Origin of the sequence: Streptomyces sp. NPDC056144 (assembly GCF_042264145.1) — a bacterium.
Classification (GTDB): domain Bacteria; phylum Actinomycetota; class Actinomycetes; order Streptomycetales; family Streptomycetaceae; genus Streptomyces.
This window is the reverse complement of the sequence record NZ_JBHJVF010000001.1, coordinates 953,314-1,068,656: the sequence shown is the minus strand read 5'-3', so window position 1 is coordinate 1,068,656 and position 115,343 is coordinate 953,314. Positions and strand designations below refer to the sequence as shown.

The following is a 115,343-nucleotide window of genomic DNA, read 5'->3' as shown; positions in this document are numbered from 1 at the left end:
GGACGCCGAGCTGGCGGAGCTCGTACGGCTGCGAGGGGACGGACGATGAGCCGGGACGACGAGACGTACGGGTACGGGGACGGATACGGGTACGAGCGTGAGGGCGAGGCCCTGGAGACGGAGCAGCGGACGTTCGCGGCGCTGCCGCCCGCGCAGGGCTCGGCGTTCACCAGGACCTGGTGGGGCCGGGCGTGGCTCAAGGCCCTGGAGGACTCGGCGCTCGACGGGCAACAGCTGAAGGCGGGGCGGCGGCACGCGCGCGCGGGGGCGGTGGGGGCCGTGTCGGTGCGGCCCGGTCGGATCACGGCGGTCGTCAAGGACCGGGACGGGACGGCGTACCGCGCGGACGTGCTGGTGCGGGAGTTCTCGGAGGAGGAGTGGGAGCGGCTGCTCGACCTGGCCGTCGACAGCGCGGGGCACATCGCGGCGCTCCTGGACCGGGAGATGCCCCCGCACCTGGTGGAGGACGCGGCCGAGGCGGGTCTTGACCTGCTGCCGGGGATCGGCGACCTGGAGCCGGAGTGCGCCTGTGAGGCGTGGGACCACTGCCCGCACACCTCGGCGCTGTGCTACCAGGTGGCACGGCTCCTCGACGAGGACCCGTTCGTGCTGCTCCTGATGCGGGGGCGGGGCGAGCGGGCCGTGCTCGACGAGCTCCAGGCGCGCAGCGCGCGGCGGGCGTCCGCGCCCTCGGCGGGCGGCGGGCCGGAGGCGGCCGACGCGGCGGGCGCCGGCGGGTTCCCGGGCGTGCCGGCGGAGGAGGCGTACGCGGCGCGGGACATCCTGCCGCCGCTGCCCGCTCCCCCGGTGGCTCCGGCCGTGCCGGGCGATCCGCCGTCGCTGGACACGGAGACGGATCCGGAGCCGGGGGTCGATCCCACGGCGCTGGAGTTCCTGGCGCGGGACGCGGCCGTACGGGCGCGGCGGATGCTCGGCGCGGCGGCGGGCGGCGGCGACGGGCGTTCCGTCCCGGCGGAGGAGCCGCTGACGGCGGCTCAGGACGCGGTGCGGCTCGCGACGGGCTCGCCCGAGTCCTGGATCGCGACGCGGCTCGCGACCGGGTCGGGCCGGTCGCGGGCGGAGCTGGACCTCGCCACGCGCGCGTGGCGGGTCGGTGGCGCCGAGGCCCTCTCCGTACTGGAGGAGGAGTGGACGCCTGACGCCGAGACGCTCGCGCGTGCGGCGGCGCGGCTCGCGGAGGCCTGGGAGGACGGCGAACGGCCGGTGCTGCGGCGTGGCGCGGGGGCCCGGTGGACGGTGGTGGGCGCGGAGGCGCAGCTGCGGCTCGGCGCGGACGGCCGCTGGTGGCCGTACCGGAAGGATGGTGCCCGCTGGTCGCCCGCTGGTCCGGCGGACCGCGATCCGGCGGCGGCCCTGGCCCTGGCGGTCACGGCCGGCGCGGGGGACGCGGAGGGGCCGACAGGCAGGGAGGGGGCGGCGGACGTGGACCGTGCGGCGGACGCGAACGTCCCTACTGGAGACGGCCGGTGAGTGTGCCGCCCTCGGCGGCGGGGGCGACCAGGCTGCAGGCCACGGCGTCCGAGCCGAGGAGATAGCTGGTGCGGTAGGGGAACTGCACGAAGGTCGTCCAGCGGGTGCCGGCGGGCTGCTGGGCGGCCTTCTCGCGGAGCGGCACGCGGCAGAGCGCCGTGGCCGCCGCCCGTATCGTCCGGTCGTCGGCGAACCGGCCCGTCAGACGCGGCCGGGCCACCATCTCGGCGTGGTGCGGCGTGTCGCAGGAGCGCCGGAGCGCCGTGCCCGGCGCGGCGCGGTCGATGTCGAAGCACTGGCCGACGCGCAGCGCCTCGAAGGCGACGGGCCGCTCCTTGCGGACGGCGGGCACGTGGGTACGCGCGGGGGCGGTGGGGGCCAGGGTCGTCGCCGAGGTGGGCGGGACGGGGGGCGTGGGCGGAGCCGTACGGGCGTGTGTCGGCGTGTCGGCCTCGGGGGCGCCGGTCGTCGCGGCCGGCTCCGTCGGCGTGTCGGATTCCGTCGGCGCGTCGGACTGCGTCGGCGCGTCGGTCTCCGTGGGCGAGTCGGGTTCCGACGGCGCGTCGGTCCCGGGCCCGCGGGGTACCGGTACCCGCTGACCGGTGACGACCGGCGACGGTCCCGTCAGCGGCTGGTCGCCGGGCCGGCCGCTGGCGAGCGCGTCGGAGTTCTCGCCGCCGCCGATGACCGTGAAGCCGCCCACGACGAGGGCGGCGACGAGCATCGGGACGAGCGGGACGCCGAACCAGCGGGCGCGCAGCGCCGCGGGCCCCGGGCGCGGCGCCCCGACCCGTACGACACGTGACCAGGCGGGCGCGGCAGGCTTGTCGACCGGCGGCGGCGTCGCACGTTCTGGCGCAAATCCTCCGGCGGAGGGCGCACCCGACCCGCGGTCCTGCGGCGGAAAGTCGGACGGCTGATACGGCACGATCACCAGGGTTGCTTGTCCGCGCCCGCGACGCGAGCGATCAGGGGCCTGTCGGCGCGGCCTGTACGGAATCGTGACCATAGAGCGTCGTCGATGTCCGTCATGGCCGGAAAAGATCCCTCCACGCCGGGACACGCCCGGCCGGTACGAGCCCGGCCGGGTTCCCGCGTGAGTGCGGGGCCTACAGGCCGAGCTGGCGCTCGGCGGCCTCGACGGTCTGGGCGAGGAGGACCGCGATCGTCATCGGGCCGACGCCGCCGGGGACGGGGGTGATGAGGGAGGCGCGCTCGGCGGCGGAGGCGAACTCGACGTCGCCGACGTTGCCCGGGTTGTACCCGGCGTCGATGACGACGGCACCCGGCTTGATGTCCTCGCCCTTGATGAACTCGGGCTTGCCGACGGCCGCCACGAGGATGTCGGCCTCGCGGACGACGGAGGAGAGCTCCTTGGTGCGCGAGTGGCAGTAGGTGACGGTGGCGTCGCGACCGAGGAGGAGCAGGCCGGCCGGCTTGCCGAGGATCGCGCTGCGGCCGACGACGACGGCCCGCTTGCCGCTGAGCTCGACGTCGTACGCGTCGAGGAGGCGCGTGATGCCGCCGGGCGTGCAGGAGACGAAGCCGGGCAGGCCGAAGCCCATGGCCGCGAAGGAGGCCATGGTGACGCCGTCGACGTCCTTCTCCGGCGCGATGGCCTCGAAGGCGGCGCGCTCGTCGATGTGGGGGCCGACGGGGTGCTGGAGCAGGATGCCGTGGACCTCGGGGTCCTCGGAGAGCGCGGTGATCGCGGCGACGAGTTCCTCGGTCGTCGTGGAGGCGGGGAGCTCGACGTGCTTGGAGCGGATTCCGGCCTTCGCGCAGCGGTTCTGCTTCATCTTCACGTACGTCACGGAGGCCGGGTCCTCGCCGACCAGGACGGTGGCGAGACAGGGCGTGACCCCGGTGCGGCGGGTGATCTCGGCGGCGCGCTCGGCGGTCTCCTCGCCCGTGCGGCGGGCGAGGGCGGTGCCGTCCATGAGGGTGGCGGTGCTGGTGGACATGGCGTCTCCTGGGCGTCGTCGGTGACAGGTGGTTCGCCCAGGCGCACGGCAGCGGCACGGCCGCCCCGGTCGGGTGCGGTCCGTCCGGGCCGCTCCCCGGTGGTGATCCACCTCAAGCGCCAGTCACGGCCCGGGGTCCACTCTACGTGAGCGGCCGGAAGGCGGAAGGGGCCGGTCCCGGACACAGCGCATATGCCGGGACGCCGGGGCGCTTGTCGGGGGTCCGCCCACGCACGACGATGTGCCGCACGACGATGTGCCGGACGACGAGCGACGAACACCGGACGACGGCCCGCCGCGCGGGCGGACCTCGACGGGGAGGCCGAGTTGAGCGAGGCGTGGGTGGCGGGTGCGCGGGGCGGGACGACGACGGACACGAGGACCGATCCTCCGCCCCTGCGGCCGCTCGTCGCCGCCTCGTGGCGGCGTTCCGTACGCGCGCGCGTGAGCCGGGAGGGCGCGCCGCCGGTCGAGCTGGACGACGACGCGCTCGCGGCGCACCGGGAGGCTCATCCGCTGGCCGCGGCGATGCCGGTGATCCGCGAGCTGATGGGGGCGTACGCGACGGACGGGGAGCACCTCCTCGCGGTGTGCGACGCCGCCGGGCGGATGCTGTGGGTGGAAGGGCACGCGGGAACGCTGCGGAAGGCGAGCGGGGTGAACTTCGTGGCCGGGGCCCGCTGGTCGGAGTCGGTGGCCGGGACGAACGCGCCGGGCACGGCGCTCGCCGTGGACCGGCCGGTGCAGGTCGTGGCCGCCGAGCACTTCCGGCGGCCAGTGCGGGCGTGGACGTGCGCGGCGGCTCCGGTGCACGATCCGCACAGCGGGCGGGTGCTCGGGGCGGTCGACATCACGGGCGGCGAGCCGCTCGCGCACCCGCACAGCCTGGGCTTCGTGCAGGCGGTGGCGCGGGCGGCGGAGTCACAGCTCGCGCTCCTCGGCCCGGTGCCGAGGCCGACCGGACCGCGCCTCGCGGCGCTCGGCCGGGACGAGGCGGTGCTCACCGTGGACGGCCGGCGGACACGGCTGAGCCGTCGGCACAGCGAGATCCTGGTGGTCCTGGCGCACCGCCCGGAGGGGGTGGGCGGCGACGAGCTCCTGACGCTCCTGTACGAGGACGAGGCAGCGGCGCCGGTGACACTGCGGGCGGAGCTGTCCCGGCTGCGGGCGCTGCTCGGGCCCGATGTGCTGCGCTCGCGTCCGTACCGGCTCGCGGGCCCGGTGGAGGCGGACTTCGCGGTGGTGGACCGGCGGCTGGCGTCGGGGGCGGTGTCGGCGGCGGCGCGGGAGTACACGGGCCCGCTGCTTCCGGGGTCGCTCGCCCCCGGGGTCGTACGGCTGCGGGAACGGCTCGCGGACCGGCTGCGGGCGGCGCTGGTGGAGCGGCGGGATCCGGGGCTGCTCGCGGACTGGGTGTACAGCGCGTGGGGCGAGGACGACGTGACGGCGTGGCGGGCCCTCTGCGCGACGCTGCCCACCGCCCAACTCCCGCCCGCACGGGCACGACTGGAAGCACTGGAGACGGAACTGGCGTCCGGTGCAACGTCGTTGCAACGTCCCTCAGCCCAGACTCGGCGGTGAGCGCCGGTCAGGGACGACCGGCCGCGTCGAGGGAGGCCATGCCCATGACCCGTTACGCCGCACCCGGTACCCAGGGCGCGCTCATGTCGTACGCGCCCCGCTACGACCACTGGATCGGCGGCGAGTACGTCGCCCCGGCACGCGGCCGGTACTTCGAGAACCCCAGCCCGGTCGACGGGCGCGCCTTCACGGAGATCGCGCGCGGTACGGCCGAGGACGTGGAGCGGGCACTCGACGCGGCGCACGCGGCGGCGCCCGCTTGGGGGCGTACGGCGGCGGCCGACCGCGCGAACGTACTGTTGCGGATCGCGGACCGGATGGAGAGCAGCCTGGAGGCGCTCGCGGTCGCGGAGAGCTGGGACAACGGCAAGCCCGTACGGGAGACGCTGGCCGCCGACATCCCGCTGGCGATCGACCACTTCCGCTACTTCGCGGGGGCGCTGCGGGCGCAGGAGGGCTCGCTGAGCGAGATCGACGACGACACGGTGGCGTACCACTTCCACGAGCCGCTGGGAGTCGTCGCGCAGATCATCCCGTGGAACTTCCCGATCCTGATGGCGGTGTGGAAGCTGGCACCGGCGCTGGCGGCGGGCAACGCGGTGGTCCTCAAGCCGGCCGAACAGACCCCGGCCTCCGTCCACTTCTGGCTGAGCCTGGTCGCGGACCTGCTGCCGCCGGGCGTCCTCAACATCGTCAACGGCTTCGGCGAGGAGGCCGGCAAGCCGCTCGCGTCCTCGCCCCGGGTCGCGAAGATCGCCTTCACCGGCGAGACGACGACGGGTCGCCTGATCCTGGGCTACGCGGTGGAGAACCTGAAGCCCGTGACGCTCGAACTGGGCGGCAAGTCGCCGAACATCTTCTTCGACGACGTCTGGGCGTCGGACGACGACTTCCGGGACAAGGCCCTGGAAGGCTTCACGATGTTCGCCCTCAACCAGGGCGAGGTGTGCACCTGCCCCTCGCGCGCGCTGGTCCAGCGCGGCCACTACGGCGACTTCCTGGAGGCCGCCGTGGCCCGTACGGAGAAGATCGTCGCCGGCCACCCCCTGGACACGTCCACGATGATCGGCGCGCAGGCCTCGGCCGAGCAGCTCCGGAAGATCCTCTCGTACCTGGAGATCGGCCAGCAGGAGGGCGCGAAGATCCTGACGGGCGGACAGGTCGTCGAGCACGGCGGCGACCTGGCGGGCGGCTACTACGTCCAGCCGACGATCTTCGAGGGCGACAACCGCATGCGGATCTTCCAGGAGGAGATCTTCGGCCCGGTCGTCGCGGTGACGTCCTTCACCGACTTCGACGACGCGATCAGCACGGCCAACGACACCCTGTACGGCCTCGGCGCCGGCGTCTGGACCCGCGACACGAACACCGCCTACCGCGCGGGCCGCGCCATCCAGGCGGGCCGCGTCTGGACCAACTGCTACCACGCCTACCCGGCCCACGCGGCCTTCGGCGGCTACAAGCAGTCGGGCATCGGCCGCGAGACGCACCGGATGATGCTGGACCACTACCAGCAGACGAAGAATCTGCTGGTGTCCTACTCGCCGAAGCGGCTCGGCTTCTTCTAGGGACACAAAGTGAGGCGCCTGACCTGGGCTTTTACCCGTCAGGCGCCTCTCGACAGCCTCATCCATCGCAGCAGCCGACTTGCGTCGGAACTCCCGGTTCGTCCCACCCGTATCCCGCTCCTGACCAGCTGTTCCGGTCTATTTCCGGTCCAAGCTCGGTCCATCGGCGGGAGTCCCGCCTCGGTGGATGCGGTCCCATTCCTCCATCGACTGCTCGATGAGGCGATTGGCCTGCTCCCGGACCCCGTCCAGGAACTTGGCGTAGAAGCGGAAGAGGACCTCGATGCTCTGGCCGGCCCGGCGGGCGCACTCGGCCGGGTCGACGCCGGAGTACAACCAGAAGGAGATCCCAGCGTGCCTACTGATCTTTTCGTTAGTTCCGTGGGTGCGGCGGGGTTGTTGGCGGGATCCTGATGCGGTGTCTTTCACGCCTCCGTCTGTTGTTCCTCCTTTGACTCGGCCGCAGTTGGCCGGGGCCCGGCGTGTGCGGGCGGCCGAGTTGTTCGACCAGGGGCGTTCGGGCGCCGAGATCGCGCGGATGCCGGGGGTCAGTGACGAGAGTGTGCGGCGGTGGAAGCGGGTCTGGGAGAAGGACGGCGCCGATGCCTTGCGCCGGCGCCCGGCCACCGGCCGTCCGCCCAAGCTGGACGATGCCCAGGTCGAGCGGGTGCGGACCGCGCTGGAGCAGGGCGCCCAGGCGCATGGCTTCGAGGCCGATCTGTGGACACTGGAGCGGGTCAGTACGGTCGTCACGCGGGTGACGGCGGTGACGCTGTCGAAGGCCTCGGTATGGCGGCTGCTGACCGGCCGGCTCGGACGGAGCCTGCAGCGGCCCGAACGGCGAGCGGCCGAGCGCGACGAATCCGAGATCGCCCGCTGGATCGCGCACGAGTGGCCCCGCATCAAAAGGGGGCGGTGAACACACGTGCCTGGATCGTGTTCCTCGACGAATCGGGAGTGTCGCTGCTGCCGCAGGTCCGCCGCACCTATGCACCCCGCGGCCGCACCCCGCTCCTGCGGCACCGGCTGAACTGGAAACGCGCCTCGATGGCCGCGGCTCTCGGCTACCACGCCGCCGACCCCGAACGCAGACCGCGGTTGTGCTTCCACCTCAAACCCGGCAGCTACGACACCGCCGCACTCATCGAGATGCTTGAACAGCTCAAGACGTTCTACCGCGGCGAGCGGGTGATCCTGGTCTGGGACGGACTGTCCGCCCACTGGAGCCGGGCGATGCGGGCCTGGGTCGCCGAGCAGGACTGGCTGACCCTGGAACGATTACCGGCTTACGCGCCTGAGCTGAATCCGGTGGAACTGCTGTGGTCCTCGCTGAAGAAACGCGAGCTCGCCAACCTCGCCGGCGACCACCTTGCCGATGTCGCCGATGCCACCGAACAAGGCATCCACCGCATCAACCACAACCCGCAGCTGCCCTGGTCCTTCCTCACCCACACCGGCCTCACCCTCCACCCGCCAACCCCACAGAACTAACGAAAAGATCAGTAGTACTCCAGCAGGACCTTGGTGTCTGACCTGCGGGTTTCGCTGGGCGGCTGGAGTGTAGCGGGCCGTGGTGTGGTCAGGGGCGGTCTTCGTCAGGCTGTCCATCGATCGTGCGACAGCGCCGCACGTAGTGGCAGCGGTGGGGCAGCTTCCCAAGGTGATCAGCGCGCGTGTTGGCAAGCAGTGGAACCTGGACCTGGACGACCTCTTCGTGAGCATTGGCCATCGGTTCGGCCGGGTGGAACTACGCCGTCGCATGCGCGACTACGTACGTGGCCTCCTCGCCCCGGTGGCCCGGAAGAACAGCTGGCAACTGGCTGAGCAGGCAGGCCACGCAACCCCCGATGGCCTGCAGCACCTACTCACCGGGGCGAAGTGGAATCCCGACGACATCCGCGATGACCTGCAGGAATACGTCGCTGACAAGCTTGGCGAGAGCGATGGCGTCCTCATCATCGACGACACCGGGTTCATCAAGAAGGGCACCACATCCGCCGGGGTCCAGCGCCAATACTCCGGAACCGCCGGCCGCACCGAGAACTGCCAGATCGGCGTCTTCGCCGCCTACGCCACCACCTTGGGCCGGGCCCTGGTCGACCGTGAGCTCTACCTGCCCAAGTCCTGGACCGAGGACCGGACACGCTGCCGCGCTGCCAGAATCCCCGACGAGCGGGAGTTCGCCACCAAGGGCGAACTGGCCCGGCGTATGGTGCTGCGGTCCCTCGCCTCGCCGCTGCCCATCTCCTGGGTCACCGCAGACTCCGCCTACGGAGGGGAGAGCCGCTTTCGCCGGCTGCTGGAACAGTCCGGCGTCGGCTACGTGCTGGCCGTGCCCAAGTCCCAGTTCACTGTGGGCTGCCCCCGCATCGACACCTGCGCGGACACCGAGGACGACGCCACGCGCTGAGCTGGTCGAATTGGCGTCGACGACGCCAAGCAGCCGCCCGGCGCTGTCACTACCAGCGACGCCGACGCACGACCGAGGGGCGGTCTCTTCGAGACCGCCCCTGACCAACTCCCGCCCCGCTACACTCCAGCCGCCCGGCATCGCCCCAGGTCAGACACCAAAGCCCTGCTGGAGTACTAGGCCTGTCGTTTGGATCAGGCCGGGATGCGGGTCCCTGCGCCGCCGACCCTGATCCGCCGGTCGCCCGCCCGCAGTTCCACCGTCAGGACGCCGGGGCGTCCCATGTCCTCCCCCTGGTGGAGGGTGAGGACCGTCGCCTCGGGCACGAGTCCGAGCTCACGGGCGTACGCGCCGAAGGCAGCGGCCGCCGCCCCGGTCGCCGGGTCCTCGACCACACCGCCCCCCGGGAACGGGGCGCGGACGTGGAAGACCTCCGCAGAGGCGCGCCAGACCAACTCCAGCGTCGTCAGGTCGAGCCGGTGCATGAGGGCCTCCAGCCGGGCGAAGTCGTACGCCAGGCGGGCCAGGCGCTCTCGGCTCGCGGCGGCAAGGACCAGATGGCGGGCGCCCGCGAAGGCGATGCGGGGAGGCAGGGCGGGGTCGAGGTCGCCGGTCGGCCAGTCGAGCGCGGCGAGTGCCTCTGCCAGGTCATCGGCCGCGACCTCCTCGATGTGCGGCTCGACGCTCGTGAGTGTGGCCCGCAACGCCCCGCCCTCGCGCGTCACGGTGACCGGCACGGTCCCGGCCCGCGTGGTGAACACCAGGTCGCCGGGGCCGATGCGCTCGCCGAGGGCCACGGCCGTCGCGACGGTGGCGTGACCGCACAAGGGCACTTCCGCCTTGGGACTGAAGTAGCGGATGGTGTACGCGCGCCCGGCGTCCGACGCGCCGGAGCCCGCTCCCTCGGACGGCGCTGTCAGGACGCGCTCTCGCTGTAGCCGACTTCGGCGGCGATCACCAGCATCTCCTCGCCGCTGAGGCCCGTGGCGTCGAGAACGGTTCCGGCGGGATTGCCTCCCTCGGGATCGTCGGAGAAGGCGGTGTAACGCAGGACGTCGGGGGTTTCCCGTATGGAGTTCATGCCGGGGCAACGGCGCGGATCCCCGGGTTGGTTCCCCAGATAGGGACCGTCTCATCCCGTGTGACTTCGTAGTTCCACGTCACGTCGCGCTTGTGGTGGCTAACGGTCGGCGCCCTGCCCGATCGCGCGGAGGACATCGGCGAGCCGGACCAGGTGGTGGCCCACGGCCCGGTTCGGGTCGGCGAGGAGGTCCTCAAGGTGCTGCCATGACTCGGAGAGCTGCCCGATCGTGATCTTTCTCGGTTCGTTGGGGACGTCGTAGAGTTCGTCGCCCGGAACGGACCAGAAGTATCGCCGTGCTCGCGCCGGCCATACTGGCCGCCGTTGCCGCCGCCACCCCCCACACACCGGCGGGTGCGCGGGGTGGCGGAGGGGGACCGTTACTTGGCGAGTTTGCCGTCGGCCGTTACGGCGAACCAGGTGCCGCCCACGCCCTGGCCGTTGGTCTCGCCGGGCGTCTTGTCGCCGGTGAACCAGTACAGCGGCCAGCAGTCGATGGTCAGCTGCTTCGTGCCGTCCGGGCGGGTGTAGGAGATCAGCTTCTTCGGGTCGATGCCCTCGACCTTGTTGACGTCGACCAGCTTGGCCGGCCGCCACTTCTCCAGGCACGTGCCCTCGCAGTTCGACTTCATCGGCCAGGCGGTGTCCTTGGTGAAGCGGTACAGGGTGCGGCCCTTCCCGTCCCGGATGATCTTTCCCAGCTTGCCGTTCTCGGCCAGCGAGAGCGCGGGCAGCGCCGCCCCATCCGACTCCCCCGCGCCCGGCGCGGCGGTGCCGGGCTGCTGAGCACCCGCTTTCTTGCCGTCCGGGGTGACCGCGAACCAGGTACCGCCCACCCCCTGGCCGTTGGTCTGGCCCGGCGCGGTGTCCTTCGCGAACCGGTAGACCGGCCAGCCCGCGATCGTCAGCTGCTCGACGCCGTCGGCCCGCTTGAGGGAGCCGACACGCGACGCGTCCACACCGCCGGGCTCGGTGCTGCCCGCGGGGACCGGAGGCCAGGTCTTGGCGCAGTCGCCGGCGCAGGCGGAGGTGGAAGGACTGGCGGTGTCGTTGTCGAACCGGTAGAGGGTGAAGCCCTTCGCGTCGACGACCACGGATCCGAGCTTGGCATCGTCACGGACCGCCAGCGGCCCCGACGCCGTCGCGCCGCCCGCCGCGGCCGCCCCGGCCGTACCGCTGCCGTACGCGTCGCCCCCGGCGGCCGTGGCAGCGGGCGGCGCGACGGTGGAACCGGCCGCCCCCGTCCCTGTCCCCGTCGCCTGCGTTCCACAGGCCGTCACCCCGAACAGCAACGCGGCCCCGGCCGTGGCGACGGTGAACTTACGCGTGTTCATCATGACAACTCCTCATATCCGGTGCTTCGTTGTGCTGTGTCGGCACCGGAAACACGCGGCCCGTCCAGGGCGGGTTCAATGGATTCGAAAAACTTTTGCGGTGTCCTCCACCGGGCATCCCCGGCCGTCCCGCGCACACGAACGCCGGCCGGGCACGAAGCCCGGCCGGCGCTCTCCCGCGGTGCGGATGGTGCTCTACACGGGCACGGAGACGAACCGCTTGCCCGACTCGTTCTCGACGACCACCGCGGCCACGTCCGCCGGAGCGACCGCCGCCGAGCCGTCGAGCGCGGCACCCTTGCCCTCTCCTTCACGGGCTCCGGCTCCCACGACCCAGCTGCCGGCCGTCGTCCGGCTCCCGTCACGGCCCACTACGACCAGCGTGCAGCGCTCCCCCTCCGGCAGCCCGGTCACCGCCGCGCGGACGCGGACCCAGCCGGCCGCCGGAGTCACCCGTACCGTCATCCGGGCACCGCTGGACGCGTCCGTCGCCGACGCGACCCGCGTACCCGGGACCGGCACCGAGGGCGACACGGCAGCCGAGGGGACGGGTGACGGGGGCAGAGCGATGGGCGCGCCGGAGCCCGGGAGGGCCGTGCCGGCCCAGAACACACCGGCGAGCACGGCCGCCGCCGCCAGACCCGTCAAGGCCTGGCGGCGGCGCCGCACACCCGCGCGCTCGGCGCGCATCTGCCGCAGAGTCCGCTGCAGCAGCAGATCGCCCCCTTCAGGGGGGCCGTCCACGAACGCCTCCGGCGGTACCTCGCCCAGCGCCGCCTCCATCTCGCGCAGCGCGTCCACCTCCTCGCGGCAGGGCTCGCACCCGGCCGTGTGGGCTTCCACGCGCCAGGCATCGGCGTCGTCGAGGACACCGAGCACGTACGGACCGAGCAGGACCTCCTCCTCGTGGCGCTGCCGGTTCATGCGACCACCTCCTTGAGTCCGGCGGGCTGCTGCGGCACGCTCGTCCGGTTTCCTTCTCTGAACGTCTCGCGCAGCGCCTTGAGCGCGTAGTGCGAGCGCGACTTCACCGTGCCCGCCGGTATGCCGAGGGTGTCGGCCGCCTCCGCGACGCTCCGCTCGCGGTAGTACAACTCCGTCAGCACATCCCTGTGTTCGGGCGTCAGCCGGTCCAGTGCGCCGAGGACCGTCATCGTGTCGACGACGGAATCGGCGTGGTCCTCCTCCACCGGGGGCGTCGCGGGCGACTCCGCGACCTCGGCAGGCCGCGCGGCCTTCGCCCGGTAGCGGTCGGTGATGATGTTGCGGGCCACCGTCAGCAGCCAGCCGCGTACCGATCCCTTCCCGTTGACGAGGGCGTCCGTATGCCGCCACGCACGGATGAGGGTTTCCTGCACCACGTCCTCGGCGGTGGCCCGATCGCCCGTCAGCCGCGTCGCGTAGGCGAGCAACGCACCCCCGTGCTCCTCGTACACCGACCTGATCAACACCTCATCACCCGAGCCACGCCCGCCGCGGGGCCACAGTGGTCCTGCCATCACACCCACTCCGTCTCTCCGTCGCCTGCGTCCCGCCCAACACGCAACCCGGGGGCACCTGGTTCATATGACCCGCGTCACACTCACTTCCGGCAATGGCGACCCGTGTTGAGGCAGTCGACGACCTCCGCCATCCGCGCGTCCGTCATCACGTTCACGAACATGCCGTGATCGGTCTTCGGGCTGTGCCGTTGCTCGGGGAAGGAGTCCAGCGCGATCGACACACCGACCTCGGGCGCCGCGTAGGCCAGGCGGACGGTCAGCTCGGGAACCGCGAACGTGTCCGCCGGGCAGACCCCGTTCGTCGCACGGAACACCAGGTGCGTGCGCTCGGGGCCGGCGGTGTCCAGGCCGTTCCAGCAGCTGGGGAAGACCAGGGTCCGGGTCAGCCGGTCACCCGCGGGACAGCGCGGATAGCGCGTCGTGGACCGGTCGGGGAGGCTCGCGCAGCCCCAACGCGCCCGGACGTTCTCGTCGTTGCCGGCGGTCAGCGCCACCGCGTCACCCGTGACCGCGCGCAGGAAACGCGGCATCGGGACGACCTTGCCGACCGGGTTGCCGCCGAACTCCAGGCGCACCTCGGCCGGTTCGAGGATCTGGCCCGCGTTGCCGTGCCCGGCAGCCTTCTCGTACGCGTGCTCGCCGGGCCGGTCCGTGCGGCGCAGCACCGGCCAGTAGTACGTGGAACGGTCACCCCCGCGGCAGGTGGTGGGCGCGGCTGCCAGACTCGCGTCGGTGGAGCGGGCGTTCGTGGACAGGTTGCCGACGTAGGCGTGGGTGTGGTGGGCGCCGCCGCGCAGGCCCGGCGAGATCACCAGGTTGTCCTCGTTGTAGTGCTCCTCCTCGTTGCGGCCGCAGTCGACCGTGACGGTGCCGGTCGACGCGTCCGGCCCCGGAGGCGGCGGCTCGCCCTTCGCTGCCGGTACGTCAAGGATGTCGACGAAGTCCCCCGGCGCCGCCGTGGCGGAGGCGGCCCCGTGCGGCGCACCGCCGTCGGACGCGCCGAGGATGGCCACGGTCAGCGCGGCTCCCACGACCAGGCAGACCAGCACAGCGAACCAGCGACGTTCTCTCCCCATGCCCGCCACCGTCCCCGCCGCACACCGCTGACGTCAACTGCGGCTCTGGCCGAAACCGATCCTCTGCGCGGCACAGGAGCCGTCGCCACGGGGGCGGACGGCTCCTGTGCCGAGGAACGGGCAGTGGGTCAGGGGCAGCTGATGCGGGCGTCGCCCGGGTCGGTGGTGCAGGTGTCGGTGCCGTAGCCGCCGTTGGCGGTGTCGTTGCCCGGGCCGCCGTCGATCGTGTCGTCGCCGAAAGAGCCGTCGAGGTTGTCGTTGCCGTGGCCGCCGTGGACGGTGTCGTGGCCGTAACTCGCGCGGACGGTGTCGTTGCCGCCGAGGCCGCAGATCACGTCGTTGCCGTAGCCGCCGCTCAGGGTGTCCGGGCCGCTGGTGCCAATGATCGTGTAGCCGCGGGCGTTGTTCACCGAGGTGCTCGCGGTGGCCGTGTTGTCGGAGGAGACGGGGTCCGAGGGGGTGGCCGCGACGGTTGCCATGTGGGTGAGCGTGCCGGTGGAGCGGGGCTCCACCGTGAGCGCGAGCGTCGTGCTCGTGCCCGGGGCAAGCGAACCGAGGGGAACGCCTCGCCGTATCGGCGCGTCCGGCCGTAGCCAGTGGGTGACATCCACGGCCAGGACCAGGCGCCCGTCAGCGGCCTCGGGCTGCGGCAGCCCGGCCAGCACCTGCCGCAGCCGCGGCACATCGACGTTCCCGCCGTTCAAGGCTTCGTACATCGCGCCGTGCCCGCGGCGGTGCTCGGCGGTCAGCCGTGAGGTCGACCGGTGTCTTCACCGGCCCGTCCGCACACAGCAGGGCGTCCGTCAGCTCGAACAGCGTGTCCCCGCGCACGGTAAGGGAGCCGAAGAAATCGTCCCGGAAGTGCGACGCCACCGCGGACGCTTACCGCCGGACATCGTGATGCAGCAGACTCATTCCCCCACGGCCTTCGTACTGGTCAAGTGCCTCTTTCGTCGGAGCACAGGATCAGACGAAGGCCGTGTTCACGTCCCCGGAATCCTCGTACGAGCGAGCACGTTCGGCACACCGTTCGAGGTCAGACCATAAAGAACAAGCTGAGGACGCCAGCGGGTTACTCCGCTGGGTGGCACCTGGCCGGGTGGCCGGGTGTCTTCCCGTTTCGTCGCTCCGCGCCGGACGGCCTTGCGGCCGTCCGGTCTTACCGATGCTTCACGGGCGTTTAGCGTCTCCCCCTACCAGGGGTGACGGGTGCTGCACCCGCCTGCACGGCGTGGCGGGCGATGTTCTGGGCGGCGTTGAGGTCCCGGTCATCGATACCGCAATCGAGGCAGTGGAACTTCCTGTCCGCGAGCGTAAGGCGTGAATTTTGCCATCCGCAGGCCGAGCAGGTCTTGCTGGAAGGGAACCAACGGTCGAGAACCGCGATCTTGGATCCGTACCAGATGCTCTTGTAGGTGAGCTGGCGGCGGAACTCTCCTGGGGCAGCATCGAGGACAGCCCGGTTCAGGCTGGCCTTCTGCCGCACCCTGCGGCCAGGGGCCCCGGCGGTGCCGCGAACACTCGCAGTCATCCCGGCGACGTTGAGGTCCTCAACGGCTGACGACCGCGAATCCGGTCGCGAGCCGCTTGGTCACCGCGTGCAGCGCACCCACGCACCGCACGGCAACCCCGTGGTGCAGCCGTGCGACCTTCTGCCGGGCTTTCTCACGGCGCCTCGTACCCTTCTCCGTCCGTGCGAGCCTCCGCTGAGCCTTCGCCAGGCGCTGCTCGGCGTGGGCCAGGTGACGGGGGTTCGCGACCAGGATGCTGGCCGGGGTGGCCTCCCGCTCGACCCAAGCGGCGGCGGACAGCGGACGCGGGCATCGCCCACTTGGCTCGGCTGACCCTCAGCACCGACCCACCACTCACCTCCTACTCCCATCCCGTCTGCCGTCGACCCACACCTATGTGGAGCGGGCGCGGTGCCGGGCGTCCATCTGGAGCACGCCACTGCACGAACGACCCCGGTGCCGTGTCTGCTCGGCTTGCCCTGGGTCGATAGCAGACGGGAGGGGAGTTCCCCGCCTCAACCATCCGCGGCCGGCACCCGCGCACGGAGCCCCCGCCATCCCGGAGCCTGAGCGCCCCCGCCGGAGGCACTCTCTGACCCGTACCTCGCGCACTCGCCCCGGCCACATCATGGCTCCCCACCCATCAACCCGAGCCGTCAGGCGTGCGGCCGGCGGCCGGGCCGGAGCGGGGCGAAGACAGGAGCGGCGGCCCGGACGACGCGCCGCACGCGCCGCGCCGTGGGGCGAAGTGCCAGCTCGTTACTCCCGCAGCCGTTGTGCGTTCGTACGCCTGCCCAGATCACCGTCCCTCAGCCTGGCGAGCACCAGGCGGAGGACCTCGCCGCACTGGCTGCCGCACTGTGCCATCAGTCCCTCGCCTGGGACGCCCGCATCCGTGACCCCGTCCCGCTCCACTTCGCCGGAGCAGTTGACCGGAACCGTCCTGAGTATCGCGGCCCCAGCTTCGATGCAGAGACCGAACGGCCCAGCGAGGACCCCTCTTGAAGGCTCTGCCCAGCGCTGCGTAGGCGCCGCAACGCTGAGGCGCGGATGTGGCCCGATACGAAGATCCGGGCCATACCCGGGCCAAGTATCGACCAAAGATCACCAAGACAATCCTTTTCGCTGGTCATCACAGGTGCGGGCCGTGTACCACCAGCACGCGAAGAACATATTGCAGAGTTACAGTCCCAAGAAGCTTGGGTTCTTCTAGGAATACAGAGAGACGCCTGGCCCGGGTTCCGGCCGGGCAGGCGCCTCCCGCTGGTGGTGCGGTGGAGCCGGCCCCACCGGCGAGACCGTCAGGATCGACCTACCGGAGGCGGGATGGACCGGTTCTCTGCGCCGGCTCGCGTATGACGGCGGTCGTTCCCGCTCACCGCCGCGGAGCAGTCCCGGATTCCCACCGGGTGCACAAGCCGCTCGACCCGCGCGAATCCGTCCGACCCGTTCAGTGAGGGGTGCTCGCCCCAGACCGTGATGCCCCGGACCGTGGCCTCCGGACGCCCGGGCCCGAACGGCCCACAACGCCGCCCGGCGCAGCCGGGCCTCGGCGGTGGGGCGGAGCAGTCATGGGTGACCCCGTGACGGAGATGGACGAGCGTGGCCAGGAGCCGGTCGACGAACACCAGCCGGTGCTTCGCGCCGGCTCCCACACGCCGCTGCCGCGCCCGTGAGGCCAGCTTTGCCTGTTGACGCTCATGCCATAACGGGCCCAGCTCCGCGACGAGTTCAGCAATCACTCCGGTCGACAGGCCCGCGATCCGACGGCTGCTGACAATCGCTGCACGAGTCACAGCCCCCACCACCCCACCATGATCGACCATCCGTGGGACCGACGTCTCACCGCTTACCGTGCACGAGCTCGTTAGCCGCGGACGACGGCGGCGGTCAGCCCGGACCGAACCGGACGACCCGGTCGGCTACGACCTCGCCGCCCGGCCCGCGGCCGATCACCCCGGGTGACCGGGCACCCGGTGCAGGCCGCCCACCTGTCGACGTCCAGGCCGGTGCTTCTGGTGCGGCGTCGGCCGACAGGTCGTGGAGGCCCTGCGTCGCGACGTGCGTGCGGACGGCGCGGCGAGCGCACCTTCCGACAGGGTGACGACGCCGTCGGGGCAACCGACATCGCTCGTCCGGCGACGGTGGGCTCCGGAGCGGCTGTCGCGGCGCCGGTGTCAGGCGCGCCGTCTCCGTGTCCGTACCGGCTCGGATGTGCGTCGGCCCCCGCGCGGTGGTGTATCAGACGTGTATCAGACCAGGTCGGGGGCGTGCCGACAGCCCTCCCGCGCCGCCGGGGGTGCGGGAGGGTGAGGCATGATGGAGAACCTTTCCCGTCCCGTGCCCCGAGGGATGTACATGCCTGATGCCGTGCCCGTGCCCGCGCCCGCGCCCGCGCCCGCGCCCGTGACGATCCTGCTCGTCGAGGACGACGAGGTGATCCGGCGGTCCGTCGCGATGGCCCTGGAGCGCTACGGCTACCGCGTGCTCGTCGCGGCCGACGGCCTGACCGGGCTCGAACTCTTCCGGGAGGGGCGGCACGACCTGATGCTGATCGACGTGATGCTGCCGGGCCTGGACGGCATCGGGCTGTGCCGGCGCGTCCGGGAGACGGCCACGGACCCGATCCTGATGATGTCGGCGCGCGGCGACGCCCTCGACGTGGTGTCCGGCCTGGAGGCGGGGGCCGACGACTACGTGGTGAAGCCCGTCGACACCGCCGTCCTGGTGGCGCGGATCCGTTCGCTGCTGCGCCGGGCCGCCTTCGTACGCCCGGCAGCCGAACCGGTCGGCCCCGCGGAGCCGGCCGCCCCGCTGGTCTTCGGTGACCTCTCCCTCGACCCCGCGGCCCTGGAGGTCCGCAGGGGCGGCGAGCGGATCGCGCTCGCCCCGACCGAGCTGCGGCTGCTGCTCGAATTCGCCGCGCACCCAGGAATCGTGCTGGACCGTCAGACCCTGCTGCGCGAGGTGTGGGACTACGGCTGGGACGGCGACACCCGGGTCGTCGACCTGTGCGTGCAGCGACTGCGCAAGAAGATCGGCTCCGAGCGAGTCGAGACGGTCCGGGGCTTCGGCTACAAGTGGAAGCGGTGAGCCGGGGTCCCCGGGGAGCGGTCGCGGGCCTGGTGCCGCACTCCCGCTCGCTGCGCTGGAAGATCGTCCTCCTGGTGGCGCTGGCCTGTGCCTCGATGGCGCTGACGGTCGGCGTGCTGGTGCACGACTCGGTGCTGCGGCGGTCCATGCACGAGGGCGCGGGCAGAGCCGTCACGGCCCTGGCGAAGGCCAGGGAGGAGGCCGCGGCCGCGGGTGAGGATGGCCCCCGGGCCTCCCCGGGGGAGCTTCCCGAGGCCCTGCTGCGGCAGGTCGAGCACGACGGCGAGGCCACGCTCTACGCGAACGAGCCACCGGCCCCCGTGTTCTGGGCGGCCCGGCGGGAGGGCGGGAAGTTGTACGCGGTCGAGGTCGACATGACCGCCGACCTGCTGACCCGGCAGGCCCTGGACCGTCACATGTGGAAGTACTCGCTGCTCACCCTGGGCGTCGTCGTCCCCGCCACGGCCCTGGCGACGGAACTCCCCGCCCGGCGGCTGCGCCGGGTGGCCCGCACGGCCCGCCGCATCACGGCGGGCGACCTCGACGCCCGGACGGGGACGGTCCGCGGGGGCGACGAGGTCGCCGAGATCTCAGCCGTGGTGGACTCGATGGCCGACAGCCTCCAGCAGCGGATCGACACCGAGCAGCGCTTCACCGCCGACGTCGCACACGAGCTGCGCACCCCGCTGATGGGTCTGGTCACCTCGGCGGACCTGCTGCCCGAGGGCGAGGTGACGGACATGGTCCAGAGCCGGGTGCAGGTGCTGCGGGACCTGGTGGAGGATCTCCTCGAGATCTCCCGTCTCGACGCGGGCGCCGAGACGTCCCAGCCGGGACCGGTCGACCTGGCCGCCCTCGTCCGGGACTCGGTGGCGCGGACGGGCCTCGCGGCACGGGTGACCGAACGGGAGACGGCGGTGGTCGAGTCGGACCCCCGGCGCCTGGACCGTATCGTCTCCAACCTCGTCGTCAACGCCCACCGGCACGGCGCGGGCCTGGTGGAAGTCGCCGTCGCCGGTCGGACGGTGACCGTCCGGGACCACGGCCCCGGCTTCCCGGCCGACCTGTTGTCCCACGGCCCCCAGCGGTTCCGTACGGGCACGGCCGAGCGGGGGCACGGGCACGGCCTGGGCCTGACGATCGCGTCCGGCCAGGCGAGGGTGATCGGGGCGACCCTGGACTTCGCCAACGCCCCGGACGGAGGGGCGGTCGCGACCCTGACCCTGCCCCAGGACGGGCCACCGTCCGAGGCGTGACCGCGTCCCTGGACCGCCCGCCGGCGGGTGACCCGGCCGTACCGGGACGGCCTGCCCGCCGCGGGACGCTCCCTGGCGTCCCGGGAGGTCCGCCTGTCGGGGTACGTACCGGTACGGCCCGCATGCCGACGCACGGTCCTCGACGGTCACCTGTCGGCGTACGTCCCCGCGCTTCGGACGGCCCGCCGGTGCGTGGCGCCGCCGGTCCGGGGACGGCTCCGTCCGCCGACGAGGCCGTCCCGTATCGATCGCCTTCGCCGGGACGGCCGCCCGGCGCGATGCGCACCCCCTCCGCTCTTCCGGCCGGGGCCCCGACCCGCCCCCGCCGATGCGTCGAACGCGCCGGCTGGCGCACGTCCACTCGCCGCCCCGTTGATACACGACCGATGGGTTCCCGAGCCCGGGCCGCGCTCTTCCGACCGTGGGACGGAGACCTCGTCCCCGGAGTCTTGCTGCCGTACCGATCCCGTACCGCAGCCCCTGGAGGCGGCCCGTGCCCGTTCCCCGTACCCCCCGTCACCGCCTCGTCGGCGGTGCCCTGATCCTGGCCCTGCTGACGGCCTTGGGCATCGCCGTCGCCTCCCCCTCCGGCGCTCCTCCGACGCCGGGTGACGAGCGAAGGCCGGTTTCCGACATCGGCCCGCTCCCGTGGCCGCGGGACGGCCAGAGCGCCGTCGACCTCGAAGGGACCGGTTCGCTGGGCGAGCGGGGCGGGCGGCGGCCAGTGCCGATCGCGAGCCTGACGAAGGTGATGACCGCCTACGTCATCCTGAAGGAGCACCCGCTGCGGCCTGACGAGGAAGGCCCCCTGATCGAAGTGGACCGGACGGCCGCGCACGAGGCGGGAGTCGGCGGCGAGTCGACCGTCCCCGTACGGCCTGGCGAACGCTACTCCCAGCGCCGGCTCCTGGAAATGCTCCTGATCCCCTCCGGCAACAACGTCGCCCGTCTGCTGGCCCGCTGGGACTCCGGCAGCCAGGCTGCCTTCGTGGTGAAGATGCGGCGCGCCGCCGGACGGCTCGGCATGAAGGACACGGTCTACACGGGGGCGAGCGGCATCGAGCCGACGACCACGAGCACCGCGGCCGACCAGGTGCGGCTGACGCGGGCCGCGATGGAGGACCCTGTCTTCCGGGCGGTCGTGGCCACCCGCGAGACCACCGTCCCCGGCCTCGGGACGATCACCAACACCAATCCCCTGCTGGACACCCCGGGCGTCCTCGGCGTGAAGACCGGCTCCAGCACACCGGCGGGCGGGAACCTCCTGTGGGCCTGCGAGGTGCGCGTCGGCGGTACGCCCCGGTTGCTGGTGGGCGCCGTCCTGCACCAGCGGGCGAACACCACGCCCGCCGAGGGACTCCGCGCCGCCGTCGACACCAGTCGCGGCCTGCTCACCGCCGTCCGCGACCGGCTGGCCGCCGCCGGAACGGAGGGCCGGGGACGATGACCGCGACGACACGCCCGGTCCCCGCCGCCGCACCGGACGGCACGGCGGCGGGGACCCTTCCCTCCACCGGGGCGGACGGCACGACGGTCGGCCCGGACCGCGCCCCCGGGGCCTCTGACCGCGCGGCGGACGCCGGGGCGCGCCGCCGGTGGTGGCGACGCCGCGGGGCGGCGGTCACGGGCTGCTCCGTCCTCCTCGCGGTGGGCGTCGCGGGCCACGGGCTGCTCCCCAGGCTTCCCGGACGGCTGAGCAGTCTGGCCGAGACCCTGCTGCCCTGGAGCGCGCTGGTCGTGCCCGTGCTGGTGGCCGCGGCCCTGCTGCGGCGGGCGCGGGTGGCGGCGGCGGTGGCCCTGGTGGTGCCGGCGGCGGCCTGGCTGGCGGTCTTCGGCGGAGTCCTCGCCGACAAGACGTCCCCCGGCGGGGACCTCACACTGGTCAGTCACAACGTCAACCAGGCCAACCCCGACCCCGGGGGAACCGTGCGGAGCCTGCTCGCCGCCGGGGCGGACGTACTGGCGTTGGAGGAGCTGAGCCCGGCCACGGCGCCCGCCTACGAGCAGGCCCTGGCGGAGGCCTACCCGTACCACTTCTACCAGGGCACGGTGGGCCTGTGGAGCGTCCATCCGCTGAGGGACGCGCGGGCCGTGCCGATCATGCCGTGGACGCGGGCGATGCGGGCCACGGTCGACGCGCCCGGCGGGCGGCTGGCCGTGTACGTCGCCCACCTGCCGTCCGTCCGCGTGGGCCCGGCCGGATTCACCGCCGGGGCGCGCGACGAGGCACTGGGCCTGCTGGCGGCGGAGGTACGGGCCGAGCCCGTCCGGCGCGTCGTCGTCATGGGCGACCTCAACGGCTCCACCGACGACCGCGCACTGCGGCCCCTCACCGATCGTCTCGTCTCCGCACAGGCCTCGGCGGGCGCGGGCTTCGGCTTCACCTGGCCGGCGCGCCTGCCGGCCGTCCGGATCGACCAGATCCTTCTCGGGGGCGTCCGGGCCGCTTCGGCATGGACCCTCCCCGCGACGGCCAGCGACCACCTTCCGGTAGCGGCCCGGATCCACCTTTCCCCGGACCCCGCTCCCTGATGATGAATGGATGGTCGTCGGGCGCGATGTGGGGCGAAGCGGCGACCGCCCTTGCCCTCGCTGAGCGCTGGGAGGGAGCGGACACGGCATACGACGGTGCCCTCGTCACCGACGCCGAGCCCCCAGGCGCCGCCCCTGCAGCAGCGGGAGTTCACCCGCCCCAGGGGCAGCCCTCCATTCCCGCAGCACTCGGCCGAATCCAGGTCCCGGCTCACCCGGCCGGCCACGCACCCGACCCATGGCGGTGGCCGCGGACCATGCCTCCTCGTCCAAGGCCAACCGCGCCTACCTGCGCAGACGCGGGATCCCCCTCGCTGTGTGCCAACTCGCCGCCGCCTCGCGCCATCGGTCAGAGGCCCTCTCCGTCTGACCAGCAAGATCCACCTGACCTCGGACGGCCGGGGCCGTCCGCTCGGTTTCGTCGTGACGGGCGGCGACACCAACGACTGCACCCGGTTCACCACCGTGATGGAAGCGATCCGGATGCCCCGGCTCGGACCGGGACGGCCCCGCACCCGGCCAACCGGGCCCGGCGGGGCAGCCGCGGTAGCCGCGGTAGCCGCCCGCCACCCTCGACCGCGAGGCTTACAAGCACCGCAACGTCGTGGAACGCTGCTTCAACCGCTTCAAACAGTGGCGTGGCACAGCCACCCGGTACGACAAGATGCCCCGCGGCCTGATCAGCGGCCGAAGGTGTCGATGTTCTCGACGAGCCAGCGACCGTCGCGGAGCACGACGTCCACGGCGAACATCGCACCCGCGTAGACACCCTGGTCCTTCGTCTCGGCCTCCTTGCCCTTCGACGGCTTGCCGGCCGTGCTCACGCTGCTCTGGTCGGCGTAGACCAGGACACGGGCGCGGTCGCCGTCGATCCGCTCCACGGCGCTGTCGGTGACGGAGGTGGTGATGACCGTCTTCTGCTGGGCCGCCCTGGCGAGCACAGCGCCCAGCAACGTCCGGTGCTGGGCGACGGCCTTGCCCGTGAGGAGCGTCCGGCCGGCCCGTTCGAAGGGAGCGGTGTCGGCGTGGTCGTACGAGAAGAGCGCGGAGACGGCGGCGCCCGTCTGCCCCTTGATCTCGCTGGTGCGGGCGAGATCCGTGAGGGCGGTGTTGCCACGTGCCGGGTCGTCCCGGAGCTCCACGGCCCTGCTGTACGCCCACCCGGCGAAACCGCCCAGCAGAAGCGTCAGGACGCACAGGACGACGAGGGGGACGCGCCCGGACGGATCGCCGCTCGTCCGCTCACGGCGGGTGCGCCCGTCGCCGGTGCTCCGACCGCCGGTCGTCTCGCGGACCCGCGTCTCCCCCTTCGGCTCCGCGGCCGTCTCCCGTACGGACGTGCCGGCCGGTCGTTCGCGGGTTCCCGGGTCGGGTTCCGTGAGCACCCCCGCGGGCGTACGGGGCCCGCCGCCGGGCACCTGCCGGTCGGTGAGGGCCGCCCGGCGGCGGCGCTGGCGGTTGAGGTGGTGGCGGGGCGTCGGCATCGTGCGTGTCCTTTCGGGTGCGGGCGGCTGTCGCGGTACGGCCCGGTCAGCCGACCGCCGTGCCGCCCACCGGGGCCTGCCCCAGCGCACTGAGCTTCCAGTGGCCGTCGGTGCGGGTGAGTTCGCCGAGCATGCGGCTGTCCTTGTCCGTGCTCTTGCTGTCGGGTGTCGTGACGGTGATGCGCAGGGCGACGAGCAACCGGGCCCGCCCGGCCCGGTCGTCCAGCTCGGTGACCGCCCCGGACAGCACCCGGGCGGTCGTCACCGTCCTCGCGGCCTTCACCTGGCCGGTGAACTCCTCCCTGCCCTCGACCAGTTGCTTGTGCAGTTCACCGGTCGTGGAGGACTCCCACAGGTCGAGCCCCTGCTCCACCCGCTGGTGGTCCAGGGTGTTGAGGTTCTGGACAGCCTGCTCACCGGCCGCGAGCGCCTCGTCGCGCTGCACGGCGTACGCGGCGGAGTCGTCGTGGGCGGCGGCGTACCAGTCCCGGCCCGCCCAGGCCGCGGAGGCACCCGCGGCGAGGGTGAGCACGAGGGCCACGGCCAGGGCGGGGCGGATGCCCGCCCGGGTGCGGACCGGGCGTGTCATGGGGTGCTCCCGTCTCCCGCTCATGCTCAGCGGGCCTTGATGTCGACGATCAGCCACCGGTCACCCCGGAACGTGGCGGTGACGGTGAGCTGGGCCGCTGCGGACGTGGCGGTCGCCTTGTCCTGACGGGCCTTGTCCTGGGGCGTGCCGGCCCCGCGCGGGCTGTCCCGGCGCGAGGTCTGGTCGAGGAACACGAGGAGGCGCGCGCTGTCCCCGTCGAGTTCGATCACGCCGGTGCGCACGGTCTGGGTGCTGAGGGTGATGCGCTGCTCGACCAGCTTCGCGCGGACCTGGGCGAACAGGTCCGCGTACTGGCGGGCGGCACGTCCGGCGAGAACGGTCCCGGCGGAGCGCTCGACGGCGTCGTCGCTCGCGGGCGTGTAGGAGAAGATCCGGGCGAGGCCCTCGCCCACGTCACCGCCGACGCGGGCGGTGGCCCCGGCGTCCGTGAGCGCGTGGTTGCGCGCGGAGGGCGTGGACCTGAGCTGGTGGGCGCCGTAGAAGAAGGCGCTCCCTGCGAGGAGCAGAACGGCCAAGAGCGCAGCGAGGGCGGCCTTCTGCCAGGTGGCGGGGAAGCGACGGGCGACGTCACCCTCGGGGACCTCGCCGTCGCCGCCCTCGGGAACCTCGGCGGCGGCGTCCTCGGGAACCTCGGCGTCCTCGTTCGCCGTCTCGTTCGCCGTCTCGTTCGCCGTCTCTTCAGCCGGTTCGTTCACCGCTTCGTCGGATGCCTCGGCCGCGCCGTCGTCCCCGGCCGCCGCGGCGGGCTCGGCCGACCGTGAGTTCGTGGTCCCGCGCAAGAGTCGCGTCATGTGTCGTCCTCGCTCTCCTCGGCCCCTGCGACGGGCACCGCACTCAGCGCCGCGACCCTCCAGGTGCCCTCGCCGGTGCGCGTCAGGACCGCCTCCAGACGCTTGCGGTCGGTGGACGCGGCGCTGCCCCCGCGCGGGGTGACGTCGACGCGGACGGTCGCGATGAGTTTCGCCGTACCGGCTCTCGCGTCGAGCGCGGTGAGGGCGGCCTCGGTCACCGTGGCGCGTGCCGAGGCGCCCACCGCGGGTGCGGTGCGCCCCAGTTCGGTGCGGAGCGGTCCGGTGGACGCGTCGCGCCAGGCCCGGACGCCCGCTTCGGCCCGCTCGCGGGTCGAGGCGTCGAGGGAGTTGAGGACGGTGAGACGGGCCCGGCCCTCGGCGAGAGCCGTGTCCCGCTCACGGCTGAAGGCGAGGTCCTCGTCGGTACGGGCCTGGGCGTAGGTCCAGGCCCCGGTGCCGCAGAAGCCGAGGGCGACGACGAGGGCAGCGGCGCCGAGGATCCTGCCCCGCCTCATCGGGTGCCCCGGGTGCCCAGGCCGAGGAGGCCGGCCATGTCCGTCGGCCCGCCGTCCTGGCCGGGCAGCGCGAGCGCCCCGGGCAGTGCCTGCCGGGTGTCCCCCGTGCTGCGCGCGCTGCCCGAGGGCAGCGAGCCGGGCCGGGCCGGTACGGGGACGGGGCCGCCCTTCGGCGCGTTCGCCGAGCCGCGGACGTTGACCCCGGCCGCGGCGGAGCCCGTGCAGGCGGCGCCGGTGTTGAGGGCGGGCGCGGTGCCCAGGTCGAGGCCGTTGCGGTAGCGCGTGGCGCCGTACCCCGAGGTGCAGGGCAGGGGCTTGAAGAAGGTGACGGCCATGCCGAAGTTCATGCGGCCCCCTTCGACGGCGGTGGCTCCGGCCGAGACGGCCGCGGGGTACTTCACGAACAGTTCCTCCATGCCGCGCTGCCGGGTGACGGCGATCTCCGAGGTGGTCAGCAGGTTGGCGAGGACGACGCTCAGGCTCGGGTCGAGGTCGCGCAGGAGCCCGCTGACCTGGCCGGTCGCGTCGGGGGTGACGGCGAGGAGGCGGCGCAGGTCGGCGTCGGACCCCTTGAGAGTGGCGGCCAGGGTGCGCGCGCCGGTGGCGAAGTCCCGGATGGCGCGGCCCTCCTCGGCCTGGGTGCGCAGGACGACCTCGCCGTCGTTGATGAGCCGGGTGGTGGCCGGCAGCGACGTGTCGGCGGCCCGGACGAAGCGGCTGCCGCTGTCGAGGAGGACCTGGAGGTCGTCGCCGTGCCCCTGGAAGGCCTTGCCGAGTTCGTCGACGACCGTGCGCAGGGACTCCAGGGGTACGGAGTCGGTGAGGTCGTTCATGCTCGCCAGCACGTCGGTGACCGGTGCCGGTACCTGTGTGTCGGACTGTTCGATGCGGGCGCCGTCGGCGAGGAAGGGGCCGTCGTCGCTCTCGGGGCGCAGGTCGATGTACTGCTCGCCGACGGCGGAGAGTCCGGCGACGACGGCCCGGGCGTCGGCGGGGATGCTCGGAGCGGACTTCTTGATGCGCAGTTCGGCCACGACCCCTTCGGCGGTCAGGCCGATGTCTCCGACGCGGCCCACGGAGACGCCCCGGTAGGTGACGTCGGAGTGGGTGAACAGGCCGCCGGTGCGGGCGAGATGGACCCGCACGGTGTAGTGGTCGGCCACGCCCGCGTAGCGGCCGAGGTCGGCGTAACGGACGCCGACGAAGCCGAGGACGAGGACGGCGATGACGAGGAACGCGAGGTTCTTCAGCCGTATGGTGCGGGTGATCACCGGGTCTCGCCTCCGTCCTTGGGCGGGGTCGCCGGGGGCAGCGGCAGGGGCTGGTCGGGGCTGGGGACGCCGGTGCCGGCCCCGGTTCCCCGGCGGGCGGCCGGGCCCGGGTCGGTCGGGGCGGGCGTGGGTGCGGGTGTGGGCTCGGTCCTGGGGATCAGTGGCGGGATCACCTCGGTTCCCGGTGCGGCGGCGAGGTGCAGATAGGTGTTGAGGTAGTCGCCCTTGACGCCGCGCAGCACCTCGTCGGTGAAGGGGTAGGTGAGCAGGACCTGGAGCGAGTCGGGCAGGTCGGCACCGGCGTCCGCGAGTGCCGTGAGGGTGGGCGCGAGGGCCTTGAGGTCGGCGACCATGTCCTTCTTGCTCGCGTCGATGGTGGTGACGGCGACCCCGGACAGGGTGTCCAGGGCGCGCAGCATGGTCAGCAGGGAACCCCGCTGGTTCTCCAGGGTCCTGAGGCCTGGCGAGAGTCCGGTGAGGACCGTGTCGACGTCCTTCTTGCGGCCGGCGAGGGTGGCGGAGAGCCGGTTGATGCCGTCGAGGGCGCGGGTGATGTCGCCGCGGTGGGCGTCCATGGTGGTCACGAGGGTGTTGACCCTCCGGAGCATCGAGCGGACCTCGGGTTCGCGTCCGCGGAGCGCGGCGTTGAGTTCGCGGGTGATGGTCTTGAGCTGGTTGACGCCGCCGCCGTTGAGGAGCAGGGACAGTGCGCCGAACACCTCCTCGACCTCGGTGTTGCGGCTGGTGCGGGCGAGCGGGATGACGCTGCCGTCGGTCAGCCGTCCGCCGGTGTCCTTCGGCGGGGCGACGAGCTGGATGTACTTCTCTCCCAGGAGGCTCGACTGTTCGAGGCGGGCGCCCGCGTCGGCGGGCAGCCGGACGTCGCCGTTGATCTTCAGGGTCACGCGGGCGGACCAGGTGTCGGTCGTTCCGAGCTCGATGGCGGTGACCCGGCCGACGGCGACGTCGTTGACCTTCACCGCGGACTGCGGCACGAGGCTGAGGACGTCGTCGAGTTCGGCGGTGACCGTGTAGGGGTGGGGGCCGAGGTCGGCGCCGCCGGGCAGCGGCAGGTCCTCGATGCCGTCGAACCGGAAGGGGTTCCCCGGGGTCGCGCCGAGGACGACGGCGAGTCCGACGCCGAGCGCGACCACGCCGACGGCTCCGGCTCCGGCCGCCCGCCGGGTGGGCAGGGTGCGGCGTCTCATCGCTTCCCCTCTCCGGTGGCCGCCGAGGGAGCACCGGTCGGTGTGGAGCCGCCGGGTCCCGCCGCGCCGCCGGCTCCCGCGGATCCGCCGGCCGACGCGGAGCCGCCGGTCACCGGCAGCGGGAGCAGCGCTCCGCCCATGCTGATCTCGTTGAGGTTGGCGCGGCCGTCGAGGGTGCGGGTGTCCGTGTTGTAGGCGTTGACGACGTTGGTGGCGGCGAGCGGGGCGACGTCGAGGGCTTCGGCGAGGGAGGCGCGCTGGTCGACGAGGGTCTGGGTGAGGGGGACGAGCCGGTCGACGTTCTTCTTCAGTTCGCCGCGGTTGTCCTTGATGAACGCCTTGACCTGGACGAGGGCCTTGCCGAGTTCCTTGAGGGCCCCGGCGAGGTCGTCCTTGTTCTCCGCGAAGTAGCCGACGACCTCGTCGAGGCGTTCCTGAGCGGTGCGGACGTCGCCGTCCTTGTCCTTGAGCATGGTGGTGAAGGTCTGGAGCCGACGGAGGGTGGTGAAGAGGTCCTCGCTGCTGCCGTCGAGGGTCTTGGCGGCCTTGCCGAACTCCTTGATGGAGGTGCCGATGGACGTGCCGTTGCCCTTGAGGTTCTTCGCGCCGGTGTCGAGGAGTTCGGACAGGGCGCCGGTGGAGTTGGCTCCGTTCGGTCCGAGTGCCCGGCCGAGTTCGGTGATCGAGTCGTACAGCTGGTCGATCTCCACGGGGGTGCGGTTGCGGGCGGCGGGCAGTTCCGCGCCGTCGGCGAGGGCGGGGCCGGTGCTGTACGCGGGGGTGAGCTGCACGTACCGGTCGGCGACGATGCTCGGGGCGACGACGAGGGCCCGGGCGTCGGCGGGGACGCGGACGCCCTCGTCGAGGTGGAGCCGGACGCGTACCCGCGTGCCCTGCGGCTCCACGGACTCGACCTCTCCGACGCGTACGCCGAGGACGCGCAGGTCGGAGCCGGCGTAGATGCCGACCGTGCGGTCGAACCAGGCGGTGATCCGGGTGCCGTCGTCGTCGAGTACGCGGACGGCGACGAGACCGCAGGCGGCGAGCAGCACGAGGGCGAGCCCGGCGACGAGGGGTTTTCCGGGTCTGGTCATCATTCACCGCTCCCCTTGGCCGTCGCCTTCTGTTTCGGCGGCAGGCATCCGGTCGTGGGCTGCGAGGTCTCGGGCAGGTAGGTACGGGGCACCACGCCGCACAGGTAGCTGTCGAACCAGCGGCCGCTGCCGAGGGTGTTGCCGACGAGCCGGTAGTACGGGCCGATCAGCGCGAGGGTCTTGTCGAGCTGGCCGCTGTTCTTCTCCAGGACTCCGGTGACGCGGCTGAGGGCCTTGAGGGTGGGGCCGAGCTGCCGGTCGTTGTCGCTGACGATGCCGCCGAGTTCGGTGCCGAGCGCCCTGCTGCCCTTGAGGAGGGCGCGGATGGCGTCGCGGCGCTTCTGGAGTTCGCCGAGCAGGGAGCCGCCGTCCTCGATGAGCGTCTCGAAGCTGGACTTCTTGTTCTCGAGGGTCTTGGTGAACTTCCTGCTGTTCGCCAGGAGCCGGGCGAGTTCGGTGTCGCGCGCGGAGACGGACTTCGACAGTTCGGAGAGGCCGGTGGCGGCGTTGCGGACGTGCGGCGGTGAGTTCTTGAAGGTGTCGGAGATCGTCTCGAAGCTCTCCGCGAGCCGGGCGGTGTCGATGGCGTCGACGGTGCCGCTGAGGTCCTGGAAGGCCTGGGTGACGTCGTACGGGGAGGTGGTGCGCGACTGCGGGATGCGGGTTCCCGGGTCCTGCCGGGCGGAGCCCAGCGGGTCGAGCGCCAGGTACTTCTCGCCGAGGAGGGTCTTGATGGCGATGGCGGCGGTGGAGCGGTCGCCGACCCAGGCGTCGCCGACCTCGAACGTCACCTTGACCTTGGCTCCGTCGAGGGAGACCCCGGTGACCTTGCCGACCTTGACGCCGGCGATGCGCACCTCGTCGCCGGTGTCGAGTCCGGCGGCCTCGGAGAAGTCGGCGCTGTAGGTGGTGCCGTCGCTCACGAGGGGCAGCCGTTCCACGTTGAACGCCAGGGCGGCGACCAGGGCGAGGAGGAGCAGTCCGGCGACGGCGACGGCGACCGGGTTGCGCTCCTTGACCGGCTTGAGTCGGGGGCGGGGGCTCATCCGCGGCACCTCGGCTGGGTCACGGCGATCCCGGTCGGCGGCTTCGAGCCGTCGGAGGTTGCCACGCCGCTCACGCGCGCCTCGCAGAGGTAGAGGTTGAACCACGATCCGTACGAGGACAGCCGGGCCAGCGCGGTCATCTTGGCGGGAGTGCGGGCGAGGAAGGCCTCGATGGCGGGGGTGTGGTCGCCGAGGGTGCCGGAGAGCCGGCCGAGTTCGCGGATGTCCTTCTTGAGGGGGGCCCGAGCCTCCTGGAAGAGGCCGGCGGTCGTCGTGGTGAGGTCGCCGATGGCCTGGACCGCCTCGCCGAGGGGCTTGCGGTCGGTGTTGAAGCCGGTGACGAGTTTCTGGAGGGTGACGACGAGGTCGTCGAAGGCCGCCTCGCGGTTGTTGAGGGTGGTGAGGACGGTGTTGAGGTGGGTGACGACCTGGCCGATGACCTTGTCCTTGGCGGCGACCGTCCTGGTGAGGGATCCGATGTGGCGCAGCAGGCTGTCGACGGTGCCGCTCTCGCCCTGGAGGACCTGAACGAGTGATCCGGCGAGGTCGTTGACGTCGGCGGGCGAGAGGCCCTCGAAGAGCGGCTTGAACCCGTTGAAGAGCAGGGTCAGGTCGAGGGCGGGCGTGGTGCGGGCGAGCGGGATGGTGTCTCCTTCGCCCAGGGTCCCGGTCAGGTCGCCGCTGCCCCGGCCGAGGGAGACGTAGCGCTGCCCGACCATGTTGAGGTACTTGACGGCGGCGGTCGCCGAGCGGGGCACGGAGCGGTCCTCGCGGACCGAGAAGGTGACCTGGGCGGTGCGCCGTTCGACGACGCGTACGTCGGTCACCTCGCCGACCTTCACCCCGGCGATGCGCACGGAGTCGCCCTTGACGAGCCCGGTGACGTCGGTGAACAGCGCCTTGTACGAGCGGGTGGCGGATCCGACCCCGGTGTTGGCGATGCTGAGGCCGAGGACGGTGGTGGCCATGGCCGTGACCAGGACGAACGCGAGGGACTTCAGAAGGGTGCCGGTCAGTCCGCGGCGGCGGGTGTGGGTGGGCTGCCTGGTCATCGAAGGGTCACCTCCGCGCCGCGGAACGCCGGGCCGACGAGTGTGCTGCTCCAGTCCGGGAGGTCACCGGGTCGCTTGTTCGCCCCGGGGGCGAGGAGTTCGTTGACGAGGTCGTTCTCCTGCGGGGAGTTGGCGGGGCCGAGGCCCTGGGCGGCCGCGGCGGAGGCCCGCGCGGCGGGTGCGACCGGGAGGCCGAGGTAGGGCACGGGGTAGCAGCGGGGGCCGCCGCCGGAGCCGTACGACGGTGTGTCGCGGCCGGGGGCGTACGCGCCGCGCGAGGGCACGGTGGTGACGTCGACGTGCAGTCCCGGCTGGTTCGTTCCCTTGCCGAGGGCCTTGTCCATGGCCGGGACGAACTGGGCGAGGGTGCGCAGGGTGCAGGGGAAGGAGGGCGCGTACTCGGCGAGAAGCTCCACGGTGGGACGGCTGGTGGCGCTGAGCCGGATGATGTTGTTCTTGTTCTGGCGCAGGAAGGCGGTCAGGTCCTGGGCCGTCCGGGTCGTGGAGCCGAGGGTGCCGGCGAGGTCGGCCTCCTTCTCGGCGAGGGTGCCGCTGGTTGTGGTGAAGTCGGTGAGCGCCGTGACGATGTCCGGTGCGGCGTCGGCGTAGAGGTGGCTGACCTTCACGAGTTCTTTCAGGTCCCGGGTAAGGGCGGGCAGTTGGGGGTTGAACTTCCTGAGGTGTCCGTCGAGCCGGGTGAGGGTGTCGCCGAGCTCGTCGCCGCGTCCCTCCAAGGCCTGGGAGACGGCCGACAGGGTGGCCGAGAGCTTCTGCGGCTGGACGGCGGTGAGCAGGGGCAGCACGTTGTCGAGGACCTGCTGGAGTTCGACGGCGTTGCTCGATCGGTCCTCGGGGATGACGGCGCCGGGGCCGAGCGGGTCGGCGGTGGAGCCGCCGGGCGGTACGAGGGCGACGAACCGTTCGCCGAAGAGGGTCGTGGGCAGCATCTGGGCCCGGACGTCGGACGGCACGTGGCGGAGGGTTCCGGGGCGCATGGCGAGGGTGAGGCGGGCGCCTCCGTCGGTGGCGTCGATGGCGCGGACCTCGCCGATGACGACGCCGCGGAGTTTCACCTCGGCGCCCAGGTGCATCTCGTTGCCGACGCTGCCGGTCTCGACGACGATCGGGTCGGAGTCGGTGAACTCCTTGTCGTAGACGGCGACCGCGAGCCAGGCGAGCAGGGCGGGCACCAGGAGGAAGACCAGGCCGGCGAAGCGGCGGCGCAGGGTCTCGGCACGGGAGTCGCTCATCTCACCCCGCCACCTTCACGGTCGTGGTCGCGCCCCAGAGGGCCAGCGACAGGAAGAAGTCGGTGACGCTGATCAGGACGATGGCGTTGCGTACGGAGCGGCCGACCGCGATGCCGACGCCGGCGGGGCCGCCGGAGGCGCGGAAGCCGTAGTAGCAGTGGGCGACGATCACCATGACGCTGAAGATCAGCACTTTCAGCACCGACAGCAGGACGTCCGTCGGTGACAGGAAGAGGTTGAAGTAGTGGTCGTACGTGCCCTGGGACTGGCCGTTGAAGAGGACCGTCACATAGCGCGAGGCGAGGTAGGAGGAGAGCAGGCCGATCGCGTACAGCGGGACGATGGCGACGACGCCGGCGATGATGCGGGTGGTGACGAGGTACGGCATGGAGCGGATGCCCATGCCTTCGAGGGCGTCGACCTCCTCGTTGATGCGCATGGCGCCGAGCTGGGCGGTGAATCCGGCGCCGACGGTCGCGGAGAGGGCGAGTCCGGCGACGAGCGGGGCGATCTCGCGGGTGTTGAAGTAGGCGGAGACGAAGCCGGTGAACGCGGCGGTGCCGATCTGCTCCAGGGCGGCGTAGCCCTGGAGGCCGACGACGGTTCCGGTGAAGAGCGTCATCGCGATCATGACGCCGATGGTGCCGCCGATGACGCCCAGGCCGCCGGAGCCGAAGGCGACCTCGGCGAGCAGTCGCTGCACCTCCTTGAGGTAGCGGCGCAGCGTCCGCGGGACCCAGAGCAGGGCCTTGACGTAGAAGAGGAGCTGGTCTCCGGAGCGGTCGAGCCAGACGAACGGGGAGGCCATCGGTCTCAGCCTCCCTTCGGCGGGACGATCTGCAGGTAGATGCCCGTCAGCACCATGTTCACGAAGAACAGCAGCATGAAGGTGATGACGACGGACTGGTTCACCGCGTCGCCGACCCCCTTGGGGCCGCCGCGGGGGTTGAGTCCCCGGTAGGCGGCGACGATGCCGGCGATGAACCCGAAGATCAGGGCCTTGAGTTCGCTGATGTAGAGGTCGGGCAGCTGGGCGAGGGCCGAGAAGCTGGAGAGATAGGCGCCGGGGGTGCCGCCCTGGAGGATGATGTTGAAGAAGTAGCCGCCGAGCGTGCCGACGACGGAGACCATCCCGTTGAGCAGGACGGCGACGGCCATGGTGGCGAGGACCCGGGGGACGACCAGCCGCTGCACGGGCGAGACGCCCATGACCTCCATGGCGTCGAGCTCCTCGCGGATCTTGCGCGAGCCGAGGTCGGCGCAGATGGCGGAGCCGCCGGCGCCGGCGATCAGGAGGGCGACGATGAGGGGGCTGGCCTGCTGGATGACGGCGAGCACGCTGGCTCCGCCGGTGAACGACTGGGCCCCCAGCTGCTGGGTGAGCGAGCCGACCTGGAGGGCGATCACGGCGCCGAACGGGATGGAGACGAGAGCGGCCGGCAGGATGGTGACGCTGGCGACGAACCAGAACTGCTCGACGAACTCCCGGAACTGGAAGGGGCGTCGGAAGACGGCCCGGGTGACTTCGGCGGCGAGGGCGAAGAGCCGCCCGGTCTGCCGCAGCGCGCCGGTGATCACGAGCCGCTCCCGGTGATCCGCTTCCGCTGGGGCAGGGTGTACGCCGTGTCCCTGGCGTAGGTGTCGCGGATGGCGGCCTGGGCGGCGTGCGGCAGCCGGTCGAGCATGCCGAGGACGCGTTCGCGGCGGCGTGCGACGGCCGCGCGCGGCGGGAGGCCGGGCGAGGGTTCCAGCTGCGGGACGATGGCCCGGGGCAGGGCCGGGCGGCCTGCGGGGTGGTCCAGCTCGGCGGCGAGCAGGGCGGCGTCCTTCTCCTCCGACATGCCGATGGGGCCTTCGCGGCGGCCGGCGAGGAACTGGGTGACGACCGGTTCGTCGCTGGTGAGGAGGACCTCGCGCGGGCCGAAGGTGACGAGGTTGCGCCGGAAGAACATCCCCATGTTGTCGGGGACCGTGGCGGCGATGTCCAGGTTGTGCGTGACGATCAGCATCGTCGCGTCGATGCGCGCGTTGAGGTCGATGAGCAGCTGCGACAGATAGGCGGTGCGGACGGGGTCGAGCCCCGAGTCCGGTTCGTCGCAGAGGACGATCTGCGGGTCGAGGACCAGTGCGCGGGCCAGTCCGGCCCGTTTGCGCATGCCGCCGCTGATCTCGCCCGGCAGCTTCCCCTCCGCGCCCAGCAGGCCGACGAGGTCGATGCGCTCCATCACGATGCGCCGGATCTCGGACTCGCGCTTGCGGGTGTGCTCGCGCAGCGGGAAGGCGATGTTGTCGAAGAGGGTCATGGAGCCGAAGAGGGCGCCGTCCTGGAACATGAGGCCGAAGAGTTTCCGGGTCTCGTAGATGTCCCGTTCCGGACTGCTCACCATGTCGACGCCATTGATGAGGACGCGACCCCTCTGGGGCTTGAGCAGCCCGATGAGCGATTTCAGGAAGACCGTCTTCCCGGTGCCGGAAGGGCCGAGCATCACGCTCACCTCTCCGGCCGGCAAGGTCAGGGTCACGTCCTGCCAGATATTCTGCTTGCCGAAGGACATGGTCAGACCCTCAACGACTACTTCGATTCCCATCCCACCTCCAGCAAGCGTGCGTCGGGGGTGCGCCGCGGGCGCACGTTAAGCCGGTGCGGATCACTTGGACAAGAGGCGTGGCGCAAAATCCTTGATCCGCTCCTGTATTTGTCACCACGAAGACAAAGACCGGGTTCGACTTTGTCTGCGCGGAGACACACGAATGGGCCGACCTGCGACTTCTGGCGTCGCCACGGGAACGTTACGGCCGAGTAACCTCCCCGGGCAATACCGGATCCGGAGTTTTCGGCGAAGGGAGGGAAGCGACCGGGTGTTTATCAGCCGGGAGACAGTTCTCTTTCGACGCTTGTCACCGGGGAGAGCAATGTCGAATCCAGCCACCCCTGATCGATCACTATTGTCGACATTACGCACCGCGGAACCAAGCCCATTCCGGCCATCGCTCACCCGCTTGACAGGCAATTAGCCTTCTTCAAAGAATCATGGACAGCGGCATTGTTCAGCTAAGTTTCTCGCAAGTAACGTCAGGTTTCGCGGCCGAGAAATACCGGGCCGCCGACCGCCCCCCACCGCGGTCGCACCCTCAGCTGGTCAATCCTCAAGGAGAGTCCGGGACCCATGAAGAAGCAGATCAGGAACTTCGCCGTCGTCGCCGGGGCGGCCACCGCCGCGTTCGCCCTCGCCGCCGGCCCCGCCTCGGCCGTGCCGTCGACGGTCTGGACCGTCACCCCGTCGCCCGCCAGCTTCACCGCGACCAACAGCGGCAACGTCGTCCTGAGCGTCAACGGCATCGCCATGACGTGTACGAACTCGAAGGCCTCGGGCAGCATGGCGAGCGCCACCGGCAACCCGGCGACCGTCGCCTCCATCAGCGCCATCGCCTTCGGCGCCACCGGCGCGCCCTGCACCAGCGTCCTGGGCAACGTGACCACCGTCGCGACCACCCCGTGGACCATCGTGGCCCAGGACTACACCGCCGCGACCGGGGTCACCAAGGGCTACGTCGGCAACGTCGACGCCAAGGTGACGGTCGGCGCCTGCGTCTTCCGCGTGACGGGCAAGGCCTCCGGCACGTACACCAACTCGACGGGCAAGCTGGCCGTCAACAGCGTCTCCGGCGAGCTCACCGTCGTCTCCTCGACCAACTGCGGCTCCGCCGTCCCGGTCGGCGCCAGGCCGCTCTTCAAGGGCGACTACCTGGTCAAGGTGGCCAACACGACCACCATCCCGAAGATCGTCGGCTCCAACCCGTAGGACGTGAGTGCCCGCGTCCGCCCGGCCGGTGACCTCGGCCGGGCGGACGCGGGCCGTCCGCGACCCCGACGGCCTTCCCTTCGCGCCCGCGCACCCGACGCTCGGCGCACGATCCGAGCGGAGCACCAGATGAGAGGCCAGCGAGCCGCCCTGCGGCCCTCCAGCGCCCGGACGCGTGGCGCGGCGATCGCCGCACTCGTGGCACTCGCCCCCCTTCTCCCCGCGGCCGCCGTGGCCCTGGGCTCGCACGAGGTCGACACCCGGCTCCCCTACCTCTGCACCCTCCCCTCGGGTCCGCAGACCGCGACGGTCCGGATCAGAGCGACCGTCCCCGACCGGGCGACCGTCGGCGAGACGATCGAGCCCGCCGACGTCAGCACGACACTGGAACTCCCGGCCGCGGTCGCGGCCGAACTCACCGCCCTCGGGGCCGCGACGGTACGGGCGGAGACGACGCTCGCGGTCGGCGTGGGCCAGAACGGGGCGCGCACGGACGTCACGTGGCTCGGCACGGCCCAGCCCGCCGCCGTCCCCGCCGAAGGCCCGCTCACGCTCACCGGCACCGGCGACGTCCCCGCCCTCACGACGGACACCGCAGGCGACCTGACCCTCACCGCCGGGAACCTCGCCGTCGCCCTCGCCCCGAGCAAGGCCGACGGTGCGCCCACCGATCCGGCGTCCCTCTCCGTCAGCTGCGTCCCCGGGCCGGACGCGGAGGGCCGTACGGCGCTCGCCTCGATCCCCGTCACGCCGGGCTCCGCCGCGACCACCAGTCCCGGCACGCCGTCCACCTCTCCTGCCACTTCCCCGTCGTCCCCGCCCTCCTCCCCGTCGTCCCCGCCCTCCTCTCCCGCGTCCTCGCCCTCCTCCCCCTCCTCCCCCTCCTCCCCTTCGTCCTCGGCCGGCCCCTCCGGGCGGCCGTCGGCCCCGGCCGTCCGGGAGAGCACGGGAGGAACGACCGGAGCACCGACGGGCCCGGCGTCCGTCACGGACGCCGGCAAGGGCCCGAGGGTGGCCACCGAGAACGCGCCCGGCACCGCCGGACGCCCGAAGGCACCGCCCTGCGTCACCGAGAAGCCGACCTCCACCTCGCTCTCCGCGTACATCACCGGCTACTCCAACGTGCGCAAGCTCGACGGGGCCTCGCTCATCCCGGTGTCCTGCGTGCAGCTCGAACAGGGCGAGCCGGTGATCGACTTCCGCACGGACGGCACCCTGCACCTGCTCCAGAAGTCGGAGGGCTCCCTCCGGTACCAGGGGCGCAAGCAGACCCCGCCCTTCAGGTCCACCTTCCTGACCTTCGGCTTCGCGCCCACCACGGCGACCCTGGTGCTGGAGCAGGCGGGACCGCTGGTCGTCGAGTCGGACGTCCTCCTCGTCTTCCCCGACAACATCGCGGAGACCTACATCCGGGTCCCGCTCGTCCTGCGCGTCCTCGACGTCGAGGTCAACGGCACTCCGCTGGACGTCGGCCCCGACTGCCGCACGGTCACACCGCTCAGGTCCCCCGAGCCCCAGCCCTCCAAGTACCCCGGTGACCACCTGGTGCTGCTCGGCAAGGGCCAGCTCCTCAACGGCACCGACGCCACCGGCTACGTCCTCACCAGTGGCGGCCCGCTCACCGGCGAGGTGACGGTCCCCGCGTTCAAGGGCTGCGGCACCGGCGGCGAGAACCTCGACCGGCTCCTCACCGCCTCCATCTCGGGCCCCGGCAACCACATCCGGCAGATCCAGGGCCAGACCTGCGCGGTGGGCGTGGAGGTGCCCACCGAGGGCCAGTGCACCGCGGACCGCCAGCCGTACGTGGTCCCCAAGCCCGAGCGCTGAGTCGGAGCACCCTCGCACCCTCGCTCCACCGCTCGCCCCGCAATCGCACCGCCGCACCCCGCACCCCGCGCCCCGCACCCCTCAACGGAAGGCATCGTCATGCCCCTCGTCTCCTCCCGTACGCGCCTCGCCACCCTCTCCGCCCTGACGGCGCTGGGCGCCTTCGCCTCCATGGGGTCGGCGACGGCCGCCGACCCGCAGCTGAACGGCAGTTGGAGCCCGTCCACCCGCTGCCCCGTCGACGCCGGGGCCATGCTCGCCTCGGACGGTCTCGACACCTCGCCCCAGTGCGTCGTCTCCTCCTCCACGAGCGGCTCGATCAAGCTGGGCAACACCACCGTGATCACCGGCAGCACCAACCTCCAGATCGGCGTCGTCCAGAACGCGGACGGCACCAGCACCGTCGCCGCCCCGGCCGGCGGCGCGCTCATCGCCGCCCCTGCCACCGTCCCCGGCGGCCTCCTGGGTCTGATGTGTCCCAGTGACGTCCCGTTCATCAGCGACATCTGCCGACAGCTGACCGACGCCAAGCTCAACAAGATCACCGCCACCATGGAATCGGTCGGCACCCCCTCCGACTTCGACCAGATCGCGGGCGTCCTCACCGACAAGCCGATCGTGTCCATCCCGGTCCGGATCCGCCTGGAGAACCCGTTCCTGGGCGGCAACTGCTACATCGGGACCAAGGCGAACCCGATCATCCTGCGGCCGAGCAACCTCACCTCGCCCGACTTCGGCGTCGAGCGCTTCAACGGCGACGGCTCCCCGAACGAGGAGGGCGACATGAGCCGCCTCAACCTCCTCGGCTCCACCCAGAGCGACAAGACCTTCGCCGTCCCCGGCGCCAGCGGCTGCGGCCTCGGCTGGTTCGGTCTGATCGACGCCGCCGTCAACCTCAAGACGGGGCTGCCCTCCGCCGCCGGCAAGAACAGCCTCACCCTCAACAACACCCAGACCCACCTCACGGGCCTCTTCGCCCCCGGTCTCGCCGCCCCCGACGCCGGCAAGGCGCTCTCCCGGAACTGGCACTCGGCCGTCCGGTAACAGCCCAGCCACTCAGGGTCGATTCCCGGCCTACTAGGTAAGCGCGTACCCCTCAGGCACGCCAACTCTTGCGCAACGTGTGTACAGCACACAGCAGGTGACCTAGCTTCAGCAGATCACGTTGGTACGCACCTGACGACCAAGGCGGCGCCCACCACGCCAGGCGGGGTTCCGCTCCCCCACCGGTCGCGTAGGAGAGCAGGGGATCGGTTCATGCCCGCAATCACCCAGTCGCCGGACATCGGTGAACCGCTCGAACCGCTCCCCAGGGAGTTCGCCGCCCTGATGAGGCCGGAGATACCCGGCCTCATCAAGGAGATCGGCATGGAGGTCCAGCGGACCTACCCCGTGTACGCCCATCTCTTCAACGGGCCGCACTCGGACGCGATCCGCCAGGGCGTGGAGCAGGCGCTCGCCGCCTTCGTGGAGCGGGTCGCCGACCCCGGGACGAACTCGGCCCTCAGGGACGAACTGCTCCGCAAGTTCGGCCGCGTGGAGGCCTACGAGGGGCGCGACCTCGACACGCTGCTGGGCGCCTACCGCCTGGGCGCGCGCGTCGCGCTGCGCCGGGCCAAGATCATCGGGCGCACGTACAACCTCTCCCCCACGCTGATCCTCGCCTTCGCGGACGCCCTCTTCGCCTACGTCGACGAGCTGGAGGCCCTGTCCCGCGAGGGCTACGTCATGGTCCAGAGCCGGGCGGTGTCCGATGTGGCCGCGCTGCGAAGACAGTTACTCCACCTGGTCGTCGCCGGCCCTCCACTGCCCAGGACGGCCATCGCCGAGCTGTGCCGGGACGCCTCCTGGCAGCTCCCCGCCGAGTGCACGCTGGTCGCCCTGCGCCCGCCGCTCGCCGAACTCGTCCAGGCGGGGCTCGACCGGGACGTCCTCGCCGACCTCAGCCTTCCCCAGCCGTACCTGCTCATCCCCGGGCCGCTGACCGCCGACCGCCTCGCGATGCTCGGCTCCGCCCTGGCCGGCACCTCCGCCGTCGTCGGCCTGACCGTGCCGCCCGCCCAGGCCGCCCACTCCATCCGGTGGGCCCGGCGCGTCCTCCAGCTCATCGACGACGGCGTGGTCGCCGACGCTCCCCTCGTACACTGCGAGGACCACCTGACAACGTTGTGGCTGCTGTCCGACCCGGCCCTGGTGGCCCAGCTCGCCCGGCGCGAACTCGCGCCGCTCGACGAGCTCTCCGGCACCCGGCGCGACCGGCTGATCGAGACCCTGCGCGTCCACATCTCCACCCGGGCCCCCGCCGAGCAGGTCGGCGAACTCCTCGGCGTACACGCCCAGACGGTCCGCTACCGGCTGCGGAACCTGGACAGCCACCTCGGCGACCGCCTCCTCGACCCCGACCACCGCTTCGCCCTCGAAGCGGCTCTGCGCGCACTCCACCTCGGCGGGCGGCGGACGGACTGAACAGGTCCGGGTGCGCGCTTCCGCGTCCCGGCCCCGGTCGTCTGCTCGGTCTGCCACGGCTACCGCGGCCTGCTCAACACCCATGTTTCCGACGGCACTTACCTCACCTCCGGCCACAGGATGACGGGTTTCGCCCGGACCGAGGAGGTCCTCGCCCGCGTCGACAAGCTGGTCCCCCACAACGCCGAGGAGACGCCGAAGCGGCGCGGCGCGCTCTCAAGGAGCGAGGCTGAGCCAGGACGTCACGGGTCTCGGTATGCGGAACTGAATGGTCCAGCACTCGGACGTCTCTTGCACGCCCCGGAGCCGCCCCGACAGGATGCGGCCATGGCCCCCGCACTCGTATCACGTCGTCACGTAGACCTTCTGCGTGTATCGACGATGCTGTGTCGGGCCGATTCCCTTCGTGCGTACGGCTGTTGATCCGCGGGTCCGCTGAGGACCCCGCGCTCCGCCGCTCCTGATCCCGCACGGAACAACCGCGCGCACCCGCCGCGCGCCCTTCCGCCTTCCCTCCTGCTCGCGTACACGTGTCGCCTCCCCTCGGTGCCGGCGCGTCCCGTGCTGTTGCTTCGACGAGGTCCCGTCATGCCGGAAAACCCCCTCCTGCTCCACTGGTTCCTGCCCACCGGCGGGGACGGCCGCGATCCCGGTGGTGTCACCGCCGTCCAGGGCCGTACCGGATCCGCCACCCGGCGGGCCGCGGACATCCCGTACCTGACGCAGGTGGCCCGCGCCGCCGAGCAGGCCGGGTTCCACTCGCTGCTCACGCCCGTGGGGCTCGGGTGCGTGGATCCCTGGATCCTCACCGCAGCGCTCGCGCAGCACACCACCCGGATCGGGTTCCTCGTGGCGTTCCGCGCCGGATTCGCCAGCCCGACGCTGCTCGCCCAACAAGCGGACGCCTTCCGCCGGTTCGCGGGAGGAAGGCTCGCCCTCAACGTGGTGACCGGCGGAGACCCCGCCGAGCAGCGGGCGTACGGCGACTGGCTGCAGCACGACGCGCGGTACGCCCGGACCGAGGAGGTGATGACGGTCCTGCGCACCCTGCTGGACGGCGGGACGGCCGACCACTACGGGGAACACGTGCGGGTCTCGGGGGCCCGGATCACCGATCCGGACCTGCGCCACCCCGTGCCGCTGTACTTCGGCGGGGCCTCCCCCGCCGCCGAAGGGGTCGCCGCGCGGCAGGCCGACGTGCAACTGCTGTGGGGGGAGCCGCCCGCCGCTGTCGCCGCACGCGTCACCCGGCTGCGGGAGCGGGCCCGGGCGGCGAGCCGCACCGTGCGATTCGGCCTGCGGCTGCACGTCATCAGCCGGGACACCGCCGCCGAGGCCTGGTCCGAGGCGGACCGGATCCTCGCCGGGTTCGACCCGGAGGCCGTACGGGCGAGCCAGGAGCGGTTCGCCGGCATGGACTCCACCGGCCAGGCCCGGATGACCGCGCTGCACGGCGGGATCGTGGACGCCGCCCGGCTCACGGTGGCGCCGAACCTGTGGGCGGGCATCGGCCTGGTCCGCGAGGGCGCCGGAACCGCGCTGGTCGGCTCGCACGACGAGGTGGCCGCACGGCTCGCCGAGTACCGCGCGCTGGGCATCGACGAGTTCGTCCTCTCCGGCTACCCGCACCTCGAAGAGGCGTACCGGGTCGGTGAAGAAGTGGCACCGCGGCTGCGCGCCCTGACCGGGACGGAGGCCCCGTGAGCGCTCCCACGACGACGGCTGCGGCAACCGGCCCGGACCGGGTCCCGCAACCCGCCCCCGAACCGGCCGGCACCGGGGCCGGGACCGATTCCCCCCGACGGGTCCGCCTGCGCGAAGCCTTCCGGTGGGGCGGGCTGCGGCTCGTCGCCCTCGCCGTTCTCCTCGCCGCCTGGCAGGCGGTGGTCTCCGCCGAGGTGTGGCCGCGGGTCCTCGTCCCCTCACCCGGTGACGTGTGGCGGCAGTTCGTCCTCGCCTCCACGGAGCACGACGGAGTGCGCGGCTACGGCGGCCATCTGCTGATCGAGCATCTGGGCGTCAGCCTGGGCCGGATCGGCACCGGCTCCGCGTACGCCGTGCTGGTCGGAGTGCCGCTGGGGCTGCTGATCGGTACGGTGCGGCCGCTCGCCGTCGTGCTGGAGCCCGCGGTGACGTTCCTGAGGACGCTGCCGCCGCTGGCGTACCTCTCGCTGCTCGTCATCTGGTTCGGCATCGACGAGGCCCCGAAGATCTGGCTGCTGGTCATCGCGGCCCTGCCACCGATCGCCGCGGCCACCGCGGCGGCCGTACGCACGGTGCCCGGCCAACTCGTCGAGGCCGCACGGGCGCTGGGAACGGGGCCGACGGCGCTGCTGCTGTCCGTACGGCTGCCGTCCGCGCTGCCCGAGATCCTCACCGGTGTCCGCATCGCCGTCGGTGTCGCCTACACCTCCGTGGTCGCGGCGGAGACCATCAACGGTGTGCCCGGTATCGGCGGCATGATCCGCGACGCGCAGCGCTACAACCAGACCGCGCTGGTGATCGCGGGCATCCTCGCCATCGGCCTGTCCGGGATCGTGCTGGACGCGTTGCTGCGGCTCGTCGAGCGGATCGCCGTGCCGTGGCGCGGCCGCGGCTGATTCCCGCCCGCTTCGTCTCGCTCCCCTCTTCTCCCGCTCCCTCCTTCCCTCGTCGTCCGACCTCAGACCGGAGATCGTCCATGCCTCCACGCCTGTCCCGCCGCACCCTCCTGCTCACCGCGGCCGTCGCCCTGACGGCCTCCGTCACCACCGCCTGCGCGGGTGACGGCGACACGGCCGGCGCTTCCTCGGGGCGGACCACCGTACGGATCGCCTACCAGGCGATACCCAACGCCGACCTGGTGGTGAAGAACCAGCGGCTGCTGGAGAAGGCCCTTCCCGACGTCGACGTGAAGTGGGTGAAGTTCGAGTCCGGTGGCGACGTCAACACGGCCGTCATCGCCGGGGCGGTCGACCTGGGCCTGGCCGGGTCCAGCCCCGTCACCAAAGGGCTCTCCGCGCCGCTGAACATCCCGTACAAGGTGGTGTGGATCCATGACCTGATCGGGGACAACGAGGCGCTCGTCGCCAAGCCCGGGATCGGCTCGGTGAAGGACCTGGTGGGCAAGAAGGTCGCTGCTCCCTTCGGGTCGACGGCCCACTATTCGCTGCTCGCCGCGCTGACGGCGGCGGGGGTCGAGCCGTCGTCCGTCCAGACCATCGACCTCCAGCCGCAGGACTCGCTCGCCGCCTGGAAGCGCGGGGACATCGACGCCGCCTACGTGTGGACGCCGACGCTGAGCGAACTGGCCAAGGACGGCAAGGTGCTCGTCACCAGCCGTGAACTGGCCAAGCAGGGCAAGCCGACGGCCGACCTGGGCGTGGTGACGAACGCGTTCGCGGCCAAGCACCCGGAAGTGGTCACGGCCTGGATCAAGGCGCAGGACACGGCGGTCGCGCAGGCGCGTACCGCACCCGACCGGGCCGCGAAGTCCATCGGGGCGGAGCTCGGGCTGCCGACGGAGGAGGCGAAGCGGCAGCTGTCCGAACTGGTGCTGCTCAGCGCGAAGGAGCAGACCGGACCCGAGTACCTGGGCACGCCGGGCGCCCCCGGCAAGCTCGCGGCGAATCTGCACGACGCCGCCGTGTTCCTGAAGGGGCAGAAGGCGGTCGACTCCGTGCCGGACGAGGCGGTCTTCGGGCGGGCGCTCGCGGTGGAGGAGCTCGGCCGTGCCGCGCACTGACCAGCCCGACGCGCGGATCTCGGTCGTCGAGCTGACCGGCGTGTCGGTCCGCTACGGCTCGGCGAAGGCGCCGGTGACGGCGCTCGACGGGGTGGACGTACGCATCGACGCCGGCGAGTTCGTCGTCCTGGTCGGGCCCTCGGGCTGCGGCAAGACCAGCCTGCTGCGCGTCGTGGCGGGCTTCGAGAGGCCCGCCGACGGCCATGCCCGGGTCCGGGGCGCGCTGCCCCGGCCGGGCACGGGGGCGGGGGTGGTGTTCCAGCAGCCCCGCCTCTTCCCCTGGCGCACGGTAGGCGGGAACCTCGCCTTCGCGCTGGCCCGGCTGGGCGTGCCACGCTCCGACCGGCCCGGCCGGGTCGCCGAGCTGCTGGAGCGGGTGGGACTGCCCGGGATGGCGGGTCGGCGGACGTGGGAGCTCTCGGGCGGCCAGCAGCAGCGGGTGGCGCTGGCCAGGGCACTGGCCGCGGAGCCCGAACTCCTGCTGATGGACGAGCCGTTCGCCGCCCTCGACGCCCTGACCCGTGAGCGGCTCCAGGAGGAGGTACGGACCTTGGCCGGGCGGCTCGGCACGACGGTGCTGTTCGTGACCCACTCGGCTGAGGAGGCGGTGCTGCTGGGATCCCGGGTGCTGGTCATGGCCGCGGGCCCCGGCCGGGTGGTGGCGGAGCTGCCCGTGGACCTGCCGAGGGGGCCCGGCACGGACGTGTCCGCGCTGCGTGCCTCGGCCGAGTTCGCCCGGCTGCGCGGCCGTCTCGCCGAGATCATGCGCGGCGGATCCGTTCCCGGCCGGGACGGCTGATCGCGGCGACACCGGCGGCGACGCCGGCAGGGGTCTGCGCGCCCCCGCCGCGGGTTGCCCACATGCCGCGGGAACGTGAACTACGTGAACAAGCTGTTGCAGGCCACCGCGGAAGGATCCCCACCGCGGGGGACAGCGGATAGCGTTCCGGTCAGCGCCGTTCCGGGGCCAACCGCCGCACACGGAAGCACGGGCTGGGCCGCACCATCGGTAGCCGCCCGGTCGGCCGTTCCCCTGCTCTCGCCGGACGTCTCCGGGTGCCACGGCGCCCGGTGCGGCCGGCGGCTCCTCGCTCCACACCCCCTTTAGCCCCTCCAGTCACGAGGATCCCTGATGCCGTTCTCCCTGCCCACGGGCGGGCGCCTCGCCGTGCTCGCCCTCTCCCTCACCATGGCGCTCGGCGGCTCCCCCGCCTCCGCCGAACCGGCTTCACCGTTCGGCCCGCAGGCACCGCAGAACCCGGCCACCGCGGCCAACGGCGCCGCGACCATGCACGGCGACAGTGCGTCGAGCGGTACCACGCCCCACCCGGGGCCCGGAACCTCCGCCATCGACTACTCCCGGACGGCGCTGGCCTCGGCCTGCCCGACCGTGGTCGTGGGCGGCGACGGCTACGTGATCGCGCTCTGCACCACGATCTTCGGCCAGAACCCGACCGCGCACCTGCTCGACCCCGCCGACGGCGCCGACCTCGCCTCCCTGACCCTGCCCAAGGGCAGTCTCTTCGGCGGCGTGTACGCCTATCTCGACAACGGCGACCGGCTGGTCGTGGTCGACGGGAACAACAACCTCGTGCGCATCGGCCACCGCCGCGCCGGCTCCGGATGGACCCTCCAGGTCGAGGAGTCCACTCCGCTCGGCAACGCCGTCCCCGCCGGGGACAACATCGTCGGCCTGACCCCCGACTGGGAGGGCAGGGTCTGGTTCGCCACCAGCGGCGGTGTGATCGGGACCGTGGACACCGGCACCAAGACCGTGCGCAGCATCAGCACCGGCGAGGGCGTCCAGAACAGCATCTCCACCGTCCCCGGACGGACCGCAGTCGCCACCGACCACGCGCTCTACCTTCTCTCGGCCGGCCCGGACGGTACCCCCGTGGTGAACTGGCGAGCGCCGTACGACCGGGGCCCGGCCCGCAAGCCCGGCCAGCTCAGCTGGGGCACCGGCACCACCCCGAGCTTCTTCGGACCGGGCAACGGCACCGAGTACGTCACCATCGTCGACAACGCCGACCCGCACGGGAACCTGCTCGTCTACCGGGTGGCCGGCGGACCGGACCCGATCTGCCGGATCCCCGTGCTCACCCAGTACGCCCGCAGCGGCACCGAGGACGCCGTCATCGCCTCCGGCCGCAGCGTCTTCGTCACCAACACCTACGGCTACCCCTACCCGGCCCTGCCCGAGGGCGCTCCGGCGAGCCGGCCGTCCTCCGCGAACTTCGACGGCGGTCTCAGCCGGATCGACGTCAACGCCGAGGGAACGGGCTGCTCGGTGGTGTGGAACAGCCCGGTGAAGTCCGCCGCGCTGCCCCGGCTCTCCCTGGCGGACGGAAAGATCTACACCGTCTCCGTGACCGGGCCGACGGGCAGCGCAGGGCTGAACACCTTCGCCCAGTACCACCACTCCGTCGTCGACCCGGCCACCGGCGCCCAGCTCACCAGCTCCTACCTGGGCATCGGGCTCGTCTACAACCCGCTCCAGATGCGGGGGACGGCCGCCCCGGACGGCACCCTCTACCAGGGCACCGAGACCGGAGTGGTCCGCATCTCCAGGCGCTGAGCCCGGACACCGGCCGACGGCAGGCCAGGCGTGCCACGACGGAGAGGACCGCTCCGGTGTCCCGGCGGGCCACGGCGGGAGGGGCGGGGTCGGGGATCTGGGCGGTGAGTTCGAGGACGGCTTCGACGGGCGGGCGCTGGGCGAGGTCGACGCGTTCTTCTCCGACGAGCTGTCGGCCGAGGGCGGCCAGAACGGTCCGGACGGCTTCCTCGGCACGTTCGCGGGTGGGGTGGGCCCCTTCGTAGCGCAGAGGAGCCCGGCGTCCGGGCAGGCGGTCAGGTGCGCTGGGGGCGGCCGAAGAGAAGGTCGAAGCCTGGCGGCAGCTGAAGGAGGATCTCGCCCAGGAGGGCGTCGCCCGTCACCTTCCGGCTGTCGCCGCGGCACTGGAGACCGTCAACCAACCCGTCCAGGACACCCAGCGTCCCGCGACGGGGATGCCGACGAGCCGGCCGCAGGCCGATCCGCACCCGGCTCTGACCGCGCTCGTGCTGCTGCGGGAGGTACGCGAGCAACTCGCCGGCCGGGAGAGCGGCCTGATCGAAACCGCCCGCGGGCAAGGAGCGAGCTGGTCCGACCTCGCAGGCCCGCTCGGCGTCGCCAGCCGGCAGGCCGCCGAACGTCACTGCCTCCGCTTGCGGCCGGGCGCGGCCGGGACCACGGGCGAGCAGCGCGTGCAGGCCACGCGCGGCATGCGTGCCGCCGACCGCACCGTGACCGCCTGGGCCCGTGACAACGCGGCCGAGCTGCGCCGCCTCGCCGACCGGATCACCGCCCTCACCGGACTGCCCGCCGGCGCCCGGAGTGCCGTCGAGGACCTGAACGAGGACCTCGGCGACGACGCCGCCCGCCTCGTCCGCCCCCTGACCGACACCCGCCCGCGCCTCAGGCCCCAGGACGCCGCGCTCGCCGAGGACATCGACGACGGCGTCCGCGCTCACCCTGAGCCCCGCGCGGCAGGATGACCGGATCAGCGGATGGCGTGACGGCACGGGGCGATGGTTTCGGGCATATCCGCCGGGCCCTGGACTCGCGGCAACTGCTCTCCGGGCAGGTGGCGACCGGCATGGCCGGCGTCGCCCGCGCGAGTGCGGAATCGTTGCTTCCGCGCATCGGCGCCCCGCACCCTCCGACCCGCCCCGCGAACCCCGAAGGACGAAAAAACACTTCTTCTTACGAGTACCCCTCGCGCGCCCCCTTTCCGAGCTGTCCAAAAAGCGTCGTCCACGCATTCATCGCCTCTCACGTCCGCTGCTACTGTGCGAACTCCTCATTCGGACGATGGAGATTCTTCGCATGGAAGATCGACCCGATACGGAGTCGCTGCCGGCGAATTCGTGGACCATCGGCGCGTCCGCCCGCGAGTGCCTCCGCTATGCCGCGTACCCGATTCTGCTCCTGTCCGCAGTCTGGCTCTTCACCTCGGTCCTGCGCTTCGGCTGGGACCGCGGCCTGACCGTCCAGTTCTTCCTGATCGGCACCATCGTCTATCTCGCGGTACTGGAGCGGCTGATCCCGCACCGGACCGACTGGCACCCGAGCGGCCGGGAACTGTGCTGGTACGCGGTGTATTTCGGGTTCACCATGGCCGGCGCCGTGCTCGGGAAGTCGGTCGTCGCGGCCGTTCTGGACGCGACCCCCGTCACGGGACCGGGGCTCCCTCTCGGGGCCGAGGTGCCCCTCGCCCTGCTGGCCTCCTCGCTGGCCGGCTACCTCGCCCACCGCTGGGCGCATTCCCATCGGTGGCTGTGGAAAGTACACGGAATCCATCACGTCCCGGGAAAGGTGAACGTCGCCAACAACGGCGTCAACCACCTCCTGGATGTCGCCTTCAAGCAAGGCGCCGTCCAATTGACACTGGGATTTCTCGGATTCTCCGCCGACTGCCTTTTCGCGGTGGCGCTCTTCACCCTTGTGCAAGGCTATTTCGTGCACGCGAACGTGGACGTCCGGCTCGGTCCGCTCCACCACGTCCTGGCCACCCCCGAGCAGCACCGGCTGCACCACAGCGCCGACCTGGCCGAGGCCGGTCACTTCGGCGTGGACCTCTCGGTCTGGGACCGCCTCTTCGGCAGCTTCACCTGGCGACCGGACCGCCGCCCGGCGGTCGTCGGCGTCAAGGACCCCGCCTCCTTCCCGGAGACCGGCTCGATCCTCGCCGGCCTGCTCCACCCCGTGCGCCGTCCGCCCCGCACCGCCTAGTCCCCCCGTACCACGTAGTCCCCCGTACCGCGCGCACCCGCCCGGTACCGCGTACCTCCCGCCCCGTACCGCGCCGTACCGGCGTCGTGCCCCCCACACGCCCCGCCCGGCCCGTACCGCGGCGTCGTCCCTACCGGATTGGACCATGACGGACTCACCCAGCTCCGCCCACCACGACCAGGTCGCCATCATCGGCATCGGCTGCCGGCTCCCCGGACACGCGGGTGACCACCGGTCCTTCTGGCGCAATCTGATCGAAGGCCGGGACTGTCTCGTCCCCACCCCGGCGGACCGGTACGACACCACGACCCTCGGCAGCCGCGACCGGGCCAAGCCGGGCAGGCTGACCGGCGGGCGGGGCGGCTACATCGACGGCTTCGACGAGTTCGACCCCCACTTCTTCGGGATCAGTCCGCGCGAGGCCGAGCACATGGACCCGCAGCAGCGCAAGCTCCTGGAGGTGTCCTGGGAGGCGCTGGAGGACGGCGGGCAGCGGCCCGCCGACCTGGCCGGGCGGGACGTCGGCGTCTTCATCGGCGCCTTCACCCTGGACTACAAGATCCTGCAGTTCGCCGACCTCGGCTTCGAGACGCTGGCCGCGCACACCGCGACCGGCACGATGATGACGATGGTCTCGAACCGCATCTCGCACTGCCTCGACTTCCGCGGCCCCAGCGTCTCGATCGACACGGCGTGCAGCTCCTCCCTGGTCGCGGTCCACCTGGCCTGCCATAGCCTGCGGCGCGGCGAGAGCGAACTCGCCCTGGCCGGAGGCACCCTGCTGCACCTCGCGCCGCAGTACACCATCGCCGAGACCAAGGGCGGCTTCCTCTCCCCGGACGGACGCTCCCGCGCCTTCGACGCCTCCGCCGACGGGTACGTACGGGCCGAGGGCGTCGGCGTCGTGGCGCTCAAGCGCCTCTCGGACGCGCTGCGCGACGGCGATCCGGTGCACGCCGTGGTGATCGGCAGCGGGGTGAACCAGGACGGGCGGACCAACGGCATCACCGTGCCCAGCGCCGACGCCCAGGCCACGCTCATCGAGCGGGTCTGCGCCGAGGCGGGAGTGTCACCGGGCAGCCTCCAGTACGTCGAGGCGCACGGCACCTCCACCCCCGTCGGCGACCCGATCGAAGCGCGGGCGCTGGGGCGGGTGCTGGCGCAGGGCCGGGCGCCCGGCGCGCGGTGCTACGTCGGCTCGGTCAAGACCAACATCGGGCACACGGAGGCCGCCGCCGGCGTCGCGGGCCTGATCAAGACGGCGCTGGCCCTCCGGCACCGCCGCATCCCACCCCACCTGAACCTCGAACACCCCAACCCCGCCATCGACTTCGCCGCGCTGCCCTTCGAGATCCCGACCGCGCCGGTCGACTGGCCGGAGCACGAGGGACCCGCGCGGGCGGGCGTCAACTCCTTCGGCTTCGGCGGCACCAACGCCCACGTCCTGCTGGAGGAGGCGCCGCCCCGCCCGCCGGAGGAGCCGCACGCGACGGCCCGGACGCCCGCCCGCTCGGTCCTCCCGCTGAGCGCCCGGCACGCGTCGGGCCCGGCCGAACTGGCCGCGGGCGTCCGCCGCGAACTCGCCGCCGGGGTGTCCCTCGCGGACGTCGGGCACACCCTGGCCCACCGCCGCCAGCACTTCGAGGAGCGCCTCGCCGTCGTCCACTCCCCGCTCGACCCGCCCGGCTCCCTCGACGAGGTGCTGGCCGCCTGCGAGCACGGGGAGCAGCACCCCCGGGCCGTGCGGAACCGTCTCCGGGAGGCCGGGGCGCGGCGGCTGGTGTGGGTGTTCACCGGCATGGGGCCGCAGTGGTGGGGCATGGGGCGCGAGCTCCTCGACTCCGAGCCCGTGTTCCGGGAGGCGGTCGAGCGCTGCGACGCGGAGGTCCGGCGCCAGGCGGGCTGGTCGCTGCTCGACGAGCTGACCCGGCCCGAGGCGGAGTCCCGGATGGCCGAGACCTGGCTGGCCCAGCCCGCCAACTTCGCCGTCCAGGCGGGGCTCGCGGCGCTGTGGAAGCACCACGGGGTACGGCCGGACGCCGTCGTCGGGCACAGCACCGGCGAGATCGCCGCCTTCCACCTGGCCGGGGTGTACGGCCTGGAGGACGCCGTCCGGATCGCGCTGGCGCGCAGCGCCCTCCAGCACCGGCTCGCGGGAACCGGCGCGATGCTGGCGGCGAACCTGTCCGAGGAAGAGGCCGAGCAGCTGGTCCGCCCGTACCGGGACCGGGTGTCGGTCGCCGCCGTGAACAGCCCGGCGTCGGTCACGCTGTCCGGGGACCGGGACACCCTCGGGGAGCTCGCCGGGCGGCTGGAGCGGGAGCAGGTCTTCGCCCGGTTCCTCGACGTCGAAGTGCCCTATCACAGCGTGCGGATGGACCCGATCGAGGCCGAGCTGCACGAGGCGCTGGCCGGGATCGCGCCGCGCGCCGCCGGTCTCCCGCTGTACCTCACCGCCCGCGAAGGACGTGCGCTGGGGCCGGAGCTGGACGCCGCGTACTGGTGGGAGAACGTCCGGCGGCCCGTCCGGTTCCGTGCCGCGGTCGACCGGCTCGTCGACGACGGGTACACGCTGTTCCTGGAGATCGGACCGCACCCGGTGCTCGGCCACTCGATCCGGGAGTGCCTGGAGGGCCGGGCCGTCGAGGGGGTGACGCTGCCGTCGATCCGGCGACGGGAGGACGAGCCCGAGCGGTTCGCCCGTTCCCTCGCGGAGCTGTACACGCTGGGTGTCGACGTGGACTGGTCGGTGCTCCAGCCCGCGGGGCGGCCGGTGCCGCTGCCGGGCTACCCGTGGCAGCGGGAGCGGTACTGGGTGGAGCCCGCGCCCGTGGAGCAGATCAGGCTCGGCCGGCTGGACCACCCGCTGCTCGGCCGGCGGACCTCCGCGCTGCAGCCGACCTGGGAGAGCCGCCTGGACACCGAGCGGCTGGCGTACCTGGCCGACCACCGGATCGAGGACAGCACGGTCTTCCCGGCCGCCGGGTACCTGGAGATGGCCGCGCAGGCGGTCCGGGCGCTGACCGGCGGCGACACGGCGACCCTGGCCGACGTCGAGTTCTCGCGGGCCCTGTTCCTGTCCGACGGCGAGGCGACGACCGTCCAGCTGGCCTTCGCGCCGGAGGAGTCCGGGTTCACCATCGCCTCCCTCGCCGGTTCCGGGACCGGGGCTCCGGACCGTACGGTCCACGCGAGCGGGGTCGTCCGCACCGGGCAGCCGCGCCGGCTCGCGGAACCGCTGGACACGGGCGCGGTTCGGGCGCGAGCGGGGCGCCGGCTCGACCGGGAGGCGTGCTACGGCGAGCTGGCGGCGCTCGGCTACCACTACGGCCCGGCGTTCCGGGCGATCGACGAGGTGTGGACGGCGCCCGGCGAGGCACTGTCGCTGATCCGGCCCACCACGGGCATGGGCGACGGGGCCGCGGACTGCCATGTGCACCCCGTGCTCCTGGACGCCTGCTTCCAGACCGTGCTCACCGCGACGGCGCCGGACGACGGCCGGTCCGCCGGGATCCGGCTGCCCGTCGGCATCGCGGAGCTGCGGCTGGACGCGGTCGGTGACCGGGCCCTGTGGGCGCACGCGACGGTGACCGCGGAGAGCGCCGGGGAACTGGTCGCCGACCTCGCCCTGTACGCCGAGGACGGGACGCCGCTCGGCCGGATCAGCGGCTTCCGCGCGGCGGCGGTGGACCGGGGGGCCTCCTCGGTGAAGCTCGGCACCATCGACGGCTGGCTGGCCGAGGTGGTCTGGGAGGAGGCGCCCGCCGAGGCGCCGGTGGACGGCGGGACCGCCGTGGGGACGGGGGACGGCCCCGGCGGCTCCCCCGCGCCCGACCTCGTGGTCTTCGCCGACGAGGGCGGGCTCGGCGCGCGGCTGGCCGAGGCGGTCGTGGCGCGCGGCGGGCGGTGCCGGCTGGTCCGCCCGGGGCGCCGTTACCGGCGCGGGGCCCGGCACGTGACCGTACGGCCGGATTCGGCGGCCGATCTGCGCAGGCTGTTCGACGAACTCGGGCCGGGGTTCGGAGCCGTGGTGCATCTGTGGAACCTCGACCTGCCGCCGCTGGACACGGTCGGCGCGGCGGACCTCGACGGGATCGGCACGCTCGGCGGCTACTCGCTCGTCCCGCTCGCCCAAGTGCTGCCCGAGGCGTGCCCGGAGGGGCGCCTGCACATCGTCACCCGGGGCGCCCAGGCGGTGGTGCCGGGCGAGCCGGTGGAACCGTTCGGCGCGCCCGCCTGGGGCATCGGCCGGGTGCTGTGGCAGCAGGAGCTCACCGGTCACAGCGGCAAGCTGATCGATCTCGACCCGGCCGGGGGTCCCGGCGAGGCCGAGGCGCTGCTGCGCGCGCTCACCGCGGAGGACGGCGAGGGCGAGATCGCGCTGCGGTCCGGGCGGCGGCACCTCAGCCGGCTGCGTCCGCCCGTGGGACTGACCCGCCCCCTGCCGCTACGGCTGCGCGCGGACGGCGCCTATCTGGTCACGGGCGCGTTCGGGGCACTGGGGCGGCTGCTCTGCCGCACCCTGGTACGGCGCGGGGCCCGGCGCCTGGTCCTGCTCGGCCGCACCGGCGTGCCGGAGCGCGGCGCGTGGCGGGGGCTCGATCCGGGCAGCCCCGAGGGGCGGCGGGTCGCGTTCCTGCGCGAGCTCGAAGCGCTCGGCGCGGAGGTACGGGTCGCCGCGGTCGACGTGACCGACACGGCGGCCATGGAGGGCTGGCTGGCCGAGCGTCGGGCCGCCGGTCTGCCGCCGGTGCGGGGCGTGTTCCATCTCGCGGGGCAGGTACGGGACGTCCTGCTGCCGTCGCTGGACCGCGAGGCCTTCGACGCGGGCTACGCGCCGAAGGTGCGCGGCGGGTACCTGCTGCACCGGCTGCTGCGCGAGGAGCCGGTCGAGCACTTCGTGCTGTTCGCGTCGGTCGCGTCGCTGCTGACCACGGCCGGTCAGGTCAACTACGCGGCCGGGAACGCGTTCCTTGACGCGCTCGCCCATCACCGCCGGGCACGGGGTCTGCCGGCGCTCAGCCTGGACTGGGGGCCGTGGGCCACCGGCATGATCGAGGAGCTGGGGCTGGTCGCCCACTACCGGGACGCGCGGGGGATGAGCTCGCTGGCGCCGGAGGCGGGCATGGCGGTCCTGGAGCGGGTGATCGGGCAGGACCGGGCCCAGTTGCTGGTGGCCACGGTGGTGGACTGGCCGGTGTTCCTGTCCTGGTACCCCACCCCGCCGCCGCTGGTGTCGGCGCTGGCCGCAGCGGCGGCCCGGGAGGTCCCGGCGGGGCGGGGCGGCAGTCCGCTCGACGCGTTCCGCGCCGCCGACGAGCCGGCGCGCAGGGCGCTGGTGACCGAGCGGTTCGCGGCCCTCGCGGCGGGTGTGCTGCGGGTCCGGCCGGAGCTGGTCGACGCGGACGCCCGGCTCGGCTCGCTCGGTCTGGACTCGCTGCTCGCGATGGAGCTGCGGGCCCGGGTCCACGCCGAGCTGGGCGTCTCGCTGCCGGTGGTGGCACTGCTCAGCAACGGGCCGGTGAGCGAGCTGACCGAGCGGCTGCACGCGGGGCTGACCGAGCTCGCGGCGGCCGGTGGTCCGGTGGCGGAGACGGCGGTGGAGCCGTTCACCGACGAGGCGTGCTACCCGCTCACCCACAACCAGCAGGCCCTGTGGTTCCTCCGGCAGCTCAACCCGGACGGCTTCGCGTACAACATCGGCGGCGCGGTGGAGGTGCGTGCGGAGCTCGACCCGGACCTGTTGTTCGAGGCCTTCCGGACGCTGATCGCCCGGCATCCGAGCCTGCGCGTCAACATCACGGCCGAGGACGGCCGTCCGGTCCAGCGGGTGCGGCCCGAGGCCGTCGCCGACACCGGTCTTCTCGATGTGTCCGGGCTGCCCTGGGACGAGGTCCGCTCCCGACTGGTGGCGGAGTACCGCAGGCCGTACGACCTGGCGCGGGACCCCCTGGTGCGGCTGCGGCTGTTCCGGCTGGCCCCGGACCGCTGGCTGCTGATGAAGGCCGTCCACCACATCGTCTCGGACGCGATCTCCACCTTCACCTTCATCGAGGAGCTGTTCGAGGTCTACCACGGGCTGCGCACCGGCCGGCCGGCGGAGCTGGCGCCGGTCCCGGCCCGCTACCTGGACTTCCTCAACCGGCAGAACCGCTTCCTGGCCGGGCCCGAGGCGCGGCGGATGCTGGAGTACTGGCGGGGGCACCTGCCGCGGGAGGTCCCGGCGCTCGAACTGCCCACCGACCGGCCGCGCCCGCCGGTGCAGACCGACAACGGCGCCTCCGAGTTCTTCCAGCTCGACCACGAGCTCAGCGCCCGGGTGCACGCGCTGGCCCGGGAGCACAACGTCACCGTGTACACGGTGCTGCTCACCGCGTACTACCTGCTGCTGCACCGCTGGTCGGGGCAGGACGAGATCGTGGTCGGCAGCCCCGTCACCGGGCGCACCGAAGAGGAGTTCGCCTCCGTCTACGGCTACTTCGTCAATCCGCTGCCGCTGCACGTGAGCCTGGCCGCGGAGCCGTCGGTGGCCGAACTACTGGGCCGGGTGCGGGACACGGTCCTCGGGGGCCTCGACAACCAGGAGTACCCGTTCGTGCTGCTCGTGGAGCAGCTGGGCCTCCAGCACGACCCGAGCCGCTCGGCGGTCTTCCAGGCGATGTTCATCCTGCTCACCCACAACGTGACCGTGGAGCGATTCGGCTACGCGCTGGATTACGTCGAACTCCCCGAGGAGGAGGGGCAGTTCGACGTCACGCTCTCCGCGTACGAGGACCGTTCCGACGGGCGCTTCCACTGCGTGCTGAAGTACAACACCGACCTGTTCGACGCGGCGACGGTGCGCCGGATGGCCGCGCACTACCGGACCCTCCTCGACGGCCTGACCCGCGCGGAGGGCGGGCGTCCGGCGGGACGGCTGCCGATGCTGGAGGCCGGCGAACGGGAGCGGATCGTCACCGGGTTCGGCGGCGTCGGCCGGCGGATCGACCACGACGTGCCGGTGCACGAGCTGATCGGGAAGATCGCCGCGCAGTTCCCCGAGGCGGTCGCGGTCTCCGTACCGGGCGGGCGGCGACTCGGCTACCGGGAGCTGGACCAGCGCTCGCGGCGCGTGGCGGCCTCGCTGCGTGAACGCGGCGTCGGCGTCGGGACGGTCGTGGCGGTGCGTCTCGCGAAGTCGCCGGAGCTGGTGATCGCGCTGCTCGCGGTGTTGCGGGCCGGGGGCGCGTACCTGCCGCTGGACCCCGACCACCCGGCGGAACGGCTGGCCGAGCGGATGGAGAACGCCGGGGCCGCGCTGGTCCTGACCGACGGGCGGCCGGGCGAGGCGGCCCGGCTGCCGGGACGGACGGTCACCCTCGACGAGCTGGACCTCCCGAGGGCCGAGGAGCTGCCGGAGCCTGCCGTGGGCCTCGACCAGACGGCCTACGTGATCCACACCTCGGGTTCCACCGGCCGCCCCAAGGCGGTGCGGGTCAGCCACCGCAACCTTGCCTCGGTGTTCGTCGCCTGGCAGCAGGAGTACCGGCTGGACACCGACGTACGGGTGCACCTGCAGATGGCGGGCGTCTCGTTCGACGTGTTCACCGGGGACCTGGTCCGGGCGCTGTGCTCGGGCGGGACCCTGGTCCTCGTCGACCGGGACCTCCTCTTCGACACCGCGCGGCTCTACCGGACCATGCGCGCGGAGGGCGTGGACTGCGGCGAGTTCGTGCCGTCGGTGGCGCGCGGGCTGCTGGCGCACTGCGAGCGGGAGGGGCTGGGCCTGGAGTTCATGCGCCTGGTGATCATCGGTTCGGACGCCTGGCGGGTGGGCGAGCACCGGAGGCTCCTCGCGCTGTGCGGGCCGGACACCCGGGTGGTCAACTCGTACGGGCTGACCGAGGCCACCATCGACAGCGCCTACTACGAGGGGGAGGCCGAGGGGCTGGAGCCGGGCCGGATGGTGCCGATCGGCCGGCCCTTGCCCAACAGCGAGCTGTACGTCCTCGACCGGCACGGCGAACCGGTGCCGCCGGGGGTGGCCGGTGAGCTGTGGATCGGCGGCGCGGGCGTCGCCGACCACCACCCGAACGAGCCGGAGCGGACGCCCGAACGGTTCGTGGCCCTCGAACCGGGCGGCGAACCCGTACGGCTGTACCGGACGGGGGACCTCGGGCACTGGGACGCGGAAGGGGTGCTGCACCTCCTCGGGCGGGCCGACGGGCAGGTGAAGGTGCGCGGCCACCGGGTGGAGACCGGGGAGGTCGAGGCGCGGCTGGCCGCCCGGCCCGAGCTGGCGCAGGTGTGCGTGACGGTACGGCGGGACGAGACGGGCGAGAACGTGCTGTGCGCCTACTGCGTGCCCGCGCCGGGCGCGGTGGCCGACGCCCGGGAGCTGCGCCGCCACCTCGCGGAGCAGTTGCCGACGTATCTGATCCCGGCGTACTTCACGGAGTTGTCGGCGCTGCCGCTGACCGCGAACGGCAAGGTCGATCCGGGCGCGCTGCCGGAGCCGCGCGCGGAGGCGGGGCCGGAGCGGCACGAGCCGCCGGTGACGCTGTACGAGACGCGGATGGCGACGCACTGGCGGTCGCTGCTCGGGCTGGAGCGGCCGGGGCTGCGGGACGACTTCTTCGAGGCGGGCGGAAGTTCGATCAAGCTGATCGAACTGATCCACCACCTGCGGACCGAGTTCAACGCGTCCGTGCCGGTCGGGCGGCTGTTCCAGACCAGCACCCTGCACGGCATGGCCCGCACCCTGGAGGACGTCGTCACCGGGCGCCTGCCCGGCGCCGAGCCGTACCTGTGGTTCAACCCGGCCGCGGACCCGGCGGCGACGGTGTTCTGCCTGCCGCCGGCGGGCGGGCACGGGCTGGTGTACCGGCAGCTCGCGGCGCGGCTGCCCGAGCACCGCTTCGCGGCGTTCAACTACCTGTCGGGTCCGGACAAGGCGGCCCGTTACGCGGATCTGGCCGAGGAGCTGCACCCGGGCGGGCCGTACACGCTGTTCGGCTACTCCCTCGGCGGCAACCTCGCGTTCGAGATCGCCGGGGAGCTGGAGCGGCGGGGCAGGGTGGTGGAGCTCGTGCTGGTCATGGACTCGTACCGGATCGCCGAGGCCGTCGCCCTCGGCGAGGAGCACCTCACCGAGTTCGAGGCGGAGCTCGCGGAGCACCTGCGGCGGCACACAGGTTCCGAGATCGTCGCCCGGGAGACCGTGGAGCAGGCCCGCGAGTACCTGGCGCACTGCGGTGCCCACCCGTCGCTCGGTCTGCTCGGCGCGCCGATCGCGGTGATCTCCGACCAGGACAAGCTGCTCCGCTTCGCCGCGGACGAACCCGGCGGCTGGCACGGCGTCACCGCCGCCGGGTGCACCGTGCTCAAGGGGCACGGGCGGCACGCCGAGATGCTCGACGGCTCGTTCCTCGACGGGAACGCGGAGCTGGTCCGGGCGCTGCTGGCGGGAGGTACCGCGGATGGGCGTGCGTGACGGCGGGCCCCGCTGGGAGGCCCGGCCTCCCGGCGGGCGGCCACGGGTGATCGTCATCGGCGCGGGCATGTCGGGTCTGGCCGCCGGCTGCTACGCGCAGATGAGCGGGCTGGAGAGCCGGATCTTCGAGAAGCACGTGCTGCCGGGGGGCTGCTGCACCGCCTGGGCCCGGCAGGGCTACCTCTTCGACTACTGCATCGACTGGCTGATCGGCACGGCACCCGGGACCGGGGCGCACGAGGTGTGGCGCGAGCTCGGGGCGCTGGACGGGAAGCGGATCACCCTGTTCGACCAGTTCAACCGGGTGGTGACCGAGGACGGCCGGTCCGTCACCTTCTACAACGACCCGGACCGGCTCCAGGAGCACCTGCTGGGGCTCTCGCCCGGTGACGCGCGCCTGATCCGGGCGTTCTGCCGGGACCTCAGGCGCTTCGCGGAGCGCGGCCCGCACTGGGAGCTGAAGCCGCCGCCGCTGAAGTCCCCGGCGGAGAAGGCGCGGACGCTGCTCGCGATCCTGCCGGCGTTCCGGCTGTACTGGCGCACGGCCGCCACGCCGATGCGCCGGTTCGCGGACCGCTTCGAGGACCCGCTGCTGCGCCGGGCGTTCCCGAACGTGTTCCTCCAGGAGCTGACCGGCTTCCCGCTGCTCCCCTTCCTCTTCACGATGTCCTGCGCCTCCAACGGCAACGCGGGCTTCCCGGAGGGCGGTTCGCTGGGCCTGGCCCGGTCGGTGGAGGAGCGGTACACGGGGCTCGGCGGGCACATCGGCTACCGCGCCCGGGTGGAGCGGATCCTCGTCGAGGACGGGCGGGCGGTCGGCGTACGCCTGCGGGACGGGCAGGAGCACTTCGCCGACCACGTGATCGCCGCCTGTGACGGGCCGACGGTGCTGGACCGGCTGCTGGAGGGGCGGTGGAGCAGCCCGCGCACCGAGCTGCTGTACAAGGAGCTGCTGGACCGGCCGGACAACCTGTACCCGGCGGTGGTCTCCGCGTTCGTCGGGATCGACGGCCCGCTGCCCGCCGGTGAGCCGCACAGCACCACGTACCTCCTCGGGCCGGAGCGGGGCGCGGCGCTGCCGGGAAGCCTCCAGCACAGTCTGGTGGTGCAGCGGCGGTCCGACTACGCCGAGGGCTTCGCGCCGGCCGGGAAGTCGGTGCTGCACTGCACGTACTTCACCGACCACCGGTCCTGGCAGGAGCTGCGGAAGGCGGACCGGCGGGCGTACCGGGAGCGCAAGCAGAAGGTCGTCGACTTCCTGCGGGGCTTCCTGGCCGAGCGTCATCCGGGCATCGAGGAGCGGATCGAGCTGGTGGACGTGGCGACACCGGCGACGACGGAGCGGTACACCGGCAACACCTACGGCAGCATCCTGGCCTGGAAGGCGTTCTCCGAGGCCGACGACGTGTCGACAGCGCTGGTGAACCGGGACCGGATGCGGCTGCCGGGGCTCAGCGGCTTCTCGATGGCCGGTCAGTGGACCGGGATGGGCGGCCTGATCCGGGCCGCGACCAGCGGCCGGTACGCGGTCCAGTTCCTGTGCGACGAGCTGGGCCGGGAGTTCCGTGCCTGGCCCAGCGAGGGTGCCGGGCCGTGGCATCCCGGGAAGCTGGGCCGGCTGCCACGACTCGAACCGCGGGGCGACACCTGGAAGGCGGCGGTGGCCGAATGACCAGAAGGACCATGCTGATCGTCGGCGGAGGGCTCGGCGGGCTCTCCACCGGCTGCTACGCCCAGATGAACGGCTATCGCAGCCGGGTGCTGGAGATGCACGAGATCCCGGGCGGCTCCTGCACGGCCTGGGACCGGGGCGACTTCACCCTCGACTGCTGCGTGAGCTGGCTGCTCGGCAGCGGGCCGGGCAACGAGATGCACCAGATCTGGCTGGAGCTCGGCGCGCTCCAGGGCAAGCGGATGCGCAACTTCGACGTGTTCAACACGGTGCGCGGCCGGGACGGACGGGCGGTCCGCTTCTACTCCGACCCGGACCGTCTCGAAGCGCACCTGCTCGCCCTCTCCCCCGGCGACGCCCGGGTGATCCGCGACTTCTGCGCCGGACTGCGGACCTTCCGCAAGGCGCTGGCCCGCTACCCCTTCCTCACCCCTGTCGGGCTCATGGGCCGCCTGGAGCGCTGGCGGATGCTGGCGTCCTTCGTCCCCTACTTCAACGTGATCCGGCGCTCCATCGGCACGCTGATGCGGGACTACTCGGAGCGCTTCGAGGACCCGCTGCTGCGCGAGGCGTTCAACTTCATCCTGTACGAGAAGCATCCCAACTTCCCCGTGCTGCCGTTCTACTTCCAGCTCGCGGCGCACGCCGACGCCTCGGCCGGTGTCCCCGAGGGCGGCTCACTGGGCCTGGCCCGCTCGGTCGAGGAGCGCTACCGGGGGCTCGGCGGCGAGGTCACGTACAACGCCAGGGTCGTGGAGATCCTGGTGGAGAACGACCGGGCGGCCGGGGTCCGGCTGAGCGACGGCACGGAGCTGCGGGCGGACATCGTGGTCTCCGCCTGCGACGGGCGCACCACCCTCCTCGACCTGCTGAAGGGCCGCTATCTCACCGACACCTACCGGGAGTTGTACACCCGGACCATCGCGGAACCCGGCATGGTCTTCCCCGGCTACCTGACGGTCTTCCTGGGGCTGCGCCGGCCCTTCCCGGACGGCGAGCCCTGCACCACGTACCTCCTGGAGGACGCGGTCGCGGAACGGCTCACGGGCATCCGGCACCCCAGCGTCAACGTGCAGTTCCGCAGCCGCCACTACCCGGAGCTGTCACCGCCGGGCACCTCCGTGGTGTACGCCACGTACTTCTGCGACATCGCGCCGTGGCGGGAGCTGAGCACCGGTCCGGAGTGGTCCACCCGGATCCGCCGGGGCGAGGAGCTGCACACGCTGCCGGTCGGGCGCGGACGCGCGTACCAGCGGGCCAAACGGCAGGTGCGGGACACGATCGTGGACTTCCTCGACGCGCGGCACCCCGGGCTGCGGGACGCGATCGTGGTGCGGGACGTCTCCACCCCGCTCACCCAGGTCCGCTACACCGGCAACTACGACGGCACCGTGCTCGGCTGGCAGCCGTTCGTGGACAGCGGCGAGACCGTGGAGAAGGAGGTCAAGCGGCACGGCCCGGGACTGCCGGGGCTCGCGGACTTCTATCTGTCCGGCGTCTGGGCCACCACCGGCGGCCTGATCCGGGCCGCGGCCTCGGGACGGCACGTCATGCACTTCGTCTGCCGCGACGACGGGCGGCCGTTCACCGCCTCCGTCGACGACAGCGCCCCTCTCCCCGTCCAACTCATCGAACCCGCAGGAGCGACCCCGTGAAGACCGAGAAGTGGATCGTCAGCGAGCACAACGACGGCGTGCCGGACGTGGACCGGATGTACGTCAAGGTGGTGGAGGAGCTCGACACCGCACTGGCCGAGGACGAGATGCTGCTGCGCACGCGGTACGTCTCCGTCGACCCGTACCTCCAGGGGATCGCCCTGGACACCCCGGTGGGCGACCACATGGGCGCCGACTCGATCATGGAGGTGCTGGCGGCCGGACCGAAGGCGATGTTCGGCGTCGGGGACCTCGTGCAGGGCTTCGGCGGCTGGCGCACCCACCTGGTCAGCAACGGCGCCGAGGCGCTGTGGCAGACCGGCACCTTCCCGATGGTCTTTCCCGCGTACCGAAAGCTGGACACGGCCCACTACGACGAGGCGCTGCCGCTGAGCACCGCGCTCAGCATCCTCGGCGGCGCCGGGATGACCGCGTGGGGCACCCTCACCACCTTCCTGTCCGTACGGCCCGGCGACACGGTCCTGATCAGCGGCGCGTCCGGCGCGATCGGCACGCTGGTCGGGCAGCTGGCGAAGCGGGCGGGCGCGCGGGTGGTGGGCACGACCGGTTCGCCGGAGAAGGCGGCGCCGCTGACGGCGCTCGGCTTCGACGCCGTCGTCGTCTTCCAGCACGGCGGGGACCCGGCGCAGCTCCGCGAGGACCTGGCGAAGGCGGCTCCCGGCGGTGTGGACCGGTACTTCGACAACCTCGGCGGGGTCATGACCGACACCGTCTTCACGATGCTCACCGTGGACAGCCGGGTCGCGGTGTGCTGGCAGTGGTCGAGCCAGGTCGGCGGCGAGTGGACCGGGCCCCGGCTGCTGCCGTACATCATGTTCCCGCGCACGACGATCCGCGGGATCTTCGCGCTGGAGTGGTTCACCGAGGACAACTGGGCGGCGCTGCACGCCGAGCTGGCGCCGCTGGTGCGCGCCGGCGAGATCCGCTACCAGCAGACCGTGCACCGCGGCTTCGACTCCATCCCCGCCGCCTACCGCAGTCTGTACACCGACCGCGCGGCGTCCTTCGGCAAGGTGCTGGTCGAGCTGTGAGGCGCGGCCACACCCGGGCGCTCACGGAGGGCCCGAGCCCGGCCGACGCGCACGAGCCGGTCCTGCCGTACCCCGACGGCTGGTTCTCGGTGGCGTTCTCCTCGGAGGTGGTCCGGGGGGCGCTGCTCACCCGGCCGCTCCAGGGCGAGGACGTGGTGCTCTACCGGCTCCGCGACGGCGACGTGCGGGCGGTCCGCCCGTACTGCCCGCACCTGGGGGCGCACCTCGGGCTCGGCGCGATGGAGGGCGACGAGCTGCTGTGCCCCTTCCACCGCTTCGCCTTCGGCCCGGACGGCGCCTGCACGCGGACGGGGTACGGCACGCCCCCGCCGCCGTCCTCGGACCTCACCCTGCTGCCGGTGCGCGAGGTCGACGGCGCCGTCTTCGTGTGGCGGCACCACGACGGGCGGGCGCCGGACTGGGAGCTCACGCCCTGGCACACGCTCGGGGCGCGGGCGCCGCGGCAGGCGGCGTGGGAGATGGCGGGGCACAGCCAGGACGTGGTCGAGAACACCGTGGACATCGGGCACTTCACGCCGCTGCACGGCTGGGGCGCTTCGGAAGTGGCCGAACCGGCGGTCTTCGAGGGGCGGTCCTTCCGGATCTCCGTGCGCTCCGAGGAGCGGGTGCCGCTGCTGGGCGCGAGTCCGCTGGAGGTGACGCTGGAGGGCAACGGGATCAGCCGGGTGCACGTGTGCACGGCGCTCCCCCGGTTCGGGGTGCGCACCTGTGCCGTGTACACGACCACGATGATCGCGCCGGCCGCTTTCCAGCTGCGCCAGACGAGCCGCTTCGAGGTGGCCGAGCCGGCCGCCTTCCCTGCCCCGCTGGCCCGCTGGGTGAGCGGCTCGGCACACCGGCTGCTGGCGGGTGTGATGTTCCGGGGCAATTGCGCCTTCGTGTCCCAGGACTTCCCGGTCTGGTCGACGAAGCGGTACGTGTCCCCGCCCCGGCTGGCCCGCGGCGACGGCCCGATCGGCCCGTTCCGCCACTGGGCCCGGCAGTTCTATCCGCCGGACCGGCTGCGGGCGCAGGTGCCGTCGGCAGGGGTACGGAGAGCGGCGGGGGAAACGGAGAGCAGGGTGACGTAGTCCGGCCGCTCCGAGGAGCGGGGCGGTGGCCGCGCCGGACGCCCGGCTCCCCGCCCAGCGGGAGATCCACCGCGCTGGTACGACCGGACTTGTCATGGCCTGATCCCTGAGACCGGAAACAGGCTGTTACGGGGCGCGCACACACCGTAGAAACGGGCTGTCGTTTTCCGCTGATCGTTTCCGGACCAAGGAGTCCACCGTGACCCGCTTCCGCACCACCACCGTGCTGCTCGCCGCCGCCGCGACGGTCGCCCTCGCCGGCGCGCCCGCCCAGGCGGCTCCCGGTGACGTGACGACCACCTGCGCGAGCACCGCCACCCCGAGCGGCTACGTCGACGTCAGCTGGGGGTACAGCGCGAGCTGCGGCACCCAGAACTTCAACCCGAACATCAAGCAGATCAAGCAGCTCACCGGCCTCCCCATAGGCACCGTCGTCGAAGCCTGCGGGTCCGCGTACTACCCGGCGGGCTGGGTCCAGACCGCCTCGTACTACTCCAGCTCCTGTGTCGCCTGGCCCAACTCCGGTTTCAACAACAACGCCTGGACCCTCAAGCGCGTGTCCTGATCACCCTCCTCCGGAGGCGGCCCGCCTCGCGAGCGGATCACGCGAGGCGGGCGCTCGGACCGGAGTCGGACGGACCGGGCGGGGACACGGCGGTGGCGCGGTGCGTCAACGCGGTGCGTGCGTCAATGCGCCCAGGACAGCCGGACGTCGAGCAACTCGGTCCGCAGGGCGGGTGTGCCGTCGACCGGTGCCGGGTTCTCCGCCGTCGGCTCGATGCCTCCGGCGGCGACCTTGTCGAGTGTCGCCAGACCGGCGGGGCCGACCGTGCCGAACACCGTGTAGTTCGGCCGCAGCGCGGAGTCGCCGTAGACGACGAAGAACTGCGAACCGTTCGTGTTCGGGCCGGCGTTGGCCATCGCCAGCAGGCCGCGGCCGTAGAGCCGGCGCGCGCCCGTGGGATCGGTGGGTGCGGGCGGCAGGTCCACCGGCAGTTCGTCCTTGTACCGGTATCCGGGCCCGCCTTCACCCGTGCCGGTCGGGTCGCCGCACTGCAGGACCTTCAGCGTCGGGTACGCCGTGAGGCGGTGGCACACCGTACGGTCGTAGAAGCCGTGCCGCGCCAGGTGCAGGAAACTCTGGACGGTGCACGGCGCCTTGGCCCGGTCCAAGCTCAGCGGAAGCGGGCCCTGACTGGTCGGAACCGCCAGGTCGACCGTGCCGCGAGCGGGGGTACGCCGCGGGTCGGGCGGCAGCGGAACACGGCGCGCCGGTGGCTCGTCCGGGGTCTGGCTGTACTGGCAAGGCCCCTGCGTGGTGCGCGGCGGAGCGCTGCCGGAAGCGGTGGCGACAGTCCCACCGGACACCACCAACACCGCGGCCGCGCACGCACTGATCAGTGCTCGTCTCATCCTGCACGCCCTCCCGATGATCTCCAGGTCTTGGAGCGGTCGCAGTCTAGGGCGCGGTGTGGCCTGTGGGAGTGGGATTTCCGGCCGATCGACAGCGACGGAAGGCACGGGTGTCCTGCCGGTCCGCGGGAGTGGCACGATGAGTTTGCGGCGGTTGTGCGGTCTACCCGTGGACGAAGGGAGCACACCATGCGCGAGATCATCGTCTGCACGTTCCTGACCCTCGACGGTGTCATGCAGGCACCGGGCGGTCCGGACGAGGACGCGGAGAGCGGCTTCCCGCACGGTGGCTGGCAGAAGCCGGTGGCCGACGACGAGGTCGGCGCGGCCGTCGCCGATTGGTACGAGCGCTCCGACGCGATGCTGCTGGGGCGCAAGACGTACGAGATCTTCGCGTCGTACTGGCCGACGGCCGATCCCGGCAACCCGTTCACCGAGCGGATGAACGGCATGCACAAGTACGTGGCGTCCCGGACCCTGACGTCCGTCCGGTGGCAGAACTCCACGCTCCTGGAGGGCGACACCGTCGACGCCGTACGGGCACTGAAGGCGTCCGACGGCGGCGACATCAACGTCGTCGGCAGCGGCGACCTCGCCCAGACCCTCATGCGGCACGGCCTGGTCGACGAGTACCGGCTGACCATCCACCCGGTGATCATCGGCACGGGCAAGCGGCTGTTCGCCGGGGGCGCGATCCCCACGGCGCTGGAGCCGGTCAGCGTCTCGACGACGAAGGGCGGCACCGTGGTCGGTGTCTACCGGCCGACCGGCCGACCCGGCTACGACAGCTACTGAGGTTGCCGGACACCGGCCCGACACGGGGAGACGGCACCTTCGGTGGTGCCGTCCCGAAGACCTCAGGCCTCGTACGACGGGGCCGTGAGGGTGTCGAGCCGGGCGGCGAGGTCGGGGTGGGCGGCGTCCAGGTGGGGGCGGGTGGCGGCCAGGGGGTTGACGAGGTCCGCGGGATCGTCGTGGGCGAGGGCCGCGTGGAGCTCGCCGAGCGCCCTGCGGGCGGAGGCGGGCAGGTCGGTGAGGGCGGTGATCTGCCCGGCGAGACGACGCAGGTCGGCCGCGTTGCGGCGGGCCCAGGCGGCGGTCGTGCGGTCGGCGGCACGGGCCTGGCGGGTGGCCGTGACGCGCTGTTCGCCGGTGGTCCCGGCCGGGCCGGGGCGGCCGCGCAGGTAGCGGCGCTCGGCGGCCTGACGGCTGGCGACGCCCAGGGGTGGGGCGAGGTCGGCCCAACTGGCGCCCGCGTCCCGGGCGATCTCGATCAGACCGGTCTCCCACCCGGCGAGCTGCTCGCGGACCTGCCGCAGCAGCGACAACGAGGCCAGCGCCTGCTCCGCTCCCGGCCCGGCGCCGGGGCCGTCTGGCGCCTCCTGCCGGGCGGCGCGCAGGGCCTCGTCCACGGCGCGAAGGGCCGCCGCGGCGGCGAGGAACGACGCCGGGCCGTGGGCGTCGGCGCTGGTCGGGAACGGCTGGTCGGACGGGGTCACGGGCACCCCCACAGGTGTGTCATCGAGTCGATGACATCATGTTTGTCATCCATTGGATGACATGTTACAACGGTGTCAGTGAAGCGCATTGGCAGCAACTGCCTGAACCTGCTGGAGGTGTTTTCACGATGTTGATGCGCACTGACCCCTTCCGTGAGCTGGACCGGATGACGCAGCAGCTGCTGGGTCCGGGCACCTGGTCGAGGCCGTCGGCGATGCCGATGGACGCCTACCGCGAGGGCGACGAGTACGTGGTGGCCTTCGACCTGCCCGGCGTCAGAGCGGACGCGATCGACATCGACGTCGAACGGAACATGCTCACCGTCAAGGCCGAGCGCCGGCCGACGGCGAAGGCCGACGACGTCCAGATGGAACTGTCCGAACGGCCGCTGGGCGTCTTCTCCCGTCAGATCGTGCTCGCCGACACCCTCGACACCGAGCGCATCGAGGCCGACTACGACGCGGGCGTGCTCACCCTGCGCATCCCGATCGCCGAGCGCGCCAAGCCCCGCAAGATCTCCGTCGGCGTCGGGACCGGCCGCAAGGAGATCTCCGGCTGACACCGCCGGACACCGGTGCGGAGGACGGGCACCTGGTCTCCCCCTCACCCCCGCCCTCCGCACCCCCGTGAGAGTCCTGAGAAGGAAGGGGTGGCGGTCAGATGACCCTGCGACGCGAAGCGTTCCTCGACCACGTGCGGGAACGCGGCGAGTACGGCACTGCCGAGCAAGCCGAGCGCGCGGCCCGCGTGGTCCTCGCCCTGCTCGGCGCGCACCTGATCGGCGAAGTCCGCGCCCAGCTCGCGGCCCGCCTGCCGGAGGACTTCGCCCTGATCCTGCTCAACCCGCTCCGGAGCGCCGAACCGCTGCCACCGGAGCGGTTCGTGAGGGCGACCGCGGCCTGGATCGAGGGCGCCACCGAGCAGACCGCGACCTGGGACGTCAGCGCCGTACTGTCCACGGTCGCCGACACCGCGGGCGGGGACCTGCTGGGGCAGATCCTGCTCCAGCTCCCGGTCGGCTACGACCTTCTCTTCGGCCGCCCCGAACCCACCTGACCACCGGTGCCGCACCTCGGCACCATCCCAGCCCGGCTTGACGAAAGGCATGCACCGCAGTGATCACCGACGTCCGCGCACCGCTTGAGCACCAGCAGTCGTACGGGACGGCGTACGAGCAGATGCTGGAGAAGGTCCGCTACGAAGGCGCCTACCCCACCCTTCAGAAAGCGGAGGAAGCCGTCCGCCTGGTCCTCTCCGGGCTGGGACGCCAGCTGACCGGCGACGAACGCGTCGACCTGGCCGCCTGTCTGCCCCTGGAGGCCGCACGCGTCCTGACCGCGCAGATCCCCGAGCCCCGGCCGCTGGAAGGCTGGGCCTTCGTCAAGGACCTCGCCGCACGCTCCGGCGCCTCCCTGGCCACCAGCCGGTGGGACACCGGCTCCGTCTTCGCCGCCGTCACGGCCCATGCCGGCCCCGACCTCATCACCCGCATCCTCGACCAACTCCCCGCCGGCTGGGCCCTGCTGTTCGGCCGAGCGGAGCTCAACTCGGCGGTGTGAAAGAGCCCCCGGCCGGGATGTACCAGCCGGGGGGGGCGGCGGTTTCGGCGTCAGGAGGGGTCGCCGTACTGGAGGCCGCGGCCGTTGGTGCCGACGTAGACGCGGCCGTAGACGTCCGGGTCGCCGGTGACGACGCCGACGCCTCCGATGCTGCCCCACTGGTGGGCCTCGTCGTTGACGCGGAGCCAGGTGGCGCCCTTGTCCGTGGAGCGGAAGACGCCCGTGACGTCCTTGACCGTGCCGATCAGATAGAGGGCCTGGTAGGAGGCTCCGGGTGCGGCCTTGCCGAAGCCGAGGGCGGAGGCGGACTTCACCGTGGTGAGCGCGGTGAAGGTGCGGCCGCCGTCGGTGGAGTGCAGCAGCCCCTGGCCGCCGCCGGCGATCCACAGATCTCCGGCGATGCCGGGGACGGCGGCGAGACGGCCGGAGGGCAGGTTGCCGGCGCGCGGGCTGAAGGTTGCTCCGCCGTCGGTGCTGGCGTGGAGCGTACCGCCGGACAGGGAGTAGAAGATCCTGGCCGAGGAACGGTCGGCGACGACAACGGCGTCGGTACCCAGGCCGCTGACCCTCGACCAGCTCGCCCCCTTGTCGGTCGAGCGGTACGGGGCCTGACCGGCCTGGGTCCACAGGATCGTGGAGCCGTCCGCCGCGAGCGCGACACGGCCGTCCTGGGCACCGGCCACCGGCTCGGCCTTGAAGCCGTTCCAGCTGGTGCCGCCGTCGCTGGAATAGGCGCCGTCCTGCGCGCCGCCCCGGCCGACGCGGACCATGATCGAGGGCGCCGACTGGGCGAAGTCGATGTCGGTGCTGTTGGCCATCATCGGGTTGTCCAGCCGCCCGGCGGGCACCTTGGTCAGGTCGTCGTGGCGGAATCCGCCCTGGTCGCCCATGGCGGTGACGACCGCGGCACCGCCGGGCGGGGCGATCGCGTCCATCAGCGCGGTCTCCTCCAGGCCCCGCGCCCCCGCGTTCCAGTGGCTGGTGCCCCCACTGTCGGTGGCGTTGGCGTCCTTGCTGCGCCAGATGCCGTTGCCGGTGCCGTACAGCACGTGTCCGGAGTCGAAGGGGTCGATGGCCAGGGCGGTCATCCAGTGCCCGGTGTGGGTGCCGACGTAGGGAGCGGCGGAGGCGTTCCGCACCGACTTGTCCGCCAGTGCCTTCCAGGTCGTGCCGCCGTCGGTGGTGCGGTAGATCTCGTCCTCGGGCCACCAGCGGTCGAGGGTGGTGACCATCACCGTGGACGGCCGGCGCGGGTCGACGGCCAGGCCGGAGAACCCGTAGCCGCCCTGGGACGGGGAGACGTTCTTCCACGTTCCGCCGGCCGGTGCGTGCTTCCAGACCGAGCCCGCCGTCACGCCGTTGGGTCCGAGGGCGTTGGTGTACGTCAGGTACAGCGAGCCGTCACCGGAGAGCACGCCGTGCTGCGGCATCTGACCCGTGGGCTGGCCGGGGACGGCCTGCCAGGTGGTGCCGCCGTCGGTGGAGCGGTACAGGGAGGTGGACTTGTCGGCGACGCCGACGTACACCGTGTTGCTGCCGGCCGGGCCGTACGTCACGAAGGAGACGCCCGCGCCGCTGCTCGCCCCGTCCTTGACAGGGAACGAGGGCACCTGCCGCCATGTCACACCGCTGTCGGTGCTGCGCCACAGGCCGTTCTTGCGGGTGCCGAGCAGCAGGGTGCGGTTGTCGGCGGGGTCGATCACGAGCCGTTCGCCCGCCCCGCGGCCGTCCTCGTTGCCGCCGGCCTTGAACGGCAGGTCGGTGCGCTTGAAGGTGCGGCCACGGTCGGTGCTGCGCAGGATCGCGCCGTTGCCGGCCCACTCGTTGGTGTAGGTGCCGGCCGCGAGGTAGAGCCGGTCGGGGTCGACCGGGTCGGTGGCCACCGAATCGATGCCCAGCAGGTTCCAGTCCTTCTCGCCGAGCCAGTCGGTCAGCGGGATCCACTGCTCGGCCGCACTGTCCCAGCGGTAGGCGCCGCCCATGTCGGTACGCGCGTACAGCAGACCCTTCTCCCGCGGGTTGAACACCAGCCCGGTGACGTAACCGCCGCCGACGACCTGGGCGTTCTTCCACGCGTACGATCCGGTCCCGGTGGCCGGGACCTCGGACGTCTTCACCAGCTTCCACTGCTGGTTGGTGCTGCCATGACCTCCGTACTGGATGACCGCCGCGCCGTCGGCCGTGGAGCCTCCGGAGACGTCCAGGACCTGGCCGCTCCTGCGGGAGGTGAAGGTGACGGCGTCGGAACCGCTCGCCTCGTCGATCCGCCACTCCTGGGAGGTGGAGGAGCTGTCGGTCTGCTGCTCGGCGGCAGCTGCCTGGGCGGTCGAGCCGCCCGCTATGCCCAGCACCTTGCCGCTGTTGCGGTTCACCAGCTCGTAGTAGCCGTCCCCGGCGGGGCGCAGTCTCCACTGCTGGTTGGCGGTGTTCTGGTCGGTCCACTGCTGGATGCGGGTGCCGTCGGCGGTGGAGAAGGCGTTGACGTCCAGCACCTTGCCGCTGCGCACGGAGACCAGCTTGTAGTAGGCATTGCCGTCGACCGTCGCGGCCTGCGAGTCGTCCTGCACGAACAGGAGGTACGGCACGACGGTGGCGGGCACACCGAGCAGCAGAGCGGTGGCGGTCCTGCGACGGCGGTGACGTCCGCGGCGCCCGGCGTTGGTGGGGTTGTTCATGGGGGGTGTTTCTCCTTGTGCAACCGTGGATAGGGCAGGTCAGCGCTGCAGGGTGAGAACACCCGGCCGGTACGGCAGCTGGTCGTAGGGTCCGCCCGCGGTGGGGGACTTGCCCTGGTACAGGAACTGCAGGTTGCAGGGGTCGATGGTCATGGTCTGGTCGGGGTTGGTGCGGATCAGGTCACCGTGGCTGATGTCGTCGGTCCAGGTGGCGCCGCTGTTGGCCTTGCCCGCGAAGGGGTTGCTTTCGCTGCCGGCCTGCGGGGTCCACGCACCGCTCAGGCTGGAGGCGGTGAAGGAGCGGAAGTAGCGCCGCTCGTTCACGCCCCGCGCCTCGACGAGCATGAGGTACCGGTTCTGCCCCTGGACCTTGTAGACCTGGGGCGCCTCGAAGAGGTTCTTCGCGGTGTCGCTCATGACCGTCGTGTACGAGGAGCCGAAGCTGCCCGGGAAGTTCCCGATCGGCATGCTCGCCCGGTAGATCTTGCCGTTGTCACCGGCGAAGAACAGGTACATGTTCTTCTCGTCGGCGATCAGGGTCTGGTCGATCGGTCCGGTGCCGGATTCGGCGCGGGGAACGCTCCCGGTGAACAGCGGCCGCGGCGCGGACCAGCCGTTGGGGTCGGTGGGGTCGCTCGACGTCCGGTAGGAGAAGGGCGCGGCACCCCACTGGTACGCGAGCACCCAGATCCGCTTGGGGGCGAAGTAGAACAGGGTGGGCGCCACCGCGTTCTGGTTCATCTTCGTCTGGCCGGCCGACGCCATGTCGGACCAGTTCGTGAAGGGGCGGAACGCCATCGAGCCGTACGAGGTCCCCGACGCGCTCGACGCGTAGACGAGGTGCTTGCCGCCCAGCGTCACGTGGGTGAAGTCCTTCACGGCGGCCCATCCGTTCGACGGCTGGGCGAGGGCACCCGTCGAACGCCACTTGTACGTCGTCGGGAGATCGCACGTGCCGCTGCCCGTCCCGGACGGGGCGGTCCAGGTCCACTTCTGGTTGCCGACGGAGGCGCAGGCGTACAGCTGGATCGTGGTGCCGTTCGCGGTGGCGGCGCCGACCGCGTCGAGGCACAGCCCGGACTGGACACCGGTGATCGTGCCGTCGGACTTGACGTTCCACTGCTGGTTGGTGCCGCCGTTGCAGTCCCAGACGATCACCGGGGTGCCGTTGGTCCTGCCCTGGCCCCTGGCGTCCAGACACTTCTCGCCGTGCACCTTCAGCTGCTTGGCGGCGGTGTGGGTCCAGCGCTGGTCGGTCTGTCCACCGCAGTCCCGCAGCCGCGCGCGGGTGCCGTTGACGGGGGTGGAGCCGGGGACGTCGAGGCAGCGGCCGGAGGCGACGCCCCTGATCTCCCCGTTGGCGCCGGTCGGCTTGCCCGGAGTGGTGCCGGAACCGGAGCGGAGGGCGTTCATGACGGCGGTGTACGCCGGCTTGGGCGTGCCGCCGCCGTCGAACAGCAGCGGGCTCTCGCCGCCGCGCCAGGAGTCGCTGTCACGGACACCCCACACCGTGATGCCGGTGCACCGGGCCACGGACAGGCAGGTGCTGACCGCGCTCGCGTAGTGGGCGGGTGATGCCTGGGCGATGTCCAGCTCGGTGATCTGGACGTCTACGCCCAGGGCGGCGAAGGCGGAAAGCGTGGTCCTGAAGCTCGCCGGCGGGCCGCTCGTCCCGAAATGGCTCTGGAACCCGACGCAGTCGAGGGGAACGCCGCGCGACCTGAAGTCCTTGACCATGCGGTAGACGCCCTGGGTCTTGGCGTCCGACCAGTTCTCGATGTTGTAGTCGTTGTAGCAGAGCTTGGCCGAGGAGTCGGCGACACGGGCGGTGCGGAACGCCTCCTCGATGAAGCCGTCGCCCAGCACCTTCCGGAAGACGGAGTCGCGGAGCCCGCCGCTGCCGCCGTCGGCGAACGCCTCGTTCACCACGTCCCAGGCGTAGACCTTTCCCTTGAAATGGGTCATCTCGGTGGTGATGTGGTGGTTCATCACACTGCGCAGGGTCTTCGCGTCCCCGATGGCACGGACCCAGGGCGGGAGCTGCGAGTGCCAGACCGTGGTGTGGCCGCGCATACGCTGGCCGCGTGCCAGGGCACGATCGACGATCCGGTCGGCGGGGCCGAAGGTGAACTGGCCGCGGGACGGTTCGACGGCGTCCCACTTCATCTCGTTCTCCGGGGTGACCATGGTGAACTCCCGGTCCGCGATCGCGGTGTACGCGGAGTCGCCGAGCCTGTCGGCGGCCACGGCCGTGCCGAAGTACCGGCCCGAGGGGGCGGCCTGGGTGCCCAGGCCCGCGGCTCCGGCGGAGCTGGGGAGGAGCGTCACGACGCCGGCCACCAGCCCCGTGGCCGACAGCCCTATCGCCCATGTACGGCGTCGCCGGCGGAGCCGGTGCAGGCCCTTGGCCCTGGTTTCGGAGGTGTGTCGCGTCATGTGAGGGGCTTTCTTCAGGGGATACGTCGGTGGGGGCTGCCGGGACCCCGCCGCGCCGTCACGTCATGACGGGCGGCGGGATGGACACCCCTGAAGTGGAGGCTTCCGGGCTCGCGGTCTCGTAACGGAAATCTCGCGCCGATCGCGGGATTGCCCCGTGACGCATCTCTCGGGCAGAAAGCGTTATGCCGGACTCCGTGGGACGGCCGCGCCCGAGAAGCGGTGCTCAGGCCCCGGGGCCGCGCACGATGAAGGAGGCCTGGCCGCCGAAGGCCCGCGTGCCGTCGGAGCCGTCGAGCCAGATGCCGCCGTCGCGGTGGCGGAGGACCGACCCCGGATAGTTGTGGGCATGCAGGGTCACCGACCCGGCGACCGCCCCGGGACGGGGGCAGAAGGTGGCGTCCGCTCGGAACAGCGCGCTGCCGTCGTCGCTGCTGAGCCGCAGTCGCAGGTAGTGGTGGCGAAGGTACCGGCCGTCCGCGGCGCGGAAGGTGACGCACCCGGTGTCGGCCAGTCCTCCGACGACCGTGAAGGTGACCCGCTGACGTGCCTGCGCGCCGCCGGACGCGGCGACGCCGCCGAGCGCCGCGAAGTCGCCGGTGTACGTGACGAACAGGCCGGGACTGTCCGCGGACTCCAGCGACCGCGCGCCCAGCGGAACGGTGCCCGCGACGGCGGACGGGCTGACCGAGGACGGGCTCAGCGGGGACGGAGTCGCCGGGGAGGGGCTCACCAGGGACGGACTCGCCGGCGGCGGGCCGGCCGGGGCGCCGGTGCGCGAGGGAAGGGGCGTGGGAGCGCCGACCGTGGGAGCGGCGGTGGCGCCGGGCACAGGAGGCGCCGGTTCGGGCCAGGTCGCGTAGGTGGCTGTTCCGGCGATGAGCACCGCGCCGGTCGCGAGGCTCACCAGCGGGTGAGCGGTCACCGCCTGGAGTTTGCCGAGCAGAGCGCCGTGCAGACCGCCTCCCCCTGTCGCCGTCGCCGTCGCCGTCGCCGTCGCCGTCGCCGACGCCGTGGCGAGGGCGACGGGGGCCGCGGCCAGCCCGGCGGCGCTTGCCGCCGTACCCGACAGCAGGCCCTTGGCGGCCAGCGCGGCGATCAGGGCGGCCGGGACGGCCAGCGTCGTGAGACTGAGGGGCAGCAGGTCGGCCGGAACCCGTTCTGCCGACGTCGCCCCGCAGACCGGGCAGTCACGTGTGTGACGCGCGATCCGCTTGCGCCACACCGAGGCATGGTCACCGTCCCAGCCGACGACTGCCTCGTCCAGCTGCGGACAGCGCGGATCGGCCTCCAGCGCGGCGACGATCGTCCGGCACAGTTCCAGCTGCTCGCGCATGCGTTGCAGGCGCACGCCGACGTGCGCCACCGTGAGCCCCGTCGCGGCGGCCATGTCCTCACGGCTGAGCAGGCCGGCGCACTCCTGCCACCACAGCGACAGCAGCACCCGATGGTCCGGGTCGAGCCACCGGCCGGCTTCGACGGCCCTGCGCCGCTCGTCCGACACGTGCAGCCGCAGGATCGTCACGTCAACGGGCTCGGCGCCCGCGTCCGGTATCCGGCGTGCCTCGTCGATGACCGTGGTCCGGTCGGCGAGGGCGTGCTGCCGGTGCCAGTGGGTGTTGATCTGGCGGAGAGTGATCGACACCGTCCAGGACCGGAAACTCTCCGGGGCCCGCAGGGCGGGCAGGTCGCGCACCACGCGTATGAGGGTCTCCTGGACGACGTCGTCGACGTCGGCATGTCCGCTCAGCGCTCGCCCGACGATGTTGTAGACCAACGGCAGGTACGCGGCGATCAGCTCCTCGCGCGCCCGGTCGTCACCGGCCTGCGCCGCGACGACCAGCCCCGCGTGGTCTGCGTCAATGAGCCCCATTCCCACCTTCTCCGAGGGGAGCGATCCGCCGAGTACGGCGGCACACCCTAGCCTCGACACCCGCATACGGCCAAAGCCGGCGCCTCGGGACTCCTGCACCGCCGGCGGGTGAAGCACCTGTCCGGCGGCGCCCCCGGACATCGACATTCGGCCACACCTCGGTCGTCCCGTCGGATTCGACGGCTTGTCGTGACGTCGAACGGGTATTGCTGCTTAGCATGGCCGCAACACGCGCTCCTCCCGTATCTGGTTCACCGCTGTGCCCGGACCCCGCTGACCGGGCTGCCCCGTCGGACCGGTCGCGCCGGGCGTGTGGCGGCGGCTCGCGGCGTGGGGAACGGGGGCACAGGGGTGGGACATCGGCTCGCGGAATCGTGGCGCGTTCGGATCCTGGACGCGCGGGGCACACCGGTCGGCGCGGCGGTGCTCGTGGCCGGGGGCCGGGTGGTCACCTGTGCGCACGTCGTGGAGGGGGCGCTCGGGCCCGATGACGGGGATCCGCGGGAGGCGGAGCTCCTGGTGGACTTCCCCGGCTCCCTCGCGCCCGGCGCGGCGCCCGTGCGCGCCGGGGTCGCGCCCCGGGGATGGGCGCCCTCGGACGAGGAGCGGGCCGACGTCGCGGTGCTCGACCTGTACGAGGACGCCCCCGCCGACTGCGGGCCCGCCAGGCTGCGGCCGTGCGGCCCCGCCCGCGACCGGATCGTCCGCGCCTTCGGACAGGCGGCCGGGGCGCCCGCCGGGCTGTGGGTGCGCGCGCGGCTGGTGGGATTCGGCGGACTGAGCCCCGAGTGGATGCAGTTGGAGGCCGCCGGCGAGTCCGGGGACCGGCTTCGGCAGGGCTACAGCGGGGCCGGTGTCGTCGACGGCTCCGGGGACGTGCTCGGCCTGGTCGTGGCGGAGGACACCCGCGCGGAGCGCCGTACCGGCTGGATGATCCCGGTCGAGATCGCCGTACGGTACTGCCCCGATCTGGCGGACGCGGTGGCCGGCTCCCCCGCGTACGACAACCTGTCCGACGACACTCCCGCGCCGTCGTGGCCGGCGAGCGCCGAGCGGGATCTCGCCCGGGTGCTCGTGAAGGTACGGAGCTTCGCCGATCCGCACCGCCGCGAGCGGGTGCTGCGGGACACCGGGGACGACATAGCCTTCCACGTCGAGCGGACCGGCGTCCTGATCAACGACGCGCGCGCGGTGCTCGGGCTCTGCCTGGAGTACGAGGACGGCATCGAGCGGTTCGCGGCGGCGCTGCGCTGGTACGAGTCGGCCTCCCTGCCGATGCGGGAGTTCGACCGCGAGGTCGCCCGGCTGCGTGCGCGGGGGCCCGGCGGTGGGGCCGCCCGATGAGCGGCTCCCACGATCCGTACTGGCGGCTGGCCCACGAGATGCTCCGGCTCCGGCGGTCGCTCGCGGACACCTCCTCGGCCCGCTCCGCGGCGCTGCGGCGGGTCGCGGCGGAGTGCGGGGCGGACCCGCGCGCCCCCGAGGGCGTCACCGTGGAGGCGCTCGCCCAGGAACTGGCCTACTGCGCCGACCATCCCGGCGGTCTCGCCGTCTACCTGGAGGAGTTCTCCCGAGGCCACCAGAAGACGGCCAGCTGGCGGGAGGTGGACCGGCTGCACCGGCAGCTCTTCCCCGCGGACCTCCTGGAGCGGCACCAGCGCCAGTCCCTGCTCGACCTCCTGGAGTCCTGCGAGCAGGCGCCCCGGCTGCGTTCCCTCGCTCTGCGCGTCCTGCACGAGTCCGGTGCCGGTCCGGCCTCGCCCCAGGACTGGGGGCCCGGCCGGGGCCACGAGGACTGGCGGGACGAGATCGCCGCGCTCCTGGCGGTGTTCGAGGACCTGCCGTACGGCTGGACGGACGAGCCGCACCCCCTGCTCGTCCTCGTCGAGACCGTGGCCGTCCTGGAGGACACCCCCCTCCGGGCCGGACTGCACGCCTGGAGCGCACGGGTCGCCGCCCATCTCGGCTGTGGCAGTCCGCGGCGGCTCGCCGGGCTGCGCGCCCAGGTGGCCGCCCGGGCGGGCCGGCCGCTCTCCCCGTACCGCCTGCTCGTGGAGATCACCTCCCGCACGCCCGTACCCGACGTCTACACCGTGCGGACCTGGGTGCTGTCACCCGGTGCGGACGGGGCACTGCCGTACGGCGAGCCGGTGCGGCACGCCTCGCGGGCCGCGCTGGAGGAGGAGGTCGCGGGACGCTACCTGTCCTGCGTGCGGGAGCTCGGGGAGCTCAGTGCGGGGATGGTGGTGGAGTTCCTGCTGCCGAGGCCGCTGCTGTGGCTGCCGGTGGACCAGTTCATGGCCTGGCCGCCGGACTCGGTGCCCAGGCCGATCGGCGCCGACCACACCGTCCTGGTCCGCAGCCGGGACCGGTGGGCGAAGCCGCACTGGCGTCCGCGGCTCCACGAGCGGTCCGACGTCCTCACCACCGCCCCGGACACCGCCTTCGACTCGGCCGCCGTGCGCGTGGTGCCGTACGGAGAGCGACTGCTGCCGGTCGAGCTGCTCCGGCAGCTGCGCCACGACCGCGAACAGCTGGGCTGGCTGTTCCTCGAACCTCCGCCGTACACCGGAGGATTGGAGGGCGATGCGGTCAACATGCTTCTGGAGATGGGGATTCCGGTGATCGTGGCCGTGCGCGAGGTGGGCGGCCATCCGGAAGCGGAACGCAAGACACGAAAGATCCTGGCCGGGAGGCTCATGGAACTCCCCGAGCGGGTAAGGATGGTGAGGGGAGAAGTGGGGCCCGACGCGGAGGCGTTCTCCGTTCTGGACCTGCATCGCCACATCAGCCTAGTGTGGGACGGCCGTGACGGACTGGAGGGGGCGGACGCCGCGCTGGGGCATCCGCCGACCGGGGGTGGCTTGCCATGAGCGGGACCGTGGACCGCGCGACGGACGGCACGGGCGAGGACGCCTCGCGCGCTGACGGGGCCGACGGGTTCACCGCCCCCGACTGGTGGGTCTTCCGGGACACCGGTGAGCACCGCTCACCGCGGGACGAGGCGCTGCCCAAGCTCCCACCACCGCCGACCTGGCGCCGTTTCCGGCCGGAGTCCGAACGCGGCCCCCTGACCGCCCCCGTGCCCGCCGACGGCCACGGCACCCGACGGCGGCTCGGCAGGCGGCGGGGCGGCACGCTGGACCCGAAGGTGCTGCACGTCGTGAACGCCGCGATCCACCTGCGGCGCCCGCTGCTCGTCACCGGCGCCCCCGGCACCGGGAAGTCCACCCTCGCCCACCAGATCGCCTCCGAGCTGGGCCTCGGCGGGGTGCTGTGGTGGCCGGTGGTCAGCCGCACCACGCTCCGCGACGGTCTGTACGACTACGACGCCATCGGTCGCGTCCAGGACACCCCGCCGCCGGGACGCCGCTCCCCCGCCGGGGACGGGCCACCGCCGGGCATCGGCCGCTACCTCACGCTCGGCCCGGTGGGGACCGCCCTGCTGCCGTGGCAGCGGCCTCGGGTGCTCCTCGTCGACGAGCTGGACAAGAGCGACGTGGACCTGCCCAACGACCTGCTGCACATCTTCGAGGAAGGCGAGTTCCGCGTCCCCGAGCTGGAGCGGATCGCCCAGTCGCAGCGCCAGGTGGAGGTGGCCACCGCCGACCACGACCATCGCGTCACGGTCACGGCGGGCCGGGTGCGCTGTGCCGAGTTCCCCGTCGTGGTGATCACCAGCAACGGGGAGCGCGACTTCCCGCCCGCCTTCCGCCGCAGGTGTCTGGAGGTGCGGATGCCCGCGCCGGACGGGCAGCGGCTCGCCGCGATGGTCGCCTCGCACTTCGGCGGGGCCCCCGACGAGCGGACGCGGGAGCTGGTGCGGGAGTTCGTGGAACGGCGGGGCGACACGGCCGACCTCGCCGTCGACCAGCTGCTGAACACGGTGCACATGCTCACCAACGGTGCCGCCGACGCGGACGGAAGCTCCTGGCGGCACCTGCGCGACGCCCTCTGGCGGAACCTGTCCTCGGACCTCTCACCATGACCGGACCCGCGGGCTCCGCAGAGCCCACGGCCCGCGAGTGGGCGGAGGCGATCTGGCTCGCGGAGGTCATCGGAGAGGAGGAGGGGCCGCCGGGCCCCGACCGTCACTCCGGCCGCCATGAGGTGGGTGCCGCCGCCCCACACGTCGGCGCGGGGGCGGGCACGGGGGCCGGCACCGAGGTGGACGCGCCGGGCATCGGCGACGGTACGGATCACGCCACGGCCCCGGCCGCGGACTCGGGCACCGCCACGAGACAGGGCACGAGACCGCCCACGAGACCTCCCACGGAATCGTCCCCCGTGAACGACTCCCCCGCCCTCGGCACCGGCGCCACCGGCCCGGCCGTCCCCGACGGTCAGGTGCCCGCCGTTCCCCGGATGTCCCACACCCTCTCCTCCGGCCGCGGCGCCGTCTCCGGGGAGGAGTTACCCGGTGCCCTCCGGAACCCCCGGGATCTGTCCCGGGCCCTGCGGCCGCTCAACCGCCGCCTCCCGGGCGGGGCCCGTCGGCGGGTGCTGGACGAGGAGGCCACGGCGGTACGGGCGGTCGAGACCGGCCACTGGGACCCGGTGCTCACCCGGCCGCCCGACCGCTGGTTCGAGGTGGCGCTCGTCGTGGAGCGCAGCGTGTCCATGACGGTGTGGCAGCCCGTGGCCCGGGCTTTCGCGGAACTGCTGCGCACGCAGGGCGCGTTCGCCGACGTACGGCTCTGGACGCTGGACACCCGGGACGGCAAGCACGCGGTGCTGCGCTCGGCCGACCAGGGGTTGCGGCACAGTCCCGCGGAGCTGTTCCATCCGGACGGGCGCCGGATCGTCCTGCTGATGAGCGACTGCGTGGGCGACGCCTGGGCGTGCGGAGCCGTACCCCGTCTGCTGCACACCTGGGGCAACCGCGCGCCGGTCGCCGTGCTGCAGCCCCTTCCGACGCACCTGTGGGATCTCTGCGAGGGCGTGCCGAGGGAGCTGCGCGTCCGCGCCTCCGCGCCGGGGCTGCCCAACGCCCGTCTGGAACTCCTGCGGCACGGACGGTGGGAGCGGCCGCGCGACAGCGGCCCCGCCGATCCGCTGCCCGTCCCCGTGCCCGTACTGGAGCTGGAGCCCGACTGGATCGCGGGGTGGGCCCGGATGGTGACCGGGGGCGCCCTGCCCTGGGCCGAGACGACCTCGCTGCTGATGGACGACAAGGGGCTCACGGCACACTGCCTGCCGCCGTTCTCCTGGGAGGAGCGGCGCCGACCGGTGCCTCCGGATCTGGCGGTACGGCGGTTCCTGCGGCAGGCCTCGCCGGCGGCGCGACGGCTCGCGGCCCGGCTGGCGATGGTGCCGCTGCGGCCCGAGGTGGTGGAGGCGGTGCGCCAGGGGCCGACGGCGGTCGGCGGACCGCTGCCTTTCGCGGAGATCCTGCTGGGCGGGCTGGTCACCTCGCGCACCACCGCCGGTCCGGGCGGGACCGGTGAGGAGTACGCGTTCGAGTTCCTGGACGGGGTGCGCTCCCTGCTGCTGCGCGGCCTCGGCCGCACCGAACTGCTGCGTACCCTCCAGGAGACCTCGGCGCTGGCCGGACGCGCGGTCGGAGCCCGGCCGGACCTGTTGAGCACCGTGATCGGCAGCCGCGAGGAGCTCGACGCGGACAGCCTCACCGATCTGGACCGCGAACTGCTCGACGCCGCGGGGCCCGCGCTCCGCGCGCTCGGTCCGCCCTATGGCGCGGTGTGGAACCCGGTACGAGGGACGACGCCGTTCGGTCCGGTCACCACCGGGGAAGAGGTGACGCGGGAGGAGGGCCCGGCAGGGGTACCGGCAGCGGATCCGGCAGAGGTATCGGCAGGGGATCCGACGGACGAACCACGCCCCGGGAGCGAGGCCGGAACACAAGCCGAAGACGCCCTCGACAACGACACGACGCCCCCGAATGCAAAGGACACCAGCAGCATGGAACCCCCATCGGCGGGCGGCACCGCACCGGAATCCTCGCCCCCCGTCACCGCCCCCGGCACCGAACCCGGCGGCACCGGCACCACCCCCGGCTCCGGCTCCGGCGGCGGACCGGGACCCTCGGTCCCGTCGCCCCCCGACCAGTCCCGTTCACCCCGGTCCGTACCTCTGCCCAACCCGCACTTCGCCGGACGCGAATCCGAACTCAACGAACTGCACCGGCAGTTGGGGTCGAGCACCAGGGCCGCCGTCCTGCCGCACGCGCTGCACGGCCTCGGCGGCGTCGGCAAGACACAGCTCGCGCTGAAGTACGTCCAGCTGCACCGCCACGAGTACGACCGTGTCTGGTGGATCGACGCCGAGCAGCCCGCCGTGATCCGGGCCCAACTGACCATGCTCGCCCCCGAACTCGGCCTGGTGCCCGACCCGCAGAGCGACACGGTGGCCCGCGTACTGGCCGCGCTGGCCTCTGGCGCGCCGCACAGCCGCTGGCTGCTGGTGTTCGACAACGCGGGGCAGCCCAACGAGGTCATCCCGTACCTGCCGTCGCTGATCGGCGACTCCGAGGGGACCGGGCGCATCCTCATCACCTCGCGCCACGCCGGCTGGTCGGACCGGGTCCTCGCGACCAAGGTGGACGTCTTCACCCGTCCCGAGAGCCGGGCCTTCCTGCGGGCGCGCGCGCCCTGGGCAAGTCCGGAGCAGGCGGACCAACTGGCGGAACTCCTCGGCGATCTGCCGCTCGCGCTGGAGCAGTGCGCGGCGCTCCAGCGCCAGACCGGCATCGCGGTCCCGGACTTCCTGGCGATGATCGAACAGCGGCGGGCCGAGGTGCTGGCCGAGGGCGTCGACTCGATCACCCTGCCGGTGGCGACGGTGTGGCGCGCCTCCATGGACACCCTGTCCGCCCAGACGCCGGGCGCGCTCGAACTCCTGCGCCTGCTGGCCTTCTTCGGGCCCGAGCCGGTCGCGCAGACCTTCCTGCACGACGCCCGCATGCTGCCGTTGCCGCCGGCGCTGATGCGACTCGCCCGCGACCCGCTGGCCCGGGGGCGTACCATCCGGGCGATCAACCAGTTCTCGCTGCTCACCGTCGACAACGTGGCGGGAACGGTGCAGATGCACCGGCTGGTGCGGGCGGTCCTCCAGGACGAGCTGTCGGCGCGGGAGCAGAGCGACATGCGCCACCTGGTGCACCAGGTCATCGCCGCGCACGATCCGGGGGACACCGACCGGCCCGAGCACTGGCGGAACTACGCCGACATCCTTCCGCACCTGGAGCCGACCGGGCTGCCGCACTGCGAGGACCGGCACATCCGGGACACCGCCATCCACCTGATCCGCTACCTGCTGGCGCGGGGCGTGCTGCGCGGGGCGGCGCAGCTCGGCGAGCGGATCAGCACGGACTGGCGGTCGCTCCTCGGCGCGGACGACCTCCAGACGCTGTGGGCGACGCGCTACTGGGCCAGCGCGCACTGGCAGTTGGCGGAGTTCGCCACCTCGCGGCCGCTGATCGAGGACGTGCTGCGGAGGCTGCGGGAGACCGTGGGCGACGACCACGAGTACACGCTCGCGGCCGCCGGCGCGCTCGCCGCGGACCTGCGGACGGCGGGCCGGTTCGCGGACGCCATGGCGCTGGACGAGGACGCGTACCGACGCAGCGTGGACGTGTACGGGGCGGAGGATCCGTTCACCCTGCGGGCAGGCCACAACTACGGGGTGAGCCTGCGGGTCAACGGGCGCTACGGCGAGGCGCTGGACCTCGACCGGCGCGTCTACCGCGACCGCCGCACGGTCCTCGGACTGACCGCGAGCTCCACCCTCTTCTCCGTCAACAACGTGGCCCGCGACATGCGCGAGTGCGGCGAGTACGCCGCCGCGCTCGAACTCCAGGAACAGACGCTCGCGCAGTACCGCGCGCAGTACGGCGACCGGCATCCGCACACCATGCGGGCGATCAAGAACATGTCGGTGACCTGCCGCAAGGCCGGCGGATTCGAGCGGGCGCGGAGGCTGGCCGAGGAGGCGCTCGACCTGTATCTGGACATCTTCGGGGCCCAGCACATCGACTCGCTGGCCGCGTTCGCCAACCTCGCCAACGACCTGCGGCTGACGGGCGACACGGAGGCCGCCGAACGGCAGGGCGCACAGGCCGTGGAGCGGTACCGGGAGGTGCTGGGCGCCGAACACCCGCTGACGTACGTGGCCGCCGTGAATCACGGGGCGGCGCTGCGCGCGGTGGGCAAGTTCCCGCAGGCGCTCCGGCTCGACCAGGCGACCGCCCCGGGGCTCGAACGGGCGCTGTACGAGACGCACCCGTGGCCGCTGCTCGCCCACGTCAACCTGGCAACCGGGATGGCCAGGACGGGCGACCACGAGGCGGCGCGCGACCTGGGCGCACGGTGTGCCCGGACCCTGGAGGAGCGGTACGGGGACCGGCACCCGGCAACGCTGGCCGCCCTGTGCAACCTGTCGCTCGACCTCGTGTCCTGCGGCGAGGAGGAGCGGGGCACCGAGCTGCTGGCCTCGGTGGTGCGCCGCTACCACGACACGCTGGGGCCCGATCACTGGGAGACGCTGTCGGCGGAGGCGGGGCGGCGGGCGGAGTGCGACATCGAGCCGCCCCCGCTGTGAGGTCCGGGCGCCCCTTCCCGTGAAGGGGCGCCTGCCCCTGAGGGGCCTTCTTCACGGGAGCGGGCACCGGTCCCCCTCCGCCCAGGAGGCGAGCACGGCCCGCAGGGCCCCGAGCAGGACCCGGCCGTCCTCCGTCGTCCAGTCGTCATGGGCGGTGAGGACGGCCAGGGCGGCCGCGGCGGTGCGCCTCCAGTGCTCGTACGGCCGCCGGGCGGCGGGGTTGCCGTGCCGCAGTTCGGTACGCCAGAAGCCCGCCGTGACGAGGAAGGCGGAGCCGCCGTGGAGCAGCGCGGCGGGAGGCCGGGGCCGGTCGCTCCAGGGGGCGTCGGCCCGCGCGCCGGGTGGGGAGTCGAGCAGGTCGACGAGGTCCGTCGCGGCATAGAGCAGGGAGTGCTGGGTCTCGTGGACGAGATCCGCGGCGAGTTCGACCGGGTCGTCGACCGGGGAGAGCGCAACCAGCCCCGCCGCGTCACCGAACGAGGCGCTGCGCCAGCCGGTTGCGTCCTCCCCCGTGAGCGGCACGAGCACGCGCAGCACCTCCGCCACCGTCTCCGCCCGCTCGGGGTGACGATCCGTCAACACCTGCCAGGAAGCGTCCAGTCGACGGGACCAGCCCGCGTGCTCGGCAGGCGACAAGGGGCGGGGAGGCAGGGCCGTGGGGCCGCCGAGTCTCAACGGGTCGAGGCTGTCGAGCCGTACGGTGGTCCGCGCACCCAGCCGTACCCGCGGGAGGGGGAACCAGCCCTCCGCACCATCGGCGCCGTGGATGGCCACGGGCCGCTCACCACCGTCCCGTACGACCAAGGCGCCGGTCCCGTCGCGCAGGACGGTGGCGGTGAGGGGACCGGGCTCCGGGAAGAGGACGGCGCCGAGCCCCGGCAGGACCAGCGTCGCACCGTCCGCGACCGGCACCGCGACCCGGAAGCCGATCCCGGCGCGCAGTGCCGCCGCGGCGGCGAACCGGGCGAGCCCGGCGGCGGGTTCGCCGTCGGTGTCGCGGACCGATCCGCCCTCGGTGTCGTGCGCGGCTCCGCCCTCGGTGTCGTGCGCGGCTCCGTCCTCGGGGCCGCGGGGCCCGGCGTGGCGTCCGAGCCACGCGCCGGCCTCCGGACCGCCGAGTACGTCGGCGAAGACCTCGGGCCGGGCCCGGCGGACCTCGGCGAGCAGGGCCACGGCCGCCGCCCATCGCGGATCGGTCCGGTGCCGCCGGTGGGCGACGCGGAGCAGCAGGAGGTTGCGGTTGCGGCGGGCCGTGCGCAGGGCGGCGAGAACGGCCGGACCCGGGACCCCGGCCGCCAGGGATCTCCAGAGGTCCTGCGGGGAGACGGGCGGGGACGGAGGGTGAACACTCACCCGCCGCGCCCCGCACCGGACGGGACGTCGGCGGCGACGGCCTTCGCCACGTGTCCGATGAAACGGGCGAGGTCCGGGCAGTACACGGACGGGTTGTCGTGGCCCGCGCCGCCGGACCCCTCGCGGTAGCGGTGCGGATAGTGCCCGCCGCCGCACACGGCGACCAGCGGGCAGGCCCGGCAGCCCGCGCAGAGGCCCGCCCGGCCTGCCTGACGGGCCGCCACACCCGGGTGGCGGAGCAGCGCGTCGAACGGGTCGCGGTGCACGCTGAGCCCCGTCCGGTCGGCCCCGTCGTACGTCGTCTTGAGGTGGTCGGAGAGCGTCAGCGATCCGTCGGTGTCGATCACGGCGAGCCGGCTCGGGGCTCCGCCGATCGCCTCGCTGCCGGAGTCGCCGCCGAGGAGCAGGTCGATCACCGATTCGAAGAGGGTGACGCGTGGCGCGCGGCCGGCGCTGCCGTACCAGCGGTCGAAGACGGGGACGAGCCAGTCGGCGTACGGGGTGCGGGTGGGATCGGGGACGCGGCCGGGTGGGGGGACGGTCCAGTTGCCGAGCGGCAGGATGAGGGTGAGGGCGGGCGGATCGTACGAGAGCAGGTGCTCGTACGTGGCGAGCGGGTCGGTCGACGGGTCGACCGTGGTGAGCAGGCCGGCCCAGAGCGGCCGGTGTTCCGGGCGGGCGAGCAGGCGCAGCGCACCGGCCACCCGGGCGTGGCTGCCTCGGCCGGCCGGATCCCGGCGGTGCCGGTCATGGGCGGCGGGCGGGCCGTCGAGACTGACCCCGATCCGGATGTCCTCGGCGCGGCACAGCCTCAGGAGCGTCTCGTCGAGGAGGGTCCCGTTGGTCTGGAGAGCCACCTCCGCACGGGTGGTGGCGGGCAGCGCGATCCGCAGTCCGCGGACGAGACGGGCGAGGAACTCCCCACCCGCGAGCAGGGGTTCGCCGCCGTGCAGGATGACCCGGACGGAGGTCAGCGCGTGATCGCGGGCGTGCTCGGCGATCCGCCGGACGACACGCCCGGCCGTCGCCGGGGACATGCCGACCGGTTGGGAGCGCCAGCCCCGGTCCGCGCTCTCGTACACGTAGCAGTAGTGGCAGGCGAGGTTGCAGCGGCTGTGCACCTTGACCAGGAACTCCCGGAACGGGAGGGGCGGTCGAGGGTGAGCGGGCACCACGGTCACGGCGTCGGGTCGTCGGTGGGTACGGCGGACGAGTCGTAGGCGGCGATCGGCGCCTCCTCGGCGGCCAGCCGGTCGAGGACCCGCCGGGCGGCGCGGGCCAGCACGGGATTCGGCGCGTCGAGAAGCTCCTCCAGCGACAGCCCGGCGAGGTCGGGAAGCGCCGCGAGATCGGGCGGTACGACGTCCGGACCTCGCTCACGTGGACCGGCCCTCATGCGCTCCCCCTGTCGCGCTCGTGTCCCGCATCCCGCCGTGCGGGCTCGTCCCCGTGTTCATGGCCAATCATTGGCACGGCCAAACAGATGGCCGATCGTCGGCGGTGCGATCGAGACGGCCGACCGGTCGGCCGAACCACCGCGTCGACGGAGCACGCTCATCCCCTCACCTGGGCCACAATGCTAGGCGACACCGCACGAACGACCCGGGGGATCCGATGAGTTGGAAGAGAAGGACCGCAGGCCCTCGCTCCACCGCCGGGCGCCCTCTGCCACGGTCCGTGGCCCGGTTGTTCCCCTCTCCTGAGGCCCCGGCGGACCCGTTGTCCCGCTGGATCGCGCCGGCCCTGCTGATCGGCGCGGTGGCGGGCCTCGGCGCGGTGGCCCTGTTCGGGCTGCTCCACCTGTGCACCGTGCTGCTCCTCGAGGACCTCGCCGGATTCCGCCCGTATCTGACCTCCGCCGAGGGCGGTCCTCGCGAACTGGTCGCGTCCGAACGCCCCTGGGCCGTACCGCTGGTGGCTGCCGGAGGCGCGCTGCTCGCCACGGCGTTCGCCGTCTGGCTGGCCCCCGAGGCACGCGGGCACGGCACGGACGCGGCGATCGCCGCCGCGCACCACGACCCCACGGGAATGCGCGGCCGGGTCACGGTGGTGAAGCTGGTCGCGTCGGCGCTGACCATCGGCTCCGGCGGATCGGGGGGTACGGAGGGGCCCGCCGCGCAGATCTCGGCGGCGTTCGGTTCGGTGATCGCGCGCCGTACCGGCATGTCACGCCGACAGGCGCGTACCGCTCTGATGATCGGACTCGCCGCGGGCGTCGGCGCGATCTTCCAGGCGCCGCTGGGCGGGGCGCTGCTCGGCGCGGAGCTCCTGTACCGCAGGGACATGGACGCGCGGGTGCTTCCGAAGGCGCTCGTGGCGGCCTGTGCGGGGTGGCTGGTCTTCGGCGCGTTCCACGGCTTCGCACCCGTCCTCGGACGGCACGGGGCGGACGGGCCGGGCTTCGGCCTGGGCGACCTCGTCCTGATCGCCGTGACCGGGCTGCTGTGCGGCCTGGCCGGACGGCTCTACACGGGTGCCTTCTACGCCGTGCACCTGCGCGCCGAGGCCCGTGTGCGGTCCGTACCGGCCAGGATCGCCGCGCCGGTGGCCGCCGCGCTGCTCGTGGGGGTCCTCGGGCTGCTCGTGCCGGGGGTGCTGGGCACGGGGTACGGCCTGATGCAGGCGCTCACCGACCGCGAGCTCGTCGCGGGACTTCCCGTCCTGCTGCTGCTCGCCATCCCGCTCGCGAAGATCGCGGGCACGGCCCTGACCGTCGGCTCCGGGGGCTCGGGTGGCATCTTCGGGCCGTGCATGGTCGTGGGCGCGGGAACGGGCGCACTCGCCTGGCGCCTGGGCGAGGCGCTGCACCTGCCGTCGGCGGGACCGCTCCCGTACGTGGTCGTGGGCATGGCGGCCTGCCTGGGCCCGGTGGCCAACGCCCCGCTCGGGGTGCTGGTCATGGCCACGGAAATGGTCGCCGACGCCTCGCTCCTGGCCCCCGGGATGCTGGCGGTCCTGTGCGCGTCGGCGGTGACGGGCCGTACGACGCTCTACCGCAGCCAGGAGGACCGCCGCCCGGCGGAGACCTCCGGGGCCGAAGGCGTACCGCCCGAGGGTCCGCCTACGGGCGGCCCGGCGTCCAATCCCGTCACCGATCCCGTCACCGGTCCCGTCGTCCCGCCGATGGCTCAGCCGCCGTCGGCCTCCCCGGCCCGCGCCTCCGACTGATCCCCGCCGTCACTCGCGCCCGACGCGGCCTCGGCCTCCTCGGCACGTGGCACCTGCTCGCCCCGCTCCCAGACCATCTTGACCTTGAGGTGCCCCTCGACCCCGGTCCGGGCGATGACCGCACCGGTCTCGACGTTGAACTTCACCCCGAACTCGAGCTCCACGGTCGACGGCGGCGCGGGCAGCCACACCATCCGCTCCAGCGTCCGCCCGGCCATCTCGCGGATCCGGTCGATCCCCTCCTCGAACCGCCCCGCCGCGACCTCCACGGCCCCGTTCCCCGACCGGTCACGGCTCCGGGCCCGGACGATCTCCGGGTCCTGGTCCTCGAAGGCCACGTACACCGCGGCTTCCCCGCCGCCGAGTTCGAACCGCGCCAACTCCTCCGGCATGTCTCCCCCTCCGAACCGAGCCCCTCTGCCCGGCAGTTCATCGTACGGCGCGACATCCCTACGGGACGAGGTCGGGCAGGCCCGCGCCGGTGAGAACCCCGGCCCGGTCGATGGCGACGCGCCCCTCCTTGAGCACGGCGTGCACCTGGGCCGGGTCGGCGAGGGAGTCGATGTCGTCCAGGGGGTTCGTGCCGCAGACGACGAGGTCGGCGGCCTTGCCGGCGACCAGACTGCCGGTGCTGTCGCCCACGCCGCAGAGTTCGGCGGCATCGGAGGTGGCCGCCCGGATGGCCTGGAGCGGCGTCATGCCGCCGATGTGTACGAGAAGTCCGAGCTCCTTGAGGTTCTGGCCGTGGGCGGCGATCAGACCCGCGTCGGTTCCCATCACGACCCGGATTCCGGCCGCCACGGAACGGGCAACGGACTCCTGGGCGACCCGGTGCCAGTGCACGGCCTTCGCGTGTACGGCCGCCGGCACGGTGGAAGGGTCGGGGTCCGCCATGGTCTCCAGGAGGGTGGGCACGAGGAACTGACCGCGTTCGGCCATCTCCGCCCGGAGTTCGTCGGTGAGCGCGTAACCGTGCTCGATGCTGTGGACTCCGGAACGGACTGCCGCGGCGATCCCCGCCTCCCCGATCGCGTGCACCGCGACGGGAAGGCCGCCGTAGGACTCGGCCTCCTCCACCGCCGCACGGATCATCTCTGCCCGCAGCCCCAGCCATTCGGGCTGGTCGTGCGGGGAGGTGACTCCTCCGCTGGCGGCGAGCTTCACGCAGTCGGCGCCGGCGGCGACGAGTTCGCGTACACGGGTGCGGATGTCGTCGACGGTGTCCACGATGCCGGAAGGGCTGCCGGGAAGGGCTACGGCGGCGGCGAGGGCGTCGATCCCGCTCGGGAGGCGGAAGTCGGCGTGCCCGGCGGTCTGGCTCAGCATGCTCACCGCGACGAGGAGCCGTGGCCCCGCGATGCGGCGTTCGGCGACCGCGCGTCGGAAGCCGGCGTCGAGGCCCATGAGGTCGCGTGCCGTGGTCACCCCGTTGTGCAGGGTGACGCGGAGCCGTTCGATCACCTTCAGCGTCCGGTAGCTGACGGGTTCGCCCGCACCTGCCAACGGGCTCTCCACCGGACCCGGCAGCGCGAAGTGCACGTGCGCGTCGATGAACCCCGGGCAGACGGTCCTCCCACCGAGGTCCACGCGGATCGCGTCACGCAGGTCCGGATCGTCCGGCGCCTCGTGGGCAGGGCCGCACCAGCGGATGAGGCCGTCCTCGATCACCAGGATCCCCTCGGCGACCGGCGGGGCGCCCGTGCCGTCGACGATCCGGGCGTTGTACAGGACGACAGGGAGGGAAGGCACGGTGATCCTTGGGGTTCCGGTTCCGGGCGACGGTGACGCGATCCTGCCACGGCGGCCCCCCGGTCCCGGGGACCTCGGCATCGTGCCGCGGGGCCGGGACACGGAGCCCGGCGGGTCACCGCGCCAAGGAGAAGAGGCTCTCCTCTTGGTGAGCGAAGTGCAGGCGCAGGACGGCGGCCAGGCCGTAGAGGCAGGCGCGGAGGTCGTCCGCCTGGTCGTCGTGGAAACCGCCGCCCTGACGGTCGGCCTGGTGGAGGTGGGTCTCGATGCGGATGGCGAGGCCGTGGATCTCGGCGTGGGAGCGGCTCATGGTGGCGGTGACGTCCTCGCCTCCGAGGGCGTCGGCGAGCGCGGGGTAGAGGAAGTGTTCCTCGGCCCGCTCGTGCGGCAGGAGTCGTTCCCGCAGGAGCCGGTCGACGTGGCGGACGGCGTCGAGGGCCTCGGGGCCGGTGGTGCGGCAGAGGAGGTCGGCGGCGTCCTGGACGGCCTCGCCGACGTCGCGGAGGTCTTCGTGGTCGGCGGCGAAGTCCCGCAGGAGTCCGTCGGTCTCCGCGTCGAGGGGCTGCGGCTCCTCGGGCCCGGGGCGCAGGGCGCGCAGGGCGTTGAGGATCACGGCGATGTCGATGGCCTGCTGGAGCAGGGCGCCGGCGGCGGGCGGCAGGACTCCCGCGGCGGCGGCGCACATCGCGGCGAGGGAGAGGAGCATGCCGCCGAGGGCGCTCTGCACGGCGATGCGCCGGGCCCGGACGGCGATGGCCGTGGCGTCCGCGAGCCGGTCGACGCGGTCGGCGGTCAGCACGATGTCGGCCGCCTCCGAGGACGCGCTCGCGCCCCGGGCGCCCATGGCGACTCCGACGTCGGCGGCGGCGAGGGCGGGCGCGTCGTTGACCCCGTCGCCGACCATGACGGTCACGGCCGACCGCTTCTCGGACCGGACCGCCTCGACCTTGTCCCGCGGGGACTGGTGAGCCCGTACCTCGTCGAGTCCGACGAGCGCACCGATCTCCCGGGCGGGCTCCGCGCGGTCTCCGGTGAGCATCACCAGGCGCTCCACGCCCGCCGCCCGGAGGCGGCGGATCATCCGGGGAGCGTCGGGGCGCAGGGGGTCCTTGAGGAGGACGACTCCGGCGAGCGTGCCGTCGACGGTCACCCAGGCGAGGGCGGCGCCCTCCAGCGCGGCACGGTTCTCGGCGCGGCGGGCCCAGTCCGGCAGGGGGTCGGCGTCGGTGCGGCCCACCTGGACGGCGTGGCCGTCGAGCATACCGGAGACCCCTCGGCCGGGCTCCTCCGCGACGGTGTCGGGGGCCGACAGTTCCAGCCGCCGGGAGCGGGCCTCCGCGACGACCGCCTCGGCGAGGATGTGGGGCGAGTACTGCTCCACGGAGGCGGCGGTGCGCAGGAGCTCGGAGGAGGACGCTCCGGGGGCGGTGATCACCTGGACGACGCGGGGACGTCCGGCGGTGAGGGTTCCGGTCTTGTCGAGGAGGACGGTACGCGCCCGGCCCAGCGATTCCAGGGCGGCTCCGTCACGGACGATCACGCCGCGACGGGCCGAGCGGGCGATGCCCGACAGGATGGCGATGGGCGCGGCCAGCAGGAGGGGGCAGGGGGTCGCCACGACGAGGACGGCGACGGCCCGTACCGCCGAGCCGCTGATGATCCATGCGAGACCCGCCATCAGGAGGGCGATGGGAAGGAACCAGGCGGCGTAGCGGTCCGCCAGCCGGACCACGGGCGCGCTTTCGGCGGCGGCCTGGCGGGTCAGTTCGATGATCCCCGCGTAGCTGCTGTCCGCCTCGGTCGTCGTGGCGCGGAACTCGAAGGAACCGCCGGCGTTGAGGGCGCCGCTGCGTACGAGGTCGTCCCGGCCGAGTTCGGCCGGATGCGGCTCGCCGGTGAGGACGGACTCGTCCAGGACGGCGTGCGGCGACAGCAGCCGGCCGTCCGCGGGCACCACTTCGCCCGGTCCGACCACGAGGACGTCGTCCACGGCGATCTCGGCCAGGGCCACGGTGTCGACGCGGTCGCCCACCCTCCGTCGGGCGATGCGCGGGGCCCGGGCGACGAGCGCGCGGACGTCGCGGGTGGCCCGGTGCACGGCGGCGGCATCCAGGTAGTGGCCGACGGTGACCATCAGGGCGATCAGCGCTCCGGCGAGGTACTCGCCGGTGCCGAGCGTGCCGACGAGGGCCAGCACCGCGATCAGGTCCACTCCGGTCCGGCCGCGTCGCAGCGCGGCGATCACCCAGGCCAGGGAGGGCACGGTCGCGATGACCGTGGCGCCGATCCAGGCGGCCGAGGCCACCTCCTCGGCCCCGGCGAGACGGGCGGCCGCGCCGACGGCGGTGGCGAGCAGCGTGGCGACGAGGAGCGCGCCGTGGCCCCGGTGCGCACGGTCGGTGGGCTCCCGGGCCTCTGCGGGGCGGGGGGACGGAGTCATGGGACGGGGACCCTTCTGTCGGTGCGGGATCTCGTCCATGGGACTACGGCCGGTGTGACCGGGACCACGGACGTCGTGACGTCGTTCCGGGGACGCAGGTCCTCACCGGTGGGGACGATGGCCCTCGTTTCGGCGGGCACGGGCCGCGCGGGGACCGGGTGGAACCTCCCTTGCCCCTCCCGAGTGGCGGCGCCGCTCGTGCGCGACACGGCGGACGAGTCGTCCCTCCGGGTAGCGGGCCACGATGAGAGGGTGGCCCTCGTGGAGGAACCGCCTGCCGACGCCCCGGAGTCCGCGCTGACCCGTTTCGTGCTGCGGGCAGCCTTGGCGGATCCGGGTCACCTGCCCGAACTCCTCGCCAACTTCGCCGTCCACCGCCTCGGACGGCGCGCCGACGCCTCGGTGGCCCGCGCCCGGGCCGCCCACCCGGAGGCCGGTGAGGCCGAGCTGCGCACGATGGTGATCACGCGGGGCCGACGGGTCAGCCAGAGCGAGGGTGCCTTCGTGGGCGGTCCGCTGATCGTGCTCGCCCCGTTCGCGTTCTGCGCGGCGCTGCTCACCCAGAGCCGGATGATGCTGGAGCTGGGGGCGCTGGCCGGGCGGGAGGCGACCGATCCGGCCCGGGCGGCCGAGCTGCTGGTGATCCAGGGCGTGTATCCGGACGAGGAGCGGGCCGCCGCCGCGCTGGCGGACGCCGCCGTGAAGGCGCGGCCCGACACGTCCCCCGGTCGCGCCGCCGCGCTGGTGATCCTGGTGAAGCGCATGGCGTACCTGCTCGGCATCGTCACCCCCGATCCGCGGCCGGTGTCCGTGGCCGTCCGCGTCTGGCGGTGGGTGCTGGTCGGGGCGGTGCTGCTCGTCGGCTTCGTCGCCCCGCTGGTCTGGCTGCCCTACCTCGGCTACTCCTACCACCGCGCGACGCAGGACCTCGGCGAACGGGCCTCCCGGTACTACCTGGGCGAGACCGTCTCCCCGTCCGAGGACGCCACCCGGGCCCGGCCCGCGCTCGTGGGCGGCATCCTCAACGCGCTGCTGTCGCTCCTGGTGCCGATCGGCACGGTGGTGTTCCTGGTCCTCGCCGACGTACGGCTCATGGGCAGCCAGTACCCGGCGATCGTGGTCGCTCTGGTCGTGCTGTCCATGGCGGTCAACGTGGCCTGGTACCTGCGCCGCCGGCGCCGTCGCAGGGCGGATTCCTGACTGCCGGGCCCGTGGCCCCGAGGTGGCGGCCTCGACGGACCTTCCCTCGCCGCTTCGGCGCACATCCGACCGCGTACGGCGTAGTGAGCCCCCGGCCCGGATGCGAGGTGGTTCCGGCCATTGGATGGTGGGGTCATGGACCAGAACCATCACCCGTCCCATCGGTCGATCGAGATCGACACCCGGCTCGTCGCGACCGGTGCCGTGCTCACCGCGGCCGGTGCCGTAGTGGCTTGCACCGGCATGGTCATCGGGGCCTTCGCGTTGTTCTCGGCCGGTCGACGCGCGATCCGCGACATGAACAGGCCCACGGCCCAGCAGGCGGCCGCGAAGTGGCTCCAGGCCAAGGAGGCCTCCCGGGCCGGCATTCAGGCCTGGCAGTCCGCGGCCGACACCAGGAACGGGTCCCTTGCCGGCTAGAGGATGCCGGCTGGAGGACCGGTTCAAGGACGCACGAGCGCCCGGCCGGGCTCGCAACCGAGCCCGGCCGAGCTCCGTCCGGGGACCGTCAGCGCAGACGCCACGTCAGTGAGTTGCTCGTCGCCGTGCGGACCGCGGGGTCGCGGACGGCCGCCGTGGTGTCGGTCACCGTGGCCGTGACCCGCTGACCGCCGCGGACCGCGCCGAGTTCGGCGGGGGTCACCGACAGGTCCCCCGTGGCCCAGGTGACCGGCTTCCCGTCGACGTACCAGGTCAGGACCGGGCTCGCCAGGCCGGAGACCGGGGCGAGCTGGACGGCGATCGCCTGGTTCGGGCCGACCCGTGTGCCGGTGGGCACGGTCGAGGTCAGGGCGTCCGCGTAGGTGTAGAAGCCCTTGATCATCGCCTCGCGTCCGACGTGGTTGAACCGCGTGGAGGTCAGGGTCCGCATCAGGGAGGTGCTGGTCGGGCGGTAGACGCCCGTCTCGTAGTAGTCGCCGCCCTCGTAGGTGCCGATCACGGAGCCGGTCGGGTCCTGCTCGCCCAGCCAGCGGTACCACTTGCTCGTGCCGAGGGCGGCGGTGACGGAGATGTTGGTGCTGGCGGACGAGGGGTACGGGTAGGCGCCGTAGCCGGCGTACTGGTACTCGTCGGCCAGCAGGCCTATCGAGTGACCGAGCTCGTGGGCGCCTATGAGGTACGACTGCGGGTTGTCGGAGGACATGGTCGCGATGCCGCGGTACGACGCTCCGCTCGGCGGGGTGTCGAAGCTGTAGCCCGCGCCGCCGTACTTGGTGGAGTTGGCGATGACGAAGACGATGTCGGAGGCCGGCGCCTGGGCGGCGTACGTGGTGACCTTCGACGTGTCGAGGCAGAGCAGCCGCTCCGTGCCGTCGCAGAAGAAGTAGGAGCTGAGGGCCGTGTTCCGCACGACTCCCGCGGTCGGGTCGCCGGAGACGCCGGACTCGGCGGAGGCGGCGTCCACCAGCCAGATGTTGAACAGTCCGCGGTAGCTCGCGTACGGCTCGACGGCGAAGACCGCGTCGAGCGTGGCCCGCGCGTCCGCGTGGAAGTCGGCCTGCTGCCCGGCGGTGTAGCCGTCGCCCATGACGACCAGGTCGAGACGCCCGGAGACCGGCCCGGTCTCCTGGACGGGCGTGACCGCGGCGGCGGTCGGGGCGGGCGCGGTCGCCTTCGCGGACGCGCGGCCGGTGATTCTCGCCGGGGCCTGGGCCGGGACCCTCTTGTGCCGGGGCGTGGCTCCCGGGCCGTCGAAGTACTCGACCTCGTGCGTCGCCACCGGTCCGGAGCCGGCGGCGGCGCCGGGCTCCGCTCCGGCCGCGTCGGCGCCGGCCGTGCCCGCGCCCGCGAGGAGGGCGGCGGCGGTGACGGCGGCGGAGACGATCCAGCGGGTGCGGGCAGATCCGTGTCTGGGCACGAAGACCCCTCTCAAGCAGTGAGTTAACTGTGCTTAACTGGCCGCTTAAATTAGAGGGTTCGGCGTCGGGGGCACAAGGGCCCGGGCGGAGGGAGGCGCTGGCATGATGGGGCGCATGGCGAAGCGGGACGACCCCGAGACGATCGGCCGGAGAGTGCAGCGGCTGCGGCGCGAGCGCGGGCTGACACAGCGGCAGCTGGCCGAGCCCTCCTACACGCCCGCCTACGTCTCCACCCTCGAGGCCGGCCGGGTGCGCCCCTCCGACGAGGCGCTGCGCCACCTCGCCGACCGGCTCGGCGTCGCCTTCGAGGAACTCGCCACCGGACGGCCCGCCCACCTCGCCACCGACCTACGGCTCCGGCTCACCGAGGCGCAGCGCGTCCTCACCGACGGCGAGGCCGAACAGGCCCGCCTCCAGTACACCGAGCTGCTGGCGGAGGCCGTCACCCACGGGCTCGTCGACGAGCAGGCCACCGCGCTGCTCGGGCTCGGCGAATGCGGTCTCGACACCGGGGACCTCACGGCCGCCCGCGAGCACTTCGAGCACGCCGAACAGACCCTGGCCGAGTCCTCGCTGCCCGCCCGCGTCCCGGCCCGGCGCGGCCGCGCCGTCGCCCACTACCTGACCGGCGAACTCCGCTACGCCGTCTACCTCCTGGAGTCCACGCTCGAGGAGATCAACCACACCGGGCTGCACGACCCCGACGCCCTGCTCCTGCTGCACACCGCCTTGATCAACCCGTACATGGACATGGGCGCGCAGGCCCGCGCCGCCCAGGCCGCGGAGCTGGCGCTCGCCCTCGCCCCCCAGGCCGGCGACCCGGCGCTGATCGCCCGGATGCACCGCTCGGTCGCCCGCACCCTGCTCGCCGAGGGCAGGGTCGCCGAGGCCGACGCCTCGCTCGCCAAGGCCGCCGAGATGTACCACCAGCTGAAGATCCGTACGGAGCTCGCCAACTGCCGCTGGATGCGGGGGTACGTGTACGCGCAGAACGGCGAACTCTCCAGCGCGGAGGAGGAGTTGCGTGCTGCCCTGGCCATGCTCACCTCCCGTCGCGCCACCCTCTACAGCAGCCAGGTCGCCGTGGAGCTCGCCGACGTGCTGCACCGGCGTGGCGAGTCCGAGGAGGCCTCGGACCTCCTCCGGGGGGTGCTCGACGGTCTCTCCTCGGAACGCGGCGCGGTCCACGCGGCCGCCGCCCACCGGCTCCTCGGCATCATCGCCGAGGACGCCCACCGCACCGAGGAGGCCGAGGAACACTACGTCCGCGCGCTGAGTCTCCTGGAACGGGCGGGCGCCGCCGGTGACCTCGCCGATCTGTGCCGGCTCCTGGGTGATCTGCTGCGCCGCACCGGCCGGGTGGACGCGGCCCTCGACGCGTACCGCACGGGTCTCGGCCACCGCACCGCCGGCACCACCACGCTCGGCCCGGCCCCCGCGCAGCCCTTCCTGTAGGGCGGCGTCGGCGTCACAGGTGCAGGGTGCCGTTCAGGGCCCGGTGGGCGAGGGGCGAGTGGCCGTACGCGCGCCGGAACGCGGTGCCGAAGGCGCGGACGTCGGCGTAACCGCAGGCGTGGGCCACCTCCGTCACCGAGGTGCCGGAGTCCAGGAGCAGGACCGCACCCAGGTCGAGCCGCATCCGGCGCAGGGTCGCCATCAACGAGCCGCCCGTCTCCCGCCGGAACAACCGCTCGGCGTGACGTGCCGACAGATGGACGGCGGCGGCGATCTCCGGGACCGTCACGGGCCGGGACAGGTGGTCGGCCAGGTAGCGCCGCATCTCCGCCACCTCGGGCGACAGCCGGGGCGTCGCGGGTGAGGGCGTCCACAGGTCCTCCTCGGCCGCGAAGGCGCGCGCGGTGTCCACCACGAGTGCGGCCCCGAGGCCCGAGAGCACGGACTCGTACCCGGACCGCACCGGCGCCGCGTGCTCGGCGAGCGCGGTCACCAGGGACGGCAGCGAGCCGATACGCCGTGACACCGTCGGCTTCGTGGTGTCGGTGAGCCCCGACCACCACCCCCGTTCCCCGGGGCCCGGCCCGTCCTGCCCGGCCCGGAGCGCGAAACTCCAGAAGGCGATGCCCAGGGGCTCCGTACGGCTCGACTCGATCTCGTGCTCGTCGCCCGGCCGTGCGAGGAAGACGTCACCGGCACCGACGTCGTGGTGCCGCGCGCCGGTGCTGAACCGCCCGGCTCCGCTGTAGGCGAGGCAGACCTCGTAGAAGGAGTGCCGGTGGCGGTAGTTGCGCCACGGCGACGTCGGGTAGAAGCCCCAGCTGAAGAAGTCGACCTGGAAGGCCCCGGCCTGGCAGGTCCGGAGCACACCACTCAGCTCCGTGAACGAGCCGGCCCGGACCACGTCCTCCAGGCTCAACCGGTCCTCCTGCCCGTGGGGTCGACGCCGGCCAGCATCATGCCCTGCCCCCGCGAATGCTCGTGCGCCCGTACCGCCGGCGGATCCGCCGGGTCCCTGAACTGTACGAGCCAGGTGGTGCGGGCCTCGTCGCCGCGGTTGACGCCGGAGGCGTGGACGGTCAGGTACGAGAAGAAGAGCACGTCGCCGGCCTCGGCGGAGAGCGGCACGGTCGTCTCGAACGGCACGTCGGGAAGGTGGTAGCCGCCGTCCTCCAGGTGTTCCAGGGGACCCTGGCGGTGGCTTCCCGGCAGGATCCGCACGCAGCCCTTCTCCTCCGGCGCGTCGTCCAGGTGGAAGATCGCGGCACCGACGCGGTGGTGGGTGTGCGGGAAGAACGGGTGGTCCTGGTGCGGAGGGAACGGCGACCCGTTCTCCGGCGGCTTCACGAACAGCTTGGTGTGGTGCAGCTGCACGTTCGGCCCACCGAGCACCGCAGCGGCGACGCGGGTGAAACGCTCGTCCGTCAGGAGCCGCGAGAACGCCGCGGAGTGGAACTGCACGTCGTGCAGGTGCCGCAGCCGGGTCGGTGCTCCGGCCGCGAGACCGGCCGCCGAGTCCCACGTCGCGTTCTCGTCGTCGTCCAGCCTGTCCAGCACCTCGTGGGCGGACTGGCGGCAGGCGGCCGCCTCCTCCCTGCTCAGCAGCCCCTTGACGAGCACGTACCCGTGCTCGTCGTAATGGCCGGCCAGAGCCGTGAGGTCGGCCGTTCCCGATGTCGTCGTCACTGTCCTCGTCCTCCGATCCGCCCGGGCGACGCGCGGCCGGGTTCGGGAACGACACTAGGTATCCGGCCCGTGCCCGCCGTAGACCCGTGACGGACGGCGGTGTTCGCGAGACGGACATGATCCCCTCACGCCGAAGCGGTGCCGGGCCCGGCGTCCGCCGTGGTCACTCCTCGCCCAGTTCGGCCCAGACGGTCTTGCCCTCGTCGCTGTGCCGGACGCCCCAGTTCTCGGCCAGGGTGGCGCAGATGAGGAGTCCTCGCCCGCCCTCGTCGACGGCCTTGGCGTGACGGAGGTGCGGTGCGGTCCGGCCGGCGTCGGCGACCTCGCAGACGAGGGTCCGGGGAGTCCTGATCAGCCGCAGGGTGATCGGCTCGGCGCCGTAGCGGACGGCGTTGGTGACGAGTTCGCTGACGACGAGCGTCACCGTGAACGGGTCGGCGGGGTGGTTCCACCGCCGGAGCCGTTCCTCGACGTGCGTGCGCGCCTCGGCGACGGCCGAGACGTCGGAGGGGACGGCCCATTCGGCCAGTTCGTCCGGCGGAAGGTGTCGCGTTCTGGCCAGCAGGACGACACGGTCGGGCGCCAGGAGTCCCGCCACGGCGTCCGCCATCGTCTCCACGTCGCGGTCGGGGACGTGGAGGGCGCCGACGAGGTCCTCGGTACGGGGGGCGCCCTCGCCCGACGTGGCCGGGGAGACCACGCAGAGCGTGCTGCCCTCGGGCAGGACGTGTGTCGCGCACGCGAACGGCGGGCCCTCCGCGCCGAGAAGCGGTCCCTCGTCGACGGGCCGTGTGTCGATCGAGCCGTCGGGCCGGACGACGGCGATCAGTGAGGTGCCCGCGCGGGCGAGGTCGAGCCGGCCGTTGACGGGGTCGTGGACGGCCAGGGTGCAGTGAGCCGTCGGCCGGTCGCCGTCCGGCCCGTTCGCGTGCTCGGCGGCGAGGCGGAGCGTGGTGCTGTGGAGGCGGGCGAGCAGCTCGTGCGGGTCGAGGTCGAGGGTGCTGAGGCTGTGGACGGCGGTCCTGAGCCGGCTCATCGTCGCGACGGCGCTGAGCCCCGCGTTCTCGACCTGTCCGACGACGAGCGCGACCCGCGCTCCCGGGAGGGGGATGACGTCGAACCAGGCGCCCTCGCCGCTGCCGCCCTCGCCGCCACCCGGGCGGTGTCGCTGAGCCACGTCCACGGCCGCGTGCGTGGCCGCGTCCTGGTGCAGCGGCCAGCTCTGCAGTGCCGTGGTGATCACGTGTTCGCGGGTGAACCGCAGGGCGTTCTCCAGGCATGTCGCCGCGCGGGTCACGATGCTGTCGACGAGGTCGACGTCGTCCTCGCCGTACGGTTCCGTTTCGGCCGACCGCCGGAAGGCGACGGCTCCGAAGATCTGCCCTCGTACGGTGAGCGGGGCGACCAGGCTGCTGTCGGAGGGTCCGTCGTCCGGTGCGTGCGGGAGGAGGACCGCCTCGGTCGGGAGTTCGTCCCCGAAGATGCCCGGCAGGAGGGCGGCGCCCGGCACGGGGACCGGCGGGCCCGTGTCCGTACGGGCCGCCGCCGCGCAGCGCAGCAGCGGGGCCGGCTCGCGGGACCGCAGGCCCGGCTCCCGGCCCTTCAGCACGGCGTCGGTGAGGGCGACGACGACGGAGTCGGCGAAGCCCGGCAGCACCACGTCGACGAGTTCCCGGGCGGTGCGCTCCACGTCGAGGCTGGTCCCGATCCGTTCCTGCGCTTCGCGCAGCAGCCTCAGCCGGGCCCGGGCGCGTTCCCGCGCGGTGACGTCGGTGCTCGTGACGACCAGGCCGAGCACCTGCCCGTCGGCGTCCTGGAGACGGTGGGCGGAGGCGGAGAAGACGTGCGGCACCCTGGGGTCGCCGACGGGGTGACCGGTGACGAGGAGGTTCCGCGCCGGAAGGCCCGTGGCGAGCACGGTCCGCAGCACGTCCGGGTCGACGCGCACCCCGGCCAGGGCGTACGCCTGCACCGCCGGCAGGCCGAGGAGCCGGTCCGCGGGGATTCCGCGGATCCCCACGGCGACCGGGTTGACCCGGACGACGCGCAGCCGGGTGTCCAGCACGTGGAGGCCTATGTCGGACTGGGTGAACAGCGCGTCCAGGACGGCGTCGTCCCCCGGCCTCGGGTCCGCGCGGTGAGACGTCGTCACGGGTTCCGCTTCCACGCGTACCTCCCATTTCCCGGGCCGAGGCGGTCTCCGAAGGGGTGGCGCGCGGCGACCACGCCCCCACCGAGCCTCTCCCGCGCTCGCGTATCGCGCGAACGGAGCAGACGGCCCGGTGGCGGATCACTCGTCCGGCCCAGCCACGGGTGCCGGGCGCGTTCCACCCGCCTAGCGTCGGATTGGTGGCCGCGCGACGGACCCGCGTCGTCCGTCCACGAGGAGGGGACGCGCCATGACGGACGTGAACGTCGTCGACATCGACGGCCTGGTGAAGGACTACGGCGGCTTCCGGGCCGTACGCGGGGTCGACCTCGACGTCCGGCCCGGCGAGGTCGTGGGCTTCCTCGGGCCGAACGGCGCGGGCAAGTCGACCACCATCCGCTGTCTCCTCGACCTGCTGCGGCCCACCGAGGGCACCGTGCGCCTGTTCGGCGCCGACGCCCGCCGGGGCGGGGTCGCGGCCCGGCGCAGGGTCGCCTACGTCCCCGGCGAACTCCGCCTCCCGGCCCGTACCACCGCGGGCGAGCTCCTCGACGCCGTCGCCCGGCTGCGCGGCGACTGCGACCCCGGCCGCCGCGCGGACGTCACCGAACGTCTCGGTCTCGACCCGACGAAGGCGACCCACGGCCTGTCCACCGGCAACCGCCGCAAGGTCGCCCTCGTCGGCGCGTTCATGAGCCGTGCCGACCTCCTCGTCCTCGACGAACCGACCAGCGGTCTCGACCCGTTGCTCCAGCAGGTCTTCCGCGACCTCGTCCGCGAGGCCCGCGCCCGCGGCGCCGCCGTCCTGCTCTCCTCGCACGTCCTGGCGGAGGTCCAACGCACCGCCGACCGGGCGGTCGTGCTGCGCGGCGGCCGGATCGTCGCCCGCGGCACGGTCGAGGAGCTGCGGGGCAACGCCGCCCAGCGCGTCGAAGCCGCCTTCGGCTCCCCCGGCTCCGTACCCGACCTGACGGCCGTCCCCGGCGTGACCGACGTGGCCGTCGACGGACCGCGGCTCCGCGCCCGGCTGTCCGGCCCGCCCGAACCCCTCCTCACCGCCCTCGCCGCCGCCCGCCCGCTGTCGGTGGAGATCGCCGAACCGGACCTGGAGGACGCCTTCCGCGAGCTGTACGAGGACCACGGCGGGGAGGCGGCACGATGATCCCCGTCCTCACGGCCGGCGCGCTGCGCGCCCTGCGCCGCTCCTGGTGCGTCTGGGCGCTGTCCCTCGCCGCGCTCATCGTTCTCACCACGGCCTTCTGGCCCGCCTTCGAGGACAGCCCGGACACGTCCGGGCTCACGTCGAGCATGCCCGAGGGCCTGGTCCAGGCGCTCGGGATCGGCGACCTCGGCTCCCCCGAGGGCTTCCTCTGGGGCAACCTCTACGCCCTCCTCGTCCCCCTCCTCATGGCCGTCGCCGCCGCCTCCTTCACCACCACGCTCACCGCGCGCCAGGAGGAGTCGGGACAGTACGAACTCCTCCTCACCCAGCCCGTCTCCCGTACCGCCGTCCTCCTCGCCCGCGCGCTCGCGGTCACGACGGCGACCCTCGGCCTCGGCGTCGCCGTCCTCCTGGTCCAACTGGTCGCGGACGCCGTCTGGGACCTCGGCACCTCCGTACCCCGCCTGCTGTCCACGGTCGTCCTGTGCACCCTCACCGCCCTGGTCGCCGGCGCGGCCTGCCTGATGACGGCCGCCGTCACCTCCCGGCCCTCCGCCGTCCTCGGCGCGGGCGTCGGCCTCACGGTCGCCGGTTACGTCGTCTCGGCGCTCTTTCCGCTCCGGGAGGGCTGGAAGGACTTCCAGTACGTCTCCCCCTGGAACTGGGCCCTCGGCGGCGAGCCCCTCACCACCACCGCCGACTGGTGGCGCTACGCCGCCCCGGCCGGCCTCGCCCTGCTCCTCGCCGCCGTCGCCCTGCCCCTCTTCGACCGGCGCGACGTCCACGCCCCGTGACGGGCGGCCCGCGCTTTGCTCCGGTTCCGGTCCGTGACATCGTGAGGTCGCTCCGATCACACGCCCCCGTCTCGAACAGGACTCTTCCCATGGCGGAACCTCGCCCGGCGGGGGCACCGACCCTCATCCAGTCCGTCCAGCGGGCCCTGCGCCTGCTCCGCGCCCTGGAGCAGCGGGGCGGAACCGCCACGGCCAAGCAGCTCGCGCGGGACACCGATCTGCCCCTGCCCACGGCGTACCACCTGCTGCGCACGCTCATCCACGAGGGCCTGGTGCTCAACGAGCGGCAGGCCTACGTCCTGACGGGCTCCCCTCTGACGCCCGCGCCCGCGCCCGGTCCCCTGCCCGCCCAGGCCTGGGTGGACCGTCTCAGCGAGGAACTGGAGGCCGCGGTCTACTACGCCGTCTACCGGGACGGGGAGATACGCGTGACGGCGGTGTCGCACCTGGCCGAACATCCCCCGGTCATCGAGTGGGCGGGGTTCGGGGCGACGGGGCACGCCCACGCGGTCGGGAAGGCGATCCTCTCGCGGCTGGGCGAGAAGGCGCGGGCCGACCATCTCGACCGGTATCCCGTCACCCCCCTCACCCGTTTCACCGTCCCCAGCCGGGCGGCGCTCGAACGGCGGCTCGCGGCCCTCTCCCACGACCGGCCCGTCTACGAGTACCAGGAGTACGCGCTGGGAACCGTCTGCGCGGCCGTGCCCAGCACGGCCGGCGGGGCGGTCGCCACCCTGGCGCTGTCCGTTCCCGCCGACCGCAGCGGTGAACTCCCCGTTCTCGCCTCCCGGATACAGGCGCGCGCGGAGAGCGTCCTCCTCGGCCAGCACTTCAGTGTGCTGCCGGCCCCCGACCGGACCGGTTCGTGGTCGGTGGCACAAAGCGCCTGACCCGGGCGGCTGCCCCGGTCAGGCGCTTCTCAGTGAGTGCCGCGGATCGCGCGGATCGGGTGGATCCGCGCGATCCGGTGGATCGGGTGGATCAGCAGGGGTTGATGTTGATCTTGAGGTTGGTGGTGTTCCTGATGTTCTCGGCGTTGTCCTGCATGCGCAGGCAGTTGAAGGTCGCCTCGCCGACGGCGGGGCCCTGACCGGGTTCGGGCATCTCGTTGGCCCAGATGCCGATGCCGGACCGTGCGTCCCAGGCGTCGCCGCTCCGCTTCGCGCCCGTGATGGAGATGTCGGTGAAGACGGTGTCCTTCACCGGGTTCTCCGGCTGCGAGCCGGTGTACTTGGTCTGGAACATGATGCCGCTGTAGGTGGGGTCGACGATGTCCACGTGGCTGACCCGGATTCCCTGGAAGACCTTCGAGGCGGAGAAGATCCAGATGCCGGGGAAGGACTGGTTGCCCCAGAAGTGGCCGCCGGCCCGGACGATCGAGATGTTCTCGAAGTTCGTCGGGACGGTCCCGAAGCCGTTCATCGGGTAGCCGAAGTCCAGCGAGGAGATGGTGATGCCGGAGTAGGTGAGGGTGTCGGCGATGTGGACGTTGCGGAAGGTGTTGTTGTAGCCGCCGTAGACCGCGAGGCCGGCGGCGCGCCAGGTGAGCGTGGTGCTGAGGTTCTCGTAGACGTTGTTCTTCATGTCCGCGCCGCCCGCGTCGATCGCCGAGAAGAGGGCGAAGCTGTCGTCCCCGGTGGCCCGGGCGTCGTTGTTCGACACGAGGTTGTCGGTGGAGCCGTTGGTCATGTTGACGCCGTCGGCGAACATGTTCCGGATCCGGGAGTTCTTGATCGTCATCCGGTCGGTGTTGGCGCCCCAGTAGAGGCAGACCATGTGCTCGTTCCAGATGTCGTCGATGACGATGTCGGCGGTGTTCTGGAAGTCGAAGACCTTGCCGGGCCCGTCGATGCGGGTGACGTAGTTGCCGAAGTAGGCGAAGCCCTTGAAGAGCGAGCCGTTGGCGGTGGCCTCGGCACGGAAGCCGATGTCGGTGTTGTCCTGCGTGGTCGGAGCCTGGAACCTCGTGTACCAGGGGCCTGCGCCGACGACCTTGACCGCCTTGCCGTAGACCTGGAACTTGCTGGAGGTCTGGTAGTCACCGGCCGGGAGGTAGACGCCGACGAGTTTCCCGGTGGTGTCCATCCGCACCTTGTCGAGCGCGTTCTGGACGTCCTGGTGCGTGTAGCCGGCCGGCACCGTGTACGCGGCCGGGTCCGGGTTCGCGACGGGGGCGACCTGCTCCAGGCTGACGAAGTCGATCGCGTAGTGGGCGGCCGAGTTCGCCGCGTCCTTCTGGAGCCGGATCCTGCTGCCGGCGGGGATGGTCTCGCCGAACATCAGGTTCGCCTCGTCGTAGATGTGACGCGGCGCCCCGGAGCCCGGGTCGTTGCCGGGGCCGGCCTCGGCACCGTACAGCCAGGCGTACTTCGAGGTCAGCGGCATGGCCTTCTTCAGCACGCCGTCGACGTAGACGTTCAGGGTGGTGCTGATGCCGCCGCCGCCCGGGGCGTCCGGGATCGAGAAGCGGGTGACGAGGGTGTTGGTGGCCGCGCGGGTGGTGAACTCGACGTACTCGCCGGTGGCGTCCAGGGTGACGGCCTTGCGGCCGGAGGCCTCACCGGCGATGTCGCCGATGGTCCGGTTGGGGCCGACGACCGCGGCCCCTCCCCCGGTGGTGCCCTCCTCCGCCTCGTACGTCGTGTACGGCATGTTCGCGCCGCGGCCGACGAACAGCGGACGGCTCTGGGTGTTGTTCTCCCGCTTGACCGGCAGCTCGGCGGCGTCGGCGGCGAGGACCGTCCTGACGGTGTACGAGCCGTTCACCGCGGTCCACGTGCCGAGGCTGACCTCGGCGCCGGCCCCCGCCGCGAGCGCGCCGGCGTGCGAGCCGGTCAGCGTCCTGACCACGCCTCCCTGCGCGTTGACGAGCTCCAGCGTGACGTCCTGACCGCTGCCCGAGGTCGCCACGGTGCCCTGGTTCCGCACCGCGACCTTGAACGTGACGGCGTCCCCGGCGCTGGGGCTCGACGGGACGGTCGTCACCGAGGTGGCGACGAGGTCCGCGCTCGCGACCGGCTTGACCACCAGGGCGGTGGGACGGGTGTAGGTGTTGTTGGTCTCGTTCTGTTCCAGGACCTCGCCCGCCTCGTCCGCGACCGCGCTCAGCTCGTACGAGCCGGCGGCGCGCACGCCGACGGAGACGGGGACGGTGGCCTGCTCCCCGGGGGCCAGGGCCGGGGTCTGCCCGGTGGCGATCTTGGTGCCGCCGAGGCGGACCGCCACCTTGCTCGCCGGGGCGGCGAGCGCACCGTCGTTGCGGACGGTGGCGGAGACCGTGATCTCGTCGTCCTCGTCGGGCGCGAGGGGCGCCGTGGACAGTCCGGTGACGGTGAGGTCCGGGTTGGGCGCGGGGACGCCGACAGCCTGGAACTCGGCGATCTGGGCGCCGGGCGCACCGGAGTTGGCGGTGACCTTGAGCTGGATGTCGGCCAGGCGCGCGGTCAGCGGGATGGTGACGGTGTTGCCGCTCGCGGGGTCGAAGGTGTAGCTCTTCGCCGCGACCTTGGTGGTGAAGCCGCTCGCGTTCTGCTCGCGGCCGAGGACCTCGACGGTCTGGGTGCGGGACTGCCACACCTGGGCCGGGTTGAGCTTCAGGACGACGCGGTCGAGGTCGGCGTTGGACCCGAGCTTGAGGGTGAGAGTGGCCGGGTAGGCGCCTCCTCCGCTCTCCCAGTAGGTGGCGGTGTCGTTGTCGTTGGCGTTGGCCGCGGCGAAGGTCCCCGTGGTCGAGGAGGCGTCGATCGGCTTGCCGACGGCGAGGTTGGAGCCGGTGGCGCCGCTCCCGTTGCGGGTCACGCTGTTCGAGGCGACGGAGGAGTTGCCCGCCGCGTCCCTGGCCACCACGTGGTACGTGACGGTGGCGCTCGCCGGCTGCGTGTCGGTGTACGTGGTGACGGACCCGGAGACGCTGCCGCGCAGGACGTTGTTCGCGTAGACGTCGTACGCCGTGACGCCCTTGTTGTCGGTCGAGGCGCTCCAGGCGAGCCTGACCTGCCCGGCGGCGGGCTCGGTGTACGCCAGGTTCGCCGGGGCGGTCGGTGCCTGGGTGTCCCCGCCGTCGCCGATCCGGGTGACGGTGTTGCTGTCCCCGGACTGGTTGCCGGCCGCGTCCTTGGCCCGGACCCGGTAGGAGACGGTCTGGTCGGCGGGGCGGTTGTCGGTGAAGCTGGTGACGTTGCCCGCGACCGTGGTGAGCAGGACGTTGTTCGCGTAGATCTCGTACCCGGTGACGCCGACGTCGTCGGTCGAGGCGTTCCAGTCGAGCGTGATCTGCCCGGTGGCGGGCTGGGTGTACCTCAGGTTCGCCGGGGCGGTCGGCGCCTGGGTGTCGCCGGTGGCGGGACCGTAGACCTCCAGCTCGGATATCTGCGCGGCGGGCTGGACCGTGTTCGCGGTCACCAGGACGCGTACGTAGCGCGTGGTGGTGGAGTCCAGGGTGATCGTCACGGTGTTGTCGTTGCCGGAGTTGAACGCGTAGGCCTGGGAGGCCGAGAGGTCGGTGAACTCGGTCCCGTTGGTGCTGCCCTGGATCTTCAGGGTCTGGCTGCGGGCGCCCCAGCCGGCCGGGAGCTTGAGGACGACCTTGTTGACGGCGACCGCCGCTCCGAGGTCGGCCTGGAGCCACTGCGGCAGGCTGTTGTTGGTGCTCTCCCAGTAGCTGGCCCGGTTGCCGTCGTTGGCGTTGGGGGCGGCGTACACCTCGGTGTGGCTGCTGGCGGTGAGGGTCTTGCCCGCGGCGAGGTTCGCGGAGGAGCCCTCGGCGGCGTGCACCTCCAGTTCGGAGAGCTGGGCGGCCTGCCAGCCGGTGTTGGCGGTGACGTGGACCCGTACGAAGCGGGTCAGCGTGGCCGGGAAGGCGACGGTGACCGTGTTGGCCGAGCCGGGGCTGAAGGTGTAGGTGGCGGAGCTCTTCAGGGTGGTGAAGCTGGTGCCGTCGGCGCTGCCCTGGACGGACAGGGTCTGGTTCCGGGTCTCCCAGCCGGCGGGCAGCTTCAGGACGACCTCGTCGACGCGGGTGGCGGTGCCGAGGTCGGCCTGGACCCACTGGGGCAGGGAGCCGCCGGCGCTCTCCCAGTACGTGTTCTGGTTGCCGTCGGTGATGTTGGCGGCGGTGTAGCCGGACTGGGCGCTGGCGGCGGAGGCGGTGTCGCCGAGCGCGATGTTGGGTCCGCCGGCGGCGTGGGCGGCCGTCAGGGGGCCGCCCAGCGCCAGCAGGCTGGTCGCGATCGCGGCGCTCAGGCACCGTGACCGCCAGGTGGGGGTTCTCATCGTTCCTCGCTTCTCGCGTGGTGGGGGGGGAGGTCAGCCCTGGTTGAGGACGAACTGCGTGCCGGGCTGGGAGCAGAGGTCACCCTTGGCGGAGTTCGTGACGGTGACGTTGGTGAGCGTGGCGCTGCCGCGGGCGCCGCTCATCGCGAGGATTCCGCAGCCGTTCAGCGACTTGTCGATCCTCACGTTCGTGACCTTGACGTTCGGCATGGCGCCGCCGCCGGTCTTGAACTGGATCCCGTCGTACGTCGATTCGTGGATGTCGGTGTCCCGGATGGTGACGCCCGGGATGTCGGGCCCCTGGGCGAAGAGGGTGATGGCCCCGAACTCCTGGTCCTCGTTCCAGAAGGCGCCGCCCGTGCGGTACAGGGCGTTGTTGGCGATCAGGGTCTGCCCGGAGAAGGGGATCGGGTCGTGGTCGGTGGCCAGCATGATCCCCGGGTAGTTCATGGTGTCGGAGACCACGTTGTTCTCGATGGTGTTGCCGTAACCGCCGTATACCGCGATGCCGTTGGCGCGCCAGGGCAGCTGGACGGTGTTGTTGCGGAAGTGGTTGTCGTGGCCGACGTCCACCGAGGTGTCCTTGACGTACTTGTTGGCCCACACCGCGAGCGCGTCGTCGCCGGTGTTGCGGAACGTGGAGTTGTAGACGGTGGAGTTGCGGGTGCCGTTGGAGAAGTTGACGCCGTCGGCGTAGGTGTTCCGGATCCGCATGCCGCTGAACTCCAGGCCGTCGCCGGGGCCCCACAGTTCGGGGATGTTGGAGTAGTCGCGGCCGACCCAGGCGGCGACGTTGGCGTGCTCGATCCAGACGTTGGCGATCTTCGTGTTCTTGCCGAAGCGGCCGTTGAGGCCGACGCCGCCCTCGGCGTTGCCGTCGCCGCCGCGGATGGTGCCGGAGCCGAAGATGGCGAGGTCCGAGATCCTGGTGTTGTCGTCGATGTCGAAGCCGAAGTTGCCCTCGTGCGGGTGGTTGATCCCGTTGGCCAGGTGCGGCGGGGTCAGGGTGTAGAGCTGTGAGTGCCACATACCGGCCCCGCGGATGGTGACGTCCTTGATGCCGACCTGGTTGTACTGCCCGCGGTTCAGCGGGTCGTCGGTGAGGATCTTCTGTTCCTGGCGCCACTGGCCCGCCGGGATCCAGACGCAGGGGATCTCGCCCTTCTGGTCGGCGGTGACGGCGCGCTGGAGGGCGTCGGTGTCGTCGATGCCGTCGTTGGGGACGGCCCCGTACTGGGTGATCGAGACGCACTCGGCGGGCTTCGCGGCCGGCGGGGCGACCTGCTCCAGGTCGATCAGGTCGAGGACGTAGTAGGCGGCGGTGTCGCCCGCGTCCCGCTGGAGGCGGAACTTCGTGCCGGCCGGGTAGGACTGGGTCAGCAGGGCGTGGGACTCGTCGAAGAGGCGGCGGGCGTCGCCGCCCGGGGTGTTGGTGAGCCCCTCCGGCTGGTCCGTGGTGCCGTAGAGCCAGCTGTGCTTGGAGGAGAGGGTCAGCTTGCGGACGAACTGCCCGTCCGCGTAGAGGCCGAGGGTGGCCTCCTGGCCGCCGCCGCCCGGGGCGTCCGGGATCGCGTTGCGGACGACGATCGAGTTGGCGGCGTTGGTGGAGGTGAACTCCACGTAGTCGCCGGTGGAGTTGAGCCGGACGGATTCGCGGCCCGAGGACTCGGTGGCGAAGTTGGTGTGGCCGAAGGGCCGGGTGGAGTCGGTGGACAGGAGGGTGCCGCGGTAGGCGGCGCGCTCGGCCTCGTACTCCGTGTACGGCACGGCGGCTCCGCGTCCGACGACCAGGGAGCGGCCGAGGACGTTGTTGTTCTCGTTGGTCTCGGTGACGGTTCCGGTGGCGTCGGCGGTGGCGGTGAGCGTGACGCCGCCGTCGGTGGCCGTCCAGGTGCCGGTGAGGGCGACGTCCGCGGTGGCGCCCGCGGCGATGGCCGGGGTGGTGCCGTTGAGGGTGGCGGTGCCGACGGTGAGGCGGGTGACGCTGCCGGCCGCCACGGCGGAGGTGCCGCGGTTCTTGACGGCGACCGTGAAGGAGACGGGGGTGCCGACCGCGGGGGCCGACGGGTTGGGGGTGATGCCGGTGACCGTCAGGTCCGGGCCCGGGGTCTGCGTGACGTTCAGCTTGTTCGTGGCGGTGCGGCTGTTGTTGCCGTTGTCGAGCTCGGGCACGGTGTCCGTCGGGTCGACGGCCGCCGAGACGGTGTACGAGCCTTCCGGCCGCTTGCCGAGAGCGACGGCCACGGTGGCCGACTGGCCGGCCGCGAGGGCGGGGACCGGGGCGGCACCGGCGACGGTGCCCTCGACGCTGACGTTGACCGTGCTCGCGGGCGAGGCGGCGGTGCCCGCGTTGCGGACGGCGACCTGGGCGGTGACGGTGTCCGCCTCGGAGGGGGTTGCGGGCTCCCAGGCGAGCTCGTTGACGACGAGGTCGGGGGCCGGGGCGGAGACGCCGATGACCTGGAGCTCGGCCACCTGGGCGCCGGGGGCGCCGTTGTTGGAGAAGCCCGTCAGACGCAGGTCGGACACGCGGCCGGAGACGGGGATGGTGACGGTGTTCTGGCCGGACGACGGGCTGAAGGCGTAGTCGGCGCGGGCCTTCAGCGTGGTGAAGCCGGTGGCGTTCGCGGCTCGGCCGAGGATTTCCAGGGACTGGGTACGGGGTCCCCAGGCGGCGTCGGGGTTGAGCTTGACGGCCACGGCCTGGACGTCGGCGTCCGCGCCGAGCTTCACGGTCAGCGAGGCGGGGAAGCCGGCGGACTCCCAGTAGGTGGACGTGCTGTCGTCGTTGGCGTTCCCGGCCACGTAGTTCTGCGTGGTGGAGGTGGCCTCGATCTGCTTGCCGCGGGCCAGGTTCGTACCGGTGGCCGGTGGCGGATCGCCCGGGTCCTGGCCGCCTCCGGGCTCGCCGTAGACCTCCAGTTCGGAGAGCTGGGCGGCGTTCCAGGCGGTGTTGGAGGCCACCTGGATCCGTACGAAGCGGGCCGTGGCCGCCGGCAGGTCGATGGCCACCGTGTTGGCGGCGGACGGGGTGAACGCCCGCGCCTGGGAGGCGGTGATGGTGCTGAAGGTGGTGCCGTCGGCGCTGCCGAGGACGGCGAGGGACTCGTTACGGGCTTCCCAGCCGGTCGGCAGTTTGAGCGTGAGGCGGTCGAGCTCGACCTGGCTGCCCAGGTCGACCTGGACCCACTGCGGGAAGGAGCCCAACGGGCCTTCCCAGTAGGACTGTTGGCTTCCGTCGGTGATGTTGGAGGCCGGGTAGCCGCCGTTCGCACCGCCTGCTGTCGCCGCTCTGCCGAGGGCGAGGTTCGTCTCGACCGCGGCCTGCGCGGGGACGGGGAGCAGCCCGAGGGAGATCAGGCCCGCTGTCAGCAGACCGACCCCCAGCCGCCTGCTCGGATGTGTGCCTCTCATGGTGACCTCTCCGCGATGCCGGCAGGGCCAGTGATCTGTCTTCGCCCGACCTGGCACGACTCCGACAAGAATCCAAAAGGGACTGAACGACGGGCTGCCACATTCTTGAGTAACTCTGTGGCTCATTTGCGCCGCCAGCCCGCAAGGTTTCTCCTGGATGACGACTTTGTCAACGGCCTTCGTCGACTCACAGACAGACGACATCGCGCGGAAACGCCGACGGCACCGATGTCCCGCCGCTCAGTGCGGGATATCGGTGCCGTCAGGGGCTTTCTGTTCGGTTATCGGCGAGCCGCAGGGGTCAGCGCGTCGGCGGCGGGGCCGTCGAACCGCGGACGACGAGCTCGGGCTCGAAGAGCAGCTCCCCCAGATGGTGCTGGGCGCCCTGGATCTGGGCGATCAGCAGGTCCACGGCCGCGCGCCCCATGGCCTCGATGGGCTGGCGCACCGTCGACAACGGCGGCTCGGTCACGGTCATGAAGGCGGAGTCGTCGAAGCCGACGACGGAGACGTCCGCGGGGACCGACAGGCCCTTCCGCCGGGCGGCCCTGATCGCGCCCAGGGCCAGCGGGTCGCTGCCGCAGACTATGCCGGTGACGCCGCGGCCGAGCAGGCGCGTCGCGGCGGCCTGACCGCCCTCCAGGGAGAAGACGGACCGCTCGAAGAGCACGTCGTCCCAGGCCATGCCCGCCGCCGCGGCCGCCACGCGGGCCGCTTCCAGCTTGCGACGGGACGGCACGTGGTCCTCGGGACCGAGGACCAGCCCGATCCTCTCGTGGCCCAGGGAGGCGAGGTGGCGCCACGCCTGCTCGATGGCGACGGCGTCGTCGCAGGCCACGCAGGGGAAGTCGAGACCCTCGATCGACGCGTTGACGAGGACGACCGGGATGTTGCGCTCCGCGAGCCGGTAGTAGTGGTCGTGCGGGGCGTCCGCCTGGGCGAACAACCCGCCGGCGAACACCACGCCGGACACCTGCTGCTGGAGCAGCAGCTCCACGTAGTCGGCCTCCGAGACGCCGCCCTTCGTCTGGGTGCAGAGGACCGGGGTCAGCCCCTGCTGGGCGAGGGCGCCGCCGATGACCTCGGCGAACGCGGGGAAGATGGGGTTCTGGAGCTCCGGAAGGACGAGGCCGACGAGCCGGGCGCGTTCGCCCCGCAGCTGCGTCGGCCGCTCGTAACCGAGCACGTCGAGCGCCGAGAGCACGGCCTGCCTGGTCGAATCGGAGACCCCCGGCTTGCCGTTGAGGACCCGGCTCACCGTCGCCTCGCTGACCCCCACCTTCTTCGCCACCTGAGCAAGTCGTCGCGTCATGCACGCAACTCTAGCGCAAACTCTGCAAAAAGATTGCGTCAATCAGCTGATTTAAGTAAGCCGAATTGCAGAGCGGACGCCACCCCGGGGTCAGGACCACGGCGCGGGGGCCGGGGGCGTGACGACCGGCGGACGGTCGTCGCAGGTGAGGGTGTTCGGCAGCAGCCAGGGGGCCAGCCAGCCGCCGTCGTTGCCGCCCCGGTCGGCGAGGGTGAACTCGGATCCGGTGCTGGGGAAGTGGAAGGAACCGCAGTTGTTCACGCCGACCGACCCGACGTTGCGGGCGTCCACGTTCTCGAAGGTGGCGGAGCCCTTCGTGCGGGCGCTGACGACGGAGTTCCCCGTGCCGTCGACACGGATGTCCTTGAAGTGGACCGAGGGGATGGCGAACCGGTCCCTGACCCCGTACTCGCTGACCAGCATGACGGCGTTGTGCGTGGAGTCGAGGTAGTGGTCCCCGGTGACCCGGACATCGGCGTCGATCGAGCCGTCGAGGGCGTACAGCCAGAGGGCGCCGAGGCCGATCCGCCAGTTGAGGTCGAGGGTGCCGGCGCGGACGGTGGTGTTGTCCGTGAAGCGCAGGCTGCCGGTGAAGGGTTCGGCGCCGAAGCGGGCGCCCGCGTGGAGGCCACTGCCCTCGCGCACGGGGTCGGCGACGAGGTTGCCGCTGACGGTGGTGTCGGTGCCGCCGTAGACGGCGATGCCGTTGGCGAGGGTGGGTGACTGGACGGTGTTGCGGTCGACGGTGTTGCGGGCGTCGGCGGTCTTCTCCGACCAGAGGGCGATGCCGTCGTCCCCGGTGTTGCGCACGAAGTTGTTCCGTACGAGCGAGTCGGTGACTCCGGTGTGGAAGTTGAGGGCGTCCGCGATCTGGTCGGCGATGACGTTGTCCGTCACCCGGACGTTACTCATGGGCCCGTCGAACCAGAGGCCGACCTTGGTGTGGTGCAGGTAGAGGCCGTCGACGGTGGAGTCGCTCATCGCGCCGCCGATCGCGTTGACCTGGTCGGTGTCGATCCGCTCGCGGACGTCGCCCTCGATCGCGAAGCCGCGCAGGTGCACCCCGCGGCTGCCGCCCTCGGCGGCCGGCTTGCCGTAGAGGCCGACACCGGTGTGGCGGGAGCCGTCGGGGGCCGGTTCGGCGAGGGTGACCTGGCGGCCCTTGAGGACGGTGTGCCAGTTGCCCGCGCCGACGAGGGTGACGTCGTCGACCTCGATGTGCCGGTCCACCCGGAAGGTGCCCGGCGGCAGGTAGACGGGCCGGTCCAGGCGGCGGGCGAGGGCGATGGCCCGCTCGATCGCGGGCGCCGCGTCCCGGCGGCCGGTGGGGTCCGCCCCCAGGAGCCGTACGTCGATCCCGCCGCGCTCCACGTGCGGCGGGGCGACCCGTTCGGTGTCGAGGAGGTCGATCACGGTCCAGGCGGCGGGGCTGCCGGCCGGCACCGTGAGCCGTACCGTCTCCCCCGCCCGGAAGGTCCTGTCGAGGAGCAGGCGCTGCTCGTCGTAGAAGTGGGTGGGCCGGAAGGGCTTGTCGAAGACGGGCGTCGGCGTGGTGGCGGCCGGGACGCAGGCGCACTCGGTGAGCCACCAGTCGGGGTGGAGCGGGCCGGCGCCGGGGTCGTTGGTGAACGGGTACTGGTTGTAGAGCCAGGAGTACGCCGAGGTCAGCGTCATCGTCCTGCGGTGACGTCCGTCGACGGTGACGTCCAGGGGCGCGGTGATCCCGCCGCCGCCGGCCGCGTCCGGGAGGCTGTAGCGGACGGTCAGGGCGTTCGCCGCGCGCGGCAGGGTGAACTCGACGTACTGGCCGGGGACGAGCCGGACCGCCTTCCGGCCGGACGCCTCCGAGGGAAGGGTGTACGGGGTGCGGTCGGGGCCGATGACGGTGCCGGTGGTACGGGCGTTCTCCGCCTCCTGCTCGTCGAAGGCGACCTCGGCGCCCCGACCGGCGACGAGCACCGGGTCGAGACCGGCGCGGGTGACGGCGGGGACGGCGGCGGTCGTGGGGGCTGGGTCGGGGGCGGGGCCGGGGGCGGCGGTCGCCGTGGCGGCGGCCG

At 72.7% G+C, this 115,343-nt stretch carries 85 protein-coding genes, 6 pseudogenes and 1 riboswitch (2 of these 92 only partly in view); of the genes and pseudogenes, 45 read left to right on the top strand and 46 right to left on the bottom strand.

Annotated features, from left to right (window positions below):
• Positions 1-49, top strand: partial view of a DEAD/DEAH box helicase gene (locus tag ACFC0Z_RS04480; protein WP_376432616.1) — the 3' end only. 2,912 nt of this gene lie to the left of the window's left edge; the window shows 49 of its 2,961 coding nt (coding positions 2,913-2,961); its start codon lies beyond the left edge, outside the window; it ends in the stop codon at positions 47-49.
• A complete protein-coding gene (locus ACFC0Z_RS04475; protein WP_376432614.1) occupies positions 46-1,491 on the top strand; it encodes an SWF or SNF family helicase in 1,446 nt (481 codons plus the stop codon). The genes ACFC0Z_RS04480 and ACFC0Z_RS04475 overlap by 4 nt, the downstream gene beginning before the upstream one ends.
• Here the strand turns inward: ACFC0Z_RS04475 and ACFC0Z_RS04470 are convergent.
• Both ACFC0Z_RS04470 and ACFC0Z_RS04465 read right to left on the bottom strand, forming a co-directional pair.
• Positions 1,472-2,215, bottom strand: a complete 744-nt coding sequence (locus ACFC0Z_RS04470) for a hypothetical protein (RefSeq protein WP_376432612.1) — start codon at positions 2,213-2,215, stop codon at positions 1,472-1,474. The genes ACFC0Z_RS04475 and ACFC0Z_RS04470 overlap by 20 nt on opposite strands.
• A gap of 385 nt (positions 2,216-2,600) precedes the next feature.
• Entirely contained in the window at positions 2,601-3,455 is an 855-nt protein-coding gene (locus ACFC0Z_RS04465) for a bifunctional 5,10-methylenetetrahydrofolate dehydrogenase/5,10-methenyltetrahydrofolate cyclohydrolase (protein ID WP_376432611.1), read from the bottom strand.
• 28 nt (positions 3,456-3,483) lie between these two features.
• A riboswitch (ZMP/ZTP riboswitch) is annotated at positions 3,484-3,592 on the bottom strand.
• A 190-nt stretch (positions 3,593-3,782) separates the two neighbouring features.
• On the opposite strand from ACFC0Z_RS04465, the gene ACFC0Z_RS04460 reads away from it, so the two are divergent.
• The gene (locus ACFC0Z_RS04460; RefSeq protein ID WP_376432609.1) at positions 3,783-5,036 is read left to right on the top strand and encodes a GAF domain-containing protein; all 1,254 of its coding nucleotides are present in this window, start codon (positions 3,783-3,785) and stop codon (positions 5,034-5,036) included.
• A gap of 44 nt (positions 5,037-5,080) precedes the next feature.
• Complete coding sequence (locus ACFC0Z_RS04455; protein ID WP_376432606.1) at positions 5,081-6,604, top strand: aldehyde dehydrogenase family protein; 1,524 nt, start codon at positions 5,081-5,083, stop codon at positions 6,602-6,604.
• 138 nt (positions 6,605-6,742) lie between these two features.
• Here the strand turns inward: ACFC0Z_RS04455 and ACFC0Z_RS04450 are convergent, their stop codons facing one another.
• The gene (locus ACFC0Z_RS04450) at positions 6,743-6,940 is read right to left on the bottom strand and encodes a hypothetical protein (protein WP_017237298.1); all 198 of its coding nucleotides are present in this window, start codon (positions 6,938-6,940) and stop codon (positions 6,743-6,745) included.
• A gap of 148 nt (positions 6,941-7,088) precedes the next feature.
• On the opposite strand from ACFC0Z_RS04450, the gene ACFC0Z_RS04445 reads away from it, so the two are divergent.
• The 3 genes and pseudogenes from ACFC0Z_RS04445 to ACFC0Z_RS04435 all read left to right on the top strand — a co-directional run.
• Entirely contained in the window at positions 7,089-7,523 is a 435-nt protein-coding gene (locus ACFC0Z_RS04445) for a helix-turn-helix domain-containing protein (protein WP_376432604.1), read from the top strand.
• On the top strand, positions 7,520-8,095 hold the full coding sequence (locus tag ACFC0Z_RS04440) for an IS630 family transposase (RefSeq protein WP_356842485.1): 576 nt from the start codon (positions 7,520-7,522) through the stop codon (positions 8,093-8,095). The genes ACFC0Z_RS04445 and ACFC0Z_RS04440 overlap by 4 nt, the downstream gene beginning before the upstream one ends.
• Before the next feature lie 202 nt (positions 8,096-8,297).
• Positions 8,298-8,951, top strand: a pseudogene (locus tag ACFC0Z_RS04435) (IS701 family transposase); the annotation flags it as partial.
• A 257-nt stretch (positions 8,952-9,208) separates the two neighbouring features.
• Here the strand turns inward: ACFC0Z_RS04435 and ACFC0Z_RS04430 are convergent.
• The 9 genes and pseudogenes from ACFC0Z_RS04430 to ACFC0Z_RS04390 form a co-directional block, all read right to left on the bottom strand.
• Positions 9,209-10,095, bottom strand: a pseudogene (locus tag ACFC0Z_RS04430) (PhzF family phenazine biosynthesis protein).
• Between the two features lie 380 nt (positions 10,096-10,475).
• Positions 10,476-11,432 (bottom strand): SCO0930 family lipoprotein, encoded by a 957-nt coding sequence (locus ACFC0Z_RS04425; RefSeq protein WP_376432601.1) that lies wholly within the window; start codon positions 11,430-11,432, stop codon positions 10,476-10,478.
• Positions 11,433-11,624: 192 nt separating this feature from the next.
• Positions 11,625-12,353, bottom strand: coding sequence for a zf-HC2 domain-containing protein (locus tag ACFC0Z_RS04420; RefSeq protein WP_376432599.1), 729 nt, complete (start codon positions 12,351-12,353; stop codon positions 11,625-11,627).
• The gene (locus ACFC0Z_RS04415; protein WP_017237292.1) at positions 12,350-12,928 is read right to left on the bottom strand and encodes a sigma-70 family RNA polymerase sigma factor; all 579 of its coding nucleotides are present in this window, start codon (positions 12,926-12,928) and stop codon (positions 12,350-12,352) included. Before ACFC0Z_RS04415 ends, ACFC0Z_RS04420 begins: the two co-directional genes overlap by 4 nt.
• An 83-nt stretch (positions 12,929-13,011) precedes the next feature.
• A complete protein-coding gene (locus ACFC0Z_RS04410; protein WP_356842491.1) occupies positions 13,012-14,007 on the bottom strand; it encodes a DUF1996 domain-containing protein in 996 nt (331 codons plus the stop codon).
• A gap of 128 nt (positions 14,008-14,135) precedes the next feature.
• Positions 14,136-14,555 (bottom strand): annotated as a pseudogene (locus tag ACFC0Z_RS04405) (calcium-binding protein); the annotation flags it as partial.
• Positions 14,556-14,582: 27 nt separating this feature from the next.
• Positions 14,583-14,880 (bottom strand): annotated as a pseudogene (locus tag ACFC0Z_RS04400) (transposase); the annotation flags it as partial.
• Between the two features lie 307 nt (positions 14,881-15,187).
• Complete coding sequence (locus ACFC0Z_RS04395) at positions 15,188-15,538, bottom strand: transposase (RefSeq protein WP_356842495.1); 351 nt, start codon at positions 15,536-15,538, stop codon at positions 15,188-15,190.
• 19 nt (positions 15,539-15,557) lie between these two features.
• The gene (locus ACFC0Z_RS04390) at positions 15,558-15,728 is read right to left on the bottom strand and encodes a transposase (RefSeq protein ID WP_376433453.1); all 171 of its coding nucleotides are present in this window, start codon (positions 15,726-15,728) and stop codon (positions 15,558-15,560) included.
• 432 nt (positions 15,729-16,160) lie between these two features.
• On the opposite strand from ACFC0Z_RS04390, the gene ACFC0Z_RS04385 reads away from it, so the two are divergent.
• The 6 genes and pseudogenes from ACFC0Z_RS04385 to ACFC0Z_RS04360 form a co-directional block, all read left to right on the top strand.
• Positions 16,161-16,523, top strand: a complete 363-nt coding sequence (locus tag ACFC0Z_RS04385) for an RNaseH domain-containing protein (RefSeq protein WP_376433451.1) — start codon at positions 16,161-16,163, stop codon at positions 16,521-16,523.
• Positions 16,524-17,876: 1,353 nt separating this feature from the next.
• Positions 17,877-18,611, top strand: coding sequence for a two-component system response regulator CseB (gene cseB / locus ACFC0Z_RS04380; protein WP_376432596.1), 735 nt, complete (start codon positions 17,877-17,879; stop codon positions 18,609-18,611).
• Positions 18,608-19,867 (top strand): ATP-binding protein, encoded by a 1,260-nt coding sequence (locus tag ACFC0Z_RS04375; protein ID WP_376432594.1) that lies wholly within the window; start codon positions 18,608-18,610, stop codon positions 19,865-19,867. Before cseB ends, ACFC0Z_RS04375 begins: the two co-directional genes overlap by 4 nt.
• Positions 19,868-20,360: 493 nt before the next feature.
• Positions 20,361-21,314, top strand: coding sequence for a D-alanyl-D-alanine carboxypeptidase family protein (locus tag ACFC0Z_RS04370; protein WP_376432592.1), 954 nt, complete (start codon positions 20,361-20,363; stop codon positions 21,312-21,314).
• Positions 21,311-22,399 (top strand): endonuclease/exonuclease/phosphatase family protein, encoded by a 1,089-nt coding sequence (locus ACFC0Z_RS04365; protein ID WP_376432590.1) that lies wholly within the window; start codon positions 21,311-21,313, stop codon positions 22,397-22,399. Before ACFC0Z_RS04370 ends, ACFC0Z_RS04365 begins: the two co-directional genes overlap by 4 nt.
• A gap of 366 nt (positions 22,400-22,765) precedes the next feature.
• Positions 22,766-23,066 (top strand): annotated as a pseudogene (locus ACFC0Z_RS04360) (IS5/IS1182 family transposase); the annotation flags it as partial.
• A gap of 13 nt (positions 23,067-23,079) precedes the next feature.
• On the opposite strand, the gene ACFC0Z_RS04355 reads toward ACFC0Z_RS04360, so the two are convergent.
• From ACFC0Z_RS04355 to ACFC0Z_RS04295, 13 genes are read right to left on the bottom strand one after another with little or no spacing between them, the layout of a single operon-like run.
• The gene (locus ACFC0Z_RS04355; RefSeq protein ID WP_376432588.1) at positions 23,080-23,883 is read right to left on the bottom strand and encodes a hypothetical protein; all 804 of its coding nucleotides are present in this window, start codon (positions 23,881-23,883) and stop codon (positions 23,080-23,082) included.
• A 46-nt stretch (positions 23,884-23,929) separates the two neighbouring features.
• On the bottom strand, positions 23,930-24,472 hold the full coding sequence (locus tag ACFC0Z_RS04350) for a nuclear transport factor 2 family protein (RefSeq protein ID WP_073902106.1): 543 nt from the start codon (positions 24,470-24,472) through the stop codon (positions 23,930-23,932).
• 26 nt (positions 24,473-24,498) lie between these two features.
• The gene (locus ACFC0Z_RS04345) at positions 24,499-25,284 is read right to left on the bottom strand and encodes a hypothetical protein (RefSeq protein ID WP_376432586.1); all 786 of its coding nucleotides are present in this window, start codon (positions 25,282-25,284) and stop codon (positions 24,499-24,501) included.
• On the bottom strand, positions 25,281-25,799 hold the full coding sequence (locus ACFC0Z_RS04340) for a hypothetical protein (protein ID WP_376432584.1): 519 nt from the start codon (positions 25,797-25,799) through the stop codon (positions 25,281-25,283). The genes ACFC0Z_RS04345 and ACFC0Z_RS04340 overlap by 4 nt, the downstream gene beginning before the upstream one ends.
• Positions 25,796-27,070, bottom strand: coding sequence for an MCE family protein (locus ACFC0Z_RS04335; RefSeq protein WP_376432582.1), 1,275 nt, complete (start codon positions 27,068-27,070; stop codon positions 25,796-25,798). The genes ACFC0Z_RS04340 and ACFC0Z_RS04335 overlap by 4 nt, the downstream gene beginning before the upstream one ends.
• Positions 27,067-28,278 carry an MCE family protein gene (locus ACFC0Z_RS04330; protein WP_376432580.1) on the bottom strand — a complete coding sequence of 404 codons (1,212 nt, stop codon included), beginning with the start codon at positions 28,276-28,278 and terminating at the stop codon, positions 27,067-27,069. The genes ACFC0Z_RS04335 and ACFC0Z_RS04330 overlap by 4 nt, the downstream gene beginning before the upstream one ends.
• Complete coding sequence (locus ACFC0Z_RS04325) at positions 28,275-29,372, bottom strand: MCE family protein (protein WP_376433450.1); 1,098 nt, start codon at positions 29,370-29,372, stop codon at positions 28,275-28,277. Before ACFC0Z_RS04325 ends, ACFC0Z_RS04330 begins: the two co-directional genes overlap by 4 nt.
• A complete protein-coding gene (locus ACFC0Z_RS04320; RefSeq protein WP_376432577.1) occupies positions 29,372-30,418 on the bottom strand; it encodes an MCE family protein in 1,047 nt (348 codons plus the stop codon). The genes ACFC0Z_RS04325 and ACFC0Z_RS04320 overlap by 1 nt, the downstream gene beginning before the upstream one ends.
• Positions 30,415-31,470 carry an MCE family protein gene (locus tag ACFC0Z_RS04315; protein ID WP_376432575.1) on the bottom strand — a complete coding sequence of 352 codons (1,056 nt, stop codon included), beginning with the start codon at positions 31,468-31,470 and terminating at the stop codon, positions 30,415-30,417. The genes ACFC0Z_RS04320 and ACFC0Z_RS04315 overlap by 4 nt, the downstream gene beginning before the upstream one ends.
• Positions 31,467-32,720, bottom strand: coding sequence for an MCE family protein (locus ACFC0Z_RS04310; protein WP_376432573.1), 1,254 nt, complete (start codon positions 32,718-32,720; stop codon positions 31,467-31,469). Before ACFC0Z_RS04310 ends, ACFC0Z_RS04315 begins: the two co-directional genes overlap by 4 nt.
• A gap of 1 nt (position 32,721) precedes the next feature.
• Positions 32,722-33,528, bottom strand: a complete 807-nt coding sequence (locus tag ACFC0Z_RS04305) for an ABC transporter permease (protein WP_073902099.1) — start codon at positions 33,526-33,528, stop codon at positions 32,722-32,724.
• Between the two features lie 5 nt (positions 33,529-33,533).
• Positions 33,534-34,298: an ABC transporter permease gene (locus ACFC0Z_RS04300; protein ID WP_030316734.1), complete on the bottom strand. Its 765-nt coding sequence runs from the start codon at positions 34,296-34,298 to the stop codon at positions 33,534-33,536.
• On the bottom strand, positions 34,295-35,308 hold the full coding sequence (locus ACFC0Z_RS04295; protein WP_376432571.1) for an ABC transporter ATP-binding protein: 1,014 nt from the start codon (positions 35,306-35,308) through the stop codon (positions 34,295-34,297). Before ACFC0Z_RS04295 ends, ACFC0Z_RS04300 begins: the two co-directional genes overlap by 4 nt.
• Before the next feature lie 579 nt (positions 35,309-35,887).
• Here ACFC0Z_RS04295 and ACFC0Z_RS04290 point away from each other — a divergent pair.
• The 9 genes from ACFC0Z_RS04290 to ACFC0Z_RS04250 all read left to right on the top strand — a co-directional run bounded on the left by ACFC0Z_RS04290 (position 35,888) and on the right by ACFC0Z_RS04250 (position 47,118).
• On the top strand, positions 35,888-36,523 hold the full coding sequence (locus ACFC0Z_RS04290) for a hypothetical protein (protein ID WP_376432569.1): 636 nt from the start codon (positions 35,888-35,890) through the stop codon (positions 36,521-36,523).
• Between the two features lie 129 nt (positions 36,524-36,652).
• Complete coding sequence (locus ACFC0Z_RS04285) at positions 36,653-38,350, top strand: DUF6801 domain-containing protein (protein ID WP_376432567.1); 1,698 nt, start codon at positions 36,653-36,655, stop codon at positions 38,348-38,350.
• Between the two features lie 99 nt (positions 38,351-38,449).
• Positions 38,450-39,394 (top strand): hypothetical protein, encoded by a 945-nt coding sequence (locus ACFC0Z_RS04280; RefSeq protein ID WP_376432565.1) that lies wholly within the window; start codon positions 38,450-38,452, stop codon positions 39,392-39,394.
• A gap of 213 nt (positions 39,395-39,607) precedes the next feature.
• On the top strand, positions 39,608-40,816 hold the full coding sequence (locus ACFC0Z_RS04275) for a helix-turn-helix domain-containing protein (RefSeq protein WP_376432562.1): 1,209 nt from the start codon (positions 39,608-39,610) through the stop codon (positions 40,814-40,816).
• A gap of 588 nt (positions 40,817-41,404) precedes the next feature.
• Positions 41,405-42,520: an LLM class flavin-dependent oxidoreductase gene (locus ACFC0Z_RS04270; RefSeq protein WP_376432560.1), complete on the top strand. Its 1,116-nt coding sequence runs from the start codon at positions 41,405-41,407 to the stop codon at positions 42,518-42,520.
• On the top strand, positions 42,517-43,416 hold the full coding sequence (locus ACFC0Z_RS04265) for an ABC transporter permease (RefSeq protein ID WP_376432558.1): 900 nt from the start codon (positions 42,517-42,519) through the stop codon (positions 43,414-43,416). Before ACFC0Z_RS04270 ends, ACFC0Z_RS04265 begins: the two co-directional genes overlap by 4 nt.
• Positions 43,417-43,496: 80 nt before the next feature.
• Positions 43,497-44,540 carry a glycine betaine ABC transporter substrate-binding protein gene (locus ACFC0Z_RS04260; protein ID WP_376432556.1) on the top strand — a complete coding sequence of 348 codons (1,044 nt, stop codon included), beginning with the start codon at positions 43,497-43,499 and terminating at the stop codon, positions 44,538-44,540.
• Entirely contained in the window at positions 44,527-45,339 is an 813-nt protein-coding gene (locus ACFC0Z_RS04255) for an ABC transporter ATP-binding protein (RefSeq protein ID WP_376432554.1), read from the top strand. Before ACFC0Z_RS04260 ends, ACFC0Z_RS04255 begins: the two co-directional genes overlap by 14 nt.
• 333 nt (positions 45,340-45,672) lie before the next feature.
• Positions 45,673-47,118, top strand: a complete 1,446-nt coding sequence (locus ACFC0Z_RS04250) for a hypothetical protein (RefSeq protein ID WP_376432552.1) — start codon at positions 45,673-45,675, stop codon at positions 47,116-47,118.
• Positions 47,119-47,140: 22 nt separating this feature from the next.
• Here ACFC0Z_RS04250 and ACFC0Z_RS04245 read toward each other — a convergent pair.
• Together ACFC0Z_RS04245 and ACFC0Z_RS04240 are read right to left on the bottom strand one after the other, a co-directional pair.
• Positions 47,141-47,389 (bottom strand): annotated as a pseudogene (locus ACFC0Z_RS04245) (DUF2267 domain-containing protein); the annotation flags it as partial.
• Between the two features lie 4 nt (positions 47,390-47,393).
• A complete protein-coding gene (locus tag ACFC0Z_RS04240; protein ID WP_376432550.1) occupies positions 47,394-47,519 on the bottom strand; it encodes a hypothetical protein in 126 nt (41 codons plus the stop codon).
• Positions 47,520-47,552: 33 nt separating this feature from the next.
• Between ACFC0Z_RS04240 and ACFC0Z_RS04235 the strand changes: the two genes are divergently transcribed.
• The 8 genes from ACFC0Z_RS04235 (at position 47,553) to ACFC0Z_RS04200 (ending at position 64,824) form a co-directional block, all read left to right on the top strand.
• Positions 47,553-48,080: an HSP18 transcriptional regulator gene (locus ACFC0Z_RS04235; RefSeq protein ID WP_376432548.1), complete on the top strand. Its 528-nt coding sequence runs from the start codon at positions 47,553-47,555 to the stop codon at positions 48,078-48,080.
• 331 nt (positions 48,081-48,411) lie between these two features.
• Positions 48,412-49,317, top strand: coding sequence for a sterol desaturase family protein (locus ACFC0Z_RS04230; RefSeq protein ID WP_376432546.1), 906 nt, complete (start codon positions 48,412-48,414; stop codon positions 49,315-49,317).
• Positions 49,318-49,462: 145 nt separating this feature from the next.
• Complete coding sequence (locus tag ACFC0Z_RS04225) at positions 49,463-58,789, top strand: amino acid adenylation domain-containing protein (protein ID WP_376432544.1); 9,327 nt, start codon at positions 49,463-49,465, stop codon at positions 58,787-58,789.
• Complete coding sequence (locus ACFC0Z_RS04220) at positions 58,776-60,461, top strand: phytoene desaturase family protein (protein WP_376432542.1); 1,686 nt, start codon at positions 58,776-58,778, stop codon at positions 60,459-60,461. The genes ACFC0Z_RS04225 and ACFC0Z_RS04220 overlap by 14 nt, the downstream gene beginning before the upstream one ends.
• An 11-nt stretch (positions 60,462-60,472) precedes the next feature.
• Positions 60,473-62,116: a phytoene desaturase family protein gene (locus tag ACFC0Z_RS04215; RefSeq protein ID WP_376433448.1), complete on the top strand. Its 1,644-nt coding sequence runs from the start codon at positions 60,473-60,475 to the stop codon at positions 62,114-62,116.
• On the top strand, positions 62,113-63,168 hold the full coding sequence (locus ACFC0Z_RS04210; protein ID WP_376432540.1) for an MDR family NADP-dependent oxidoreductase: 1,056 nt from the start codon (positions 62,113-62,115) through the stop codon (positions 63,166-63,168). Before ACFC0Z_RS04215 ends, ACFC0Z_RS04210 begins: the two co-directional genes overlap by 4 nt.
• Positions 63,165-64,259, top strand: a complete 1,095-nt coding sequence (locus ACFC0Z_RS04205; protein ID WP_376432538.1) for a Rieske 2Fe-2S domain-containing protein — start codon at positions 63,165-63,167, stop codon at positions 64,257-64,259. The genes ACFC0Z_RS04210 and ACFC0Z_RS04205 overlap by 4 nt, the downstream gene beginning before the upstream one ends.
• A gap of 199 nt (positions 64,260-64,458) precedes the next feature.
• The gene (locus tag ACFC0Z_RS04200) at positions 64,459-64,824 is read left to right on the top strand and encodes a hypothetical protein (protein ID WP_376432536.1); all 366 of its coding nucleotides are present in this window, start codon (positions 64,459-64,461) and stop codon (positions 64,822-64,824) included.
• A gap of 122 nt (positions 64,825-64,946) precedes the next feature.
• On the opposite strand, the gene ACFC0Z_RS04195 is transcribed toward ACFC0Z_RS04200, so the two are convergent.
• Complete coding sequence (locus ACFC0Z_RS04195) at positions 64,947-65,471, bottom strand: peptidylprolyl isomerase (protein ID WP_376433446.1); 525 nt, start codon at positions 65,469-65,471, stop codon at positions 64,947-64,949.
• 390 nt (positions 65,472-65,861) lie between these two features.
• Between ACFC0Z_RS04195 and ACFC0Z_RS04190 the strand changes: the two genes are divergently transcribed.
• Positions 65,862-66,467 (top strand): dihydrofolate reductase family protein, encoded by a 606-nt coding sequence (locus ACFC0Z_RS04190; protein ID WP_376432534.1) that lies wholly within the window; start codon positions 65,862-65,864, stop codon positions 66,465-66,467.
• Between the two features lie 62 nt (positions 66,468-66,529).
• On the opposite strand, the gene ACFC0Z_RS04185 is transcribed toward ACFC0Z_RS04190, so the two are convergent.
• Positions 66,530-67,171 carry a type III effector protein gene (locus tag ACFC0Z_RS04185; protein WP_376432532.1) on the bottom strand — a complete coding sequence of 214 codons (642 nt, stop codon included), beginning with the start codon at positions 67,169-67,171 and terminating at the stop codon, positions 66,530-66,532.
• 128 nt (positions 67,172-67,299) lie between these two features.
• Between ACFC0Z_RS04185 and ACFC0Z_RS04180 the strand changes: the two genes are divergently transcribed.
• The 3 genes from ACFC0Z_RS04180 (at position 67,300) to ACFC0Z_RS04170 (ending at position 68,731) form a co-directional block, all read left to right on the top strand.
• On the top strand, positions 67,300-67,731 hold the full coding sequence (locus tag ACFC0Z_RS04180; protein WP_376432530.1) for an Hsp20/alpha crystallin family protein: 432 nt from the start codon (positions 67,300-67,302) through the stop codon (positions 67,729-67,731).
• 101 nt (positions 67,732-67,832) lie between these two features.
• Entirely contained in the window at positions 67,833-68,228 is a 396-nt protein-coding gene (locus ACFC0Z_RS04175) for a DUF2267 domain-containing protein (RefSeq protein WP_376432528.1), read from the top strand.
• Positions 68,229-68,287: 59 nt separating this feature from the next.
• A complete protein-coding gene (locus ACFC0Z_RS04170) occupies positions 68,288-68,731 on the top strand; it encodes a DUF2267 domain-containing protein (RefSeq protein ID WP_376432526.1) in 444 nt (147 codons plus the stop codon).
• A gap of 50 nt (positions 68,732-68,781) precedes the next feature.
• On the opposite strand, the gene ACFC0Z_RS04165 is transcribed toward ACFC0Z_RS04170, so the two are convergent.
• The 3 genes from ACFC0Z_RS04165 to ACFC0Z_RS04155 form a co-directional block, all read right to left on the bottom strand.
• A complete protein-coding gene (locus ACFC0Z_RS04165) occupies positions 68,782-71,406 on the bottom strand; it encodes an RICIN domain-containing protein (RefSeq protein WP_376432524.1) in 2,625 nt (874 codons plus the stop codon).
• Positions 71,407-71,445: 39 nt separating this feature from the next.
• The gene (locus ACFC0Z_RS04160; protein WP_376432522.1) at positions 71,446-73,842 is read right to left on the bottom strand and encodes a non-reducing end alpha-L-arabinofuranosidase family hydrolase; all 2,397 of its coding nucleotides are present in this window, start codon (positions 73,840-73,842) and stop codon (positions 71,446-71,448) included.
• 226 nt (positions 73,843-74,068) lie between these two features.
• Positions 74,069-75,715: a sigma-70 family RNA polymerase sigma factor gene (locus ACFC0Z_RS04155; protein ID WP_376432520.1), complete on the bottom strand. Its 1,647-nt coding sequence runs from the start codon at positions 75,713-75,715 to the stop codon at positions 74,069-74,071.
• A gap of 351 nt (positions 75,716-76,066) precedes the next feature.
• Here ACFC0Z_RS04155 and ACFC0Z_RS04150 point away from each other — a divergent pair, with 351 nt between their 5' ends.
• The 4 genes from ACFC0Z_RS04150 to fxsT are packed head-to-tail and all read left to right on the top strand — an operon-like array spanning position 76,067 to position 84,274.
• Positions 76,067-77,059 (top strand): trypsin-like peptidase domain-containing protein, encoded by a 993-nt coding sequence (locus ACFC0Z_RS04150; RefSeq protein ID WP_376432518.1) that lies wholly within the window; start codon positions 76,067-76,069, stop codon positions 77,057-77,059.
• Positions 77,056-78,588 (top strand): hypothetical protein, encoded by a 1,533-nt coding sequence (locus ACFC0Z_RS04145; protein ID WP_376432516.1) that lies wholly within the window; start codon positions 77,056-77,058, stop codon positions 78,586-78,588. The genes ACFC0Z_RS04150 and ACFC0Z_RS04145 overlap by 4 nt, the downstream gene beginning before the upstream one ends.
• Positions 78,585-79,703: an AAA family ATPase gene (locus tag ACFC0Z_RS04140; protein WP_376432514.1), complete on the top strand. Its 1,119-nt coding sequence runs from the start codon at positions 78,585-78,587 to the stop codon at positions 79,701-79,703. Before ACFC0Z_RS04145 ends, ACFC0Z_RS04140 begins: the two co-directional genes overlap by 4 nt.
• Positions 79,700-84,274 (top strand): FxSxx-COOH system tetratricopeptide repeat protein, encoded by a 4,575-nt coding sequence (fxsT, locus tag ACFC0Z_RS04135; protein WP_376432512.1) that lies wholly within the window; start codon positions 79,700-79,702, stop codon positions 84,272-84,274. The genes ACFC0Z_RS04140 and fxsT overlap by 4 nt, the downstream gene beginning before the upstream one ends.
• Positions 84,275-84,325: 51 nt before the next feature.
• On the opposite strand, the gene ACFC0Z_RS04130 is transcribed toward fxsT, so the two are convergent.
• The 3 genes from ACFC0Z_RS04130 to fxsA are packed head-to-tail and all read right to left on the bottom strand — an operon-like array spanning position 84,326 to position 87,023.
• Positions 84,326-85,627, bottom strand: coding sequence for an HEXXH motif-containing putative peptide modification protein (locus ACFC0Z_RS04130; RefSeq protein WP_376432509.1), 1,302 nt, complete (start codon positions 85,625-85,627; stop codon positions 84,326-84,328).
• Positions 85,624-86,802: an FxsB family cyclophane-forming radical SAM/SPASM peptide maturase gene (locus ACFC0Z_RS04125; RefSeq protein WP_376432506.1), complete on the bottom strand. Its 1,179-nt coding sequence runs from the start codon at positions 86,800-86,802 to the stop codon at positions 85,624-85,626. Before ACFC0Z_RS04125 ends, ACFC0Z_RS04130 begins: the two co-directional genes overlap by 4 nt.
• 2 nt (positions 86,803-86,804) lie before the next feature.
• The gene (gene fxsA, locus ACFC0Z_RS04120; protein ID WP_376432503.1) at positions 86,805-87,023 is read right to left on the bottom strand and encodes an FxSxx-COOH cyclophane-containing RiPP peptide; all 219 of its coding nucleotides are present in this window, start codon (positions 87,021-87,023) and stop codon (positions 86,805-86,807) included.
• Between the two features lie 290 nt (positions 87,024-87,313).
• Here fxsA and ACFC0Z_RS04115 point away from each other — a divergent pair, with 290 nt between their 5' ends.
• Positions 87,314-88,795: a chloride channel protein gene (locus tag ACFC0Z_RS04115; protein WP_376432501.1), complete on the top strand. Its 1,482-nt coding sequence runs from the start codon at positions 87,314-87,316 to the stop codon at positions 88,793-88,795.
• On the opposite strand, the gene ACFC0Z_RS04110 is transcribed toward ACFC0Z_RS04115, so the two are convergent.
• The 3 genes from ACFC0Z_RS04110 to ACFC0Z_RS04100 form a co-directional block, all read right to left on the bottom strand.
• Positions 88,756-89,187, bottom strand: a complete 432-nt coding sequence (locus tag ACFC0Z_RS04110) for a CU044_2847 family protein (RefSeq protein ID WP_376432499.1) — start codon at positions 89,185-89,187, stop codon at positions 88,756-88,758. The two genes, ACFC0Z_RS04115 and ACFC0Z_RS04110, sit on opposite strands and share 40 nt — an antisense overlap.
• A 58-nt stretch (positions 89,188-89,245) precedes the next feature.
• Positions 89,246-90,544: an amidohydrolase family protein gene (locus tag ACFC0Z_RS04105; protein WP_376432497.1), complete on the bottom strand. Its 1,299-nt coding sequence runs from the start codon at positions 90,542-90,544 to the stop codon at positions 89,246-89,248.
• A gap of 115 nt (positions 90,545-90,659) precedes the next feature.
• Positions 90,660-92,984, bottom strand: a complete 2,325-nt coding sequence (locus ACFC0Z_RS04100) for a heavy metal translocating P-type ATPase (protein ID WP_376432495.1) — start codon at positions 92,982-92,984, stop codon at positions 90,660-90,662.
• A gap of 261 nt (positions 92,985-93,245) precedes the next feature.
• On the opposite strand from ACFC0Z_RS04100, the gene ACFC0Z_RS04095 reads away from it, so the two are divergent.
• Positions 93,246-94,184, top strand: a complete 939-nt coding sequence (locus ACFC0Z_RS04095) for a hypothetical protein (RefSeq protein WP_376432493.1) — start codon at positions 93,246-93,248, stop codon at positions 94,182-94,184.
• Between the two features lie 135 nt (positions 94,185-94,319).
• Complete coding sequence (locus ACFC0Z_RS04090; protein ID WP_376432491.1) at positions 94,320-94,604, top strand: hypothetical protein; 285 nt, start codon at positions 94,320-94,322, stop codon at positions 94,602-94,604.
• A gap of 88 nt (positions 94,605-94,692) precedes the next feature.
• Here ACFC0Z_RS04090 and ACFC0Z_RS04085 read toward each other — a convergent pair whose 3' ends face one another.
• On the bottom strand, positions 94,693-96,042 hold the full coding sequence (locus ACFC0Z_RS04085) for a M64 family metallopeptidase (protein ID WP_376432489.1): 1,350 nt from the start codon (positions 96,040-96,042) through the stop codon (positions 94,693-94,695).
• Between the two features lie 115 nt (positions 96,043-96,157).
• Here ACFC0Z_RS04085 and ACFC0Z_RS04080 point away from each other — a divergent pair, with 115 nt between their 5' ends.
• Entirely contained in the window at positions 96,158-97,498 is a 1,341-nt protein-coding gene (locus ACFC0Z_RS04080) for a tetratricopeptide repeat protein (protein WP_376432487.1), read from the top strand.
• A gap of 13 nt (positions 97,499-97,511) precedes the next feature.
• On the opposite strand, the gene ACFC0Z_RS04075 is transcribed toward ACFC0Z_RS04080, so the two are convergent.
• From ACFC0Z_RS04075 to ACFC0Z_RS04065, 3 genes are all read right to left on the bottom strand, one after another.
• Positions 97,512-98,417, bottom strand: coding sequence for a helix-turn-helix domain-containing protein (locus tag ACFC0Z_RS04075; protein ID WP_376432485.1), 906 nt, complete (start codon positions 98,415-98,417; stop codon positions 97,512-97,514).
• On the bottom strand, positions 98,414-99,184 hold the full coding sequence (locus ACFC0Z_RS04070) for a phytanoyl-CoA dioxygenase family protein (RefSeq protein WP_376432484.1): 771 nt from the start codon (positions 99,182-99,184) through the stop codon (positions 98,414-98,416). The genes ACFC0Z_RS04075 and ACFC0Z_RS04070 overlap by 4 nt, the downstream gene beginning before the upstream one ends.
• 163 nt (positions 99,185-99,347) lie before the next feature.
• The gene (locus ACFC0Z_RS04065; protein WP_376432482.1) at positions 99,348-101,336 is read right to left on the bottom strand and encodes a SpoIIE family protein phosphatase; all 1,989 of its coding nucleotides are present in this window, start codon (positions 101,334-101,336) and stop codon (positions 99,348-99,350) included.
• Between the two features lie 247 nt (positions 101,337-101,583).
• Here ACFC0Z_RS04065 and ACFC0Z_RS04060 point away from each other — a divergent pair, with 247 nt between their 5' ends.
• From ACFC0Z_RS04060 to ACFC0Z_RS04050, 3 genes are all read left to right on the top strand, one after another.
• A complete protein-coding gene (locus ACFC0Z_RS04060; RefSeq protein ID WP_376432480.1) occupies positions 101,584-102,495 on the top strand; it encodes an ABC transporter ATP-binding protein in 912 nt (303 codons plus the stop codon).
• Positions 102,492-103,289, top strand: coding sequence for an ABC transporter permease subunit (locus ACFC0Z_RS04055; RefSeq protein ID WP_376432478.1), 798 nt, complete (start codon positions 102,492-102,494; stop codon positions 103,287-103,289). Before ACFC0Z_RS04060 ends, ACFC0Z_RS04055 begins: the two co-directional genes overlap by 4 nt.
• Before the next feature lie 89 nt (positions 103,290-103,378).
• A complete protein-coding gene (locus ACFC0Z_RS04050; RefSeq protein ID WP_376432476.1) occupies positions 103,379-104,179 on the top strand; it encodes an IclR family transcriptional regulator in 801 nt (266 codons plus the stop codon).
• A 91-nt stretch (positions 104,180-104,270) separates the two neighbouring features.
• Here ACFC0Z_RS04050 and ACFC0Z_RS04045 read toward each other — a convergent pair whose 3' ends face one another.
• The 4 genes from ACFC0Z_RS04045 to ACFC0Z_RS04030 form a co-directional block, all read right to left on the bottom strand.
• Positions 104,271-108,560 (bottom strand): discoidin domain-containing protein, encoded by a 4,290-nt coding sequence (locus ACFC0Z_RS04045; protein ID WP_376432474.1) that lies wholly within the window; start codon positions 108,558-108,560, stop codon positions 104,271-104,273.
• 33 nt (positions 108,561-108,593) lie between these two features.
• Positions 108,594-111,974 carry a CARDB domain-containing protein gene (locus ACFC0Z_RS04040; protein WP_376432472.1) on the bottom strand — a complete coding sequence of 1,127 codons (3,381 nt, stop codon included), beginning with the start codon at positions 111,972-111,974 and terminating at the stop codon, positions 108,594-108,596.
• Between the two features lie 301 nt (positions 111,975-112,275).
• Entirely contained in the window at positions 112,276-113,286 is a 1,011-nt protein-coding gene (locus tag ACFC0Z_RS04035; protein ID WP_376432470.1) for a LacI family DNA-binding transcriptional regulator, read from the bottom strand.
• A 90-nt stretch (positions 113,287-113,376) separates the two neighbouring features.
• On the bottom strand, positions 113,377-115,343 hold the 3' portion of the coding sequence (locus ACFC0Z_RS04030; RefSeq protein ID WP_376433444.1) for a glycosyl hydrolase family 28-related protein. Its footprint extends 85 nt past the window's final position; 1,967 of the gene's 2,052 nt are visible here — the last part of the coding sequence; its start codon lies beyond the right edge, outside the window; it ends in the stop codon at positions 113,377-113,379.

What these genes read in the sequence shown, in the direction of transcription:
- ACFC0Z_RS04475 (WP_376432614.1), top strand. Translation starts at nt 46, where the DNA reads ATGAGCCGGGACGACGAGACGTACGGGTACGGGGACGGATACGGGTAC.
- ACFC0Z_RS04470 (WP_376432612.1), bottom strand. Translation starts at nt 2,215, where the DNA reads ATGCTCGTCGCCGCCCTCGTCGTGGGCGGCTTCACGGTCATCGGCGGC.
- ACFC0Z_RS04465 (WP_376432611.1), bottom strand. Translation starts at nt 3,455, where the DNA reads ATGTCCACCAGCACCGCCACCCTCATGGACGGCACCGCCCTCGCCCGC.
- ACFC0Z_RS04455 (WP_376432606.1), top strand. Translation starts at nt 5,081, where the DNA reads ATGACCCGTTACGCCGCACCCGGTACCCAGGGCGCGCTCATGTCGTAC.
- ACFC0Z_RS04425 (WP_376432601.1), bottom strand. Translation starts at nt 11,432, where the DNA reads ATGATGAACACGCGTAAGTTCACCGTCGCCACGGCCGGGGCCGCGTTG.
- ACFC0Z_RS04420 (WP_376432599.1), bottom strand. Translation starts at nt 12,353, where the DNA reads ATGAACCGGCAGCGCCACGAGGAGGAGGTCCTGCTCGGTCCGTACGTG.
- ACFC0Z_RS04415 (WP_017237292.1), bottom strand. Translation starts at nt 12,928, where the DNA reads ATGGCAGGACCACTGTGGCCCCGCGGCGGGCGTGGCTCGGGTGATGAG.
- ACFC0Z_RS04410 (WP_356842491.1), bottom strand. Translation starts at nt 14,007, where the DNA reads ATGGGGAGAGAACGTCGCTGGTTCGCTGTGCTGGTCTGCCTGGTCGTG.
- ACFC0Z_RS04395 (WP_356842495.1), bottom strand. Translation starts at nt 15,538, where the DNA reads ATGACTGCGAGTGTTCGCGGCACCGCCGGGGCCCCTGGCCGCAGGGTG.
- cseB (WP_376432596.1), top strand. Translation starts at nt 17,877, where the DNA reads ATGCCTGATGCCGTGCCCGTGCCCGCGCCCGCGCCCGCGCCCGCGCCC.
- ACFC0Z_RS04365 (WP_376432590.1), top strand. Translation starts at nt 21,311, where the DNA reads ATGACCGCGACGACACGCCCGGTCCCCGCCGCCGCACCGGACGGCACG.
- ACFC0Z_RS04355 (WP_376432588.1), bottom strand. Translation starts at nt 23,883, where the DNA reads ATGCCGACGCCCCGCCACCACCTCAACCGCCAGCGCCGCCGCCGGGCG.
- ACFC0Z_RS04350 (WP_073902106.1), bottom strand. Translation starts at nt 24,472, where the DNA reads ATGACACGCCCGGTCCGCACCCGGGCGGGCATCCGCCCCGCCCTGGCC.
- ACFC0Z_RS04345 (WP_376432586.1), bottom strand. Translation starts at nt 25,284, where the DNA reads ATGACGCGACTCTTGCGCGGGACCACGAACTCACGGTCGGCCGAGCCC.
- ACFC0Z_RS04340 (WP_376432584.1), bottom strand. Translation starts at nt 25,799, where the DNA reads ATGAGGCGGGGCAGGATCCTCGGCGCCGCTGCCCTCGTCGTCGCCCTC.
- ACFC0Z_RS04330 (WP_376432580.1), bottom strand. Translation starts at nt 28,278, where the DNA reads ATGAGACGCCGCACCCTGCCCACCCGGCGGGCGGCCGGAGCCGGAGCC.
- ACFC0Z_RS04325 (WP_376433450.1), bottom strand. Translation starts at nt 29,372, where the DNA reads ATGACCAGACCCGGAAAACCCCTCGTCGCCGGGCTCGCCCTCGTGCTG.
- ACFC0Z_RS04320 (WP_376432577.1), bottom strand. Translation starts at nt 30,418, where the DNA reads ATGAGCCCCCGCCCCCGACTCAAGCCGGTCAAGGAGCGCAACCCGGTC.
- ACFC0Z_RS04315 (WP_376432575.1), bottom strand. Translation starts at nt 31,470, where the DNA reads ATGACCAGGCAGCCCACCCACACCCGCCGCCGCGGACTGACCGGCACC.
- ACFC0Z_RS04310 (WP_376432573.1), bottom strand. Translation starts at nt 32,720, where the DNA reads ATGAGCGACTCCCGTGCCGAGACCCTGCGCCGCCGCTTCGCCGGCCTG.
- ACFC0Z_RS04305 (WP_073902099.1), bottom strand. Translation starts at nt 33,528, where the DNA reads ATGGCCTCCCCGTTCGTCTGGCTCGACCGCTCCGGAGACCAGCTCCTC.
- ACFC0Z_RS04295 (WP_376432571.1), bottom strand. Translation starts at nt 35,308, where the DNA reads ATGGGAATCGAAGTAGTCGTTGAGGGTCTGACCATGTCCTTCGGCAAG.
- ACFC0Z_RS04290 (WP_376432569.1), top strand. Translation starts at nt 35,888, where the DNA reads ATGAAGAAGCAGATCAGGAACTTCGCCGTCGTCGCCGGGGCGGCCACC.
- ACFC0Z_RS04285 (WP_376432567.1), top strand. Translation starts at nt 36,653, where the DNA reads ATGAGAGGCCAGCGAGCCGCCCTGCGGCCCTCCAGCGCCCGGACGCGT.
- ACFC0Z_RS04280 (WP_376432565.1), top strand. Translation starts at nt 38,450, where the DNA reads ATGCCCCTCGTCTCCTCCCGTACGCGCCTCGCCACCCTCTCCGCCCTG.
- ACFC0Z_RS04275 (WP_376432562.1), top strand. Translation starts at nt 39,608, where the DNA reads ATGCCCGCAATCACCCAGTCGCCGGACATCGGTGAACCGCTCGAACCG.
- ACFC0Z_RS04270 (WP_376432560.1), top strand. Translation starts at nt 41,405, where the DNA reads ATGCCGGAAAACCCCCTCCTGCTCCACTGGTTCCTGCCCACCGGCGGG.
- ACFC0Z_RS04260 (WP_376432556.1), top strand. Translation starts at nt 43,497, where the DNA reads ATGCCTCCACGCCTGTCCCGCCGCACCCTCCTGCTCACCGCGGCCGTC.
- ACFC0Z_RS04250 (WP_376432552.1), top strand. Translation starts at nt 45,673, where the DNA reads ATGCCGTTCTCCCTGCCCACGGGCGGGCGCCTCGCCGTGCTCGCCCTC.
- ACFC0Z_RS04235 (WP_376432548.1), top strand. Translation starts at nt 47,553, where the DNA reads ATGCCGACGAGCCGGCCGCAGGCCGATCCGCACCCGGCTCTGACCGCG.
- ACFC0Z_RS04230 (WP_376432546.1), top strand. Translation starts at nt 48,412, where the DNA reads ATGGAAGATCGACCCGATACGGAGTCGCTGCCGGCGAATTCGTGGACC.
- ACFC0Z_RS04225 (WP_376432544.1), top strand. Translation starts at nt 49,463, where the DNA reads ATGACGGACTCACCCAGCTCCGCCCACCACGACCAGGTCGCCATCATC.
- ACFC0Z_RS04220 (WP_376432542.1), top strand. Translation starts at nt 58,776, where the DNA reads ATGGGCGTGCGTGACGGCGGGCCCCGCTGGGAGGCCCGGCCTCCCGGC.
- ACFC0Z_RS04215 (WP_376433448.1), top strand. Translation starts at nt 60,473, where the DNA reads ATGCTGATCGTCGGCGGAGGGCTCGGCGGGCTCTCCACCGGCTGCTAC.
- ACFC0Z_RS04190 (WP_376432534.1), top strand. Translation starts at nt 65,862, where the DNA reads ATGCGCGAGATCATCGTCTGCACGTTCCTGACCCTCGACGGTGTCATG.
- ACFC0Z_RS04180 (WP_376432530.1), top strand. Translation starts at nt 67,300, where the DNA reads ATGTTGATGCGCACTGACCCCTTCCGTGAGCTGGACCGGATGACGCAG.
- ACFC0Z_RS04175 (WP_376432528.1), top strand. Translation starts at nt 67,833, where the DNA reads ATGACCCTGCGACGCGAAGCGTTCCTCGACCACGTGCGGGAACGCGGC.
- ACFC0Z_RS04165 (WP_376432524.1), bottom strand. Translation starts at nt 71,406, where the DNA reads ATGAACAACCCCACCAACGCCGGGCGCCGCGGACGTCACCGCCGTCGC.
- ACFC0Z_RS04160 (WP_376432522.1), bottom strand. Translation starts at nt 73,842, where the DNA reads ATGACGCGACACACCTCCGAAACCAGGGCCAAGGGCCTGCACCGGCTC.
- ACFC0Z_RS04155 (WP_376432520.1), bottom strand. Translation starts at nt 75,715, where the DNA reads ATGGGGCTCATTGACGCAGACCACGCGGGGCTGGTCGTCGCGGCGCAG.
- ACFC0Z_RS04145 (WP_376432516.1), top strand. Translation starts at nt 77,056, where the DNA reads ATGAGCGGCTCCCACGATCCGTACTGGCGGCTGGCCCACGAGATGCTC.
- ACFC0Z_RS04140 (WP_376432514.1), top strand. Translation starts at nt 78,585, where the DNA reads ATGAGCGGGACCGTGGACCGCGCGACGGACGGCACGGGCGAGGACGCC.
- fxsT (WP_376432512.1), top strand. Translation starts at nt 79,700, where the DNA reads ATGACCGGACCCGCGGGCTCCGCAGAGCCCACGGCCCGCGAGTGGGCG.
- fxsA (WP_376432503.1), bottom strand. Translation starts at nt 87,023, where the DNA reads ATGAGGGCCGGTCCACGTGAGCGAGGTCCGGACGTCGTACCGCCCGAT.
- ACFC0Z_RS04110 (WP_376432499.1), bottom strand. Translation starts at nt 89,187, where the DNA reads ATGCCGGAGGAGTTGGCGCGGTTCGAACTCGGCGGCGGGGAAGCCGCG.
- ACFC0Z_RS04100 (WP_376432495.1), bottom strand. Translation starts at nt 92,984, where the DNA reads ATGACTCCGTCCCCCCGCCCCGCAGAGGCCCGGGAGCCCACCGACCGT.
- ACFC0Z_RS04090 (WP_376432491.1), top strand. Translation starts at nt 94,320, where the DNA reads ATGGACCAGAACCATCACCCGTCCCATCGGTCGATCGAGATCGACACC.
- ACFC0Z_RS04080 (WP_376432487.1), top strand. Translation starts at nt 96,158, where the DNA reads ATGGCGAAGCGGGACGACCCCGAGACGATCGGCCGGAGAGTGCAGCGG.
- ACFC0Z_RS04060 (WP_376432480.1), top strand. Translation starts at nt 101,584, where the DNA reads ATGACGGACGTGAACGTCGTCGACATCGACGGCCTGGTGAAGGACTAC.
- ACFC0Z_RS04055 (WP_376432478.1), top strand. Translation starts at nt 102,492, where the DNA reads ATGATCCCCGTCCTCACGGCCGGCGCGCTGCGCGCCCTGCGCCGCTCC.
- ACFC0Z_RS04050 (WP_376432476.1), top strand. Translation starts at nt 103,379, where the DNA reads ATGGCGGAACCTCGCCCGGCGGGGGCACCGACCCTCATCCAGTCCGTC.
- ACFC0Z_RS04045 (WP_376432474.1), bottom strand. Translation starts at nt 108,560, where the DNA reads ATGAGAACCCCCACCTGGCGGTCACGGTGCCTGAGCGCCGCGATCGCG.
- ACFC0Z_RS04040 (WP_376432472.1), bottom strand. Translation starts at nt 111,974, where the DNA reads ATGAGAGGCACACATCCGAGCAGGCGGCTGGGGGTCGGTCTGCTGACA.
- ACFC0Z_RS04035 (WP_376432470.1), bottom strand. Translation starts at nt 113,286, where the DNA reads ATGACGCGACGACTTGCTCAGGTGGCGAAGAAGGTGGGGGTCAGCGAG.